At 72.7% G+C, this 110,379-nt stretch carries 114 protein-coding genes, 5 tRNA genes, 3 pseudogenes and 1 riboswitch (2 of these 123 running past the window's edge); of the genes and pseudogenes, 41 read left to right on the top strand and 81 right to left on the bottom strand.

What is annotated here, in order from left to right:
- A protein-coding gene (locus NBH00_RS01740) for an adenylate/guanylate cyclase domain-containing protein (RefSeq protein WP_254571633.1) crosses the window boundary here: on the top strand, positions 1-384 show its 3' portion. It extends 207 nt beyond the left edge of the window; the window shows 384 of its 591 coding nt (coding positions 208-591); its start codon lies beyond the left edge, outside the window; it ends in the stop codon at positions 382-384.
- Positions 385-574: 190 nt separating this feature from the next.
- On the opposite strand, the gene NBH00_RS01735 is transcribed toward NBH00_RS01740, so the two are convergent.
- Positions 575-1,477, bottom strand: coding sequence for an oxidoreductase (locus NBH00_RS01735; RefSeq protein ID WP_254571632.1), 903 nt, complete (start codon positions 1,475-1,477; stop codon positions 575-577).
- A 64-nt stretch (positions 1,478-1,541) separates the two neighbouring features.
- On the opposite strand from NBH00_RS01735, the gene NBH00_RS01730 reads away from it, so the two are divergent.
- Together NBH00_RS01730 and NBH00_RS01725 are read left to right on the top strand one after the other, a co-directional pair.
- The gene (locus NBH00_RS01730) at positions 1,542-2,144 is read left to right on the top strand and encodes a TetR/AcrR family transcriptional regulator (protein WP_254571631.1); all 603 of its coding nucleotides are present in this window, start codon (positions 1,542-1,544) and stop codon (positions 2,142-2,144) included.
- Between the two features lie 51 nt (positions 2,145-2,195).
- Positions 2,196-3,296, top strand: a complete 1,101-nt coding sequence (locus NBH00_RS01725; protein WP_254571630.1) for a glycoside hydrolase family protein — start codon at positions 2,196-2,198, stop codon at positions 3,294-3,296.
- A 64-nt stretch (positions 3,297-3,360) separates the two neighbouring features.
- Here the strand turns inward: NBH00_RS01725 and NBH00_RS01715 are convergent.
- The 5 genes and pseudogenes from NBH00_RS01715 to NBH00_RS01695 all read right to left on the bottom strand — a co-directional run bounded on the left by NBH00_RS01715 (position 3,361) and on the right by NBH00_RS01695 (position 5,879).
- A pseudogene (locus tag NBH00_RS01715) lies at positions 3,361-4,130 on the bottom strand (DUF899 domain-containing protein).
- On the bottom strand, positions 4,127-4,333 hold the full coding sequence (locus tag NBH00_RS01710) for a hypothetical protein (protein ID WP_254571627.1): 207 nt from the start codon (positions 4,331-4,333) through the stop codon (positions 4,127-4,129). The pseudogene NBH00_RS01715 and the gene NBH00_RS01710 overlap by 4 nt, the downstream one beginning before the upstream one ends.
- A gap of 206 nt (positions 4,334-4,539) precedes the next feature.
- Positions 4,540-5,337: an ArsR/SmtB family transcription factor gene (locus NBH00_RS01705; RefSeq protein WP_367401362.1), complete on the bottom strand. Its 798-nt coding sequence runs from the start codon at positions 5,335-5,337 to the stop codon at positions 4,540-4,542.
- 117 nt (positions 5,338-5,454) lie between these two features.
- A tRNA-Phe gene (locus NBH00_RS01700) sits at positions 5,455-5,527 on the bottom strand.
- Between the two features lie 55 nt (positions 5,528-5,582).
- Positions 5,583-5,879: a DUF4242 domain-containing protein gene (locus NBH00_RS01695; RefSeq protein ID WP_254571625.1), complete on the bottom strand. Its 297-nt coding sequence runs from the start codon at positions 5,877-5,879 to the stop codon at positions 5,583-5,585.
- A 130-nt stretch (positions 5,880-6,009) separates the two neighbouring features.
- Here NBH00_RS01695 and NBH00_RS01690 point away from each other — a divergent pair, with 130 nt between their 5' ends.
- On the top strand, positions 6,010-7,476 hold the full coding sequence (locus NBH00_RS01690) for a protein adenylyltransferase SelO (RefSeq protein WP_254571624.1): 1,467 nt from the start codon (positions 6,010-6,012) through the stop codon (positions 7,474-7,476).
- 308 nt (positions 7,477-7,784) lie between these two features.
- Positions 7,785-9,809, top strand: a complete 2,025-nt coding sequence (locus tag NBH00_RS01685) for a DEAD/DEAH box helicase (protein ID WP_254571623.1) — start codon at positions 7,785-7,787, stop codon at positions 9,807-9,809.
- 117 nt (positions 9,810-9,926) lie between these two features.
- Here the strand turns inward: NBH00_RS01685 and NBH00_RS01680 are convergent, their stop codons facing one another.
- Positions 9,927-11,438 carry a flavin-containing monooxygenase gene (locus tag NBH00_RS01680; RefSeq protein WP_254571622.1) on the bottom strand — a complete coding sequence of 504 codons (1,512 nt, stop codon included), beginning with the start codon at positions 11,436-11,438 and terminating at the stop codon, positions 9,927-9,929.
- Positions 11,439-11,616: 178 nt separating this feature from the next.
- On the opposite strand from NBH00_RS01680, the gene NBH00_RS01675 reads away from it, so the two are divergent.
- Both NBH00_RS01675 and NBH00_RS01670 read left to right on the top strand, forming a co-directional pair.
- Positions 11,617-13,431: an AMP-dependent synthetase/ligase gene (locus NBH00_RS01675; RefSeq protein ID WP_254571621.1), complete on the top strand. Its 1,815-nt coding sequence runs from the start codon at positions 11,617-11,619 to the stop codon at positions 13,429-13,431.
- Positions 13,432-13,457: 26 nt separating this feature from the next.
- The gene (locus NBH00_RS01670; protein ID WP_254571620.1) at positions 13,458-15,053 is read left to right on the top strand and encodes a hypothetical protein; all 1,596 of its coding nucleotides are present in this window, start codon (positions 13,458-13,460) and stop codon (positions 15,051-15,053) included.
- Positions 15,054-15,117: 64 nt separating this feature from the next.
- Here the strand turns inward: NBH00_RS01670 and NBH00_RS01665 are convergent, their stop codons facing one another.
- Both NBH00_RS01665 and NBH00_RS01660 read right to left on the bottom strand, forming a co-directional pair.
- Positions 15,118-16,077 carry a M23 family metallopeptidase gene (locus NBH00_RS01665; protein ID WP_254571619.1) on the bottom strand — a complete coding sequence of 320 codons (960 nt, stop codon included), beginning with the start codon at positions 16,075-16,077 and terminating at the stop codon, positions 15,118-15,120.
- Between the two features lie 193 nt (positions 16,078-16,270).
- On the bottom strand, positions 16,271-18,568 hold the full coding sequence (locus tag NBH00_RS01660) for a DEAD/DEAH box helicase (protein WP_254571618.1): 2,298 nt from the start codon (positions 18,566-18,568) through the stop codon (positions 16,271-16,273).
- A gap of 71 nt (positions 18,569-18,639) precedes the next feature.
- Between NBH00_RS01660 and NBH00_RS01655 the strand changes: the two genes are divergently transcribed.
- From NBH00_RS01655 to NBH00_RS01645, 3 genes are read left to right on the top strand one after another with little or no spacing between them, the layout of a single operon-like run.
- On the top strand, positions 18,640-19,176 hold the full coding sequence (locus tag NBH00_RS01655; RefSeq protein WP_254571617.1) for a DoxX family protein: 537 nt from the start codon (positions 18,640-18,642) through the stop codon (positions 19,174-19,176).
- Positions 19,177-19,230: 54 nt separating this feature from the next.
- A complete protein-coding gene (locus NBH00_RS01650; RefSeq protein WP_254571616.1) occupies positions 19,231-20,049 on the top strand; it encodes an HAD family hydrolase in 819 nt (272 codons plus the stop codon).
- A 12-nt stretch (positions 20,050-20,061) separates the two neighbouring features.
- On the top strand, positions 20,062-20,226 hold the full coding sequence (locus NBH00_RS01645) for a hypothetical protein (RefSeq protein ID WP_254571615.1): 165 nt from the start codon (positions 20,062-20,064) through the stop codon (positions 20,224-20,226).
- Here the strand turns inward: NBH00_RS01645 and NBH00_RS01640 are convergent.
- The 7 genes from NBH00_RS01640 to NBH00_RS01610 all read right to left on the bottom strand — a co-directional run bounded on the left by NBH00_RS01640 (position 20,216) and on the right by NBH00_RS01610 (position 27,162).
- On the bottom strand, positions 20,216-20,929 hold the full coding sequence (locus NBH00_RS01640) for a L,D-transpeptidase (protein WP_254571614.1): 714 nt from the start codon (positions 20,927-20,929) through the stop codon (positions 20,216-20,218). The two genes, NBH00_RS01645 and NBH00_RS01640, sit on opposite strands and share 11 nt — an antisense overlap.
- Positions 20,926-22,137, bottom strand: a complete 1,212-nt coding sequence (locus tag NBH00_RS01635) for an ice-binding family protein (protein WP_254571613.1) — start codon at positions 22,135-22,137, stop codon at positions 20,926-20,928. The genes NBH00_RS01640 and NBH00_RS01635 overlap by 4 nt, the downstream gene beginning before the upstream one ends.
- 88 nt (positions 22,138-22,225) lie before the next feature.
- A riboswitch (cyclic di-GMP riboswitch) is annotated at positions 22,226-22,302 on the bottom strand.
- 94 nt (positions 22,303-22,396) lie between these two features.
- Positions 22,397-23,575, bottom strand: a complete 1,179-nt coding sequence (locus NBH00_RS01630) for an NAD(P)H-dependent glycerol-3-phosphate dehydrogenase (protein ID WP_254571612.1) — start codon at positions 23,573-23,575, stop codon at positions 22,397-22,399.
- 153 nt (positions 23,576-23,728) lie between these two features.
- Positions 23,729-24,724, bottom strand: a complete 996-nt coding sequence (locus tag NBH00_RS01625; RefSeq protein ID WP_254571611.1) for a glycerate kinase family protein — start codon at positions 24,722-24,724, stop codon at positions 23,729-23,731.
- A 1-nt stretch (position 24,725) separates the two neighbouring features.
- Positions 24,726-25,319, bottom strand: a complete 594-nt coding sequence (locus tag NBH00_RS01620) for a leucyl/phenylalanyl-tRNA--protein transferase (RefSeq protein ID WP_254571610.1) — start codon at positions 25,317-25,319, stop codon at positions 24,726-24,728.
- Positions 25,320-25,325: 6 nt separating this feature from the next.
- Complete coding sequence (locus NBH00_RS01615; protein ID WP_254571609.1) at positions 25,326-26,273, bottom strand: ATP-dependent DNA ligase; 948 nt, start codon at positions 26,271-26,273, stop codon at positions 25,326-25,328.
- A complete protein-coding gene (locus NBH00_RS01610; RefSeq protein ID WP_254571608.1) occupies positions 26,209-27,162 on the bottom strand; it encodes a DMT family transporter in 954 nt (317 codons plus the stop codon). Before NBH00_RS01610 ends, NBH00_RS01615 begins: the two co-directional genes overlap by 65 nt.
- A gap of 170 nt (positions 27,163-27,332) precedes the next feature.
- Between NBH00_RS01610 and NBH00_RS01605 the strand changes: the two genes are divergently transcribed.
- The gene (locus NBH00_RS01605; protein WP_254571607.1) at positions 27,333-28,307 is read left to right on the top strand and encodes a LysR family transcriptional regulator; all 975 of its coding nucleotides are present in this window, start codon (positions 27,333-27,335) and stop codon (positions 28,305-28,307) included.
- Positions 28,308-28,377: 70 nt separating this feature from the next.
- Here the strand turns inward: NBH00_RS01605 and NBH00_RS01600 are convergent, their stop codons facing one another.
- On the bottom strand, positions 28,378-29,184 hold the full coding sequence (locus NBH00_RS01600) for an SDR family NAD(P)-dependent oxidoreductase (protein WP_254571606.1): 807 nt from the start codon (positions 29,182-29,184) through the stop codon (positions 28,378-28,380).
- 46 nt (positions 29,185-29,230) lie between these two features.
- On the opposite strand from NBH00_RS01600, the gene NBH00_RS01595 reads away from it, so the two are divergent.
- Complete coding sequence (locus NBH00_RS01595; RefSeq protein WP_254571605.1) at positions 29,231-29,947, top strand: metal-dependent transcriptional regulator; 717 nt, start codon at positions 29,231-29,233, stop codon at positions 29,945-29,947.
- A gap of 82 nt (positions 29,948-30,029) precedes the next feature.
- On the opposite strand, the gene NBH00_RS01590 is transcribed toward NBH00_RS01595, so the two are convergent.
- Complete coding sequence (locus NBH00_RS01590) at positions 30,030-31,127, bottom strand: aminotransferase-like domain-containing protein (RefSeq protein ID WP_254571604.1); 1,098 nt, start codon at positions 31,125-31,127, stop codon at positions 30,030-30,032.
- 243 nt (positions 31,128-31,370) lie between these two features.
- Positions 31,371-32,867: a plastocyanin/azurin family copper-binding protein gene (locus NBH00_RS01585; RefSeq protein ID WP_254571603.1), complete on the bottom strand. Its 1,497-nt coding sequence runs from the start codon at positions 32,865-32,867 to the stop codon at positions 31,371-31,373.
- A 327-nt stretch (positions 32,868-33,194) separates the two neighbouring features.
- Here NBH00_RS01585 and NBH00_RS01580 point away from each other — a divergent pair, with 327 nt between their 5' ends.
- Positions 33,195-33,497, top strand: coding sequence for a hypothetical protein (locus NBH00_RS01580; RefSeq protein ID WP_254571602.1), 303 nt, complete (start codon positions 33,195-33,197; stop codon positions 33,495-33,497).
- Between the two features lie 34 nt (positions 33,498-33,531).
- Here the strand turns inward: NBH00_RS01580 and NBH00_RS25690 are convergent, their stop codons facing one another.
- The 4 genes from NBH00_RS25690 to NBH00_RS25680 all read right to left on the bottom strand — a co-directional run bounded on the left by NBH00_RS25690 (position 33,532) and on the right by NBH00_RS25680 (position 35,148).
- Entirely contained in the window at positions 33,532-33,732 is a 201-nt protein-coding gene (locus NBH00_RS25690; protein WP_437126635.1) for a hypothetical protein, read from the bottom strand.
- Entirely contained in the window at positions 33,681-34,277 is a 597-nt protein-coding gene (locus NBH00_RS01575; protein WP_254571601.1) for a hypothetical protein, read from the bottom strand. The genes NBH00_RS25690 and NBH00_RS01575 overlap by 52 nt, the downstream gene beginning before the upstream one ends.
- A 253-nt stretch (positions 34,278-34,530) precedes the next feature.
- Positions 34,531-34,731, bottom strand: coding sequence for a hypothetical protein (locus NBH00_RS25685; protein ID WP_437126602.1), 201 nt, complete (start codon positions 34,729-34,731; stop codon positions 34,531-34,533).
- An 18-nt stretch (positions 34,732-34,749) separates the two neighbouring features.
- Positions 34,750-35,148 (bottom strand): glycosyltransferase family 39 protein, encoded by a 399-nt coding sequence (locus tag NBH00_RS25680; RefSeq protein WP_437126601.1) that lies wholly within the window; start codon positions 35,146-35,148, stop codon positions 34,750-34,752.
- A 30-nt stretch (positions 35,149-35,178) separates the two neighbouring features.
- Between NBH00_RS25680 and NBH00_RS01565 the strand changes: the two genes are divergently transcribed.
- The 5 genes from NBH00_RS01565 to NBH00_RS01545 all read left to right on the top strand — a co-directional run bounded on the left by NBH00_RS01565 (position 35,179) and on the right by NBH00_RS01545 (position 40,335).
- Positions 35,179-36,432 (top strand): S1C family serine protease, encoded by a 1,254-nt coding sequence (locus NBH00_RS01565; RefSeq protein WP_254571600.1) that lies wholly within the window; start codon positions 35,179-35,181, stop codon positions 36,430-36,432.
- Complete coding sequence (locus NBH00_RS01560; protein WP_254571599.1) at positions 36,429-37,394, top strand: VWA domain-containing protein; 966 nt, start codon at positions 36,429-36,431, stop codon at positions 37,392-37,394. The genes NBH00_RS01565 and NBH00_RS01560 overlap by 4 nt, the downstream gene beginning before the upstream one ends.
- 45 nt (positions 37,395-37,439) lie before the next feature.
- Complete coding sequence (locus tag NBH00_RS01555) at positions 37,440-38,486, top strand: AAA family ATPase (protein ID WP_254571598.1); 1,047 nt, start codon at positions 37,440-37,442, stop codon at positions 38,484-38,486.
- A gap of 65 nt (positions 38,487-38,551) precedes the next feature.
- Positions 38,552-39,400: a DUF58 domain-containing protein gene (locus NBH00_RS01550; protein WP_254571597.1), complete on the top strand. Its 849-nt coding sequence runs from the start codon at positions 38,552-38,554 to the stop codon at positions 39,398-39,400.
- Positions 39,397-40,335 (top strand): VWA domain-containing protein, encoded by a 939-nt coding sequence (locus tag NBH00_RS01545; RefSeq protein WP_254571596.1) that lies wholly within the window; start codon positions 39,397-39,399, stop codon positions 40,333-40,335. Before NBH00_RS01550 ends, NBH00_RS01545 begins: the two co-directional genes overlap by 4 nt.
- 490 nt (positions 40,336-40,825) lie before the next feature.
- Here NBH00_RS01545 and NBH00_RS01540 read toward each other — a convergent pair whose 3' ends face one another.
- From NBH00_RS01540 to NBH00_RS01520, 5 genes are all read right to left on the bottom strand, one after another.
- Positions 40,826-41,353 carry an ester cyclase gene (locus NBH00_RS01540; protein WP_254571595.1) on the bottom strand — a complete coding sequence of 176 codons (528 nt, stop codon included), beginning with the start codon at positions 41,351-41,353 and terminating at the stop codon, positions 40,826-40,828.
- A complete protein-coding gene (locus NBH00_RS01535) occupies positions 41,353-42,213 on the bottom strand; it encodes an alpha/beta fold hydrolase (RefSeq protein ID WP_254571594.1) in 861 nt (286 codons plus the stop codon). Before NBH00_RS01535 ends, NBH00_RS01540 begins: the two co-directional genes overlap by 1 nt.
- A 45-nt stretch (positions 42,214-42,258) precedes the next feature.
- The gene (locus NBH00_RS01530) at positions 42,259-43,650 is read right to left on the bottom strand and encodes an FAD-dependent oxidoreductase (protein WP_254571593.1); all 1,392 of its coding nucleotides are present in this window, start codon (positions 43,648-43,650) and stop codon (positions 42,259-42,261) included.
- Between the two features lie 97 nt (positions 43,651-43,747).
- On the bottom strand, positions 43,748-44,668 hold the full coding sequence (locus NBH00_RS01525; protein WP_254571592.1) for a glucosaminidase domain-containing protein: 921 nt from the start codon (positions 44,666-44,668) through the stop codon (positions 43,748-43,750).
- A gap of 64 nt (positions 44,669-44,732) precedes the next feature.
- On the bottom strand, positions 44,733-45,134 hold the full coding sequence (locus tag NBH00_RS01520; RefSeq protein ID WP_254571591.1) for a MarR family winged helix-turn-helix transcriptional regulator: 402 nt from the start codon (positions 45,132-45,134) through the stop codon (positions 44,733-44,735).
- Positions 45,135-45,212: 78 nt separating this feature from the next.
- On the opposite strand from NBH00_RS01520, the gene NBH00_RS01515 reads away from it, so the two are divergent.
- Together NBH00_RS01515 and NBH00_RS01510 are read left to right on the top strand one after the other, a co-directional pair.
- Complete coding sequence (locus tag NBH00_RS01515) at positions 45,213-45,461, top strand: hypothetical protein (protein WP_254571590.1); 249 nt, start codon at positions 45,213-45,215, stop codon at positions 45,459-45,461.
- A 61-nt stretch (positions 45,462-45,522) separates the two neighbouring features.
- Positions 45,523-46,524 carry a lysylphosphatidylglycerol synthase domain-containing protein gene (locus tag NBH00_RS01510; protein WP_254571589.1) on the top strand — a complete coding sequence of 334 codons (1,002 nt, stop codon included), beginning with the start codon at positions 45,523-45,525 and terminating at the stop codon, positions 46,522-46,524.
- Here NBH00_RS01510 and NBH00_RS01505 read toward each other — a convergent pair.
- The 3 genes from NBH00_RS01505 to NBH00_RS01495 are packed head-to-tail and all read right to left on the bottom strand — an operon-like array spanning position 46,479 to position 49,989.
- Entirely contained in the window at positions 46,479-47,510 is a 1,032-nt protein-coding gene (locus tag NBH00_RS01505) for a L,D-transpeptidase family protein (RefSeq protein ID WP_254571588.1), read from the bottom strand. The two genes, NBH00_RS01510 and NBH00_RS01505, sit on opposite strands and share 46 nt — an antisense overlap.
- A 59-nt stretch (positions 47,511-47,569) precedes the next feature.
- Complete coding sequence (locus tag NBH00_RS01500) at positions 47,570-48,463, bottom strand: alpha/beta fold hydrolase (RefSeq protein ID WP_254571587.1); 894 nt, start codon at positions 48,461-48,463, stop codon at positions 47,570-47,572.
- A 14-nt stretch (positions 48,464-48,477) separates the two neighbouring features.
- On the bottom strand, positions 48,478-49,989 hold the full coding sequence (locus tag NBH00_RS01495) for an MFS transporter (RefSeq protein WP_254571586.1): 1,512 nt from the start codon (positions 49,987-49,989) through the stop codon (positions 48,478-48,480).
- Positions 49,990-50,089: 100 nt separating this feature from the next.
- Between NBH00_RS01495 and NBH00_RS01490 the strand changes: the two genes are divergently transcribed.
- Positions 50,090-50,677 carry an OB-fold nucleic acid binding domain-containing protein gene (locus NBH00_RS01490; protein WP_254571585.1) on the top strand — a complete coding sequence of 196 codons (588 nt, stop codon included), beginning with the start codon at positions 50,090-50,092 and terminating at the stop codon, positions 50,675-50,677.
- Positions 50,678-50,695: 18 nt separating this feature from the next.
- On the opposite strand, the gene NBH00_RS01485 is transcribed toward NBH00_RS01490, so the two are convergent.
- The 5 genes from NBH00_RS01485 to NBH00_RS01465 all read right to left on the bottom strand — a co-directional run bounded on the left by NBH00_RS01485 (position 50,696) and on the right by NBH00_RS01465 (position 55,543).
- A protein-coding gene (locus NBH00_RS01485; RefSeq protein WP_254573690.1) for an IS3 family transposase occupies positions 50,696-52,128 on the bottom strand; the annotation gives its coding sequence in 2 pieces (ribosomal slippage) (positions 50,696-51,780 and positions 51,780-52,128; 1,434 coding nt in all).
- 252 nt (positions 52,129-52,380) lie between these two features.
- On the bottom strand, positions 52,381-52,797 hold the full coding sequence (locus NBH00_RS01480; protein ID WP_254571584.1) for a YkvA family protein: 417 nt from the start codon (positions 52,795-52,797) through the stop codon (positions 52,381-52,383).
- A gap of 258 nt (positions 52,798-53,055) precedes the next feature.
- Positions 53,056-54,339, bottom strand: a complete 1,284-nt coding sequence (locus NBH00_RS01475) for an IS1380 family transposase (protein ID WP_254569020.1) — start codon at positions 54,337-54,339, stop codon at positions 53,056-53,058.
- Positions 54,340-54,446: 107 nt separating this feature from the next.
- Entirely contained in the window at positions 54,447-55,178 is a 732-nt protein-coding gene (locus NBH00_RS01470; RefSeq protein WP_254571583.1) for a cation diffusion facilitator family transporter, read from the bottom strand.
- Complete coding sequence (locus tag NBH00_RS01465; RefSeq protein WP_254571582.1) at positions 55,175-55,543, bottom strand: ArsR/SmtB family transcription factor; 369 nt, start codon at positions 55,541-55,543, stop codon at positions 55,175-55,177. The genes NBH00_RS01470 and NBH00_RS01465 overlap by 4 nt, the downstream gene beginning before the upstream one ends.
- A 77-nt stretch (positions 55,544-55,620) precedes the next feature.
- Between NBH00_RS01465 and NBH00_RS01460 the strand changes: the two genes are divergently transcribed.
- The gene (locus NBH00_RS01460) at positions 55,621-56,244 is read left to right on the top strand and encodes a cation efflux transmembrane domain-containing protein (RefSeq protein ID WP_254571581.1); all 624 of its coding nucleotides are present in this window, start codon (positions 55,621-55,623) and stop codon (positions 56,242-56,244) included.
- Between the two features lie 31 nt (positions 56,245-56,275).
- Here the strand turns inward: NBH00_RS01460 and NBH00_RS01455 are convergent, their stop codons facing one another.
- From NBH00_RS01455 to NBH00_RS01395, 13 genes are all read right to left on the bottom strand, one after another.
- Positions 56,276-56,443 carry a hypothetical protein gene (locus tag NBH00_RS01455; RefSeq protein ID WP_254571580.1) on the bottom strand — a complete coding sequence of 56 codons (168 nt, stop codon included), beginning with the start codon at positions 56,441-56,443 and terminating at the stop codon, positions 56,276-56,278.
- Positions 56,444-56,486: 43 nt separating this feature from the next.
- The gene (locus NBH00_RS01450) at positions 56,487-57,065 is read right to left on the bottom strand and encodes an RNA polymerase sigma factor (protein WP_254571579.1); all 579 of its coding nucleotides are present in this window, start codon (positions 57,063-57,065) and stop codon (positions 56,487-56,489) included.
- A 112-nt stretch (positions 57,066-57,177) separates the two neighbouring features.
- Positions 57,178-58,077, bottom strand: a complete 900-nt coding sequence (locus NBH00_RS01445) for an ArdC family protein (RefSeq protein WP_254571578.1) — start codon at positions 58,075-58,077, stop codon at positions 57,178-57,180.
- Between the two features lie 121 nt (positions 58,078-58,198).
- Entirely contained in the window at positions 58,199-59,857 is a 1,659-nt protein-coding gene (locus tag NBH00_RS01440; RefSeq protein ID WP_254571577.1) for a ParB/RepB/Spo0J family partition protein, read from the bottom strand.
- Positions 59,858-59,975: 118 nt separating this feature from the next.
- Positions 59,976-60,209, bottom strand: a complete 234-nt coding sequence (locus NBH00_RS01435; protein WP_254571576.1) for a hypothetical protein — start codon at positions 60,207-60,209, stop codon at positions 59,976-59,978.
- Positions 60,206-60,460 (bottom strand): hypothetical protein, encoded by a 255-nt coding sequence (locus NBH00_RS01430; RefSeq protein WP_254571575.1) that lies wholly within the window; start codon positions 60,458-60,460, stop codon positions 60,206-60,208. Before NBH00_RS01430 ends, NBH00_RS01435 begins: the two co-directional genes overlap by 4 nt.
- Entirely contained in the window at positions 60,457-60,747 is a 291-nt protein-coding gene (locus tag NBH00_RS01425; RefSeq protein ID WP_254571574.1) for a hypothetical protein, read from the bottom strand. The genes NBH00_RS01430 and NBH00_RS01425 overlap by 4 nt, the downstream gene beginning before the upstream one ends.
- Positions 60,744-61,079, bottom strand: coding sequence for a hypothetical protein (locus tag NBH00_RS01420; protein WP_254571573.1), 336 nt, complete (start codon positions 61,077-61,079; stop codon positions 60,744-60,746). Before NBH00_RS01420 ends, NBH00_RS01425 begins: the two co-directional genes overlap by 4 nt.
- Before the next feature lie 314 nt (positions 61,080-61,393).
- Positions 61,394-61,552, bottom strand: a complete 159-nt coding sequence (locus NBH00_RS01415) for a hypothetical protein (protein WP_254571572.1) — start codon at positions 61,550-61,552, stop codon at positions 61,394-61,396.
- 13 nt (positions 61,553-61,565) lie between these two features.
- Positions 61,566-61,922 (bottom strand): hypothetical protein, encoded by a 357-nt coding sequence (locus NBH00_RS01410; protein ID WP_254571571.1) that lies wholly within the window; start codon positions 61,920-61,922, stop codon positions 61,566-61,568.
- Positions 61,919-62,134: a hypothetical protein gene (locus NBH00_RS01405; protein ID WP_254571570.1), complete on the bottom strand. Its 216-nt coding sequence runs from the start codon at positions 62,132-62,134 to the stop codon at positions 61,919-61,921. Before NBH00_RS01405 ends, NBH00_RS01410 begins: the two co-directional genes overlap by 4 nt.
- Positions 62,131-63,057 carry a CHC2 zinc finger domain-containing protein gene (locus NBH00_RS01400; RefSeq protein WP_254571569.1) on the bottom strand — a complete coding sequence of 309 codons (927 nt, stop codon included), beginning with the start codon at positions 63,055-63,057 and terminating at the stop codon, positions 62,131-62,133. The genes NBH00_RS01405 and NBH00_RS01400 overlap by 4 nt, the downstream gene beginning before the upstream one ends.
- Positions 63,058-63,120: 63 nt before the next feature.
- Positions 63,121-63,720: a single-stranded DNA-binding protein gene (locus NBH00_RS01395; RefSeq protein ID WP_254571568.1), complete on the bottom strand. Its 600-nt coding sequence runs from the start codon at positions 63,718-63,720 to the stop codon at positions 63,121-63,123.
- Between NBH00_RS01395 and NBH00_RS01390 the strand changes: the two genes are divergently transcribed.
- A protein-coding gene (locus tag NBH00_RS01390) for an IS5 family transposase (RefSeq protein WP_254571567.1) occupies positions 63,638-64,373 on the top strand; the annotation gives its coding sequence in 2 pieces (ribosomal slippage) (positions 63,638-63,912 and positions 63,911-64,373; 738 coding nt in all). The two genes, NBH00_RS01395 and NBH00_RS01390, sit on opposite strands and share 83 nt — an antisense overlap.
- Positions 64,374-64,376: 3 nt before the next feature.
- Here the strand turns inward: NBH00_RS01390 and NBH00_RS01385 are convergent.
- Positions 64,377-64,841, bottom strand: coding sequence for an IS1096 element passenger TnpR family protein (locus NBH00_RS01385; protein ID WP_254569050.1), 465 nt, complete (start codon positions 64,839-64,841; stop codon positions 64,377-64,379).
- Positions 64,842-65,359: 518 nt separating this feature from the next.
- Here NBH00_RS01385 and NBH00_RS01380 point away from each other — a divergent pair.
- Together NBH00_RS01380 and NBH00_RS01375 are read left to right on the top strand one after the other, a co-directional pair.
- Positions 65,360-66,445, top strand: coding sequence for an IS630 family transposase (locus tag NBH00_RS01380; RefSeq protein WP_254569016.1), 1,086 nt, complete (start codon positions 65,360-65,362; stop codon positions 66,443-66,445).
- Positions 66,446-66,552: 107 nt separating this feature from the next.
- The gene (locus NBH00_RS01375; protein ID WP_254569017.1) at positions 66,553-67,422 is read left to right on the top strand and encodes an IS982 family transposase; all 870 of its coding nucleotides are present in this window, start codon (positions 66,553-66,555) and stop codon (positions 67,420-67,422) included.
- 21 nt (positions 67,423-67,443) lie between these two features.
- Here NBH00_RS01375 and NBH00_RS01370 read toward each other — a convergent pair whose 3' ends face one another.
- Together NBH00_RS01370 and NBH00_RS01365 are read right to left on the bottom strand one after the other, a co-directional pair.
- Positions 67,444-68,565, bottom strand: coding sequence for a hypothetical protein (locus NBH00_RS01370; protein WP_254571566.1), 1,122 nt, complete (start codon positions 68,563-68,565; stop codon positions 67,444-67,446).
- Positions 68,566-69,018: 453 nt separating this feature from the next.
- Complete coding sequence (locus NBH00_RS01365; RefSeq protein WP_254571565.1) at positions 69,019-70,530, bottom strand: type I restriction enzyme subunit R domain-containing protein; 1,512 nt, start codon at positions 70,528-70,530, stop codon at positions 69,019-69,021.
- A gap of 223 nt (positions 70,531-70,753) precedes the next feature.
- Here NBH00_RS01365 and NBH00_RS01360 point away from each other — a divergent pair, with 223 nt between their 5' ends.
- The gene (locus tag NBH00_RS01360; protein WP_254570847.1) at positions 70,754-71,836 is read left to right on the top strand and encodes an IS110 family RNA-guided transposase; all 1,083 of its coding nucleotides are present in this window, start codon (positions 70,754-70,756) and stop codon (positions 71,834-71,836) included.
- Between the two features lie 294 nt (positions 71,837-72,130).
- Here the strand turns inward: NBH00_RS01360 and NBH00_RS01355 are convergent, their stop codons facing one another.
- Together NBH00_RS01355 and NBH00_RS01350 are read right to left on the bottom strand one after the other, a co-directional pair.
- Positions 72,131-72,685 (bottom strand): hypothetical protein, encoded by a 555-nt coding sequence (locus NBH00_RS01355; RefSeq protein ID WP_254571564.1) that lies wholly within the window; start codon positions 72,683-72,685, stop codon positions 72,131-72,133.
- Positions 72,686-72,767: 82 nt separating this feature from the next.
- Positions 72,768-74,144: a carboxypeptidase-like regulatory domain-containing protein gene (locus tag NBH00_RS01350; protein WP_254571563.1), complete on the bottom strand. Its 1,377-nt coding sequence runs from the start codon at positions 74,142-74,144 to the stop codon at positions 72,768-72,770.
- Positions 74,145-74,425: 281 nt separating this feature from the next.
- On the opposite strand from NBH00_RS01350, the pseudogene NBH00_RS01345 reads away from it, so the two are divergent.
- A pseudogene (locus tag NBH00_RS01345) lies at positions 74,426-74,863 on the top strand (IS1634 family transposase); the annotation flags it as partial.
- Positions 74,864-75,120: 257 nt separating this feature from the next.
- Here NBH00_RS01345 and NBH00_RS01340 read toward each other — a convergent pair.
- On the bottom strand, positions 75,121-75,531 hold the full coding sequence (locus NBH00_RS01340; protein WP_254571561.1) for a GNAT family N-acetyltransferase: 411 nt from the start codon (positions 75,529-75,531) through the stop codon (positions 75,121-75,123).
- An 86-nt stretch (positions 75,532-75,617) separates the two neighbouring features.
- Here NBH00_RS01340 and NBH00_RS25375 point away from each other — a divergent pair, with 86 nt between their 5' ends.
- Positions 75,618-76,172 (top strand): MarR family winged helix-turn-helix transcriptional regulator, encoded by a 555-nt coding sequence (locus NBH00_RS25375; protein WP_367401278.1) that lies wholly within the window; start codon positions 75,618-75,620, stop codon positions 76,170-76,172.
- A 219-nt stretch (positions 76,173-76,391) separates the two neighbouring features.
- Here the strand turns inward: NBH00_RS25375 and NBH00_RS01330 are convergent, their stop codons facing one another.
- The 3 genes and pseudogenes from NBH00_RS01330 to NBH00_RS01325 form a co-directional block, all read right to left on the bottom strand.
- Positions 76,392-77,381: a transposase gene (locus tag NBH00_RS01330; protein ID WP_254571559.1), complete on the bottom strand. Its 990-nt coding sequence runs from the start codon at positions 77,379-77,381 to the stop codon at positions 76,392-76,394.
- 136 nt (positions 77,382-77,517) lie between these two features.
- A pseudogene (locus NBH00_RS25725) lies at positions 77,518-77,793 on the bottom strand (transposase); the annotation flags it as partial.
- 64 nt (positions 77,794-77,857) lie between these two features.
- Positions 77,858-78,193, bottom strand: coding sequence for a nuclear transport factor 2 family protein (locus NBH00_RS01325; RefSeq protein WP_254571558.1), 336 nt, complete (start codon positions 78,191-78,193; stop codon positions 77,858-77,860).
- Between the two features lie 236 nt (positions 78,194-78,429).
- On the opposite strand from NBH00_RS01325, the gene NBH00_RS01320 reads away from it, so the two are divergent.
- Complete coding sequence (locus NBH00_RS01320) at positions 78,430-79,086, top strand: hypothetical protein (protein WP_254571557.1); 657 nt, start codon at positions 78,430-78,432, stop codon at positions 79,084-79,086.
- A gap of 127 nt (positions 79,087-79,213) precedes the next feature.
- Here NBH00_RS01320 and NBH00_RS01315 read toward each other — a convergent pair whose 3' ends face one another.
- Genes NBH00_RS01315 through NBH00_RS01305 form a run of 3 tightly spaced genes read right to left on the bottom strand, consistent with a single transcriptional unit; the run spans position 79,214 to position 81,274 of the window.
- Positions 79,214-80,194: an IS3 family transposase gene (locus NBH00_RS01315; RefSeq protein WP_254571556.1), complete on the bottom strand. Its 981-nt coding sequence runs from the start codon at positions 80,192-80,194 to the stop codon at positions 79,214-79,216.
- Between the two features lie 38 nt (positions 80,195-80,232).
- Positions 80,233-80,529: a transposase gene (locus NBH00_RS01310; RefSeq protein WP_302182679.1), complete on the bottom strand. Its 297-nt coding sequence runs from the start codon at positions 80,527-80,529 to the stop codon at positions 80,233-80,235.
- 55 nt (positions 80,530-80,584) lie between these two features.
- The gene (locus NBH00_RS01305; RefSeq protein ID WP_254571554.1) at positions 80,585-81,274 is read right to left on the bottom strand and encodes a hypothetical protein; all 690 of its coding nucleotides are present in this window, start codon (positions 81,272-81,274) and stop codon (positions 80,585-80,587) included.
- Between the two features lie 591 nt (positions 81,275-81,865).
- Here NBH00_RS01305 and NBH00_RS01300 point away from each other — a divergent pair.
- The gene (locus tag NBH00_RS01300; RefSeq protein WP_254571553.1) at positions 81,866-82,105 is read left to right on the top strand and encodes a helix-turn-helix domain-containing protein; all 240 of its coding nucleotides are present in this window, start codon (positions 81,866-81,868) and stop codon (positions 82,103-82,105) included.
- Positions 82,106-82,205: 100 nt separating this feature from the next.
- Here NBH00_RS01300 and NBH00_RS01295 read toward each other — a convergent pair.
- Positions 82,206-82,279: transfer RNA gene (locus NBH00_RS01295), tRNA-Asp, on the bottom strand.
- A gap of 137 nt (positions 82,280-82,416) precedes the next feature.
- Here NBH00_RS01295 and NBH00_RS01290 point away from each other — a divergent pair.
- Positions 82,417-83,754: a cytochrome P450 gene (locus NBH00_RS01290; RefSeq protein WP_254571552.1), complete on the top strand. Its 1,338-nt coding sequence runs from the start codon at positions 82,417-82,419 to the stop codon at positions 83,752-83,754.
- A 37-nt stretch (positions 83,755-83,791) separates the two neighbouring features.
- A complete protein-coding gene (locus NBH00_RS01285; RefSeq protein WP_254571551.1) occupies positions 83,792-84,670 on the top strand; it encodes a glycosyltransferase family 2 protein in 879 nt (292 codons plus the stop codon).
- Here NBH00_RS01285 and NBH00_RS01280 read toward each other — a convergent pair.
- A complete protein-coding gene (locus NBH00_RS01280) occupies positions 84,658-85,569 on the bottom strand; it encodes a glycosyltransferase family 2 protein (protein WP_254571550.1) in 912 nt (303 codons plus the stop codon). The two genes, NBH00_RS01285 and NBH00_RS01280, sit on opposite strands and share 13 nt — an antisense overlap.
- 30 nt (positions 85,570-85,599) lie before the next feature.
- On the bottom strand, positions 85,600-86,859 hold the full coding sequence (locus NBH00_RS01275; RefSeq protein WP_254571549.1) for an acyltransferase family protein: 1,260 nt from the start codon (positions 86,857-86,859) through the stop codon (positions 85,600-85,602).
- Between the two features lie 49 nt (positions 86,860-86,908).
- Here NBH00_RS01275 and NBH00_RS01270 point away from each other — a divergent pair, with 49 nt between their 5' ends.
- Complete coding sequence (locus tag NBH00_RS01270) at positions 86,909-87,703, top strand: enoyl-CoA hydratase (RefSeq protein ID WP_254571548.1); 795 nt, start codon at positions 86,909-86,911, stop codon at positions 87,701-87,703.
- A 63-nt stretch (positions 87,704-87,766) separates the two neighbouring features.
- On the opposite strand, the gene NBH00_RS01265 is transcribed toward NBH00_RS01270, so the two are convergent.
- Positions 87,767-87,840, bottom strand: a tRNA-Val gene (locus tag NBH00_RS01265).
- A 16-nt stretch (positions 87,841-87,856) separates the two neighbouring features.
- Positions 87,857-88,702 carry an EamA family transporter gene (locus tag NBH00_RS01260; protein ID WP_254571547.1) on the bottom strand — a complete coding sequence of 282 codons (846 nt, stop codon included), beginning with the start codon at positions 88,700-88,702 and terminating at the stop codon, positions 87,857-87,859.
- A gap of 237 nt (positions 88,703-88,939) precedes the next feature.
- Here NBH00_RS01260 and NBH00_RS01255 point away from each other — a divergent pair.
- The 3 genes from NBH00_RS01255 (at position 88,940) to NBH00_RS01245 (ending at position 90,921) form a co-directional block, all read left to right on the top strand.
- Positions 88,940-89,012: transfer RNA gene (locus tag NBH00_RS01255), tRNA-Glu, on the top strand.
- 41 nt (positions 89,013-89,053) lie between these two features.
- On the top strand, positions 89,054-89,905 hold the full coding sequence (locus tag NBH00_RS01250) for a hypothetical protein (protein WP_254571546.1): 852 nt from the start codon (positions 89,054-89,056) through the stop codon (positions 89,903-89,905).
- Positions 89,902-90,921 (top strand): cobalamin B12-binding domain-containing protein, encoded by a 1,020-nt coding sequence (locus NBH00_RS01245; protein ID WP_254571545.1) that lies wholly within the window; start codon positions 89,902-89,904, stop codon positions 90,919-90,921. Before NBH00_RS01250 ends, NBH00_RS01245 begins: the two co-directional genes overlap by 4 nt.
- 21 nt (positions 90,922-90,942) lie before the next feature.
- On the opposite strand, the gene NBH00_RS01240 is transcribed toward NBH00_RS01245, so the two are convergent.
- On the bottom strand, positions 90,943-91,800 hold the full coding sequence (locus NBH00_RS01240; RefSeq protein WP_254571544.1) for a hypothetical protein: 858 nt from the start codon (positions 91,798-91,800) through the stop codon (positions 90,943-90,945).
- 160 nt (positions 91,801-91,960) lie between these two features.
- Entirely contained in the window at positions 91,961-92,629 is a 669-nt protein-coding gene (locus NBH00_RS01235; RefSeq protein WP_254571543.1) for a Bax inhibitor-1/YccA family protein, read from the bottom strand.
- A gap of 112 nt (positions 92,630-92,741) precedes the next feature.
- Between NBH00_RS01235 and NBH00_RS01230 the strand changes: the two genes are divergently transcribed.
- Positions 92,742-93,581: a hypothetical protein gene (locus tag NBH00_RS01230; protein ID WP_254571542.1), complete on the top strand. Its 840-nt coding sequence runs from the start codon at positions 92,742-92,744 to the stop codon at positions 93,579-93,581.
- Positions 93,582-93,588: 7 nt separating this feature from the next.
- Positions 93,589-93,661: transfer RNA gene (locus NBH00_RS01225), tRNA-Lys, on the top strand.
- 52 nt (positions 93,662-93,713) lie between these two features.
- Here NBH00_RS01225 and NBH00_RS01220 read toward each other — a convergent pair.
- The 6 genes from NBH00_RS01220 to NBH00_RS01195 form a co-directional block, all read right to left on the bottom strand.
- The gene (locus tag NBH00_RS01220) at positions 93,714-95,363 is read right to left on the bottom strand and encodes a DEAD/DEAH box helicase (RefSeq protein ID WP_254571541.1); all 1,650 of its coding nucleotides are present in this window, start codon (positions 95,361-95,363) and stop codon (positions 93,714-93,716) included.
- Positions 95,364-95,433: 70 nt separating this feature from the next.
- Positions 95,434-95,820, bottom strand: coding sequence for a RidA family protein (locus tag NBH00_RS01215; protein ID WP_367401361.1), 387 nt, complete (start codon positions 95,818-95,820; stop codon positions 95,434-95,436).
- Between the two features lie 22 nt (positions 95,821-95,842).
- Positions 95,843-97,429, bottom strand: coding sequence for a bifunctional phosphoribosylaminoimidazolecarboxamide formyltransferase/IMP cyclohydrolase (gene purH, locus NBH00_RS01210; RefSeq protein WP_254571539.1), 1,587 nt, complete (start codon positions 97,427-97,429; stop codon positions 95,843-95,845).
- A gap of 26 nt (positions 97,430-97,455) precedes the next feature.
- Entirely contained in the window at positions 97,456-98,109 is a 654-nt protein-coding gene (gene purN / locus NBH00_RS01205) for a phosphoribosylglycinamide formyltransferase (protein WP_254571538.1), read from the bottom strand.
- Positions 98,106-99,947: a RecQ family ATP-dependent DNA helicase gene (locus NBH00_RS01200; RefSeq protein WP_254571537.1), complete on the bottom strand. Its 1,842-nt coding sequence runs from the start codon at positions 99,945-99,947 to the stop codon at positions 98,106-98,108. The genes purN and NBH00_RS01200 overlap by 4 nt, the downstream gene beginning before the upstream one ends.
- Positions 99,948-100,085: 138 nt before the next feature.
- Entirely contained in the window at positions 100,086-100,553 is a 468-nt protein-coding gene (locus NBH00_RS01195) for a cupin domain-containing protein (RefSeq protein ID WP_254571536.1), read from the bottom strand.
- A 68-nt stretch (positions 100,554-100,621) separates the two neighbouring features.
- Here NBH00_RS01195 and NBH00_RS01190 point away from each other — a divergent pair, with 68 nt between their 5' ends.
- A complete protein-coding gene (locus NBH00_RS01190; RefSeq protein WP_254571535.1) occupies positions 100,622-101,164 on the top strand; it encodes a helix-turn-helix transcriptional regulator in 543 nt (180 codons plus the stop codon).
- Positions 101,165-101,273: 109 nt separating this feature from the next.
- A complete protein-coding gene (locus NBH00_RS01185) occupies positions 101,274-102,161 on the top strand; it encodes a transposase (protein WP_254569811.1) in 888 nt (295 codons plus the stop codon).
- A gap of 131 nt (positions 102,162-102,292) precedes the next feature.
- On the opposite strand, the gene purF is transcribed toward NBH00_RS01185, so the two are convergent.
- From purF to NBH00_RS01150, 7 genes are all read right to left on the bottom strand, one after another.
- Positions 102,293-103,768, bottom strand: coding sequence for an amidophosphoribosyltransferase (purF, locus tag NBH00_RS01180; protein WP_254571534.1), 1,476 nt, complete (start codon positions 103,766-103,768; stop codon positions 102,293-102,295).
- Positions 103,769-103,899: 131 nt separating this feature from the next.
- Positions 103,900-106,110 carry a phosphoribosylformylglycinamidine synthase subunit PurL gene (purL, locus tag NBH00_RS01175; RefSeq protein ID WP_254571533.1) on the bottom strand — a complete coding sequence of 737 codons (2,211 nt, stop codon included), beginning with the start codon at positions 106,108-106,110 and terminating at the stop codon, positions 103,900-103,902.
- Complete coding sequence (gene purQ, locus NBH00_RS01170) at positions 106,103-106,777, bottom strand: phosphoribosylformylglycinamidine synthase subunit PurQ (protein WP_254571532.1); 675 nt, start codon at positions 106,775-106,777, stop codon at positions 106,103-106,105. The genes purL and purQ overlap by 8 nt, the downstream gene beginning before the upstream one ends.
- Entirely contained in the window at positions 106,774-106,998 is a 225-nt protein-coding gene (purS, locus tag NBH00_RS01165) for a phosphoribosylformylglycinamidine synthase subunit PurS (RefSeq protein WP_254571531.1), read from the bottom strand. Before purS ends, purQ begins: the two co-directional genes overlap by 4 nt.
- Complete coding sequence (locus NBH00_RS01160; protein ID WP_367401360.1) at positions 106,995-107,873, bottom strand: phosphoribosylaminoimidazolesuccinocarboxamide synthase; 879 nt, start codon at positions 107,871-107,873, stop codon at positions 106,995-106,997. Before NBH00_RS01160 ends, purS begins: the two co-directional genes overlap by 4 nt.
- Positions 107,874-107,939: 66 nt before the next feature.
- Entirely contained in the window at positions 107,940-108,440 is a 501-nt protein-coding gene (locus NBH00_RS01155) for a MarR family winged helix-turn-helix transcriptional regulator (protein ID WP_254571529.1), read from the bottom strand.
- Positions 108,437-109,936 (bottom strand): DHA2 family efflux MFS transporter permease subunit, encoded by a 1,500-nt coding sequence (locus NBH00_RS01150; protein WP_254571528.1) that lies wholly within the window; start codon positions 109,934-109,936, stop codon positions 108,437-108,439. Before NBH00_RS01150 ends, NBH00_RS01155 begins: the two co-directional genes overlap by 4 nt.
- A 350-nt stretch (positions 109,937-110,286) precedes the next feature.
- On the opposite strand from NBH00_RS01150, the gene NBH00_RS01145 reads away from it, so the two are divergent.
- Positions 110,287-110,379, top strand: partial view of a hypothetical protein gene (locus tag NBH00_RS01145; RefSeq protein ID WP_254571527.1) — the 5' portion only. The gene runs 90 nt beyond the window's last position; 93 of the gene's 183 nt are visible here — the first part of the coding sequence; the start codon lies at positions 110,287-110,289; the stop codon falls past the right edge of the window.

Here is a 110,379-nt window from a genome sequence, read left to right as displayed (position 1 = left end):
CGCATCGGGCTGGGCGTGGCGCTGCGCCTCAAGCGCGACCTCGGCGCGGTCCCGGGTTACCCGGAGCTCCACGTGGGCGTCCACTCCGGACCGGCGCTGCTCGCCGACGGCGACTGGTTCGGCCACACCGTGAACATCGCCGCCCGGGTGACGAACGCGGCGGCGCCCGGCGAGGTCCTCTGCACCGACGCGACCGTCGCGAGCTGCCGCGCGACGTACGGCCTGCGGTTCGTCGCCCACGGCCCGCGGGCGTTCAAGAACGCCTCGGCGCCGATTCCGATCTTCACCGTCCTGCCGGCGCCGGCCCGCTTCGTGCGGGAGCCGGACCTCGCGCCGACGGCACCGACGCAGCCCATGACACGCGAACTGGAGGTCGTCGCATGATCCGCCGCGGGGCACACAACGGGGCACCCGGGACCGGGGGGTACCGGGCGCAGGAGGGGGCACCGCTCCCGGCGGCTTCGGGGCCGCCGCGCGGCGGGAGCACCGGGGACACCCGGGGCACCGGGGAACCGGGACGGGCCCGGCAGGCTGCGCTTGGGGGCGCGGCCTGCCGGATCCCGGCCTTCGCGACCTACGCGACGGTCGCCGACTGACCGAGCGGGAAGCGGACGCCGGTGAGCTCCTCCGAGCGCTCCCAGAGCCGGCGCGCCATGTCGGCGTCCTTCGCGCGAGGGCTGCGGCGGACGAGCACCGGGGCGCCGCGCAGCTCCAGCAGGCCCTTCGGCCCCGCGTAGCTGCCGCCGGCGACGTCGCCGGTCGCGGCGAGGAGCGTGGGCAGGGCGCCGCCCTCCTCGTCCTGCGCGAGGACCCGGTTGCCGACCGCGAGCAGGCCCCCGAAGACCGGGTTGCCCGTGTGGCCCTGCAGGTGGGTCGCCGCCCACCCGGGATGCGCGGCCGTCGCGATGACGGGCGAGCCGGCGGCCTCGAGGCGGCGCTGCAGCTCGGCGGTGAAGAGGAGGTTCGCAAGCTTCGACTGGCCGTACGCGCGCCAGCGGTCGTACCGGCGGCGCTCCCAGTTGAGGTCGTCGAGGTCGATCCTGCCGACGTAATGCGCGCCGGACGCAACGGTGACGACGCGGCCGGTGACCTGCGGGAGCAGGAGGTTCGTCAGCGCGAAGTGGCCGAGGTGGTTCGTCCCGAACTGGGTTTCGAAACCGTCGGCCGTGCGGCCGAGCGGGAGCGCCATGACGCCCGCGTTGTTGATGAGCAGGTCGACCGGCCCGCTCACGGAGGCGGCGAACTCGCGAACGGAGGCGAGGTCGGTGAGGTCCAGGCGGCGCACCTCGGTGGATCCGGTCATCGCCGCCGCGGCCTCCTCGCCCTTGGCGACGGTGCGGACGGCGAGGATGACGCGGGCGCCCGCGGCGGCGAGGCGACCGGCGGCGGCGCGGCCGATCCCGGAGTTCGCCCCGGTGACGACGGCGGTCCGGCCGGCGAGGTCCGGCAGGTCGGCGACGGTCCATGAAGGTGACATGGACGACAATGTAGCTAGTGACAACAATGCTGTCAACGTCTACTTCGTCCGGTACCCTGCGGGGGTGACCGACGTTGCCGAACGGCGCTACCACCACGGGAACCTCCGCGAGGCCCTGCTCGACCGGGCCGCCGCGATCGTCGCCGAGCGGGGCGCCGCCGACCTCTCGTTGCGGGAGATCGCGCGCGACGTCGGGGTGAGCCACGCGGCCCCGCGGCGGCACTTCCCCGACCGGCAGGCGCTGCTCGACGCGCTCGCGCTGCACGGGTTCGAGCGCCTCGGGGCCGAGCTCGCCGCAGCTGCCCGCGCCGGCGGGCGCAGTGCCTTCCGGACGCGCCTGCGTCGCTGCGCCGCCGCCTACGTCCGCTTCGCGACGCAGGACGCCGCCCTGCTCGAGCTCATGTTCGCCGGCAAGCATCGCGAGCCCGACGGCCCGCTGCACGACGCCGCGGACGCCGCCTTCGCCACCGTCGTGGCGGTCATCGCCGCCGGCCAGGAGGCGGGCGAGCTGCGGCCCGGCGACCCGGCCGAGGCGGCGATGGTGCTGTTCGCGACGCTGCAGGGCCTCGCGAGCATGCTCACCGGCGGAATGCTCGACGGCACGACCCCGGAGGCGGCGGTACGCACGAGCGTTGACGCGCTGCTGGACGGCCTGCGCCCGCGGTAATCCGCGTCCGCACTGGACAGGTGTCCGGTGCGCTGATCTACTGGTCGCGGGATGGGGGCACGACGGATCGTGAACCGCGGGGTACGGACGCTCGCACTGGGCGTCTTCGTCGCGCTGCTCGCGCCCGCCGGGACCGCGCTCGCCGACACGCCGGCCGAGCGGCTCGCCGCGGCCGCGGGCGACGTCACGGGGGCGACCGCGTCGCGCTTCGGCGCGCTCGACGACCAGGGCGCGTCGCTCGACGGCCTGAAGGTCATCCAGGCCGGCGGGACGTACCTCGGCGTCTACCACGCCGTCGCCGGGCCGTCCTTCGCCGTCCACCTCGCGACCTCGACCGACCTGCTGCATTGGACGCGCCGCGCCACGCTCGACACCGACAGCTCGCAGGCGACCATCGAGCCCGTCCCCGGCGGCGGCTTCCTCGTCGCCTACGAGAAGGGGTTCACCGCCGACGTCCTGCCGGTCGTCGGCCTGCCGCCGCAGCTCTCCACGGTGCAGGGCCTCATCGGCCGCGCGCGTGTCCGGCTGCGGTACTACCGGACGCTCGCGACGTTGCTCACCGGCCATCCGGCCCGCCAGTTCACCGCGCCGCGGACCCTCGCGCTCACCGCCGAGGGCACGCCCGACATCCAGTCGGTGACGCTGAAGCACGGTCGCATCGGCCGCTCGACGATCACGCTCGGGCTGCACTACTTCGCGAACACGACCGGCGACCTCTTCCCCGACGCCGACCGCCAGGCGACCGCGACGCTGACGAACTTCCTCGTGTGGAAGGAGCAGGACGCGGCCGCGATCAACACGGCCTTCCTCACCACGCCGCGGTGGCACGCCGGGTTCACGGGGCCGCCGACCGGCAACTTCGGCGACCGCGACGGGATCGTCCTCGACGGCGCGCCGCTCGCCCTGCACGAGACGCAGTACACGGCAGGGCGGTTCGCGACCTGGCGTCTGTTCCTCCGCGAGACCGACTCGAACCGCGTCACGCCGCTCGAGGTGAGGACGCCGGGCGGAAGCCGCGCCTTCGGCAACCCGACGGTCACGGCGGTCACCGACCCCGCCGGCCGCCCCGCCCTGCTCTTCTCGATGTTCGTCTTCTCCGAGGCCGCGGCGCCGGGCGAGGCGGGCGAGCTCGTGTTCTACCGCGAGCGGTAGGCGCCGAGTGTGGCTGGGCTTCCGCTCCGCGGAACCTCATCCACACTCAGCGTGCGGACGGCGATCAGGCCCGTTCAGCGTCGTACTCGTCGCGGCGGCGCCACCACGCGCCGGTCTCGTTTCGCCCGAGCGGTGCGCGGTCGAGCCACTGGTACATGCCCCACAGGCCGTCGAGGCCGCGCGCGTACGCCGAGTACGTGTGGTGGACGACGCCGTCCTGCAGCACGAAGGCGCTCATGCCCGGCGCCTCGCGCAGGTAGGTCGTGACGTCGACACCGGCGCTTGCGCCGAACTGAACGGGGATGCTGTCGGGCCCGAGCGTCGCGACGCCGCTCATGTCGGGCCGGCGAAGTTGTAGTCGACGACCCCGTGCATCTGCTCCGCGCTGAACGACGTGCAGAAGTCGGCGTCGAAGTCGCTGCCGAGCGAGGACGCCCAGCGGAAGGACCAGCCCATGCGCCGCCGGTAGGCGGCGAGCCGCTCGATCGGAGCGCGCGAGACGACGGCGAACGCCACGTCGTGGGCCTCGAGGTCCGCGACCGAGCCGTCGAAGCCGTCGGCGATGGCCGAGCACGACGGGCAGCCGGCCGTGTAGTCCGGGCCGAACATGAAGTGGTAGACGAGCAGCTGCGAGCGCCCGGCGAAGAGGTCGGCGAGCGTCGCCGGGCCGTCCTCGGTCTGCAGCCGGTACGCCTTCTCCACGGGGACCCAGGGAAGGGCCTGGCGCCGCCGGGCCAGCTCGTCGCCCTGGCGGGTGTGCTCCTTCTCGGCCGCGAGGAGATCGAGTCGGGCGGCGCGCCACGCCTCGCGGGTGGCGGTGGGGTGCGGGGTCATGCGGACAGCTCCTTCTGGACGAGGGCGATGGCGACCGCAGCGGCCATCAGGGGCAGGGCCATGGGGTCGAACGCGATGAACGCCGCCATGAGCCCGACGCACCAGGCGCCGAAGCGCACGCCCGACCGACGCTCGGCCCGGCAGCGCCGCCGGCAGCCGCGGGCGGCCGGGGTCAGCTCGTACAGGACGGCGGCGACCACCACGATCGCCGCGACCGCCGGGGGGGGGCGGCGTGTAGACGGCGAAGATCGCCAGGCCCGCGGCGAGCCACACCGCCAGGTAGGCGGCCGCGAACCGCGGGGCCGCGAGCGAGCCGGCGCCGGTGTGCGCGCTGCGGCGATCGCGGGCACGGTGCCCGGGAACATCATCGCCGCCGTCATCGCCGCCATCGCCGGGGTCGAGGGCAGCATCAGCGCACCCGGGTGTCCGGCAGCGGCTCGCCGGTCTCGAGCAGCGTCTTGAGGTTGGCGACGACGCGCGGCCAGCCGCCGGAGATCATGCCCGCGAGCACGCCGCCCGGCTCGAGGTCGTCGTGGATCACGGTGAGCTTCACCTGCTCGCCGTCGAGGTCCTCGATCTCGAAGGTGACCTTCGAGCGGCGCTCGCCGGCCACGCGCGCGCGGCGCTCCTCGTCGATCCCGACGGCCTGCGCCCACTCGGGCGTGAAGCTGTGCCAGGTGTAGGCCAGGCGGGTGTAGGGGTCGGCCTCGACGACGTGCTGACCGTCGCCGGCGACGGTCACGCCGCGCTGGACCCAGGTCATCGGCGCCGCGGGCGTCCAGTCGCTCTCGAACGTGATGTTCCAGTACCGCGCCGTGAAGGCCGGGTCGGTGAGCCCCTGCCAGAGGCGCTCGGGGGTCGTCTTGATGAACGTCGTGTAGACGAACGAGGGCGTGTCCGTGGGGGTCGCCTCCAGGGCGGTCTTGAGGTCGGCGAGCGCGACGCGGGGCTGGTCGTACCGCGTGATCCAGCGCTTGGCGATCTCGTGGATGGGCGCCGCGTTGAGGTAGTGCAGCTTCTCGCGGCCGCGGCGGACGGTGGTGATGAGGTTGGCCGCCTCCAGCACCGCGAGGTGCTTGCTGACCGACTGGCGGGCCATGTCCAGGTGCGCGCACAGCTCACCCAGGGTCTGCCCGCTGCGCTCGTTCAGCGCGTCGAGCAGCAGGCGCCGGCTCGGGTCGGCCAGGGCCTTGAACGCATCGTCGATCGAGGGATATGCAGCCATCTGGCTGTGTATATTAGGTAGCCAATTGGCTGCATGTCAAGCGGCCCCCAGAACGATGAAGGGCCCCGAGTCCGGGGCCCTTTCGGTGATACGCGGCGATGGCACCTCCCAGACTCGAACTGGGGACACCGCGATTTTCAGTCGCGTGCTCTACCAACTGAGCTAAGGCGCCGCGGGAGCGATGTTATCGAGGACGCGCCGCGCGGTGCCGTGTCGCGAGCCGGCCCTCAGGCCTCGGCCGCCTGCGGGTCCGGCCGGACGACGACCGTGTCCGCGATCGGGACGATCTCGTCGACCGGGAGCGTCGCGCGCGAGGCGTGCTCGCGGATGGCCTCCGGGCTCGACGCCTCGTAGATGCAGAGCGTGCCGAGCGCGCCGTCCTCCTCGGCGAGGACGTAGCTGCGGATCCAGCGGATGTCGTCGGACATCTCCTCGTCCCCGACCTGGGTGGACCGGGCGGCCGCGGCCTCGAGATCCGGCCCGGACGCGAAGCCCTTGCGGCGGATGATCGCGTACTGCTTCATGACGATTGCCTCCTGGATTGTGGTGTGTTGACCCGTGGGGCGAGACTACGCCGATCCGGCGCCCACGTCATCCGGGTGGCCACGGGCTGCGCTCCGGCGGCACGCGCCCGGGCGGGCCTATCCTCGCCCGATGAGCTCCGCCGCCCCGCCGCTGCTGCTCCCGTTCGCGGAGGCGACGTACGTCCGCGACCTCGCGGGCCTGTTCGTGGCCTGGGAGGCGGACGCCGCCCCGGCGCCCGAGCTGCTCGTCCTGAACGACGCGCTCGTGCGCGTGCTCGGCGGCGACCCGGATGCGCTGCGCACCCCGGCCGGCGTCGGGCTCCTCCTCGGCAGCGGGCTGCCCGACGGGCATCCGACCGTCGCGCAGGGGTACGCCGGCCACCAGTTCGGCGGCTGGTCGCCGCGGCTCGGCGACGGCCGGGCGCTGCTGCTCGGCGAGGTCATCGACGCCGGCGGGGTCCGGCGCGACGTCCACCTGAAGGGCTCCGGGCGCACCCCGTTCGCGCGCGGCGGGGACGGGAAGGCCGCCGTCGGCCCGATGCTCCGCGAGCACCTCGTCAGCGAGGCGATGCACGCGCTCGGCGTCCCGACGACGCGCGCGCTCGCCGTCGTCGCCACGGGTGAGACCGTGCGGCGCGAGACGCCGCTGCCCGGCGCGGTCCTCGCCCGGGTCGCCGCGAGCCACCTGCGCGTCGGGACCTTCCAGTACGTCGCCGCGACCCTCCGCGACGGGGATCTCCTGCGCCGGCTCGCCGAGCACGCGATCGCGCGGCATCACCCCGATGCGGCGGCGGCGGACCGTCCGGCGCTCGCGCTGCTCGACGCGGTCGTGGCGGCCCAGGCCGCGCTCATCGCGCGCTGGATGCACGTCGGCTTCGTCCACGGCGTCATGAACACGGACAACATGACGATCTCGGGCGAGACGATCGACTACGGCCCGTGCGCGTTCATGGACGCCTACGACCCGGGGACCGTCTTCAGCTCCATCGACCACGGCGGCCGCTACGCCTACGGCAGCCAGCCCGCGGTCGCGCAGTGGAACCTCGCCCGGCTGGCGGAGGCGCTCCTGCCGCTGATCGGTGACGACCAGGAGTCCGCGGTCGCCGCCGTCATGCCCGTGCTCGAGGCGTTCCCCGACCGCTTCGCCGCGGCCTGGCGCGACGGCATGCACGCGAAGCTCGGCCTCGCCGACGGCCCCGGGGACGAGGAGTCGCTCGTCGACGGGCTGCTGACGCTCCTGGGTGATCACGACGCGGACTGGACGTCGGCGTTCCGGGCGCTGGCCGGGTACGCCCGCGGGGACGGGGACGCGCTCACCGGGGTGGTCGCGGCGCCCGCGGCCTTCGCCGACTGGCTGCGCCGCTGGACGGCGCTCGGGCCAGACCCCGACGCGATGGACCGCGTGAACCCGCTGTACATCCCGCGCAACCACCTCGTGGAGGACGCGCTCGCGCAGGCGACCGCGGGCGACCTCGGGCCCTACCGGCGGCTGCTCGACGCGGTGACGCGGCCGTTCGAGGCGCGGGCGGGGCTCGAGGCGTACGCGCGGCCTTCGGGCGATGGCGGGGACGTGTATGTGACGTACTGCGGGACGTAGCGCGCCGTTCTCCGCCCTTCGGTGGCGACGGCGCAGCGTTCACGGCGGCAGAGACGACGGGGTCGGAGGCCTCCGAGCAAGCGGAATGCAGCCGGTCAGCCTCAGCCTGACTGGCTGCATTGCGGTCGCCGGGACGCTCACTCCGCGCCCGCAATGCAGCCAGTTGCGCTGAGCGACAGAGGCTGCATTGCGGTTGCGCGGCGGCGGCGCTCGTCCGCCGTCTTCAGACGCTGTAAGCGCACGCGCACAGTCGTTGCGCCCACGGCAGACCGGGCCTTCGCACCGCAGCCTGCGACCATGGGGGTTCGATGACCGACGCATCCCACACCCCCGACGCCCCCGCCGCACCCCCGGCCGCCGCGCACAACACCCCCACCGCCGACGCCCCCGAAGCCGCCGAGCCCGCCGCCGCTGAGGCTCCCGACGCTCCCGCCGCCGCCGAGTCCCCCGAGGCTCCCGCCGCGCCCGAGCCCGAGGCCCCCGCGCCCGAGCCCGAAGCCGCCGAGCCCGAGCCGGAAGCCGCCGCGCCCGAGCCCGAGGCCCCCGCGCCTGAGCCGGAGGCCGCCGAGCCCGAGCCCGAGCCCACACCCTCCGCCCCCGAGCCCGAGGTCACCGGCTTCGCCGCGCTCGGCCTGCGGTCCGAGCTGCTCGAGTCCCTCACGGCCCTCGGCTACGAGGAGCCCACGCCGATCCAGCGCGAGGCGATCCCCCCGGTCATCGCGGGCCGCGACCTCCTCGGCCAGGCGGCGACCGGCACGGGCAAGACGGCGGCGTTCGCGCTCCCGATCCTCCACCGGATGCCGCCGCTCGGCGCCGGCACGCACCCCGCGGCGCTCGTCCTCGTCCCGACACGCGAGCTCGCGATCCAGGTCTCCGAGGCGATCCACAAGTACGGCCTGAAGATCGGCGCCCGCGTGCTGCCGATCTACGGCGGCCAGCCGATGCAGCGCCAGCTGAAGGCGCTCGCCCGCGGGGTCGACGTCGTCGTCGCCACCCCCGGCCGCGCGCTGGACCACATCAACCGCAACACGCTGAAGCTCGCGGGCCTGCAGATGGTCGTGCTCGACGAGGCCGACGAGATGCTCGACATGGGCTTCGCGGACGACATCGAGTCGATCCTCTCGGCGACCCCGCCCGGCCGGCAGACCGTCCTCTTCTCGGCGACGATGCCGGGCCGGATCGACAAGATGGCCCGCAAGCACCTGCGGGACCCCGTCCGCATCCAGATCGAGCGCGAGCGCCCCGCTGCCGGCGAGGGGCCGCAGGTCCGCCAGAGCGCGTTCATCGTCAGCCGCTTCCACAAGCCGGCGGCGCTCGGGCGCATCCTCGACATCGAGTCGCCGGCCGCCGCGATCGTCTTCTGCCGCACGCGCGACCAGGTCGACCAGCTCACCGACACGCTCAACGGCCGCGGCCACCGCGCCGAGGCGCTGCACGGCGGCATGACCCAGGAGCAGCGCGACAAGGTCATGGGCCGGCTGCGCGCCGGGACCGCGGAGCTCCTCGTCGCGACCGACGTCGCCGCCCGCGGCCTGGACATCGACCAGCTCACGCACGTCGTGAACTACGACGTCCCCGCCGCCGCCGAGGCCTACGTCCACCGCATCGGCCGCGTCGGCCGTGCCGGGCGCGAGGGCGTCGCCATCACGCTCGCCGAGCCGCGCGAGCACCGGATGCTCAAGACGATCGAGCGGGTCACCGGCCAGCGGATCGGCATCGAGAAGATCCCGACCGTCGCCGACCTCCACGCCCGCCGGCTCGAGGCCACCCGCGGCGCGCTCCACGAGCTGCTCACCGCCGACGACCTCGAGCACGCCCGCGTCGTCGTCGAGAGCCTCACCGACGAGTTCGACCTCATGCAGGTCGCGCTCGCCGCGGTGAAGCTCGCGCACGAGCGCGCCGGTGGCTTCGAGGCCGACGACGAGGACGAGATCCCGCAGGTCTCGATCAAGCCCGAGCGCGCGGGCGGGCCCGGTGGCGGCCGTCCCGACCGCGGACCGGGGGGCGCCGGCGGCGCCAAGCCCTGGGAGAAGCGTGGCCCGGGCGGCCCGGGCGGGCCGAAGGGCGGCGGCAAGGGCCGGCCGACCGACGGGCGTCCGATGACCCGGATCTTCATCGGCGCGGGCCGGAGCGGCAACATCCGCCCGGCCGACCTCGTCGGCGCGATCACCGGCGAGTCCCACATCACCGGCCGCGACATCGGCGCGATCCAGATCTCCGAGAAGTTCTCGCTCGTCGAGGTGCCGGAGGGCGACGCCGAGCAGGTCATCGCCGCCCTGCGCGCCGGGACGATCAAGGGCAAGAAGACGACCGTGCGGCGCGAGAAGTTCTGACCCGGCGTGCGGTCCCGTGGGGCATATACCCCGACGAGACCGCACGCCGCCGTCCGGGCCGCGACCGGGCCCGCGCTCAGACGGCGGCCGCCGTCCGGGCCGCGACCGGGCCCGCGCTCAGACGGCGGCCGGCTCGGCGTCGGGGGCGGAGGCCGGGACCTCGTCGCGCCGCGTGACGACGTGGTCGGCGAGCGTGAAGCGGCGGGTCTGCCGCTCGAACGCCGCCATGAGGTCCGGCCACAGCGTGACGTTGCGGCCGTCGTCCGCGAGGTACCAGCTCGAGCACCCGCCGCTGAGCCAGACCGTCGGCTCGCTGCGCCGCTGGATCTCGACGTTGTAGGCGTGCTGGACGTCCTCGCGCGGCTCGATCGTCGCGAGGCCCTCGCGGTCCATCGCGTCGAGGCAGGCGACGGCGTAGTCGAGCTGCGCCTCGATCATCGTCACGATCGACCCGGCCCCGAGGCCCGTGTTCGGGCCGAGGAGCGTGAAGAGGTTCGGGAAGCCCGCGACCGACGTGCCGAGGTACGCCTCCGGCGCGCCGGCCCACACCTCCTGCAGCGTCCGGCCGTCCCGCCCGACGACCCTCGCGGCGGCGGGCATCTCGGTCACCTGGAAGCCGGTCCCGAGGACGAGCACGTCGAGGTCGTGGCTCACGCCGTCCGCCGTCACGATGCCCTGCGGCGTGACGCGCGCGATGCCGGCCGTCACGAGCTCGACGTGCGGCTGCGCGAACGACCGCAGGTAGTGGTTCGAGAGCGTGATGCGCTTGCAGCCGAGGCGGTAGGACGGCGTCAGCGCGGCGTGCAGCTCCGGGTGGTCCGGGAGCTGGCGCCTGAGGTGCAGGCGGCCGAGCGCCTCGAGCGCCTTCATGACCCCGGGGCGCCGGGTCATGATGAGGTTCCCGAGTTCCATGTAGAGCGTCGTGAAGGCGCGGTCGGCGCGCTGCGTCACCGGCAGGCGGCGGAAGAGCAGCCGCTCGACGCGCGTGGTGCGGCGGTTGACGTGCGGCAGGACCCACGCCGGCGAGCGCTGGAAGACGTCGAGGTGACCCGCGACCTTCGCGAGCTCGGGGATGACCTGGATCGCCGAGGAACCCGTCCCGATGACGCCGACGCGCCGGCCCTCGAGGGCGAGGTCGTGGTCCCAGCGGGCGGTGTGGACGACCGGCCCGGCGAACGTGTCGAGGCCGTCGATCTCCGGGAGCTTCGGCTCGACGAGCCCGCCGGTGCCGGTGATGAGCCGCTCGGCGAGCCACTCGCCGTCGCTCGTCTGCAGGCGCCAGGCGAGCGCCTCCTCGTCCCACGCCGCCCGCTCGAGCGAGACCCCGAAGCGCAGGTGCTCGATGACGCCCTCCTCCTCCGCGCAGCGGCGCAGGTAGCGCTGGATCTCCCCGCGGGGCGAGAAGGTCTCGGGCCAGTCGGGGTTCGGGAGGAAGGAGTACGAGTAGAGGTTCGACGGCACGTCGCAGCGGCAGCCGGGGTAGGTGTTGTCCCACCAGGTCCCGCCGACGTCCGGCGAGCGCTCGAGCACGACGAAGTCGCGATGGCCCGCGCGCCGGAGGGAGATCGCGGCCCCGAGGCCCGAGAAGCCTGCGCCGATGATGGCTGTCCGGATGCGCTGAGGCGTCATATACGGAACTGTACATTCAAAGCCCGGCCCGGGTTACGCGTCCGTATATTCACGCACCGCGCGAATGCGGAGGCCGCCGCCACCGTCCCCTGCCGCGCCCCGCCCACGCGGCCTGACCCCCGGCGACGAGGAACCTGAAAGCATCCTCACGCGCACGTACCACCCCTTAGGAGCTCAGATGTCGCTGTCCCAGGACGCCCCGACCGTCGCCGCCGACCCGCTCGCCGGGGTCACCACCCTCTGCGAGCTCTTCCAGGCGACGGTCGCCCGCGTCCCCGAGCTGACCGCGCTGCGGACCGTCGGCGGTGGCGTGGAGCTCACGTGGGGCGAGTACGGCGCACGCGTGCGGTCGATCGCGGCCGGGCTCGCGGCGCTCGGCGTCCGCCGCGGCGACGCCGTCGCGATCATGCTGACGAACCGGCCGGAGTTCGCGCTCGTGGACGCGGCGGCGATGCACCTCGGGGCGACGCCGTTCTCCGTCTACAACACGCTGCCCCCGTCGGACATCGCGTTCCTCATGGGCAACGCGGGCAACCGGGTCGTGGTCTGCGAGCAGCAGTTCGCGGGTGCCGTCCTCGAGGCGGCGGCCGGCGGCGGCGTCGAGCACGTCTTCGTCGTCGACGGCGAGGTCGAGGGGACGCGCACGCTCGCGGACCTCGAGGCCGGAGGCGACCCGGCGTTCGACTTCGACGCGGCGTGGCGCGCCGTCACCGGCGAGGACGTCGCGACGCTCATCTACACGTCGGGGACCACCGGCCCGCCGAAGGGCGTGGAGCTCACCCACGCGAACCTCCTCGCCGAGCTGCGCGGCTGCGAGGCCGTCCTGCCGCTACGCGAGGGCGACCGCCTCATCTCCTTCCTGCCGCACGCGCACATCGCCGACCGCTGGGGGACGTACTACTCGTCGATGGTCCACGGGTCGACGGTGACCTCGGTCGCCGACGCGAAGCAGATCCTCGCCGCGCTGCACGACGCCCGGCCGACCGTCTTCGGCGCGGTCCCGCGGATCTGGGAGAAGTTCAAGGCGGCGCTCGACGCGGGCATCGCGGCCGAGACCGACCCGGCCCGCCGCGGCGCGATCGCGCGGGCCCTCGAGGTCGGCGGACTCGTCGCCACCGCCCGCAACGCCGGCGAGCCGGTCGACGACGCGCTCGCCGCCGAGCACGCGAAGCTCGACGAGCTCGTCCTGCGCCCGATGCGCGCGAAGCTCGGCCTCGACCAGACGCGCCACATCGTCGTCGGCGCCGCCCCGACCCCGCGCGCGGTGCTCGAGTTCTTCCTCGCGCTCGGCCTCCCGCTGCACGAGCTGTGGGGCATGTCGGAGACGTCGTGCTGCGTCGTCATCAACCCGATCGGCGCGATCCGGATGGGGACCGTCGGCAAGCCGATCCCGGGGACGCAGGTGCGGCTCGCCGAGGACGGGGAGCTCGAGGTCCACGGCGCGCTCGTCATGCGCGGCTACCGCGACCAGCCGGAGAAGACGGCCGAGACGATGACCGACGACGGCTGGCTGAAGACCGGCGACATCGCGGCGATCGACGAGGACGGGTACGTCTCGATCGTCGACCGCAAGAAGGAGCTCATCATCAACGCGGCGGGGAAGAACATGTCCCCGGCGAACATCGAGGGCCGCCTGAAGAGCGCGCACCCGCTCATCGGCCAGGCGCTCTGCGTCGGCGACGGGCGGCCGTACAACGTCGCGCTGCTCGTGCTCGACCCCGACGCGGTGCCGGCGTTCGCCGCCGCCCACGGCATCGAGGGCGCCACCGCGTCCGACCTCGCGGAGCGGGACGACGTCCGCGCGGCGCTCACCGCCGCGGTCGAGGAGGCGAACTCCCACCTCGCGCGCGTCGAGCAGATCAAATCCTTCGCCATCCTCGGCGACGAGTGGCTCCCGGGCGGCACGGAGCTCACCCCGACGATGAAGCTCAAGCGCCGTCCGATCGCGGAGAAGTACGCGGCGCAGATCGAGGCGCTGTACGCGGGCGGTTGAGCGCCGGGTAGGTTCTGGGCCGCCTCGTGAACCGCCCCCGCGTCCTCGCCGTCCTCGCCCTCGTCGTCGCCTTCTCCGGGGCGGGGCTCACCGCCGTCTGGCTGTCCGCCGGCGACAGCCCGAAGAAAGCAGTGAAGACGGTGACCATCCGCGACCCCCTCGCCGAAGCCCTCCGCCAGGTCCCCCGGACCGCCCCGCTCGTCGCGGTCATCGACACCGACACCGGGACCGGGCCGCTGCGCCAGACGCTCGACCTGCTCGGGCGCCTGCCCGGGGCGGACACGCTGGCGAAGGCCGCCGACGCGTTCGTCTCCGGGCACACCGGCCTCTCGCTCACCTCCGACCTGCAGGCGCTCGCGGGCGAGCCGCTCGTCATCGCCAAGAACGGGACGTCCGCCAAGGCGCCTGTCACCGCCGCAATGGTCGTCCCCGACGAGGCGACGCTGACGAGCATCGTCGAGGGCCAGGTCTCCCAGGGGACGCTGACGCCGGCGGGCGGGTACCGCACCGCGGCGCTCTACACCCGCGCCGGCGCGGACGGCGGCGGCGCGATCGCGCAGCGCGACCGGCTGCTCGTCTTCGCGTCCGACCTCGGGTCGCTCCGCTCGGCGCTCAAGCGCGGCGCGCGGCGCAGCGGCGGCGGGCCCTCGGGGCTCACCCGCCCGGCGTTCACCGCGCGCGCCGACTCGGGCGCGAACCCGTCCGCCGCCGTCGCCCGCATCGCGATCAGCGGACCGGCGCTGAAGACCGTGCTCGCGGGCCGCTTCCCGCGGATCGACGGCATGCCGTGGGTCGCGGCGATCCAGGGGGCCGGCGTCGGCGTCACCGCGACGAGCGACGGGCTGCGGCTCCAGGCCCGCATCCGGACCGACGACAGCATCGCCGCCGAGAGCGACCTCCCGATCGTCACCGGGCCCGCGTCGCCCGTCCCGGTCGGCGACGGCGACGTGAAGATCGCCGTCCGCAACCTCGCGCAGCCGATCTTCTTCGCCCTCAAGGCGATCCGCCTGACGAAGCCCGATCTCCTCAAGCCGTACGACTCGGTCACCGGCCTGCTGGCGAAGTTCGCCCAGGTCGACATCGAGGACGACATCCTCGCGACGCTCACCGGCACCTCGACGGTGACGTTCCCCGGCGACGGCCACGTGACGCTCCGGGCCGAGACGAACAACGCCGACGGCGTCCGCGGCGCGCTCATGAAGCTGCGCCGGATCGGGCAGCTCGCGGGCCTCGCCGGGTCGCTCGGGCTCGGCTCGCTCGGGGTCGACACCGGCGGCGGCCTCTCGGTCGACCAGCCCGCCGACGACACCTACACGATCAAGAAGGACGGAAGCCCGATCGCCGTCGTCGGCCTGCGCGACGACATCCTCGTCGCCTCGACCGACCCGGCGGCGAACGTCGACGACATCGCCGGCGCCTTCCCCGAGGGCGGCGAGGTCACCGGCCGCGGCGCCTTCGTGGCGACGGCCACCTCCGCGGCGCTCGCCGACCGGCTCGTCCCGCTGCTCGGGCTGCCCGACCAGGCGCGCGTCGTCCTCGCCGCGCTCGGCACGGTCACCGTCTCCGCGCGGGCGGGGGTGCGGTCGCTGTCGCTGCGGGTGGACGTGCCCGTCCAGGGCTGAGCCGCGAGCCGGACGGCGTCCGGCCGAACGGCCGGGAGCAACGGCTGCGTCGCCGCCCCGGCGTTCAGGCCCAGGCCCGCAGCTGCGGCAGCGGATCGGCGGGGGCCGTCCCCTTCACGTCGCGCCAGCCCTGCGGCCACAGCTCGAAGTGCAGGTGCGGGCCGGTCGCGTCACCGGTCTGGCCGACGCGGCAGAGCAGGGTGCCGGCCGCGACGGTCTGCCCCGGTGCGACGGCGGTCGAGTGGCGGACGCAGTGCGCGAGGAAGATGTCGCGACCATCGGCGAGCCGCTCGACGACGTACTCGCCCGCGGCCGACGCCTGGTAGTCGGTGTAGCGGATCGTGCCCGCCGTCGGCGAGACGACGGGGAGGCCCTGCGCGGCGAGGATGTCGACACCCTGGTGGCTGTAGCCCTGGCGCGGCGCGGCGAAGAGGTCGCCGAAGCGGTACGGGCCCTGCACCGGGAAGACGCCGCCCGCCACCGTCACCGGCGTGAGCACCGGCGCCGGCGCGGGGACGACGGGCACGGCGACGGGCTTCGGGACGGCCTTCGGCCTCGGCTTCGGCTTCGGCTTCGGCTTCGGGCGGGGCCGGGGGCGGACGACGAGCACCGCGCGGCCGGGGGCGACATGCGGACGCGCGAGCTGCAGACCGCCCTGGTCGGCGGCGTGGACGCGGAACGTGTAGCGGCCGGCGACGAGCGCGACGCCCTTCGGCCAGCGCGGGCGCAGGACGTGCCCGACCGGGACGGCGCCGAGCGCGATCGTGATCGGGCGGCCCCGCGGCCGGGAGACGACGATGCGCGCGAGCACCCGCGGGACGCCCTGCTGGTCGATGCGCAGCACGATGGACGGCGGGCTGCCACCCGCCGTCACCGTGCGTGGAGTCACCGCGAACCGGGTCGCGCGCGGCGCCTGCGCCCCCTTGAGCGGGCTGCCGTACTCCACTCCGCCGACGCTGCCGCGGATCGGCGGGGCACTCGCCCCGCCGGTGTCCACGGCGTGCGCAGGCGTGACGAGGAGCATCGCCGCCAGGAGTCCCCCGGCGATGCCCGTCGTCCCTCTCTGCCACAACCCCGGCATGGACGGAGACTCGGGATCGGGGGCCCCGCCCTCCAGGCCCGCGGCAGCTTTGCGCAGCTTTGCCGGGGTTCAGGGTCCGGAGAAGCTGCAGCGGGCCGGGTGGCGCGTTGCAGGGGCGCCCGCGGCGCGGTCGGGGTCAGCGCCGCGCGAGCATCCGACCGAGCACCTCGAGGGCTCCCGCCTTGTGGAGCGGGTCGTTGAGGTTGCCGCACTTCGGCGACTGCACGCACGACGGGCAGCCGGACTCGCACGGGCACTCGCCGATGAGCCGCGCGGCGTCCGCGGCGAGCCGCTCGAAGGACGCGAAGCCCTGCCGCGTGATGCCGATGCCGCCGGGGTGCCCGTCGTAGATGAAGATCGCCGGGCCACCGGTCTGCGGGTGCAGGTTCGTCGAGAGGCCGCCGATGTCCCAGCGGTCGCACATCGCGATGAGGGGCAGGACGGCGATCTGCGCGTGCTCGACGGCGTGCAGCGCGCCCAGGAGGGCCTCCCGCGGCAGGCCGTCCAGGACGTCGGCGCCGAGCTCGTACCACAGCGCCCGCGTCGTGAAGGCGAGCGGCGGCAGGTCGAGCGTCTGCAGATCGATGACCTCCTGCGAGGGCAGCCGCTTGCGCTGGTAGGCGTGGACCGTGTCGGTGACGGTGACGACGCCGTAGGAGAGGACGACGCCCATCGTGTCGCGGCGGTCGAGGAGCTTCTCGACGAAGGTCTCCGTCTCCTTCTTCGGCTGCGTGTACCAGTCCCCGTCGAACGGCTCGACGAGCGCGCGGCGCCCGTCGAGGTCGAGCTCGCGGACCTCGTAGGAGCGCCCCTGGTGCAGGTAGACGGCGCCGTCGTGGACGGTCGTGTGCGAGCGCGCCGCGTCGACGGTGCCGAGCAGCTCGCCGCTGGAGAGGTCGACGATCGCGACGGAGTCCGGTGACGCGGAGCGGAGGGAGACGCGGGCAGCCGGGTAGTCGTCCGCCTGGCGCAGGACGTACGTCCCGCGCCGCTCGACGAGCAGGCCGACGGAGACGAGCGCCTCGCAGGCGGTCCGCACGCCGTCCCCGAGCGTCTCGACGTCCCGCACCGGGTCGATCGGCCCCTCGTGCGCGGCGCACAGCAGGTGCGCGGCGTGGATCTCCTCGCTCTCGTGGTCGAGGATCGCGGACTCGACGGGGCGGTCGAGGAACTCGTCCGGGTGGCGGCAGAAGAACTGGTCCAGGGCGTCGTCCCCCGCGATGTAGACGGCGAGGCCGCGCCCGCGCCGGCCTGCCCGCCCCCACATCTGCCGCAGGGAGGCGACCGTCCCCGGGAAGGTCACGACGACGCACGCGTCGAGCGAGCCGATGTCGATGCCGAGCTCGAGCGCGTCGGTCGTGATGACCGCGAGCAGGTCCCCGCGGGTGAGCTGCGCCTCGAGCTCGCGGCGCTGCTGCGGCGTGTAGCCGGCGCGGTAGGGGGCGACGCGCTCGGCCTGGTGCTTGTCGAGGCGCTCGCGGGTGAGCTTCGCGACGAGCTCGACGCCCTTGCGGGACTTGATGAAGCAGATCGTCCGCGCGCCCTCGCGCACGAGGTCCGCCACGATCTCCGCCGCCTCGGCCATCGGGCTGCCGCGCGTCTGCAGGACGTCGTCGACGACCGGCGGGTTCCACATCGCGATCTGCCGGCGGGCGCCCGGCGCGCCGTCGTCGTCGACGAGCGCGATGTCGTCGAGGCCCGTCAGCCGCTCGGCGAGCTCGACGGGGTTGGCGATCGTCGCGCTCGCGAGGAGGAAGCGCGGGTCGGTCCCGTAGGCGTGCGCGATCCGACGCAGGCGGCGCAGGACGTTGGCGACGTGCGAGCCGAACACCCCGCGGTAGACGTGCGCCTCGTCGACGACGACGACCGCGAGGTTCGCGAAGAGGTCCCCCCAGAGCCGGTGGTGCGGCAGCACGCCCGTGTGCAGCATGTCCGGGTTCGTGAGGATGAGGTTCGCGTTCTTGCGGATCGCGCGACGGTCCTCCTGCCGGGTGTCGCCGTCGTAGATCGCCGGGCGGACCTGCTTGTGGAGGCCGAACGCGTGCAGCGAACGGGCCTGGTCCTGCGCGAGCGCCTTCGTCGGGTAGAGGTAGATCGCGCGCGCCTTGGGGTCGCGGCAGAGGACGTCGAGGGTCGGCAGCGTGAAGCACAGCGACTTGCCCGACGCGGTCCCCGTCGTGACGATCGTCGGTCCGTCCCACGCGGCCTCGAGCGCCTCGGCCTGATGCGTGTAGAGGCGGTCGATGCCGCGGCGCCCGAGCGCCTCGGCGACGAGCGGGTGCAGCTCCCCCGGGATCGCGACGGTGCGCGCGTCCCGCGGGCGGTCGAGGGCCTCCCGGACGAGGCGCTCGTCCCCGCGACCGGTCTCGATGAGGGCGTGCCACGGGTCGTCGGGGTCGGGCCCGAGCGGGCTCGTGATTGGGACGGTCGCCATACGGGGAGGAGTCGAAGGTAGCGCGCGTCCGGCGGGGCCGCGTCCCGGAAATCCCCAAGGAGCGAGAAGACATGAGACTCGGAATGACGGTGTTGCGCGTGGTGGTCGGCGGGCTGTTCGTCGGGCACGGCCTGCAGAAGCTGACGGGCGCCTTCGGCGGCGGCGGCCTGGAGAAGACCGGGGAGGCGTTCGAGTCGATGGGCCTGACGCCCGGCCGGACGCACGCGACCGTGGCCGGCGCCGCGGAGGCCGGCGGCGGCGCGCTGCTCGCGGCCGGGTTCCTCACGCCGCTCGGCGCGACCGCGGTGACGGGCACGATGGCGATGGCGATCCACAAGGTCCACGCCCAGAACGGGCCGTGGGCGACGAAGAACGGCTTCGAGTACAACCTCGTCCTCATGGCGGCGGTCTTCGCGATCACCGCGCAGGGCCCGGGGTCGCTCTCGCTCGACTGGTTCCGCGACGCCGACGAGGGCAGCCTGTTCAGCGCCTTCGCGCAGCTCGCCGCCGGCGTCGGCGGGACCGCCGCCGTCCTGAAGGCGACCGAGGCGGGCCTCATCCCCCCGGTCGGCGGGACGACGCCGGCGGCGGCCGCGGCCGCCGCCTGATCCGCGGGCGGGGCGGCCGCGGCCGCGGGCGCCCCGCCGGTACGCTGCCCGGCGGTGCTGCGCTGCGTGTACGTCGACCTTGACGGGACCCTCCTCGGGCCCGGCGGGAACCTCTTCCTCGGCGGCGAGAGGAAGCCGAGCCTGCTCGGCGCCCGCGCCATCGAGGCGTGCGCGCGGGCCGGGGTCGAGCTCTGCATCGTCACCGGGCGCGGGCAGCGGACGATCGCCGAGACCGCCCGGCTGCTCGGCCAGACGTCCGCGGTCTTCGAGGCGGGCGCAGGCGTCCTGCTCGACGGCGAGGTGCACTGGCTCACGGGCGAGTGGCAGCCCGGCGCGCAGTCGATCCACGAGCAGGTCGCGGCGGCGGGCGCGCCCGCGCTGCTGCTCGAGCATTACCGCGGCCGCCTGGAGGAGCACCTGCCCTGGTCCGCCGGGCGCGAGGTGAGCCACCTGCTGCGCGGGCACGTCGACACCGCCGAGGCCGACGCGCTGCTCCAGCAGCACGGCTTCGGCTCGCTGCGGCTGCTCGACAACGGCGGCGTGCACCGCCGCTCCCCGGACCTCGCGGCCCTCGACCAGGTGCGCGCCTACCACCTCGTCCCGCGCACGGTCTCCAAGGCGGCCGGGCTCGCCTTCCACCGGCAGGCCCGGGCCTACGAGCGCGACGAGACGATCGCCTGCGGCGATTCGCGCGAGGACCTGCAGATGGCGGCCGCCGTGCGCACCTTCTGGCTCATGGCGAACGCGATCGAGCAGGACCCGTCGATGCGGGAGGCCGTCGGCGCCGCGGAGGGCACCGTCCGGATCACCGAGGCCGGGTACGGCGCCGGCGTCTACGAGGCGGTCGTGACGACGCTCGCCGAGCGGGCGTAGGCTCCCGGCGACATGGGCGAGTGGCTGCGCACCTACGGCTGGAAGTTCCTGCTCGCGCTGCTCGTGGTGGCGGCGGCGATGGCGTACCTCATCCACGCCGACCGCAAGGCGCACGGCGAGGGGTCGGTGCCGCGTGCGCTCGCGGTCGCGCTCGTCGGCCCCGCCGTCACGCCCTGACGATCAGCGGGACGCCGCTGCCGATGCGGGCGGCGAGCCAGCGGATCGCGCTCGTGGCGACGCGGACGCAGCCGTGCGAGGACGCGGTCCCGAGCGCGCCCGAGATGTTGTTCGTCCCGTGCAGCGCGATCTGACCGGGCCCGCCGTCGAACTCCTGCAGGACGTTCGAGCGGGCGCTCGTGGCGAGCGCGAATGGCGCGCCCGCGTCGCGCGCGCTGAGGGCCACCGCCTCCTCGACGAAGAAGCGGCCCCTCGGGGTCGGCGTGGACGCCTTGCCGACGACCGCGCGGAAGCGCCGGGCGACCAGGCCGTCGCGGTAGACGGTGACCTGCCGCGCGGAGAGGTCGAGCGCGAGCAGCCACTCGGTGGACGACGCGTCGGTCTGCACGGTGGCGATCCAGCCGACGTGGCCGTTCGGCCGCCCGGGGAGCCGGACGCGGACCCAGCGGGCGCCGGCGGCGTCCGTGGCGTGGCCGAGCACCGGCAGGATCGTCGGGACGCCGGTCAGCGGCCGCCGGGCGCTCACCGTCTCGACGACGGCCGCGGCCGCGGCGGGCCGGGCCCGGGCGACGTGGTCGGCCCGCAGGACGACGAGCGGCTGGTTCGCCGGGACCGCGGGGCCCGCGGCCGCCGCGGCCGCGGCCGGGACGCAGGCCAGCGCGGCGAGGGTGCCCGCCAGGGCGACACGCACGGAGCGGGTCATCCGGTGAACGCGGCCGGGCCGGGCCGGGGGCGCAGAACGGCGGCGGCGCAGGCGCGGTAGCGCAGCTTGAGCGTGCGGGCGCGGGTGGCGTCGGTGTACGTCACGCGGGCGCGGACCCAGTGCATACCGGGCCCCGCGAGGACGTAGACGTGATGCCCCGGGCCCGGCAGGGCGGTGAGCCGGCGGCGGTCGATGCTGAAGGCGACGTGCTTGATCCGGCGGCCGCCGACGGCGCCGCGGAAGCCGGCGGTGCAGTTGCCGCGGGGGGAGCCGACGAAGATCGACGTCCCGCCGTGGGTCTTCTCGGAGGGCACGGGGACCGCGAGCGGCGGCGTCGCGGCGGACGGCGAACCGGGCGATACCGGGCCGGCGGGAACCGGGCCAGCGGGAACCGGGCCAGCGGGGACCGGACCGGCGGGAACCGGACCAGCGGGAACCGGGCCGGTGGGCACGGGGGTGCCGGCCGGGGGCGTGGTGCCGGCCGGTGTCGTCGTCGAACCGGTGGCGCAATCCGGGCGCACGAGCACGTTCGTGTCGAGCGTCACGGCGCCGTTCCGGGCGAGCATCCGCCCCGTGGCGGTCGCGCCGGTGTTCAGGGTGATGCTCGTGAGCGCGAGGACGTTCCCCTGGAAGGCGGTCGCGGTGTCGAGCGTCGCGGAGCTCCCCACCTGCCAGTAGATGTTGCAGGCCGACGCGCCGTTCACGAGCCGGACCGAGCTCGCCGGGGCGGTGATGAGCGTCGAGGCGACCTCGACGACGAACTGCGCCGCCGGGTCCCCCTGGGCGTCGAAGGTGACCTGGCCGGTGAGCTGGGCGGACGAGGTGAAGCGGTACGCCCCGGCGGTGAGCGTCCGGCCGCCGAGGTCGACGCCCGTCAGGTCGTCGGCCGGGGCGACGGGCTGACCGGCCGCGACGCCGTAGGCCGTCGTCAGGTCGGCCTGCGCCTGCAGCGCCACCGCGTCGTTGGCGTGGGTCGCGCCGCCGACGACGGCGGGGAGGCCGAACCCGACGAGCGCGGTGCCCGGGGACACGCCGAGGTCGCCGCCGAGCACCGAGGGGCCGGTGTTCGTGACGGTCGAGCCGCCGAGCACGACGAACGGCTTCGCCGTCCCGAGGTCGACCGCCGACGCCTGCGCGGCGGCCGGCACGGTTGCGAGCGCCAGCCCGAGGCCGACGGCCACGGTGATGCGCTTGAGGGGACTCGACATGGGGGTCCTTCCGGGGCGAGCAGCCGCTGTGACGATCCTCGAGACGCTGTGTGCCGGCCGGCCCGGAGGCGGTCAGGAGCACCACGGTGTTGGCAGCCCGGCTGACTCCGGTGGAGTCCCGTGGCGTTGCGGACCCGCCTCGCGACGGGGGTGCCCTGGTCGAGAAACTGCTCGGGGGTGTCCGTCCGCATCGGCAGAACCCCGGCCCGGCTTGAGCCGGACGGTCAGCTGCGAACGGTCCCGGCCGGCCGTGCGGGCGCTACCGGCCGGGCGGCGGCGCGGGCAGCCCGGCCCGTCGCGCCGCGTGCCACTCGCGCCGGCGGCGGGCCAGGCGGGTCCACCAGCGGTCGCGGAGCGGACGCCCGTCCGCGCCGAGGCGGCGGAAGCGGGCCGGCGGCGGGACGGTCGTGCGGACGAGACCGATCCAGCCCTCGAGCGGCAGCTCCCCGGCGATGAGCGCGGCGAGGCCCCTCGTCACCGGCGCGTCGACGCCCGCTCGTTCGAGCGCGGCGGCGAGCAGCGGCACCGACTCGAGCGCCTCGACGGCCTGCCCGATGCGGGCGGGGATCTCCTCCGTCGGCACGCCCTCGCCGAGCAGCTCGCCCGCGCGGCGGTTGCGGGACTGCGGGGCGAGCGCGGTGGCGACGAGGTCGCCCGTCCCCGCGAGGCCGATCATCGACTCCGGCTGCGCGGGCGGGGACTGCATGGCGGCGAAGCGCCAGACCTCCGCGAAGATGTGCCCGGCCGCCGCCCCTGCCGCGTTGAGGCCCTGCCGCTCGGTCGCCCCGGCGGCGAGCGCCGCGGCGTTCTTCGCGGCCCCGGCGAGCTCGACGCCGACCGGGTCGTTCGACTCCTCGCAGACGACCCCCGCGCGGATGAAGACCTGCGCGAGCGCGTGCGCGAGCTCCTCGTCCTCCGAGGCGGCGACGAGCCCCGCGCCCTCGTGGACCATCTCGCGCGCGTGGGCGGGTCCGCCGATGCAGCCGACGCGACCGGCGCCGAAGCTCTGGCGGAGCATCACCGTGGGCGCGATGCCGTCCGGGGGGACGAGGCCCTTGGCGAGCGACACGAGCTTCGCCTTGGGCGGAAGCCCCGCCGCGGTGAGCCCGTCGATGACCTCGTGCAGCCCGCGCGAGGGGACCCCGAGGAGGACGTAGTCGGCCCGCGCGAGGCCGTCCCCGACGTGGCCGATGCGCAGCGCGTCGGGGAACCGGACGCCCGGGAGGTAGACGGCGTTCTCGCGGTCGGCGTCCAGGCGCTCGGCCTGCTCGGGCGTGCGCGCCTGGAGCGTCGTGCGCAACCCGCCACGCGCGAGGAGGACCGCGACGGCCGTCCCGAACGAGCCCGCGCCGACGACGACTGCCCGCCGTCCGAAGGGAGTCGGGAAGTTCACGCCGCGCAGGGGCGTGGGCAGCTGGGGACGCGGGCGTTCCGGCACGGTGCGTCGGCGAGCGTATCGGCCGAGCCCGTCCCGGCGACTCGCGGCGCGCCCGATGCGCAGCACCGCTCAGGTCCGGCTCCCCATCGGCCGGCGGCCGAGGAGATGACCGACGGACCCGAGCCGCGCGATGCCGCGCCGGCGCGGCCGGCCTCAGAGGACGCCGGCGAGGGACGCCGCGGCGGCCTCGATCTCCGCGAGCGTCGTCGCCTCGCGGACGACGTGCACGTCGACGATGCGGTGGCCGAAGGGCTCGAGCGCGTCCTCGCCGACGATCGCGTGACACGGGACGCCCGCCTGTCGCGCCCGCGTGGCGGCCTCCCCCACGATCTTGCCCTGCAGCGTCTGCGCGTCCAGGCGCCCCTCCCCGAGGACGACCGCCTGCGCCGCGCGCATCCGTTCGTCGTAGCCGACGGCGTCGAGGACGAACGGCGCCCCGGGCTCGAGGTGCGCGCCGAACGCGGCCCACAGCCCGCCCGCCAGGCCGCCGGCCGCACCGCTGAGCGGGACGCCGCGCGGGTCCTGCGGCAGCGCCACGGCGTGCGCGTCGAGGCGCGCCCGCAGCCGGTCGACGGTCGCGGGGTCGGCGCCCTTCTGCGGCCCGAAGACCTCGGCGCAGCGCTCGTAGGGCGTGCGGACGTCGCAGAGGACGACGAGCTTCGCGTGACCGAGGCCGCCCGCCTCCTCGATCGCCGCGATCGCCCCGGCGCCGCCGTCGCTCGTCGCCGACCCGCCGGCCGCCACGAGGACGACCTCCGCGCCCGCGCGGGCGGCCGCGACGATGAGCTCGCCGGTGCCGCGCGTCGAGGCCTCCCAGGCCGCGTCCGGCCCGCGTGCCTCCTCGGGGACGAGGCCGAGCCCGCTCGCCGCGGCGACTTCGACGATCGCGGTCCCGCCGTCCTCCACGAGCGCGTAGCCCGCGTGCAGCGGGGCGCCGAGCGGACCGCTGACGCGCGCGCCGCCGGTGCTCCCGCCGAGCGCGGTGAGGAGCACCGCGAGGGTCCCCTCCCCGCCGTCCGCGAGCGGGCAGAGGTCGGGCGGCGGCTCCCCGGCCGCCTCGAGCCCGCGCCCGATCGCCGCCGCGACCTGCGCGGCGGTGGACGTCCCCTTGAAGCTGTCGGGGGCGACGAGGCAGGGACGGCGCGCCACGTCAGCCCCCGATCGCCCGCTGCAGGCGCGCCTCGTACTCGGCCTGCTCGACGAGGACGCAGCCGAGCCGGCGCGTGTGCGGCGTCGGGAGCTGGATGTCGCAGAGGACCATGCCGGCGGCGGCGAGGTGGTCGAGCGTCCGGGACAGCAGCGCGTTCCCCGCCGCGGGGCGCCTGCGCCGCATCGACTCGAGCATCGCCGCCCGCCCGATCACGATCCCGAGGATGCCCGCGGCGAGCTCGCCCTCCGGCGTCCACAGCTCGAAGCTGTGCGCGAAGCCCGCCCGATGGAGCCTGCGGTACAGGAGCGCGAGCCGCGGCGTGATCCACACGCCCTCCCCGGACGGCGGTGCCGCACACAGCTCGAGCACCGTGTCGTACGCCTCGTCGACGCCGAGGCGGAAGGCCTCGCACGCCCGCACGTCCCGCCGGACCTTGCGGCGCAGTGCCGCGCGCGCCTCCTCGTCGAGCTCGAACACCGCCCGCTGGGGCGCGACGTACCACGGCAGGTCCGGCGCGAGCTCGTCGTCCATCGGGAACGCCCCCGCCGCGTAGCGGTAGAGGGCCTGCTCCACCTCGTCGACGTGGCGGGTCATCGGCGCTCAGCTGTCCAGCTGGTCCACCGTGCACTCGCGCGGCGGCTTGTCCTCGCGCCAGCGGGCGACCTTCGCGCCGTGCCGGATGCGCCCGTCGCTCACCTGGTCGAAGGTCACCTCGACGACGAGCTCCGGCCGCAGCCCGATCCATTCGAGCTCCTTCGCCGACTTCCAGCGCGACGGGTCGCCGGTCCCGCGGCTCCCGTCCTCGTACGGGGCGAGCTCGTCGGGGAGCTCGCGCTTGCGCTTGGCGGTGAAGCCGGAGGAGTGACCGACGACGCGCAGGTCGCCCTCGGGCGTGTAGAGGCCGAGGATGAGCGCGCCGAGCGTCCCCTCCTCCTTGCCGGGCCGCCAGCCGGCGACGACCGCGTCGATGGTGCGCAGGCGCTTGACCTTCGCCATGCCCTTGCGCTCGCCGGGCCGGTAGGGCGCGCCGAGCTCCTTCGCGATGACGCCCTCGGTCGTGTGCAGCCAGTCCTCCGCCTCGGCGGCCGTGCGGACCATCGGCGTCAGGCGGACCGGCCCTGAGACGAGCTGCTCGAGCGCGGCGCGGCGCTCGGCGTAGGGCCGGTCCATGAGGACCTCGTCCCCGTGCGCGAGCAGGTCGAAGGCGATGAAGACCGCCGGGGTCTCGACGCTCAGCCGCTCGATCCGCGAGGCGGCCGGGTGGATGCGCTGGCCGAGTAGGTCGAACTCCGTGCCCCCCTCGGCGTCGAGGATGACGATCTCCCCGTCGAGGACGTAGCGGCCCTCGGGGAAGGCCAGCTCCGGGAAGTAGCGGGTGAGCGGCTTGTCGTTGCGCGAGCGCAGGTCGGCCTCCGTCCCGTCGACGAAGGCCACGCAGCGGAAGCCGTCCCACTTGGGCTCGTAGCCCCAGGCGCCCTCCTCGTCAGGCAGGCTCGAGCGTGAGCGGGCGAGCTGCGGCAGGAGGGGCGGGGCGAGCGGGAGAGCCATCGCCCGGGAGGCTACCCCGCACGTGGCCGCCCTTCACCAGCAGGATCCCGGAGAGGACGACGAGGCCGCCGAGCGCCTGCACGCCCGTGAGCCGCTCGTGGAGGAAGGCCGCGGCGAGCAGGACGGTGAAGACCGGCTCGATCGACGCGACGGTCGATGCGCCGGTCGCCCCGATCCGGCGCATCCCGGCGAAGAACGCGGTGACGGCGAGGACGGTGGAGACGACGGCGATGAGCGCGACGTCGGCGAGCAGCGACGGGTCGGCGTAGGCCGCCGGGTGCAGGCGGCCCGTGAGCGTCCCGAGGACGACGAGCGACGTCGCGGCGCCGGCGGAGAGCAGGCCGCCGAAGGCGAGCGGGTCGAGGTCGCCGGAGACGCCGTCGGCGACGGTGACGTACGTGGCGTAGAGGACGGTCGAGCCGAGCGTCAGCGCTAGGCCGATCCCGTCGATGTGGCCGCCGGCTCCGGCGCTGAGGACGAGGAGCGCGCCGCCGAGGGCGAGGACGAGCGCGACGAGCTGGCGGGCGTGGGCGCGCTCACGGCGCAGCGCGACGGCGAGCACGAGGACGAGCGCCGGGTAGGTGCAGATGACGAGCGAGGCGATCGACGCGTCGACGTGGTCCAGCGCGCTGAAGTACACGGTCGACTCCGTCGCGTAGAGGACGGCCCCGAGCGCGAGCGTCTGCAGGACCGCGCGGCGCGGCAGCGTGCGCAGGCGCGTGCCCCGCGCGGCGGCGAGCGCGGCGAAGAGGACCGCCGCGACGAGGAAGCGACCGGTGAGGATCGTGGTGACGCCGGCTCCCGTGGAGGCGCCGTCCTTGGCGAGCACGGCCATGACGCCGAAGCTCGCCGCAGAGGCGACCACCAGTCCGGTCCCGCGGGGGTCCACGCGGCTACCAGTTCTTCTCGTCGCGACGGCTGTCGGTGCCGTAGCGGGGCGAGGCGATGGCGACGGCGGCGGTTCCGATGAGGATGGCGAAGAAGGTCATGTCAAGCATGTTCCGCTTCGGCAAGCCATTGCGGTAGCCTTGATTGGCTTGACAACCAGGAGGTTCTGCCTTGACGTTGGCGCAGCTCGAGTATTTCCTCGCCGCCTGTGAGCACGGGTCGTTCAGCGCGGCCGCCGAGGAGCTGCACATGGCGCAGCCGTCGCTGTCGGACCAGGTCCGGCGCCTGGAGGCCGAGTTCGGCGTGCAGCTCTTCCGGCGGGTCGGGCGGGGGCTCGTCGTCACCGAGGCGGGCGAGGCGCTGCGCTCCCACGCGATCGCCGTCCTGGACGCCGCGGAGGCGGCGCGCGCGTCCGTCGGCGCGATCCGCGAGCTCAAGGGCGGCACCGCCGTCTTCGGCACCTTCGGCAGCGCGCGCTACTTCCTCGGGACCGACCTCGCGGCCGACTTCCGCCGCCGCTACCCGGACGTGCGACTGCGCCTCATCGGGCAGAACTCGTCGGAGACCGCGGACGCCGTGCGCTCGGGGGCGCTCGAGGCGGGGATGGTCGCCCTCCCCGTCGACGACCGCGGGATGGAGCTGCGCCCGATCACCCGCGACGAGATCGTCTACGCGTCGATCGACCCCGAGCGCCTCGCCCACCGCGCGACGATCCAGGCCGTCGCCGCCGTTCCCCTCATCCTCCCCGACTCGACCTTCGGCAACGAGGACCCGGTGCGCCGGCAGCTCGCCGAGCGCGCGCAGGCCGCCGGGGTCCGCATCGAGCCGGTCATCGACGTCGAGGACCCGGAGGCGGCCGTGGAGCTCGCGGGCCGCGGGTACGGCGACACGATCACCTCGCGCGCGTGGCTCGCCGGGATGGGCGACCGCATTCCGCCGCAGCTCGGCTGGGTCCCGATGTCCCCGCCGCTGTACGACAACTTCGCCTTCATCTGGCGGCGCGGCGCGCAGCTGTCGGCGGCGACGCGTGCGCTGCTGCGGCTCGCCGAGGACCGGATGGCGACGCGGGTGAAGGAGCTCGACGAGGTGGGCGTCCCCCGCCAGCGCCCCGCCGGGGGCGCGCCGGCGCCGCCCGACCCGACCTGAATGACGATTCAGGGGGCGGTGGGCCCCCTGGATCTTCATTCACCTTCCGGAGGACGGGGCGCTGCGCGCGTCAGTCGAGCCGCGGCGCCGCGGAGGCGCCGCGGAGGCGGTGGAGGAGGCGGTCGGCGAGCTTCGGGGAGAGGCCGTGGACCGCGCCGAGCAGGCGGACGAACGGCGGGAAGTGGACGGCGCGGTCGTCGGCCTCGACGGCGGCGACGATCTTCTCCACGAGCGCCTCGGCCGGTGCCGCCTTCTCGTCGCCGTGATACCAGGCGGGCATGCGGGCCTTCTCGTGGTCGTGGAGCGAGGACTTGATCTCGCCCGGGTAGACGACGGTGAGCCCGACGCCCGTGCCGCCGAGCTCGTGGCGCAGCGCCTCGCCGAACATTCGTTGCGCGGCCTTCGTCGCCCCGTAGACCGCGGCGCTCGGGAACGACCGCAGGCCCGCACCGGAGGAGACGATGACGATGTGTCCCGGCCGGGCGGGCGCCTGCGCGAGCAGCAGCGGGAGCCCGGCGTGGACCGTGAAGAGCGTCCCGTACCAGTTGACGTCGGTCATCTGGCGCAGCTGGTCCATCGTCTGATCGCGGAACGGGCCGTAGTGCGTCAGGCCGGCGTTCGCGACGAGGAGGTCGAGGCCTCCGGCCGCCGCGGCGAACGCGGCGATCGCCTCGCGGACGGACGCCTCGTCCGCGACGTCGCAGCGCAGGACGTGGTGCTCGCCGGGGAGCGTCGCCGCCAGCGCCTCGAGCTCGTCGGTCGACCGGGCGGCGAGCCCGAGCGTCGCACCCCGCCCGGCGAGGTCGACGGCGAGGGCGCGCCCGATCCCGCGTGAGGCCCCGGTGATGAACGCGCGCGTGCCGGTCTGGATCTGCATCGCGCGAGTCTATGGAAGGCGCGGGCCCCACCGATACGATGAGTCGGTGAGTTCCGACACCGTCACCGTCGCCGAGGAGGAGTACCTCCAGACCCTCTTCTGGCTCTACGAGGCCGGGCTGCCGATGACCGGCGCGAACATCGCCCGCGCGATGCAGCTCTCGGCGCCGACGGTCCACGAGATGGTCGGCCGCCTCGAGCGCGACGGGTACATCACCCGCGACTCGAGCAAGGCGATCTCGTTCACCGAGTCCGGGCTCGTCCACGCGACCGACATCGTCAGCCGCCACCGCCTCATCGAGCGCTACCTCACCGACGTCGTCGGCGTGCCGTGGGACGACGTGCACGAGGAGGCCGAGCGCCTCGAGCACGCGATGTCCCCCCGCTTCGAGGCGTACATGAAGCGCGCCATCGGCGACGCGAAGACCTGCCCACACGGCCACCCGATCGAGGTCCGCACGCGCGTCGACGGGGTCCCGCTCGCGGACGTCTCGATCGGCGCGAAGGTCCGCATCCTCCGCTTCGAGAACGAGGCCGAGGATCTCCTGCACTACCTCAAGCGCTCCGGCCTGGAGCCCGACCTCGAGGGGACGCTCGTCGTCAGCGACGCCGAGGAGGTCGTCGTCGAGACGCCCGACGGCACGCGCTGCACCGTCACCCCCTCCGTCGGCGCGACGGTGAGCGTCGTCGCCGACCCGTCACCGCCGCCGCGCGTGACCCTTCCCGAGGCGCTCGTCCTCGGGAAGGACCGCTACGGGCGCTGACCCCGAGCGGTGACCGCGGCGTGCGGTCTCGCGGGGTCATATCCCCCACGAGACCACACGCCGACGGCGCGGGCCCGCCGGCTCAGACCGCCGCGGGCAGCGAGCGGTAGGCCGCGGCGAGGCGCTTGATGCCCTCCTCCACCTGCGCGACCGGCGTGCCGGAGTACGCGAGGCGGAGGGTGTTCTCCCCGCCCTCGAGGAGGAAGTCCGTCCCCTTGACGAACGTCACGCCATGCTCGCCCGCCGCGGTGAACAGCTGCGCGACGTCGGTGCCCTCGGGCAGCGAGACCCACATGAAGTACCCGCCCTCGGGGGCGACGTAGGACGCCTCCGGCAGCTCGCGGTCGAGCGCCGCCGTCAGCGCGGCGACGCGCTCGGCGAGCGCGGCCTTCACCGTCGCGATCGAGCGGTCGAGGCCCCCGCCCACGCAGAAGCGGTAGACGATCGACTGCGCGACCTGGTTCGGCGAGATGTACGTGTTCGTCGCCCGGCCCGCGATCGCCTTGATCGTGTCGGCGGCGCCGACGAGGTAGCCGACCCGGATGCCGGGGCAGACGGTCTTGGAGAACGAGGACGCATAGACGACGTTCCCCTTGCCCTCGTCGAGCTCGAGCATCGTGGGCAGCTGCTCGCCCGTGAAGCGGATCGCGACGTACGGGTCGTCCTCGAAGATCGTGAAGCCGTACTCGGCCGCGAGCGCGAGCAGCGCGTGGCGCTTCTCGAGCGAGAGCGTGTAGCCGGCCGGGTTCTGGAAGTTCGGGATGATGTGCGCGAGCGTCGGGCGGACCCCGGACTCGAGCAGCGCGCGCAGCTCGTCGGTGTCGATGCCGTCGCTGGCGAGGGAGACCATGCGCACGTCAGCGCCGCGGCCCTTGAGCGAGAGCAGCGTGCGGTCGTACGTCGGCTTCTCGACGATGACCGCGTCGCCCGAGGAGACGAGCTCGTCGAAGAGGAACGCGTCGGCCTGCATCGAGCCGTTCGTGACGAGCACGTTCTCCGGCTGCACGCCGTGGCGCTCGGCGAGCCAGTTCCGCAGCGGGACGTACCCGACGGACGTGCCGTAGGCGGTGGTGCCGGCGGCGTCCTCGTCGAAGGCGGCGGCGGCGGCGGCCTTCAGGCCCTCGACGTCGACGATGTCGAGGGACGGCGCACCACGGGCGAAGGAGATCGTGTCGGGCATGCGCCTGATGATGCCATGACTCCCCCCGTCGTCGACGTGACTCCCCACCCTTGGCGTGTCCGATCGGACGATGTGAAGCGCAGGAGCTGCCGCTTGGCGTGTCGGCCCCGTGATGCGTGCCCTGCACCTCAGCGGGTTCGTCACCGCGACGATGTCGGTCGAGCCGACGAACGCGCCCAGCGGAGCGTGCGGTCTCGTGGGGGCATATCCCCCGTTCGGCCGCACGCCGACAGTCGCGGCGGGTCAGGCGCCCTTGCGCGGGGTCGCGCGTGAGACGGGCGGATCGGGCCGGGTCGCGGGCCAGACCGGTCGCCCGTCCGCCCCCGCGTACTCGTCGAACGGGACGGTGCCCGCCGCGGTCCGCACGGTGACGACCTCCTGCATCGTCACCGGGTGCAGGTAGCAGAACAGGCGGTAGGTGCCCGGGGTGTCGAACCGCCGCCGGTACGTCGCCCCGTAGCCGCGCGTCGGGCTCGACACGTTGCGCGGCCCGCTGGCGAGCAGCACGTTGTGGTCGACGCCGCGGTCGAGCCACTTCCAGGTGAGCGTCGTGCCGGCCGCGATCGAGATGTTCGGGTTCGCGAACTGCGCGTCCTTCAGCGGGATCGTCGCCCGCCGGGCGGTGAGGATCGTCTGCGCCCCGGGCGGGCGGTCGACGGGGACGGGGGCTCCGGCCGCTGTCAGGCGCGTGAGCGGGACGATGACGCGCGGGAAGTGGAAGCTGCCGTCGTGACGCCCCCAGTGGATGTGACGGTCCGCGGGCAGCGGCGCGCACGGCGTCTTCGCCGCCGCCTCGTCCGGCGCGACGTAGACGTGGTCGATCGCCATGACCTGGGGGTGCGGGTACTGGGCGTCGTACGCGGCCGTCACCCGGAGGACCTGCCCCTTGGCGACGGGGAGGCCGATCCTCGACATCCAGTAGCCGGTCGAGATCGGCCCCGGCTCGTGGAGGGTGGGCCGCAGCCGGTAGACCCGGTCGTGGGGGTTGCCGTAGCGGGCGCGGTTGCGGACGATCGTGCGGCCGGCGCAGCCCGGCTCCGCGATCTTCATCCCGTACGCGCTGCCGTGCAGGTGCGAGCCGACGGCGACGATGCGGCCGCTCAGCGGCATCGTCCAGTCGTGGCTCTTCACGTGGACCGAGCCCGGCGCGCCGCCACCGGTGATGTCGTAGCTCGGGTTCGGCGTGCAGCCGTTGGCGCGCAGCCAGAGGGGCTTGACGGGGGTGAGCGACCGACCGATGACGAGCGTGTAGCGGTAGACGACGCGGACCTGCTCGTACGCCTCCGAGTGGCTCATGAGCATCGCCTGCATCCGCCACCGCATGTGCGGCGCGACGCGGTAGCCGTAGCCGTCGGGCAGCACGAGGTCCTGGTGCTCCTCCCCCGTCCCGTAGAACGGCTCGCCCGCGCGGTCGTCGCACGAGGTGCGCCCGGCCCCCTGTCCCGAGGCGAGGAAGACGAGGTGGTGGAGCATGACCCGCTGGATCGGGACCCGCCGCCCGTCCGCGTACTGCAGCTCCGCCGTCATGTGCGTCACGTAGCCGTCGCGGTGCGGCGCGGGGACGTCGACCTTCGGCAGCAGCGTCTGGAAGCCGCCGAGGTCGAACGGCCGGGACGACCCGATGACGTGCTCGACTGCCGGGCGCGGCGCCGGTGCCGTCGCCGTGGCGGGCGTCGTGCCCAGCGCGGCGACCGCCGCGAGAGCGGCGACCATCCGTGGCGCGAGGCGGGCGGACGTCACGCCTGCGGATTACGCGCGCGCGGGCGGAACTCCTGCCGGTCGTCCCCGGCCTGCAGGCGGCCCGGCGCGAGGTGAATGAAGGTTCAGGGTGCTCAGGGCACCGTGAACCTTCATTCAGATCTCGCGGGGCCGGGGTGAGGGGGCGGGACGGCGGGCGGCGGGACGGCGGGCGGCGGGACGGGGGCGGCGTGGCGGGGCGGGGGCGGGGGCGGCGCGGGGGACGGGCGGCGGTCCGCGGACCGCCCGCAGCGACGGCCGCGGCGAACTACGCAGCCAGGCCCGTGGGCCGTCCGGAGGACGGGGTCCCGGGGGCGACAGCATCGACGCATGCTCATCGATCGCTCCCCCGGGCTCTTCATCGCCCTCGCGAACGTCGTCGTGTTCGGCGTCGTCGGCGTCGAGGCGTGGATGTGGACGGCGTCCTCCGTGCTCGCCGTCGCCTTCACGCTCCTGCTCATCGTGACCGTCGCCGGCGGCATCTGCGCCGTGACGCTCCGCCTCCTCGACGGCGCCGCTCCGGCGGCGCCCCAGACCTCGCGCGGCGAGCCGCAGTCCCTCGCGGCACGCCGGCGTGAGCGCCCCGCGGCCGTGGTGACCGGCAACCTGCCGCGTCCGGTCGCGCACGGGTGAGGCGGCGGCGTCCGCGCCGCCGCCTCACCGCGGGTCAGCCGGCGAGCGCCGTCAGGGCGCTCGCCCGGCCCTGCAGGTCGTACAGGCCGCTCACCGTGGTCCGGGCGCCCGCCTTCTGCACCGCGGCCATGAGCAGGCTCGAGCCCACGCGGCTGTCCTGCGGGCCGCCGCCCGCCCCGTCGGTCAGGACGTAACGGATCCTCCCGGCGCGGACCGCGTCGACGAGCCACGTGATCGAGACCTCGCTCTCGCGGCCGGAGAAGCCGCCCAGAGCCGCGACGTCCGCGGGGGGCCGGGGCTCGCGACGATCGCGGCCGAGGCGCCCTGCTGGCTCGAGACCGCGACGGTGCCGCCGCCGTGCGCCTTCGCGTAGGCGAGTGCCGCGGTGAGGCTCGTACTGCCGCCGAACATGTCGCCCGTCGCGCCCGCGCCCGGCCCGCCGAAGCCGCCGGCGGCGCTCGCCGGGCCGCCGGCCGGGAAGGTCGAGCTCGTCGCGTGGTCGAGCGTCTGCGCGGCCCACGTCGCGGGGGCGATGAGAAGCACCGCGGTGATCGCGCCGACGGCGACCGCCCGCGCCCGCCCGGCGCCGAGCAGCGCCAGGGCGACCGCGGCGACGACGGCGGCCGCGCCGAGGACCGGCGGCAGCCAGCCGAGCGATGCCGGGTAGGGGTGGAAGATGCCCGTCGCGGTGCTGAAGACGCAGGCCGTTGTCGCGAACGTGCCGCCGACCGCGATGAGCCAGCCGGTGCGGGCGTCGCTGCGGCGCAGACGCGTCGACACGAGGAGGGCGAGCCCGCCGACGACGGCGAAGCCGAGCAGCCAGCCGGCCTGCCCGCCGAGCGCGTCGTTCAGCAGGCGCCAGGCGCCGGGGTCGCCGCCGAAGAGGCCACCACCCCCGCCGCCGGGACCGCCGACCGCCGGGACCCCCGGGACCGGCGGCGCCGGTCGGCCCGCCCGCCTGGCCGTCGACCCGGCCGAGCCCGTCGTAGCCGAAGATGAGCGACCAGATCGAGTTGTCGCTCGTGCCGGACACTCAGGGGCGGCGGCCGGCGGGCGTGAGCCACACGAGCACCGTCCACGCGAGCCCGACGACCGCCAGCGCGGCGCCGCCGAGCGAGAGCTGTTTCCCTGCGATGGTGCGGCCCTTCGGCGCGACGTACAGGTACGCGGCCGCGGCCGCCGGGACGACGAGCAGCGCCGCGGCCATCTTCGTCTCGAAGCCGAGGCCGACCATGAAGCCGGAGAGGACGGGTCAGCGGGTGCGGCCGTCCTCCAGCGCGCGGACGAGGAACCACAGCGCCGCCGTCGAGCAGAGGACGGGCAGCGCGTCGGGGTTGTTGTGGCGCGACATCGCGAAGATGATCGGCGTGGCGGCGAGCGCGAGGCCGCCGGCGAACCCGGCTGCCCGCCCGAACCGGCGCGCGACGAGGTCGTGGACGAGCCAGACGCTCGCGACGCTCATCAGCGCCTGCGGCACGAGGATCGCCCAGCTGCTGAACCCGAAGACCCGCGCCGAGGCCGCCCCGGGGTGGTGGAGAGCGACATGGCGGGCAGGCTGGAGGGCCGGGGCTGGGCCGCCCGCGGGGCTTTCCTGAGAGGCTGCTGGGATCGTGACGCCGCTCAGGGATCGCTCAGCACCGGTTAAGACCACGCATAAGTCGGGCACCTAGGTTCGAACACGATGCCCTCCCCGCGACATCTCTGGTCCGGCCCCTGGCGAGACGAACTGTCGAAGGCGCCCTCCGGCCGCCGCGGCGACGCGCCCGATCCCGACGTCGAGGAGGACGCGGCGGCGGAGGCGCCGACGCGCGCGCAGCCGGCTGTCGGCGCCGCTCCGCCCCGCGTCGCCGTCGCCGACGCCCCGCCCCCTCCGCCCTACCGCCGCGCGATCGTCGCCGGTCTCGTCGCGGGGACCGTGGGCGTCATCGCCGCCGGCGGCTACCTCATCGGCACGCACGACGACCGCCACCGGGCGTCCACGACCGCCGCGCTCCCGGCGCTGCCGTCGACGCCGATCAAGCCGAAGGCCGGCGAGTCGCGCGCGACGAAGATCTACGCGCTCGCGAGCCCTGCCGTCGTCTCGATCCGGACCGGGACGGGCGAGGGGACGGGGTTCCTCGTGAAAGACCGCCAGACGATCGCGACGAACGCCCACGTCGTCGACAACGCGAAGACCGTCACCGTCCGCTTCGGCCCGACCGGTCGCGACATCACCGCGGAGGTCAAGGGCACCGATCCGTCGAGCGACCTCGCCGTCGTGAAGCTCCCCGCCGGGTCCGCCCCGGCCGACGCGAAGCCCCTCCAGCTCGCCGACTCGAGCGCCGTGCGGGTCGGCGACCAGGTCGTCGCCATCGGCAACCCGTTCGGCCTGGACCGGACGCTCACCGAGGGCATCATCTCGGGCCTCGCCCGCGCGATCCCCGCGCCGAACAACTACGAGATCGACGACGCGCTGCAGACCGACGCCGCGATCAACCCCGGCAACTCCGGCGGGCCGCTGCTCGACACCGGCGGCAAGGTCATCGGCGTGAACTCGCAGATCGAGACCGGCGGCTCATCCTCGGGCCAGGGCGGCAACATCGGCATCGGCTTCGCCGTGACGTCGAACACCGTCCGCCAGGTCATCCCCGCTCTCGCGAAGGGGAAGAGGATCGACCGCGCCTGGCTCGGGATCACCTCCCAGCCCTCGGCATCGGGCACCGGCGCGACGCTCACGCAGACGACGCCCGGCGGCCCCGCCGAGGCCGGCGGCCTCGTGTCGGGCGACGTCATCCTCTCGATCGACGGCGACCAGATCCGCGAGTTCTCCGACATCTCCCGGATCGTCAACGCCCACCAGCCCGGCGACAAGATCACCGTGAAGGTCCGCCGCGACACGGGTGAGGTGGTCGACCGGACGATCACGCTCGGCGTCCGACCCGCGACGACCCCGTGAGCTTCGGCCACCCGACCGCCCTCCTGGCGCTCGTGGTGGTGCCGGTGCTCGTCGCCGTCTACGTCGCGCGCACCCGGCAGCAGGGGCGGGCGGCCGCGGCCTTCGCCTCGCCCGTGCTCGCCGACTCGCACAGCCCGCAGCGGCCCGGCCCGCGACGGCACGTCCCGTACCTCATCTTCGGCCTCGCCCTCGTCGCGCTGCTGCTCGCCGTCGCGCGACCGCAGCGGTCCGTCGCCGTGCCCGTCGAGCGCGCGTCGATCATGCTCATGACCGACGTGAGCGGCTCGATGCTCGCCACCGACATCACCCCGGACCGCCTGAGCGCCGCGCGTGACGCGGCCGAGCAGTTCCTCAACACGATCCCGAAGCGCGTGAACATCGGGATCATGGCGTTCAACCAGCGCGCGTCGGTCCTGCAGTCCCCGACGCAGGACCGGGCCGCCGCCTTCGACGCGCTGCAGCAGATGCAGGCCGGCGGTGGCACCGCGACCGGGGTCGCCGTCCAGACCGCGGTCGGCATCCTGCGCCCGTCGAGCCGCCGCCAGCAGACCGACAGCCGCGCCCCCGCCGCGATCGTCCTGCTCTCCGACGGCGCCTCGACCCGCGGCGTCGATCCCGTGAAGGCGGCGGCGGCCGCGAAGAAGGCCGGCGTGCGGGTCTACACCGTCGCGCTCGGCACGCCGAACGGGACGATCCGGGTCATGCGCAGGAACGGCACCTACCAGACGAAGCCCGTCCCGCCGGATCCCACGACGCTGCGGCAGATGGCCGAGGCGGGCGGCGGCGCGTTCTACGCGAGCGCGTCGTCGGCCAAGCTCTCGCAGGTGTACGAGCGCCTCGGCTCCGAGCTCGGCACCCGCAAGGCGAAGCGCTCGATCGTCCCCGCCTTCGCGGCTGCCGCGGCGCTGCTCATGCTCATCGGCGGCGGCACCTCGGTGCGCTGGTTCGGCCGCCTCATCTGAGTCCCTCTTCCCCGTGACCCCGACCCCTCAGGCCCCCCACAGACCATGACCGACTTCACGCCGCCCAGCCAGCCGGACCCCGCGCAGCCCGCGCCGGTCTCGGACGACCCGCGCGCCGCCCTCCAGGAGGCGCTGCAAGAGATCAAGCAGGTCATCGTCGGCCAGGACGCGATGCTCGAGCGCCTGCTCGTCGCGCTGCTCGCCGGCGGTCACGTCCTCCTCGAGGGCGTCCCCGGCCTGGCGAAGACGCTGACGATCAAGACGATGTCGCAGGTCCTCGGCGGCTCGTTCGCGCGGATCCAGTTCACCCCCGACCTCGTGCCCTCGGACATCATCGGCACGCGGATCTACCGCCCGAACAGCGGCGACTTCGAGACGGGCCTCGGCCCGGTCTTCGCGAACTTCGTCCTCGCCGACGAGATCAACCGCGCACCCGCGAAGGTCCAGTCGGCGCTGCTCGAGGTCATGCAGGAGGGCCAGGTGACGATCGCCGGCACCGCCTACGAGGTGCCGAAGCCGTTCATCGTCATGGCGACCCAGAACCCGATCGAGTCCGAGGGCACCTATCCGCTGCCCGAGGCCCAGGTCGACCGCTTCCTCATGAAGGTCCTCGTCGACTACCCGACGACGAGCGAGGAGTCGGCGGTCGTCGGGCGCAGCCTCGCCGGCGAGCGCGACGTGCGCGAACTCCTCACGCTCGACCGGCTCGCCCGCTACCGCGACGCCGCCCGCGAGGTCATCGTCGGCCGCGAGGTCATCTCCTACGCCGTCGCCCTCACCGACGCGACCCGCAACCCGGCGGCCCACGGCCTGCACGAGCTCTCCGGTCAGGTCCAGCACGGCGCGAGCCCGCGCGGCTCGATCGGCCTCGTCCACGCGGCGCGTGTCCTCGCGCTGCTCCGCGGCCGCGGCCACGCGACGACGCAGGACGTGCGGGACCTCGCGCGGGATGTCCTGCGCCACCGCCTCGTCCTCTCCTACGACGCGCTCGCCTCGGGCATCACGCCGGACGACATCCTCGACCGGACGATCGCGACCGTCGCCGACCCGTCGGGCCACGGTCTGACGTCGGGCCGGAGCCGCGCCGCTTGATCCAGGGGCGCACCCCACTCGAGCTCCCCGCCGCCCGGCAGGGACCAGGGCCGCTGCCCGCGCCGATGATCGACGCCCTCGATGTCGCGCTGACGCGGCACAGCGCCCGCTCGCAACCGGGCGACCTGCGCGCGCCCGGCGTCGGCGCGGGCACGGAGCTCTCGCAGCTGCGCGGCTACCAGGTCGGGGACGACGTGCGCCACCTCGACCCGGCCGCGAGCGCGCGGACCGGCGAGCCCCACGTCCGCCTCCACGTCCCCGAGCGGACGCAGGCGACGTGGATCCTGCTCGACGTCTCCGCGTCGATGGCCTTCGGGACCGCGCAGCGGCTCAAGTGGGACATCGCCGAGGGCGTCACGCAGGTCGTCGGGCAGCTCGCGCTGCGCCGCGCCGGCGCGCTCGGCCTCGTCCGCTTCGGCGCGCCCGGCACCCCGCGGATCACGCCGCTGCGGGCGGGCCGGACGGCGTTCGGCGCGCTGCGGCACGTCCTCTCCGAGGGGGTCGCCCCCGACGGCGCCGAGGACGAGCATGCGCTCTACGACGCGGCGGCCGCCCTCGGGCGCCTCGCCCAGCAGCCGGCGCTCGTCGTCATCGTCTCCGACTTCCGCTCGGCGCTCGACCCGGCGCTCGCGCTCGGCCCGCTGCGCGCCCGGCACTCCCTCCTGTGCGTGGAGATCTTCGACCCGCGCGAGCTCGAGCTGCCTGACGTCGGCCCGCTGTCCGTCGTCGATCCGGAGACCGGCCGCAGCGTCCGCGTGAACACCTCCTCGCGGGCGCTCCGCGAGCGCTTCGCCGCGATCGAGGCCGAGCGCCGCGCCCACCTGCACGACGAGCTGCGCCGCCTGCGCGTCGGGCACGTCGCGCTCGGGACGGACGAGAACTGGCTCCTCGCCCTGGGGCGTGAGCTGCGGTGACGTTCGCGACCCCCATCGCCCTCCTCGGTCTGCTCGCGATCCCGGCGCTCGCCCTGCTCATGGCCTCGCGCAGCCGCCGCCGGGACCGCTTCGCGATGCGCTTCCCGGCCGCGGCGTCCCTCGCCCGGGCCGCGAACCCGCAGGAGGCGTACTGGCGCTGGCTGCCGTCGGCGGTCGCGCTCGCGGCCCTCGCCGCCCTCGTCGTCGCCGCGGCTCACCCGAAGCACACGGTCCGCGTCGCGCTCCAGGAGGCGTCGATCATGCTCGTCACCGACCACTCGGGCTCGATGGCGGCGAACGACGTCACGCCCGATCGGCTCACGGCGGCGAAGAACGCGGCGACGTCCTTCGTCGACAAGCTCCCGAGCGGCGTGAAGGTCGGCATCGTCGCCTACTCGGCCGAGCCGGACGACGTCGAGGCGCCCTCGACGAACCACGCGGTGACGAAGGCCGCCATCGCCCGCCAGGTCGCGAACGGCGGCACGGCGACCGGCGACGCCCTCGCCGTCGCCCTCGGGCTCCTGCGCCCGAAGAAGACGACGCGCACGCCCGCCGCCATCGTCCTCCTCAGCGACGGTACGACGACGCAGGGCTCCGACCCGGTCGACGTCGCGCGGCAGGCGAAGGCAATGAATGTCCCCGTCTACACCGTGGCGCTCGGCAGCGCCGACGCGACGGTCCCGAACCCCGACCCCTTCGGCCCGCCGCTCCCCGCCGTCCCCGATCCCGAGGGGATGCGCCAGATCGCGGACGCCAGCGGCGGCCGCGCCTTCACCGCCCAGGACGCCGGCCGGCTCGGGTCGATCTACCAGGCGCTCGGGTCGCAGCTCGGCTCCAAGCCCGTCACCCGCGACGCGGTCGGCTACCCGCTCGGCGCGGGCCTGCTGCTGCTCATCGCCGCCGGCGGCCTCGCGGCGCGGCGGCGGGCGATGTAGGGCGGCGCGGGCGCCGCGCGGCGAGGCGCGGGACGCGAGGCACGCGGTGCTAAGCGCAGTGAGGCTGCGTGGGCGCGTCGCGCTTACAGCCGTCTGGTTACGGCGGAGGGAGGCTGCCGCGTGGCCGAGGCGCACGAAGGCTCGGATGGCGGGGCGTTCGTGCGGGTCCGGCGGTGAGTGGAGGATCGCGGTTGCTGAGCAACCGCGATCCTCCACTCACCGCGCCGCGGACCCAGGTGTGACCTCCCGCCTCACCAGAGCCACGCTGGGAGGTCACACCTCGCCACGCGAGCATCTCCCCACCCCCGTAACCAGCCCGCTGTTCGAGCGCCTCGCACCTGTAAGGGCCCTCTCGCGTCAGCGCCGCGGCCTCGCGAGCACCACCCGGCGCGCCGCCGCGGCCTCGCGAGCACCACCCGGCGCCTCAGCGCCGCGGGCCTCGCGAGCACCACCCGGGCCCGCACCCGCGCCCGCCCCGGCCCCGCCCGCCCTACCGCCCCGTCACCTGCCGCAGCACCGCCCGCCCGATCGTCAGCGGATGGCCGATGACGACGCCGAGGCGGCCCTGGAGGCTCAGCGGGTCGCTCGCGATCCCGAGCTGGCGCAGGATGCTCGCGCTGTCGAAGTAGACGCGCTCGCAGACGATCCGGTCCGATCCCGGCGCGAAGACGAAGATCGCGAGCGTCCGGCAGGTGAACGCGCGACCGGTCGGCGGGAGGCCGCGGAAGTTGCCGAGGTGGGTCCCGAGGAGGTCGAACTCGGCGATCGTCGCGTCGTCCGCGTGATGGAGGTCGATGAGCTCGTTGCGCTGGTCGGGAAAGGCACGGCGCGACTCCTCGAAGTACGCGGCCACCGCCTCGGTCCCGTCGAAGACGTCCCCGGTGGGGATGATCTCGTAGCGCGGGTGGGAGAACGTCCCGAGGGTGGCGTCGAAGTCGTGGCGGTTCTCGGACTCCATGTGCTCGCGGACGACGGCCTCCCGCGCGGCGACGAGCGCGCCGCGGTCCAGGATCGCCATCAGGACGCGGCGGCCGCCGGGGTCTTGTGCTCCGCCGCGGGCTCCCCGGTGACGTACCGGTCGACGAACTCGGTGATCGTCCGCACGACGAGGCGCGTGTCGTCCCACATCGGCACGTGCCCGACCCGGGGCAGGACGACGTAGTCGACGTCGGGGATCTCGCGGCGGGCCCGGGGCGAGTGCGTCGCCATCGGGAGGATGCGGTCGCGTTCGGCCCAGGCGATGCGGGTCGGGGAGGTGATCTGCTCGAGGCCCTCGATGTGCGCCTGGCCGCTGCGCAGGGCGCGCAGGACGTCGTCGACGACCCGGCACTCGATCGACGTGCGCATGAGGTCGACGGCGTCGGCGGCCGGGACGAGCTCGCCGTGGCGCATGATGTCCCGGAAGGCCACGCGGCGAGCGCCGGGGCGGGCGACGAGGCGCGGCGCCTGGCCGATCGTCGCCTTCGTGAGCTTGATCTGGCGGGTGAAGAAGGCGGCGATCCGGTCGGCCTCGGGGCCGCTCGGATCCCACAGGCCGCCGGGCGAGAACGCGACGACACTGCGGGCGCGGCCGCGCTTGGCGAGCTCGAGCGACAGCAGCCCGCCCATCGAGTTGCCGACGAAGTGCGCGGTCCCGACGCCGAGGTCGTCGAGGTGCTGCTCGAGGTGGTCGGCCGCGTCGTGGATGACGGCGCGCTCGGAGACCTCGAGCGGCGGCCCGCCGGCGTGGCCGGCGAGCGTCGGGGCGATGACCTCGTACCGGGCGGCGAGGTCCGCGAGCACCGGGCGCCAGTGCGCCCAGGTTCCCGTGAAGCCGTGCAGCAGGACGACGGGCTCGCCGCGGCCGGCGCGGTACAGGGCGGGGCTGTTCTCGGACATGGCCAGGGAGCGTAATGGCTCCCGGGCCCCGCGCGAACGGCCTGTTCAGCCGGTGGGCGCCTTGCCCGCGACGTCGTGCATGTGATCGACCCGGACGAGCTTCACGCGCGGGCGCCCCTGCTCGGCGCCGGCGGCGGTCTCGTGCGCGTCGATCGCCTTCCAGCCCTGCCAGTCGCAGTAGCGGCCGACGGTGTCGGTGAGGAACGCCTCGACCTCGTCCGCGGACGGCCTGTCGGCGTTCAGCAGGCCGGCCTCGGCGTCCTCGCGGATGCGCGCGACGGTGTCGGCGGCGTCCTTCTTGTTCGTGCCGATGACGCCCGAGGGACCGCGCTTGATCCAGCCGACGGCGTAGGCGCCGGTGCGGACCGAGCCGCCGTCCTCGACGACGCGACCCCCCTCGTTGCGGATGAGGCCGCGGCGCTCGTCGAACGGGATGCCCTCCATCGGGATGCCGCGGTAGCCGATCGACCGCACGACCATGCCGCAGGGGATGACCTTCTCCTCCCCCGTCGACACGGCCTTCAGCGCGCCGTTCTCGCCCGCCTCGATGCGGTTGCGCACGACGCGCAGCCCCTCGACCCGATCGGTGCCGATGATCTCCACCGGGGACCAGAGGAACTCGAGGACGACGCGGCGCTCCTTGCCCGCGGGCTCGCGCGCCGCGTAGCCGCGCATGATCTCCACGTTCTTGCGGTTCGTCGTGTGGGCGTCCTCGGACTCGAGCCACGCCTCGGAGGCCTCGTCGAGCTCGAGGTACGCCGGGTCGACGATGACGTCCGCCCGGGCGAGCTCCCCGAGCTCGAGCAGCTCCGGGTTCGTGAACGCCGCCTGCGCCGGGCCGCGGCGGCCGAGCAGCATGACCTCCTGCGTCCCGCCGCCCGTGAACTTGTGGATCGCGTGGTCGGCCGTGTCGGTCGGCGTCAGCTCCTCCTCCGCCAGGACGATCATCCGGGCCACGTCGATCGCGACGTTGCCGTTGCCGACGACGATGACGCGCTCCGAACTGAGGTCGTAGTCGTGGTCGGCGTAGGTCGGATGGCCGTTGTACCAGGCGACGAACTCGGTGGCCGGGTGCGACCCGGGCAGGTCCTCACCCGGGATGCCGAGGCGGTTGTCGGTGGACGTGCCGAACGAGTAGACGACGGCGTGGTAGCGCGACTCGAGGTCGGCCGGCCGGATGTCCTGACCGAGCGTGATGCCGCCGTAGAAGCGGAAGCCGTCCTTCTTCGCCGTCTTCTCGAAGACGCGGGTGACGGCCTTGATGTTCGGATGGTCGGGGGCGACGCCGGCGCGCACGAGGCCGAACGGGGTCGGCAGCGCGTCGTAGAGGTCCACCTCGAAGCCGTCGCCGAGGAGCTGGCCGGCGGCGTAGAACCCGGACGGGCCCGCGCCGACGATGGCGACGCGCAGCGGGGTGGCGGAGACGGAATCGGTCATGGTGTCTGTACGGCCTGTCGGAGCAGGGGTTACTGGGCCACACCTGATCGTAGTTGGCGCGTCGTCCGCAGGAGGCCCCCGTGCGGGGGAACCGGGGCTACCGGCCGGGCGAGGCGCCGCCGGTCGGATCGCCCGGGGCGGCCGTCGGCGCGACGTCGTACTGCTGCAGCTTCTCGCTGCGCATGAGGGCGACGACCTTGTCCCCGTAGGCCGGGTCGGTCGCGTAGTGGCGGGCGATGATGCGCGCGAACTTCTCCGGGTCGTCCGTGTAGGCGAACGCCGGCCGGTAGACGTCGTTCGCGAGCAGCCGGGCGCCGTGGTCCCGGATCGAGGCCTCGAGCGACTGGTAGGCGCGGAAGGCTCCGATCGTCGTGACCATCCGGCCCTTGATGACCTCGCCGGTCTTGCGCAGGACGCACCCGGCGCCGTAGACGCCCCAGCCGTAGACGCCGACCGGCACGCCGGCGACCGCGCTCGCCTTGATCCCGAAGTAGTTGTTCGCCCCGGCGGCGATCGTCCCGCTCGCGGTCTCGAGGATCGCCTGGGCGAGCGTCACCGAGGCCGGGACGCCGGTCTCCCGCGCGGACTGCTGCGCCCCCGGCACGGCCGCGCTGATGAACGTCGCGCGCGAGGGGTACGGCGGGAGCTGGGCGACCGGCGAGATGATCCCGCAGGCGCCGCTCGTCGTGCCGGGGTTCGGCGCCGGGTCGAGCGCGGGCGCGCCGCAGAGCTTCGCGACGAGGACGCCGGGCGCCGCGTGGGTGCGCAGGACCGCGTCGGCGACGTAGAGGCGCCGGGTCCCGACGATGACGCGGTCCCAGATGTTCGAGCGCCCGGTCGGCCCGTTCGCCACCCTCCCCGAGGTCTGGCAGGTGATGCGCAGGCGCTTGCCGTGCTTCACGCGGACGACGAGCCTGCCGCCGGGCGCGTCACGCGCGGCGACGGTCGTGCGATCCGGCGAGAGGACCGTCCCCTTCACCTGCGCGAGGGCGACGCCCGGGGCCAGGCCCCCGAGCACGGCGACCGCCGCGGCGAGACCCGCCGCCGGGGCGACGACACGAGCGGCGAGGCCCCGCAGGGCGTCAGCCCTCGTCTTCGGCGATCAGCGCGCGGCGGACGTCGAGCGGGAGCGCGGAGGTCATCATGCGCAGAGCGACCGACTGCCGCTCGCGCGCGTCGGCGACGATCTTCGCGCCCGCGTCCGTCGCGACGACGAGCGAGCTGCGGCGGTCCTCCGGGTTCGTCACGCGATGGGCGAGATCGAGCTCGGCGAGCCGGTCGAGGACCGGGGTGAGGCTGCCGCTCGAACGCCCGAGGAGACGGCCGAGCACCGTGGGCCGGATGCCGCCCGCGGCGACCGCCTCGTGCAGCACGAGGTAGCCGTCGAGCGAGAGACCGGCGTCGCGCGCGATCGCCGCGACCGTATGGACGGCGTCCGCCAGCAGCCGAGCCGCGATCGCCGCATCGTCCCGTTCTGCGTTCACAGCGGCCAGCGTACACCGCGTACAGGCGTCTGCGTCCACGGATCCTGGACAGGATTGCGGTGTGTGGACAATGGAAGGATGTTGAGCCTGCGCGTCATCCGTTACGTGCTCCCCGCCGTCGTCACCGTGGTGGGCATCGCGCTGATGGCGTTCGGCGGCGGCGAGGACGGCCTCGAGGGCGGCGCCGCCGTCGTCGGGGCGGGCCTCTCGATCTGGCTCATCAACTTCCTCTGGCGCGTCGGGGTGAGCGGCGACCGCGAGCGCGACGACGAGCACCGGGCCCGCGCGTACTTCGACGAGCACGGCCGCTGGCCCGACGATTCCTGAACAGGACCGCGAAGCGCTCAAGTCCGGGGCCCGACCGGCCGTACCCTGAAGGGACGGCCCGATGCTGAACACGATCAACGATCTGCTGCGCAGCTCTGCGCACGCCGCGAACCTCATCCTCCGCGACACCGCGAAGGTGAACCCGTGGCTGCTGCTGCTCGGCGTCGCCCTCTACCTCACGGCCCAGGCGGTCCGCACGCGCGGGTGGCACACGATCCTGCTCGCCACCTACCCCGACAGCGGCCTGCGGGCGCGCGACACCTGCGGCGCGTACCTCGCGGGCTCGGGCCTGAACGCGATCATCCCCGCCCGCGGCGGCGACATCGTGAAGCTCCGCCTCGTGCACCGGAAGGTGCCGGGCTCGAGCTACGCGACGCTCGCCGGGACGTTCGTCCCCGAGACGGTCTTCGAGACGCTCTTCGGGACCGCGCTCGTCGTCTGGGCGCTCGCGCGCGGCTTCCTCCCCGTGCCGACGTCGACCGGTGAGCTCCCGAGCGTCGACGTGACGCTCGTCATCCGCCACCCGATCATCGTGTCGGTCGCGACGCTCGCCGTCGTCGCCCTGCTCCTGCTCGTCGGGCGGACGGTCCGCCGGGGCGCGACGACGCTGCTCGACCGCTTCCGCCAGGGGCTCGTCATCTTCGGCACCCCGCGCCGCTTCGTCCGGGGCGTCGCGTCGTGGCAGGCGCTCGGCCGGCTCATCAGGCTCGGATCGCTCGCGGCGTTCATGGAGGCGTTCGCGCTCCCGGTGACGCTCACGACCGTCGTCCTCGTCATGGCCGCGCAGGGCGGCGGGCGGATCATCCCGCTCGCCCCGGCCAGCGCCGGGCTGCGCCTCGCGATGCTCTCCTACGGCTTCGCGGAGACGACGGGCCAGGCGGTCGACATCGCGCAGATCACCGCGTTCACGTTCGGCGTCGGCTGCGTGCTGATGGTCAGCGGGCTCGCCGTCGCCACCGTCATCCTGTGGCGGCAGCTCGGGACCCTCAACCCGCGGAAGGTCCTGCGGGCCTCCCGCTACGGCGCGATCAGCACGGGCGTCCCGACGGGCACGCGCGGGTAGAGCGCGATGATGTCGGCGACGTGCATGCGCATGCAGCCGTGCGAGGCGGCCTGCCCGACGGAGTAGTCCTCGCCGGTGCCGTGGAAGCCGACCCCGTCGGTGACGCCCATCCAGCGCGCCTTCAGCGGGTTCTGCGCGCTGCCGCCCTGCACCGTCGTCCCGGCGAGCTCGCCGGCCCACGGCGAGTTCGGCACCGACCACGTCGGGTTGATCTGCTTGTTCTGGATGTGGAACAGGCCCTCGGGCGTCGGGTAGGCGGGCTGCCCGATCGCGACCTTGTACGTCTTGACGACCTTGAAGCGCTTGAAGAGGCGCAGCGTGCGCGTCGACTTGTCGACGGTGAGGATCGTCGCGTACTGCCGAGCGAGGTCGTTCGTGTTGACCTTCGCGCGGACCTTGCGAAGCTTCACGTGGAGCTTGCGCGAGGCCGCGCCGTCGTTCAGCGCGGCGTTGATGAGCCGGTAGGCCGCGGCCTGGTCGACGCGGTAGCCGTACCGCGAGCGGTGCACGTGGATCTGCTGCACGCCGATCTTCAGCGTCGCGTCCTGGGCCTCGCGGCGCGAGGCGCGGGCGACGCGCGTGACGAAGTCGCGCACCGGCGTCGTCGCGTGCGTGACGACGAGCGGGACGGCGGTGTTCTGCGACGCGGCGACCGCGGCGGCCGCGGTGGCGTCCGCGTCGAAGGCGAACTTCGCGGTCGTCGTCGTGAGGCGGAAGACCTTGCCGCCGACGTCGAAGGCGACGGGCCGGGCGAGATGGGGGCCGAGCGCCCCGTTCAGCTTCGCGGCGGCGAGCGGCGCGGTGAGGCCGGCGAGGTCGATGCCGCCGGCGGTCACGCCGGGCGGGACGGTCCCGGCGGCCGCGGGCGCGGGGGCCGGGGCGGGGGCGGGGGTCGGCTTCGGCGTCGCGGCGAGGGCCGTCGCGGCGGCGGGCGCGATGAGGGCGCCCGAGAGGGCGCAGGCGAGGACGATCCGGCGGGCGGGCATCGCACCAGGGTAGAAGGGCACCCCCCGCGGGCGCGCAAGCGCGCTGTCAGCGCCGGATCTCAGCCGGTGCGTGCGCGCGGGCTCCGCGCATGGTTCGCGGCGCCCGTCCCGAAGTCGTCGAGCAGGGTCAGGACCCGGTCGGGGACCTCGAGCTGCGGGCAGTGGCCGACGTCGCGCAGCAGCTCGAAGCGGGTGTCGGGCCGGGCGTCGAGCAGGTGCCGGCCGCCGCGGTGGCCGACGAGCCGGTCGCGGTCCCCCCAGATGAGCATGAGCGGCACGGCGATGCGGTGGAAGGGGATCGGCTCGTTCAGGAGCTCGGGCATCATCCGGTTGCCGGTCGCCAGGTAGCGACGCAGGTCCCGGCGCGAGCGGTGGTGCTGGGTGAAGGCCGCGATGACCTCGCCGGAGGCGGCGCGCGGATGGGCGAAGGCGAGCTGGCGGAACACCTCGCCGACGGCGGCGCGGACGGCGACCTCGGGGACGGGGAGCGGCGCGCCGAGCAGGTGCCGGATGACCGGCTGCGCCTCGATCGTCCGCAGCCACGTCGCGTGGTCGAAGCCGGCGGGGGCGATCGGGACGGCGGCGGCGATCGGGAGCGACGGGTCGGCCGCCGCGCGCAGGGCCGCGCAGCCGCCGAGCGAGTTGCCGGCGACGACGACCGGGGCCCCGGCCTCGTCCGCGAGGTGACGCGCCGCGGCGGCGACGAGCCGGTCGAGCTGGGGGAGGACGAGCTCGTCCCGGGCCAGGCGGCTCGCGGTGCCGAAGCCCGGCAGGTCGACGGCGAGCGCGCGCCGTCCCTGCCGGCCGAGGCGGTGCAGGAGCAGGCGCCACGTGTCGGCGCTGTCGGCGTAGCCGTGGAGGAGCAGCAGCGGCGGCCCCTCGCCCTCGAGCTCGAGCGCGCGCGTCTGGAAGCCCGCGAGGTCCAGCCGGTGCTCGAAGAGAGGCTCCTGCATGTCGCTGCGGTGTTCTACCCCGCGACCCCGACGCCTGCCTCGGACGTCTCGGGCCGCGCGGCCGGCGGACCCGCGGGCGCGCCGTGGGCGACGAAGTCCTGCGGCCGCACGAGGACGAACGCGATGACGGCGCCGGCGAGCGAGACGAGCCCGCCGACGAGCAGCAGCTCGTTCAGCGCGGACGAGTAGGCGGTGAGGAAGCGCGTCGCCTGCCCGGGCCCGAGGACGCGCGGGTCACCGGCGGCGAGGACCTCCCCGGGCGGTCCGCCGGGGAGCTTGTGCTGCAGGGTCGCCTGGAAGATCGCGCCGAGCCCGGCGATCCCGGTCGCGACGCCGACCTGGCGGAAGGTGTTGTTGATGCCGGAGGCCATCCCGGCGCGGCGCGGGTCGACGACGCCGATCGCCGTGGAGGCGAGCGCGGGGTTCACCATCCCGATCCCGACGCCCGCGACGATGAACCCGGGCAGCAGCGCGGTCCACTTCGAGCCGGCGTCGAGCCCCGTCATGAGCAGGAGGCCCGTCCCGACGAGGGCGAGGCCACCGCCGAGGAGGTAGCGGACCGGGATCCGCGCGGAGAGCTTGCCCGCGATCGGCGCAGCGGAGAACGAGAGCAGCGTGATGGGGAGGAAGCGCAGCCCGGCGTCGAGCGGCTTGAAGTGCAGCGCGTTCTGGATGTAGAGCGTGAGGTACAGGAACATCGCGAACATCCCCGAGGAGAGGACGAACGCGGCGACCGCGGCGCCGGTGAAGGCCGGCTTGCGGAAGAGCTGCAGGTCGAGCATCGGATGGGGGCTGCGGCGCTCGACGAGGACGAAGAGCGGCAGGAGCACGGCCGCCCCGACGAGGAAGCCGACGATGAGCGGGCTCCCCCAGCCCTCGGCGTTCCCGCGCACGAGCGAGAAGATGAGGAGGAAGAGACCGCCCGAGAACGTGATGACGCCCGGCACGTCCAGGCGCGAGGCCGGGCCGGTCGACTCCTCGAGGACACGGGTCGACGCCAAGATCGCGAGCAGGCCGATCGGGACGTTGATGAAGAAGATCGACTCCCATGAGACGTGCTCGGTGAGCAGGCCGCCGACGAGCGGGCCGATGGCGACGGCGGCGCCGGTCGTCGCCCCCCAGATGCCGAACGCCGTCCCGCGCTGCGGCCCCTGGAAGGTCGCGCCGAGGAGGGCGAGCGAGGTCGCGAACATCGCGGCGCCGCCGATGCCCTGCAGCGCCCGGGCGAGCTCGAGGACGAGCGGCGAGGAGGCGAGCCCGCAGAGCAGCGAGGCCCCGGTGAAGATCGCGAGGCCGATCGTGAAGATGCGCTTGCGGCCGAAGAGGTCGGCGAGCGAGCCGGCGGTGAGGAGGAACGCGGCCAGGCTGAGGGCGTACGCGTCGACGACCCATTGCAGGTCGCTGAAGGAGCTCTTCAGCGAGGTCGCGATGTCCGGCAGCGCGACGTTCACGATGGTGATGTCGAGCAGCAGCATGAACGTCGCGGTGCAGATCACCGCGAGGGAGCGGGCCTGGGCTGCATTCATGCGACGGACGCTAGCGGAACCGTGGGTCCGTTTCACGCCAGGCAGACGAATGCGCTGCATACCAGAGGATTCGTCCGGTGTGCGGCCTACCGTTCGCGACGTGCCGGTCCGCGAGTTCACCGACGGTCTCGACCTCGACGAGGTCCTGCTCGTCCGTTCCGTCGACCGTCTCCCGCGGCGGGACGGCGGCGAGTACCTGAAGGTCGTCCTCGGCGACCGGACCGGAAGCGTCCCCGCGATGATCTGGGACGGCGCGGCCGACGCGCTGCCGCTGCTGACACCCGGCCGCCCCGTGCGGGTCATCGGCCGCTACGGCGTCCACCCCCGCCATGGGGCCCAGCTCACCGTCCGCGCGATCCGCACCGCGGTGTCCGGAACCTACGACCTCGCGGACATCTGCGACGGCCCGGCCCTGCCGCTCGGGCGCCTCGTCGCCGAGCTGCGCGCGCTCGTCGCCGGCGTCGACCACCCCCATCTGCGCGCGCTGCTGGAGCGGATCGTCGGGGACGACGCCCCGGACTGGCCGCGCTACCGCGACGCCCCCGCGGCGAAGCACCTGCACCACGCCTACCGCCACGGCCTGCTCGAGCACTCGGTCACCGTCGCGCAGGGCGTCGCCGCGATGGCCGGGACCTTCCCGGGCCTCGACCGCGACGTCGCCGTCGCCGGAACCTGTCAAGCCGGATGAGACAGTGTCGGGGCGAATTTAGTGAGCGGCGGGCTCCTCGGGCTTGGGCTTGTTGATGTAGGCGGCGGTCGGCAGCGCGGGCGGTCGGGGCGGGTGCCGGACGAAGCGTTCGGGCGTGGCGGCGTAGGCCGCGTCGAGGACGGTGGTGCGGGCGGCGTGGACGGCCGGAGCGTGGCCGTGGTGGACGTCGTGTGGGGTCATCAGGCCGATGCCGGCGTGGCGGTGAGCGTGGTGGTACCAGCCGAAGAAGTCGCGGCAGAAGGCGCGGGCGTGGTCGATGTGGTCGAACCGTGCGGGGAACCCGGGCCGGTACTTCATCGTCTTGAACTGTGACTCGGAGTACGGGTTGTCCGTCGACGTGTACGGCCGGTTATGCGAGCGCAGGACGCCGAGGTCGGCGAGGAGGAACGCGACGGGCTTGGACGTCATCGCCGGGCCGCGGTCGGCGTGCACCGTCAACTGGCCACGGACGATGTTCTGTTGCTCGCACGCCTGGCCGATCAGCGCCTTGGCCAGGTGCGCGTTCTCGCGGTGCTGCACCGTCCAGCCGACGGCGTAGCGGCTGTAGACGTCGAGAATGACGTAGAGGTAGTAGTAGGTCCACTTCGCCGGACCCTTCAACTTCGAGATGTCCCAGGACCAAATCTCGTTCGGCCGCTCGGCGAGCAGTTCCGGTGCGGCGTAGGGCGGATGGGTCAGCTGCGCGCGGCGCTCGGTGACGCCGCCGTACTCGGCGGCGAGGATCCGGTACATCGTGCGCTGCGACGCAAGGTAGATCCCCTCATCCAGCAGCGTCGCCCAGACCTCGGCAGGGGAGGCGTCCTGAAAGCGCGGGCTGTGCAACTGCTCGAGCACCGCGGCACGCTCCTCATCCGACAGCGCCCGGCCGGGCCGCCTGCGCGGCACTGACGCGCGCGCGGGCGGCGGGCTGCGTCGGCGATACAACGACGCCCTGGACGCGCCGAGGGCGCGGCACGCGGGCAGGATGCCGACCAGCGGCTCGATCTCAATGACGGCCTGATCGATCATGATCGCGGCGGCTGCTCGTCGGTCTCCGGCGCGCTCTTGGCCAGCAGTTCTTCCAAGAGCGCGGAGACGTTTCCCTGCACCTCGATCACCCGACGCGCCGTCACCAGATCGGCCTGCGAGCGCTCCAGCTGGCGACGCAGCGCCGCGTTCTCCATCCGCTCGGCGCTCGGCGGCTTGGGGCCACGCTGGCGAGGCTCCAGCGCCCCGAGCGCGCCGCTGTCGCGGGCCCGCCGCCACTCCGTCAGCAGCGAGGAGTACAAGCCCTCGCGGCGCAGCACCTCGCCGATCTCGCCGGGCTTGGTGCACGCCTCGGCGGCGAGCACGATCTTCAGCTTGTACGCCGCGGTGAACCTGCGGCGCGTCGCCCGCGGCACGAGCTCGGGATCCGGGACCCCCACCAGCGACGACGCGCCGCCGGCGATGTGCCTACGCTCGCCTTCGGCTCCCTCCGGCACACCGCCGGCGGAACCCTCCAGCTCGTCCTTCATCCCTGCAGGGAACTGCGACACAACGCACGTCCGTTCTCGCCCTCAGGCTCAGTAAATACAACGGTAGAACCTGTCTCACGTCACCTTGGCAGAGAGGGGGTTGCGTTGAGCTCTGAGTCAGCCGCCGTAGGTCTCACGGGCCCGTCCTCATCACCGCAACGACTCGTCGGGCGATGCGGTGCAGCGCTAGCGAACAACCGTGTCACGCGGTTCGGAGCCGAGCAAACGCTCAAGGAGTCGAGGCTCGCCCGGCCACGCGTCCACGAGGACGTCTCGCGGGATGGCGCGCGCGGCGTAGCGCAGCAGCAGCACGGCGGCGAGGACGTCGTCCAGCGGTCCGATCACGGGAAGGAATTCGGGGAGCAAGTCGATCGGCGAGATCACCCAGACGATCGCGATCAGTAACGCGACCTTGGCTCGCCGCGGAACATCGTCGTGCGCTCGCAGCCGGCCGGCGGTCGTCACGCAGGCTGGGAGGAACTCGGCGGCGTCTTTCAGCAGGCCGGCAGGAAGCCGCCGGGCGAGCAGCACCATCGCCGCGCAGGACAGCACCCACAGCCCGAGAGAGCCGGCAGCGATCTCGAGCAGCAGCCGGGTGGTCATCGTGTCCCGACCGAGCACCTGTCCGAACGGGGCGAGGAGCCTGTGGCCGGGTTAGCCTCGATCCACCGTTCGCCTTGATGTGGGCCGCGTCAGCGGCCGAGTGGGTCAGCTCGGGGTGGCGGCGCGGGTGATCGAGCGCGCTGAGGGATTCGCAGTGCGGGTGGGGCCAGTTGAGGCCGTCGCGGTGGCGTGAGTTTGGGTGGTCGCGGGCAGGCCGAGGCCAGCGGTCCTGCGGCTGAACGTCGGGAGCCCCTGGTGTCAGGCGGGTGGCGGCAGCGCCCGGATCAGGTCTAGGGCGGTGAGGAAGTCCTGTCGCCAGGGCCAGCGGGCGGGCATCCGCAGCAGCGTGCGGCGGCCGCTGCGGGCGAGTCGTCCGGGGACCTGAAGCAGCCGCCGGCGGAGGGTCCGCGCGGTGCGGGTGGTGGCGTCCGGGAGGGCGATCTTCTGGGTCCAGCGCAGCAGGTTGTGCGCGAGCGCGGCGATCACGGTCCAGGCGGCGTTGGCGTGGTACTTGCCCGAGGGGAAGTGCGCGAGCGCCTGATCTTTGAGGTCGCGGATCGCGAGCTCAACGACGGCGTGCTGGCGATGCTCAGCCTCGACAATCTGGAGGTCGTCGGTGCGGTTGGTCGCGAACGGGTAGTGCTCCCAACTCGGGAGCAGCTCGCCTTGCTGGGAGAGCGTCCTGACTCGGCGGATGATCATGCGGAAGTCGCCGATCGTGGTCTCGGCGATCTGCGCGACAGAGGTCTTGGGGTAGTCCTCCAAGGTCACCCAGGCGTCCTCGTCGATCGCGTCGACGAGCGCGCGAACGTGAGGCTGCATGCGGATCCCGATCGAGAACTGCCAGCCGGCCCGGTCAAGCCGCACGAACGTCTTCTTCGCCCAGAACCCCGAGTCGGTGCGCAGCAGCTTCGGGCCTGTGGCGCCGGCGCGATCAACGCGGGCGATGAGCTCCTCGCAGAAGCGGAGCATGCCGCGGGAGGTGTTCGCCGAGCCCTTCCGCAGCCGGATGTGGAGGACCTCACCGGTGTCCGCGCGGGTCGCGAGCAGTGGGTGGTAGCCGAGCTTTCGGGTGTAGCCGTAGCCCGCGCCCTGCTTCTTGTAGCCGTGGACCTCGCCGACAAACGAATCAACGTCGATCACCAGCCGCTCGTCGCCCGGGCCGGCGCCCGCGGCCCACGCGCGTTCAAGCGCGAGGCCAAGCACGCGGTCTAGCTGCCTGACGTGCCCGAACGTGAACGCCCGCAGGAACGTGCCGAGCGTTGACGGCGCCGCAACGCGATGCCCGAGTACCGCGCCGGTCTGTCCTGAGCGCAGCAGATCGCAGTCGTCGATGCAGTCCGCACCGAGGACCATCGCCGAGCACATCGTCATGACCTTGCGGCCCGGATTCGCCGCGCCAGGACGGTCGCCGAGATCCACGCACTCTTCGATGAGTTGCTCAAGCCCGAGGCGCTGCGCGAGGAGCGCGGGGAGCATCACCCCAGCGTTCGCGACCGCCCGCTCATCATCGAACACCACGACCGCCGACTCGTTCACCATGAGGGTGACCTCCTGAGCAGAGCCGCGGTCGCCGCGAACGACCGCTTTCAAGCCCTGCTTGGGAGGTCACTCCACTTCAGACCCCGGATGGATCGGTGGATCGAGGGTTAGTGGTCCTCGTGCGGGTGATCATGGTGGTGGGGGGAGTCCTGCTCGTCGATCGGGTCGCCGGGGTCGGCCTTGATGGTCTGAATCGACTGCCAGGTGATGCGCAGGATCACTGCGGTGATGACCAGGCCGATGATCGGGTCGCCAAGCTTGAAGCCGAGCGCGACGAGTGCGGCGCTGGCGAGGACGGCCAGGGAGACGAATCCGTCGGTGCGGGCGTGGTAGCCGTCGGCGACCAGGGCTGGGCTGTTCAGGCGGCGTCCGGCGCGTAGGCGGACCTGGGCGGCGATCTCGTTGCCGACGAAGCCGATCGCGCCCGCTGCGGCGAGGGCCCAGAGATGGTCGAGGGTCTGCGGGTGGATGAGCCGGTTGACCGCCTCAGCGGAGGCGACGCAGGCGCTGATGAAGATCGTGGCCACGACGAAGTAGCCGGCGCGTTTCTCGGCGACGAACGAGCGCAGCAGGAACGCGATGCCCAGCGGGATCGCGGTCAGTGCGTCACCCAAGTTGTGGATCAGATCGGCCAGCAGCGCGACGCTTCCGGTGCTGAGGAAGATCGCGGTCTGGGCGAGCGCGGTGGCGAGCAGGACGGCGAGGCTGACACCGACGGTCCGCAGGCCGTCACGCGAGCTGGTGATCGAGCGGTCGACGAGCCCGTGAGAGTGCCCATGCCCGGCGCCGTCGTGGCTGTGCCCGCTCCCATGTCCATGAGGCTTCGTGGCGGCGCTCATGCGACGGCCTGCCGCGCGGACTCGTGCTGGCGGGCGAGGCCGAGCCGGACGTGTTCGACGTGCGCCACGGCCTGGGTCAGCAGCTCGCCGACGTGATCGTCGTGCAGGGTGTAGACGACGCGGCGGCCGGCACGCTCGCCAACGACCAAGCCCAGGTGGCGCAAGACCCGCAGCTGTTGGGAGACCGCCGAGATCTCCATGCCGACCGCGTCGGCGAGCTCACTGACGGACGCGTCGCCTCGATGCAGCCGGGCCATGATCCGCAGACGGCTAGGGGCGGCGAGCGCCTGCATGCTCTCTGCCGTAGCGCGCGCGTAGCCGGGGTCATCCAGTAGGCGGTCGATGTCGGTGTGGCCATGTGCCATGCAGCCAAATATACTCGCATGATCTTTCAACTGTTCAATACTGCGCGCATCGTTCCGAGCCGGACCCGCTCCGGCCGATGGGCGGATGGCTCGGCGATGAGGTGAGGTCCAGCACGCGCCCACCGGCGTCGGTGCTGCGGCGTAGGGGGCTCGCGCTGGAGTACGCGACGCTTGGCTGGAACGCCGTTGGCACGGTCGTGGTGATCGTCGCCGCGTTGGGCTCCGGGTCGGTCGCGCTCGCCGGGTTCGGACTGGACTCGCTGATCGAGATCGGCGCCTCCACCGTCGTCATCTGGCAACTCCGCGACACCGCTGGCGGCCGCGAGCGCCGCGCGCTACGACTGATCGGTGGTGCGTTCGTGGCACTGGCGTTTTACATCGCCGCGCAGGCCGCGTACACCGTGATCCACGCAAGCCATCCCGAGCAGTCGAACTTGGGGATCGCGTGGACGGCGATGACGTGCGTGGTGATGCTCGCACTCGCAGTAGGGAAAAGGCGCACTGGGCGCGCGCTCGGCAATCGTGTGCTGCAGGCCGAGGCCCGCATCACAGTGATCGACGCCGGCCTGGCCGCGGCGGTGCTCGTCGGGCTCCTCGCCAACGCCGCGCTTGGGTGGTGGTGGGCAGATCCGCTGGCCGGCTTGGTGATGGTCTACTACGGACTCCACGAAGGCCGCCAAGCGCTGGGGCACGGCCCTTGAGGTGTAGGCAGCGTGCCCGTGACGGCGCGCGTTATGTCGTATCTCCGTGGACACTCTCGTCGACTTCGACGAAGAGGTCGAGGAGCATGATGCGGGTCCCTTCCATCGCGGCGCTCCACGCGGCGCGGAGGAGCGCGTTGGCGAGGTCGCGCTGTTCGCCAGGGGTGAGGACCTCGAGGTCGATCAGGAGAGGTCGCATGCGGACCTCGCGGTATGCGCTCCGTCGTTGCTCATCTCTGAAGCTAAGAGGGGCGGCCGGGGTTGTTGGCCCCCTGCCGTTCGCCCTCGGCGCTCGTTGGCGATTCGAGTTCGCTCTGCATCTGCAGGAGGCGAATGCGGGCTTTTGCCTTACGCAGGGTCTTGGCGACGTTGGTGTAGGTGCGGCCGCCCGTCAACTCGGCGATCTCGGTGTAGGAGTGGCCGGCGACGTGGAGGGTGAGATCCCGGCGTTGGCGCTCGGGGAGCGTGGAGAGGGCGTGGAGGGCTTCGCGTGCGAGCAGTTGTTTCTCGAGCGCGTTTGGATCGGCCGATGCTTGGCATCGGTCGCTGGTGGCATCGAGGCGTGCGTCGCGTCGCTCGATGTGGGACAGCCGGTAGACCTCGTTGATCGCGACGCGGCGCAGCCACGCGAAGGTTGCAAGTCGTTCCGGTTGGGTGCGGAGCAGGGTCATCCAGGCCATTTGGCAGGCGTCTTCGATGAGTTCGCGTGGTGCGCGCACACTGCGTGCGACGGCGCGCTCGAGGTCGCGGTGGTGGCGGCGGTAGAGCTCGCCTTCGTCGCCACGTGGTGGTGGTGGCGTGGTGTGGGTCGGGGGCTGCATGCGCCCCGTCCCGGGCGAGCCCGGCCGGCGCGACGTTGCGCTGCGGATCGTTTCACCGCAGCGCCGCCGGCCGGGTTTGCCCGACCATGCGGGGCGTGCAGTCCCCGACCCGCTACGCGGCTGCGGCCTCGTTCGCCGCGGCGTCGGGCTGGGTCTCGAGCGCGTCCTCGATGCGGCGGGCGAGCGTGTCGATCGTCCCGGCGTAGGCGCGGATCGCGTCCAGCGCACCGTCTTCCCCCCAGCCCGCGATGTAGGGAATCGACTCGCCGCCGACGTCGAGTCCGACGGAGGAGCAGACGATGTAGGTGACGCAGTCGACGAGGACCTCGGCTTGCTCGCGGCCGTACTCGGCGTACCCGACGCCGAGCCCATGTGCAATCTCGTGGGTGAGCGTGCGGACCTGGCTATTGGCCGGCCCGGCGGCGATGACGATCTGCTTGGCCTTCGGGTCACACCAGCCGCCGGGGCCGCCGTCGGGGAGGTCGCGGATCTCCACGGTGTAGCCGAGCTCGCAGGCGAGGGCGGTCAAGGGTGCGATCAGGTGTCGGTGGCTGTCGCCGGTGATCGGCTCCGCGGGCGGCTGCAGCGGGACAGGGTCCTTGCCCGGGAGCGGGTCGGTCATGCAGACATCGAAGACCGGGACGGTGCGGAAGAAGATGCGCTTCTCGCCCGTGTTCTCGCCGCTCCGGTCGCGCTGCTTGACCGGGCACGGCGCGAGGATTTTGATGGCCTTGGATCCTTTCCGGACGCACCTGTTGAGGTCCAGGAAGGCGCGAAAGCCGGCGACGTAGGTCGGGGTGATCCCGCGGCTCCAGCAGTCCACGGCGATGAGCAGCTGGTTTGAGACGCTGTACCTGGCGAGGCCGTTGGTTCCTCGGACCTTGATCCAGCGCTGCCAGCCGTCGGTGGTCAACAGCGCGCGGGCGGCCTGCTCGAGGCGGTCGCGGTCGGCGGCCCGGCGGGCGTCGCGCTCGGCGTCGGTCAACGGCGTGCGGGTGGGTCGACGAGGCATGCTCGCTCTCCTGTGCTCGGGTGGCCGGCGCCGGGTGCGCGGGCCGATCTCCCGCCACCCGCACGCCCGCCAGGGCGTGCCACCATCGGGTGGCGGTCGGCCCTTGCACCCGTGGCCCCGGCTACTCGGCGTCGACCGGGTCCTCCTCCACCGTGGAGTCGCTGACGCTGGCGGGCTCGTCCCTGGCGGCGGTCGCGGCCTTTTCGTACTCGGCGTGGGCGCGCGTGACCGCCTGCTCGAGCTTGGTCAGTGTCGTTGGCACGTGCGGACCGGCGAGCTTGCGCAGGGCCTTGGCGGCGTGGTCCTTGTGGGAGCTCCAGCGGATGGCGGGGGTGCGCTGGCTTGCGGGGAGGACGAGCCGGGTGGCGTGTTGCTCGGCGGCGATCACGACCAAGGCGCGGCCGTAGAGCTCGCCGGCGGTTTTGGCGCCGTCGAGGAACTTCCACAGCCACGCGATCGCGGCCTGCGGATCGCGGTGCTCGCCGTAGTCGATCCGCAGGCGGCCGCGGCTTCCGTCCTTGCGGGTCTTGGTGATGTCGGTGCGCAGGTCCTCGATGACGAGGCGGATCCCACTCGCGGCGATTCGTGCGATCCGCTCGCCGGTCTGGGTGTAGGGGGAGCTGTCGTGGTCGGCCCCGAGGAGGGCGTAGACGAAGAACCGTGCGACGTTCAGGTCACTGGGGTCGACGGCCGCGAGCTCGTGCATGAGCGCGTGGCCGAGGTCGGTGTTGGCGTTGTGGGCCTGGTCTGCGAGGTCACGCAGCCGGGTGTCCCGTTCGCGCTTGGCGACGGTGACCGGGTCCGCGGGCTCCGTGCTCGAGCGCGTCTGCTTCTTGGCCTGGGCGGCTTGGGCGACCCGCGCTTCCAGGTCGGTGAGGGTGCGCGCTACGGCGTCCTTGATGAGCTCGCGGTAGAGCGGGCGGTCGACGATGATCGGGCGGCCGCGCTCGAACTCGATCAGGACGCCGGCGGCGCGGGCGCGGTCGACGTCCTCGTCGGTGAAGCGCACGGTCGGCGGTCCGTAGCTGTAGCGGTCCAGCTGCTTGTGGAGCTTCTCGGCGTCGGCGTAGGCGGTGTCGGTCTTCTTGCCCAGGCGCAGCTCGGTGATCTCGTGCGGGTTTGCCGTGTGCAGGTAGGCGGCGAAGACGCGCTTGTCGGTGGTGTGCGTCATCGCGGCGTCGAGCACCCATCCGGGCTCGCGCACGAGGCGCTCGGCGGCCCAGGCGTTGCCGTCATCCAGGTAGGAGATGACGGCGTCGAGCAGTCCGGGAGCGACGGCCCCGATCGCACGGAGCTGATCGACGGCGGCCAGGTGGATGACGCCGTCGCCGATGAGCTGCTGGGCGCGGTCGGGGAGCTCGAGGATCTTCACGCGGGCGGTGACGCGGGCCTTGGGCCAGCCGAGGGCTTGGGCGGTGCCGTCCTCGCTGAAGCCGCGGGCGAGCATCGCGCGGACGGCTTTGGCTTCCTCGTAGGGGTTGAGCTGTTTGCGGGTGATGTTCTCCACGGCGCGGTCGGCGTCTTCGTTGTCGGCGTCGCGGACGACGACCGGGACCTCGGTCAGGCCGAGGGAGCGGGCGGCGGCCATGCGGTGGAACCCGGCGACGAGCTCGAAGCCGTCCTCGTGCTGGCGCACGACGAGCGGGACGAGGATGCCCTGCAGCTGGATCGATCCGGCGAGCGCCTTGACGTGCTCGGCGTCGAGCGTGCGCACGTTGTCGGGGACGTTGATCTCCTCGGGCGCGAGGTGGTGTGCGGCGTGGTTGGCGGTGGCGGCCATCGGGTCCTCCTGGACCTCGGGGCCCGCCCCGGTGGCGGGCCGATCCCCCGCCACCCCGCACGCCGTCAGGCGTGCCACCCTCGGGTGGCGGGTCGGCCCGCCGGCGGGCGGAGCCCGGTTAGGACGAAAGCCGGTCGCGGTCCCTGCGCAGGTGCAGGGACCGGAGCTGCGCGGCGGTCTTGCCGATGAGGTCGCCTTCGCAGATGAGGATCTCGTCGGCGTACCACGCGAACGCTTCGCCTTCGGTTGCGTCGCTCCAGCGCACGACGGCTCGGCGGGTGCCGTGGGACCCGAGCGGGAGGTCCTCGAAGCGGAGGACCTCCGTGACGATCGGGGCGGGCTGGGCGGTCACGACGTCGACCTTACCGAGGGCGCGGATGTGGTTTCGCGGGCGCGCATCGCCTCGTAGAACGCCAGGACGGTGCGTAGCTGGCAGGCGGCGTCGTCGCCGAACTCTGCGGCGGCGGCGAGCAGGTCGTGGGCCTGTGGTGGGGCTCCCGTCTCGCGGCGCTCCAGGTAGCGACCGAGGAGCGTGACGATGACTTCTTCGCGTTCGTCGAGGTCGGCGCGCTCGGCCGGGTCGGGGTAGTCGCCGCTGGTCATGACGCCTGGGCTGCGAGGTGGTCGAGGCAGATGGTCTCGGCGGGGATGGCGTCCCAGTGGGCGGCCTGCTGGAGGTAGTCGGCGACGATCGCCTCGAGCTCGCCCATCGAGGTCAGGCCGCGTTCGATGAGGTAGCGGCGCCCGCCGTCGTGTGCGGGGATGTCGGTGAGGCGCACGCGGCCGTCGACGCGCTGTCCGCAGATCAGGCGGTCGCCGGCGCTGATCTCGTAGCGGGCGAGGACGACGCGGTCGTTCGTCGCGCCGCGGGGCTGGGTGTGGGTGCTCATGAGCGCTTGCTCCAGGTCGCGCTGGATCCGTAGCCGGTGACTTCGTCGTCGGTGTGGCGGCTGTCGCCGCCGAACTGCTCGGCCATGTCGCGGCTGGTCTGCAGGTGCTCGCGGCGGGCGGTGTCGCGGTCCAGGTCGCGTTCGCGGCCGGAGGCGAGGGCCTTCAGGCGCTGGATCTCCGCGGAGGCTTCGCGGCGCGTTGTGGGGTAGGTGAACGTCTGGCCGAGGCGGTCGGCGAGGTCGCGCAGGTAACGCATCTGCTTCGCGGTGGGCTTGGGCGGGGCCGCCGGGTCCTGAGGTGGGCGGGTCTGTGTGGTGTGGGTGCTGGGCATGGCCACGCAGAAGCGGGCCGGCGTGCGGCTGTGGGTCCCGGGTGCGAACGCACGCGCCGGCTTCCGGTCGCCGTCAGGCGTCCTTCGCACCACCCAGTTCCGCCTCGTCCCGTTCAGGGCGGTTCGTGGTGCGATGAAGCCGGTGCGGCGGATTGCACCCTGGGGCCTGACAGCCGTGCGACGGTCTGCTTGCGTTGTGCCGATGCCCGGGCGCCCGCACCCGCGCAGGTCGCCGCGATCAGTGCTCGGCTGTTCCCTGCCCCGATGCGCGGTGGATGCGCCGCGCGACTCCGCTCAGAGCGAGGTCTTGGGGGTTACCGGCCGGCTGCGCGCAGGCGCTCGGCGATCCGGCGCAGTGAGGCCACCCGACGTTCGACTTCGGCGCGGCGGGGAGCGTTGCGCGCCTGCATCGCGCGAGCGAGTTCGGTGACCGAGGTCGGCGGTTCGGTGGTGGGTGTCGGGTGCGTGGCCACGGTGTCGTTCAGGTTAGGGGCGATTGGCGATGGCGTCGAGACGCTCGGCGATGACGAGCACGACGTTGGCGAGCTCGTCGAGCTGGGTTTGTAGGTCGGCGACGGCGCGGGCGGTGTCGTCGGCGGCCTCGGCTTCGTAGCGCAGCCCGCTGGTGGACAGCTCGACGGGCAGGTGTCCGCTGCCGGCTCGAACGACGACGGTGAGCACGGCGACGCTGACGACGACGAGTGCCAGCACGCGCTCGGCGTGAAGCAGGACCACCGAGCCCAGCGCGATCCCGGGCAGCTGCCCGGGCGTGCCCTCGAGCACGGTCACGACCGTGCTCGTGATGAGGAGCACGACGGCGCCCAGGATGAGCGTCCGTCTCATGCGCGTGCTGCCCGACGGTGGTGCGACGCCCACAGGCGCCGCGCGCGGACGTAAACGATCGCTGCAGCGATGTGACGGCGCGCGATCTGCCGGATGCTCGGCCTGCGTTCGCGCGTCTTGGCGCGGGCGGCGCGCCATTGCGCGATCGTCACCCCCGCCGGGATGTCGCAGTGCACGTATCGGAACGCGCGCTCGTCGAGTCGGTCGGTCACCGGACCGGGTCCAGTCCGAAGAGGCGGCGCAGCTCGGTGCGGAGCTTGAGGAACTGCTCACCGGTGGTGGCGTAGCCGTAGAGCGGTGCGGCGAGGTCGTAGATCGTGCCGCCGCGCCGGCAGCGCCCGTAGCAGTACCAGCCACGCTCCGGGGTGGCGTACACGTGCAGGCTCGGGTGACGGTCCTCGTGGAACGGGCATCTGACTTTGCGGTGGCGCGGGACCTGTACGCCGAGGAGCCGCCGCACGTAGACGTCGGGCGCGATCGACTGCAGCGGATCGTCACCGTCGCGAGCGACAGTCGCCGGGGCCAACGGCCCGGGCGGGTCGGCGAGGCCGCCGACGACGTCCGCCGCCGCGACGCGGCGGTCGGTGTCGAAGGCGAGCGCGTCAACACGGGTGGGTGGCTGGTGCTTGTGTGACCAGGTCGCGGGGACGCGGAGGATGCGGGCGGCGTCGGCTGACGCGGGGTCGGCGCCGAGCGCGTGCGCGAGGCGCCGGTTGCCGCGCTCGACCTCGTCGCGGGCGATCGGCTCGGTCAGCGGCCAGTAGGCGTGGCAGTTGGAGCCGGTGCCCGACGCGATGACGATCGCGGGAGCGGGGTCGAATGCGCGGAGCGCGTCGACGGCGCCGGTGCCGTCGCAGTCGGCCCAGAGGACGTGGGCGTGGCGAACGGCGTCGCGTCCGCCGTGGCGGCGGGTGCGCGGCGCGCAGCCGACGTACACGTCGGTGCGACGGCCGAGCGCGATCGCCCGGGTCGCCAGCCCTCGGGCGCGGGAGGGCCGGTCGAAGACCTGGCCCATCCGCTGCCCGTCCTCGAGGCGGTAGCGCAGCTCGAGCAGCTGACCGGCGCTGCCGCGGCCGGCGAGGACGGAGAGAAACCGGATGACGGTCTCATGGCGGGTGAGGGGATTGGTGGTCATGACGTTCACCGGTGGAAGTCGTCGGGCCCGCGGCCGTGCTGCGCCGCGGGCCCGCGATGTGTCTCAGGCGGCCGGGTTGGCCTCGCGCGCTTCGTCGCCGTTGGCGGCGGGCTGTTCGGGCGACGGCTCGGGGCTGGCCTGAGCGTTGGTGCGGTTGCGGCTGGCGAGGAACTCGACGCGCTCGGCGACGATGTAGACGCGGGAGGCGTAGCTGCCGTCCTGGGTCTGGAACTCGTCGAACAGCAGGCGCCCGTCGAGCGCGATCTCGCGCCCCGCCTTCAGGTACTGCGCGCAGGCTGAGGCCTGAGCGTCGAAGCACTTCACGTCGAAGTACCCGTCGTGGCCCTGCTTGCCCGCGCGCTTGACGGCGATGCGCAGCGTGCAGATCGAGGTGCCGTTCTCGGTCTCCAGGAACTTCGGGTCCTTAGAAGCTGTCTCAATACCTCGGCGGGGAGGGCTTGGGGGCGGCGTGGCGAACGTAGCCAGGGAGACATAACCCTGGCTGTGGAGGTGGCTGGTGGCCGCGTCGATGTGGAAGGTCCGCGACGAGCTTTGGGAGGTCGCGGCACCGCTGCTTCCGGTGCACCGACCTGATCCTCGGGGCGGGCGGCCGCGCGTGGATGATCGGGTGTGCTTCAACGCGATCGTGTTCGTGTTGTTCACCGGGATCGCGTGGCAGCATCTGCCCCGTGAGGTCGGCTGCTCGCCGGCGACCGCGCACCGCCGCCTGGCCGAGTGGCAGGCCGCCGGGGTGTTCCACCGACTCCATCAGGAACTGCTGCGCCGACTGAACACCGCCGGGCGGATCGACTGGTCCACCGGGGTTGTCGACGGCAGCCATGTCCGTGCTCTTCAAGGGGGCCTTGACCGGGCCCTCGCCGGTTGACCGTGCCCGCACCGGGTCAAAGCACCACCTGCTGACCGACAGTCACGGCATTCCGCTGGCGATCAGCCTGACCGGCGGCAACCGCAACGACGTCACCCAGTTGCTGCCGCTCGTCGACGGCGTCGGCCCGGTCCGCGGGAAGGTCGGCCGCCCCAGGACCCGCCCCGACAAGGTCCTCGCCGACCGCGGCTATGACCACGACAAGTACCGCCGCGAACTGTGGAAACGCGGCGTGAAGCCGGTCATCGCCCGTCGCGGGGTCGAGCACGGCTCACACCTGGGCCGCGAGCGCTGGGTCGTCGAGCGGACCTTCGCGTGGCTGCACAACCTGCGCCGGCTGCGGATCCGCTACGAACGCTCCGGTGAGCTGCACCTGGCGTTCATGCTGCTCGGCTGCGCCGTGGTCTGCCAGCGCAAGCTCGCTGAGTGACGGTCACTCACCATCGTCATCGAAGGCGCGACGGCCGTACTGATCGGGGATCGAGCCCCACCCCCAGATCGCCACCGGGCCCGGGGGCACCGGCCCGTACTCCTCGGCGGGGTCGGCCTTCTCTGGAAGCACGGTGCAGTGGTGCTGCCAGTTGTCGCCGAAGTCAAAGACGTACTCAAACTCATCACCGGGCTTCAGCTCCCGCGCGACCTTCAGCTTCGCGTGGTCAAGCCACGTCATCTCCGGGCCGAACGAGTCGTCGGGGTAGCCGATCAGCCGCTCGTCCGCGAGCTCGAAGTTATGCAGATGCGAAAGGTCCCACCGCGCGAACGCGGAGTTGATCGCATCCGCGAACTGCTGAAACGTGTGCCCCGGACCAACGATGAAGATCCGACCCGGCGAGGGACGACACCGCACTCCACGCCCACCGACCAGGTCGACCTTGATCTGCAACCACGTCCGCGCCATCCCCGCGACAGCCTACGCAGGTATTGAGACAGCTTCTTAGTCAGGTGCCCGGTGCCGGTCCAGCGATTCATCGTGTCCTCCTTGCCCCAGTGGGGGCGGGTCGTGTGTCTGACAAGGCAGTCCCCGGCGCCAACGGCGGAGCCACTCGCGCCCCATCGCGACCACCACGCTGAGCCCGCACAGGGCTTGACGACTTGCCCACCGCCTCCGCCGGCGCCGAATATGCCGCCGTGGCAGACACACACCCCGTGTCCACCGAGCACGGGGACACGCAAGCGCTGGCCGACGGGCGCACTCGCCCGTTCACGAGGCCCAGAGAGCGGCGGCGATCCGCGGTCGCCGCGCGCCGCGGCCCGCTCGAAAGGGGGTCGCTCGCGTGCTGGCCGGCCGGGGTTGAGCGGTTGGTTGTCGTGGTCCCTCCCATGCGCCTCTGCCGCACAAGAGGGACGGGCGGGCGACCTGGCCCCCGCTAGTGTCCTGATTGATTAGTTCTGTTGCAGCGGGGGCATGGATACTTCATGCCTATCGCTGCCGCCCGTGAGATCGTGTTGACCGACCAGGAGCGCGCCGTTCTGGAGGGCTTCGCGCGGCGCCGCAAGAGCGCCCGGGGGTTGGCGCAGCGCTCACAGATCGTGTTGGAGGCGGCGGCCGGGCGGACGAACACGGAGATCGCGCAGCGGTTGCGTGTGAGCCGGCCGACGGTCACGCGGTGGCGCAACAGGTTTGTCGAGCGGCGCGTGGACGGGCTGCTGGATGAGCCGCGTCCGGGGCGCCCGCGGACGATCACCGATGAGGATGTGGAGGCGGTGGTGGTCAAGACTTTGGAGTCCACGCCCAAGGACGCCACGCACTGGTCGACGCGGTCGATGGCCAAGGAGGCCGGCCTGACGCAGAACGCGGTCCTGCGGATCTGGCACGCGTACGGGTTGCAGCCGCACCGCCAGGAGAAGTGGAAGCTGTCCAAGGATCCGTTGTTCGTCGACAAGGTCCACGACGTCGTCGGCCTCTACCTCAACCCGCCCGAAAGAGCTGTCGTGCTGTGCGTTGATGAGAAGTCCCAGATCCAGGCACTGGACCGCACCGCCCCGATCCTGCCGATGCGCCCCGGGACCCCTGAGCGCGTGACCCACGACTACAAGCGCTTCGGGACCTCAAGCCTCTACGCCGCGCTGGACGTGAGAAGCGGGCAGGTCATCAGCGCACTGCACCAGCGCCACCGCGCCGTCGAGTTCAAGAAGTTCCTTCAGCGCATCGACAAGGCCGTCCCGGCCGACCTGGACGTGCACCTGGTCCTCGACAACAGCAGCACGCACAAGACCCCGGCAATCCAGCGCTGGCTCAAAGCGCACCCCCGGTTCGTGCTGCACTTCACCCCGACCAGCAGCAGCTGGATCAACCTCGTCGAGCGCTGGTTTGCCGAGCTGACCCGCAAGCTGCTGCAGCGCTCAGCTCATCGCTCAGTTCGCAAGCTGAACATGGACATCACCAACTGGGTCGCGACCTGGAACGAGGACCCCAAACCGTTCACCTGGACCAAGAGCAGCGACGAGATCCTCGAATCCATCGCCATCCGCTGCAACGAAACTAACCGATCAGAACACTAGATGGTTCGTTCCACGGCGGGGGCGGAGGAGTCGGGTAGGCAGGTGACATAAGCAGGCAGGTCGAAGTCGGCGGTGCTATCTCGCCAACGCCGACCCTGGGGGCCTCGATGGACGCCGACCTCGACCTGCTGCTGATCGCTGTTTACTGCACCTGCGACGATCTCCTGCCTGCGAAGGGCAAGAACGCCAAACGGATCTTGACCGACGCGGAGGTCGTCACGTTGAGCGTGGCTCAGCAGGTACTGCGGATCAGCTCTGACGAGCAGTTCTGGGCGATGGCACCGCATCGCTTGGGGCACCTGTTCCCGCGACTGCCCAAGCGCCCGGGTTTCGTCAAACGCCGCCAGCGCCTGTCGGACAAAATCGAAGCGCTGATCCTCGAGTTCGCCCGCCACACCAACGGCTTTGACGACGACCTGCTCGTGGTCGACAGCACACCGGTCGAATGCGGTCGCTCGGTCGAAACGACGCGCCGCAGCGCCCTGGGCAACGCCGCGGAGTACGGCTACTGCGCCAGCCATTCCCGCTTCTTCTGGGGCTTCCGCCTGCACGGCCTGTTCGCGACCGACGGCACTCCACGCGCCCTTGCCCTGACCTCCCCGAAAACGGGCGAACGAGACGTCGCGCTGGACATGCTCGCCCGCTGCCACCGCAACGGCCCGGTCACCGTCATCGGCGACAAGGGCTACTCCGGCCGCGACTTCCACGCCCAAGCCTCCGCGCTCGGCGCCACGATCGTCCGCCCCCGACGCAAGGACGAGGCCGGCAAAGAGCCGCACCTGGCCCCGATCCGGCAATGCGTGGAATCGATCTTCTGGACATGCAAAGACATGCTCAACCTCGAGGACCACCGCGCCCGCGAGCTCCACACGCTCCGCACCCGCCTGGCCGCCAAGTTCCTCGCTCTCACCGCCGCGATCGCTCTCAACGAACGCCTCGGCCGCCCACCACGCAACCTCACTGCCTACTACGCCTGACCGATCCGTGGAACGAACCATCTAGGTGGTCCAGCGATCCGTGTCCGGCAACCGGTGCAGTCCGGCCTCGAGCTCGAGTTCGGGGACGTGCGTAAGCCACACCAGCGACCGAGCGGCGCCCTCGGTCCGGAGGTGCCGGTCACGAGGGCTCGTGATTCCCCTTAGCGCGTCGTTGAAGCCGTCGAAGATCCATCGGACGCTGTTTTTGAGGTGCTCGGCGATGTCCGTAGGTCCCAGACGGGCGGCTTGGCCGTCGCTGGCAGCAAAGAGCATCGCGGCGCTTGAGACGATGAGCTCCGCCGCCCGCGCGACAGCTACAGGCGGTGCCGCCGACGAGGCGTGGTCTGGATCCTCCTCGGCCGTGTCGATCGACGGTCCGCCGAGGAGCCAGGCGCTCGCCGCGATCGCGGCGGACAGACCTTCCCGGCCACGTCCCCCGGGTGGATCGGGGCGGCCATCGACGACGCGCGCGCTGCCGGGCGTGAGCGCCTCGACGACGAGCCCGATGCCCCAACTCGCTGCCTCACGCGCGTCGAGCCACTCGGCGCACACGGGCAACACGAGGACGCTCATCGCCGAGTCCAGCGGTGCGCGGAAACGCAGCAGGTCCTGCGCGCTGACCTCGGGTGCGACCGCGGCGTGAAGGAGCCGTCGGGCGCCGTCGCGCAGGATCGCCGCGTTGATGGGCATGAAGTCCTGAAACCGAAGCTGGAGTCCGTCGAGCGCGTGCGGATCTACGAGGGTGCGGCCGGCGGCCATGCTCCGCGCGTCCCACCCGGCGTCGTGGCTGAGCTTCGCGACCACCCGCAAGAAACGCTGGTCGGGGTCGGGGTCCATCCCCGGGTACTGATCGATCGCGGCGACCGCAGCCGCGTAGCGGCCGGCGACGTCGGCGAGATCGAGCCTTCCCTTGATCGTCCCATCGAAGACGGGGGCTCCGACGACGGCGACGTAAGCCGCGAGGTCGTCGGCATCTCGGATTGTCAGCGCCTCGCTGAAAGCACGCTGGGCGGCGTCCCGAAATCCGAGCTGGACTACCCGGACCACCGGCATGCCGTGTCGACCTAGAGCGGACTCGCTCACGCACCGAGAGTACCGGCGGAGGGAGGAGACCAAACCCCCGGTGACGACGACGTCGAGCACCCTGCGGTCGCACTCGAACGTCGCGAGATCGACCTCCCCGCGAGCCGACTTCTTCCCTCTGGCCATTCCACTCCTGCAACCTTGCCCCGACCGCTCCCCCTCGTCCTACGACGACCTCCCCCATCGACCCGTTCCGGCCCCTGATTGCTTTTTCCTTTCTTCTTCTTACTCATCCTGCTCCTGCACTGCTTCTGCCTTGCCGCCGCCCCGCCTCCGGCCCATCCCTTTCTTGCCTGGGCTGCCCTGCCTGTTTCTTTTTGCAGGTCGAGGAAGGGGGGTCCAGCGCGAAGCGGTGGACCCCCCTTCCTCGAAAGCCCAGGCCTGATGCGGGATCTGGGCCGGAGGCGGGGCGGCGACCTGTTCGTCTCCTAAGACGAACAGCAAGAGACGAACACCTAGAAACGAACACCCACCCGCGCACGCACGCAACGCACGGAGGTCTCACTCGACGCGTCAGTGGTCCGCGACTGGGGCGTCGCGGTAGCGGTCGTAGAGCACGCGCATCGCGAGGTAGGTGGTCCGGCGTCGGAAGTCTTCGTCGTCGAGCACGCCACGGAAGAAGTCGGCGGACACTTTGCCTGCGTCGAGCGCGCCGTCGATGACGAACGGCTCCTTGCCGCGCAGGAAGTCGTCGAAGTCGTTGCTCGCCGCCTGCGGTCTCAGGGTCCCTGACTGCTCGCGGTCGATGTGGTCGATGAGCGCCTGGGCCGGGTGGACTGCGTCGGCGTCGGTGAGCGATTCGCCGAAGCGCTGGTTGAAGAGCTCGACGAGCTCGCCGAGGAGCGTCACCGGGATGTCGCCTCGGCGTCCGGTGCCGTCGCCGCCGATCGCGGATCCTGGTCCGACCTCTTCGTCGCCGAGCTTGATCGTGTGGGTCGCGACCTCGGTGAGCCGGTAGTGCGTGAGCGAGACGTCGACGGAGAGCCCGCCTCCGACGCGGCGCTCCCGTAGCCGGAGGGCGAGGAAGCGCGAGAATGCGTAGAGCTTCTCGCTGCTCTCGGTGAGGTACGGGACGACCTGCGAGAGGAACGAGTAGAACCGGACGAAGCGGTCGAGGTCGTCGCGGAACTCGTCGAGCTTCTCATCGGCTAGGTCGGTGGCGCGGTCGAACGCCCCCTGGGTGCGACCCGAAAGAGCCGAGTGGTCTGGCTCGCTTACGACGAACCACGCGACAGCGAAGGCGTCGACCTCGGCCGGGTAGATGACCCCGTGGCTCAGCAGCTTCTTCTCGGCGTCGAACAGCACGTCGATGTCGGTCGGCGTCGCCTCAGTCCGACCGTAGAACGGCTCGAAATCCTTTCGGATGTGCTCGGCGTCGTTGACGAAGTCGAGCACGAACGTCTCGGTCTTCAGCGGGTGCGTCCGGTTCAGCCGTGACAGCGTCTGAACCGTGTTGACGCCGGTGAGTGTCTTGTCGACGTACATCGCCACGAGCTTGGGCTGATCGAAACCGGTCTGGTACTTCTCGGCCACGACGAGCAGCCCGTAGGCCGGCTTGTCGAACTCGTCGGGCAGCTGCTTCTCGGGCAGCGAGCGCCCGTCGACGGTGTTCATCTGCGGCTCGGTGTACTCCTCGCCGAGGTTGTCCGCTTCGGGATGGGTGATGGTCACCTCGCCCGAGAACGCGACAAGTGTCTTGGTGTCCGACCGTCGCTTGGCGATCTCTTTGTCGAGCGCGCGCTTCCACTGGACTGCCTCCTCGCGGCTGGCCGTCACGACCATCGCCTTCGCCTGTCCGCCCACGTGGGCGCGGACGATCCGCTCGTAGTGGTCGAGCACGACGACGGCCTTCTGCGCCTTGAGGTACGGATGGAACTTCGCGAAGCGCGAGAGGGCGCTTGACGCCTTTCCCTTGGGGAGCTCGACTTGGCGCTGCGCCTGGTCCTCGAGGCGCAGCATCTCCTCGTAGGTCGTGTAGTTGCGCAGGACGTCCTCGATGAAGTCCTCCTCGATGGCCTGGCGCATCGAGTAGGTGTGGAACGCGTGCTTGGTGCCGTCGGCGCCAAGTGTCCCGAAGACCTCGTTAGACCATATGGATCGGGCCGTCGCTGGCGGCGGTGGTTCTGAGTCGTCTGTCTGAGGCGGGCGGTAGAAGTGGCCGGTCCCTCGCGAAGGGTCGTGGGGTGACGTTTGAGCTGTGCGGTTGCAGCCGCGCAGCGGCCCACAACCACAGAGGAGGAGACCGGCCATGACGAAGGCTAGAAGCCTCGTTGGTCTGGACGTACACGCCGCGAAGATCGTGGCGGCGGTGCTCGATGCTGAGAGCGGCGAGCTTCAGTGGTTCGCGTTGCGCGGTGACGTGCGTGAGGCGGCCAGGTTGTGCGCCGCACTGCCCAGGCCGGTGCGGGCGGCGTATGAGGCCGGGCCGACCGGGTACGGGTTGGCGCGGGAGCTCGCGGCGCGGCAGGTGTCGTGCGTGGTCGCGGCGCCGAGCAAGATCCCGCGGGCGTCGGGTGACCGGGTGAAGACTGATCGTCGTGACGCCGAACTGCTCGTGCGTTTGCTCTGGGCGGGGAAGCTGCATCCGGTGCGGGTGCCGGGCCACGAGGAGGAGGCGCTGCGCGATCTGATCCGGGCGCGCGAGGCCGTGCGGGTGGACCTGATGCGTGCCCGCCACCGGTTGTCGAAGCTGCTGCTGCGTCACGACCATCGCTTCGATGACGGCAAGGCATGGACGCAGCGCCACCGTGACTGGCTGGATCAGGTCGACCTCGTGTGGCCCGCGGCGCAGGCGACGCTGCTGGACCTGCGCGGCGCGGCCGACGTGCTCGTGCATCGCCGCGATCAGCTCGAGGCGCAGATCACGAGGATGCTTCCGAGCTCACCGTGGGGCGTGCAGGTCGCCCGGCTGCGGTGCCTTCGCGGGATCGACACGCTCACCGCCGCCGGGCTGTGCTCGGAGGTCGGCGACTTCGCCCGGTTCGCCCGGGCCGAGCAGCTCATGAGCTACATCGGCCTGGTCCCTTCGGAGCACACCACCGGCTCAAGTCGCCGCCTCGGCTCGATCACGAAGACCGGTTCCGGGCACGCGCGCCGGCTGCTCGTCGAGGCTGCCTGGCACTACCGCAAGGCGCCGCGGGTCACCAAGGCGCTGAGCGATCGCCACGACGGGCAGCCCGCCGAAGCGGTCGCGATCGCCTGGACCGCGCAGCGGCGTCTGTATCGCACATGGAACCGCCTTGAGCAGCGCGGCAAACGCCGCACGATCATCGCCGTCGCCGCAGCGCGCGAGCTCGCCGGATTCACGTGGGCGATCGGCCAGATCGAGTGACCTGAACCCGGCGACATCCCGTCGGCTGGGTCGGTGGCGGCCCGGCACCGCGCGGGGAACCCGCGGCTGAACTATGAGCAACCCGCCCTCGTCAGGGGGCCGGCCACGCCCGATGTTAGACAGCGGCTCCCCACGACGAACCCCTGGTCCTGCGGTACCCAACCCGCGCATATCAGTCTGACCGCGCGTCGCGCACAGCCTGCCGGACCGCCACCAACCCAGCCGACAGCACAGACACGAACGAGCGCTAATGCGCCACTTCGCCGACCCTAGGTTGACGAACGGCCGTCCATATCAGTTCAGGGGCTCCGTGACGCAGCGGTAGGCCTTGCTCCCGGCTGCGGTGTCGGGGGTCACCCCAACCGCGCCGGACTTGTCAGTGATGTAGAGCGCGTCCACGTGCCCCGGTGAGGTGCTCGACGGGTAGACGCTCGAGGTGAGCTCTCCCCCCGGGGCGGGATCGACCGCCGAGAACGCAGCGGCGAGTTCGTTGTACGTCGGCAACCGGCGACCCGGTGCCTGCGGCGTGCCGACAAGCATGCATGTCGACACGGCGCTGCCGTACGCGGCCGGCGGCCGAGCGGTCCGCTCGACGCAGACTCCGGCCGCAGGGAGCGTGTCGGGCGGACACTTGATTTTGAGATCCTGGGACGTGAGGCCGCCGACGCGTGCGGCGTTGAACGCGCGAGGTACGGCGGCGAGCGATGCCTCGCGGATCTGGGTGCCCGTCAGCGTGTTGTGACGGAGCTTGAGGCCGATGATCGATCGGTTCTTTATCTGGCTTCCGCTGATGGAGTAGGCAGCGTACGAACTGCCGCCGAGCGCGATGAAGACCGCGAGCGTGGACATCACGTTCGCGTAAGTCACGCTCCTTGGCCTGGGTACCTTCATCTGCGTTCCTTCCGCTTGCCTGCCTTAAAGCCGCGGCCGCTCATGCGCGGCCCCTGACCCGGACGCGAATCGACTTCGATGTTCCCGCGGCGAACGGGTAGCCCGCTTCGCGCGGAAGCTCGACACGGAATCGGTACCACTGGATGCCGCGGGTTCTCGCGAACTTGTAGGGCACCGACCAGTTTCCTGCCTGGTCTGTGCGCACAGTCCGGAAGGTTTGCCACCGACCTGCGAGCTGCACCTCCAGCTGGACAAGCTTCCCGCCGGCCGGAACGGGGACGCTCGCCACATGCCCGCCGAAGGTCACCGACTGGCCGTTGAGCACCCTGGAACGGTTCACGCGCAGCGAACTCGCGGCTGGGGTGACGAGGCGAACGGAGGACTGCGCCGGAAGCGTCACCGCCGAGCCCGCGTACGTGAAGCGAAGAGTTCGTGAGGTCGTGCCCGATGCGGTGTAGGTAAAGCGCCCGGCCGGATCGGTGGTCACGTCGCCGATCAGATGCTCGGGTGTGGTCTCCGAGCTCTCGAGGACCTGAACGTCGGCGCCCGCGAGGCCCTGGCCGTCACGGTTGGTCAGCTGACCCGCGATCTGTGCGCGTCGGCCGAGGGCGAGCGCGATGCTGTGGAAGACCCGGGTGACGCGTCGTTGCGTGACCCGTCGTTTGCCGTGGCGGCGGACCGTCGTGCGTTCGATTCGCTCTCGGGGGATTCCCGCTCCGAGGGTGGTGGCGATGCGCAGCGGGAGGGTGAGCGTCATCGGCTGTCCGTCAGAGCGCTGCGTGGTGGAGGCTTCGTTGTGCGCTTGGTCGTGGGCGGTCGCCCGGACCTGGTAGCTGCCGGCGGGCAGCGTCGCGTCGTCGATGCGAGCGACGAGGCGGCCTCCGTCGGTCGTGGTCTTCAGCGCCTGCCAAGTCCCCGAGCCGGCGGGGCTGATCTCGATCGAGCCGTCGGCCAGGCCCGAGATCTTGTCGACCACGGGTGCGGTGATGAGCGTCGGGTCACTTGCGTCGGGCGGGTTGAAGCTGACCTGCGGCGGTTCTGGGTCGTAGCGCAGCGTCACCGGCACGGACGCGGCGTCGGGGTCCGTGTTGCCTGCGGCGTCGTGACGCCACATGGAGACCGTCCACTCCCCGGGGCCAGGAGCCTGCAGTGGGATGCGCGAGATCCCGTCGCCCGGTACATCGGTCTGTGTGCAGGTGCCCGAGGCTGAAGCCGAGCAGATCTTGTAGGTCGCGCCGACGATTGGGGCTCGATCGTTCTCCGCGGGGTTCGTCCATGACGCGGCGAAGTCGTTCGTGTTGCGCCAGCCGTCGCCTCCCTCGAGGCCGACGTCGACTCGTCCTGGCGGGGTGTTGTCGACACGCGCCGTGACGCTCGGAGAAAGGCCGAGGTTGCCTGCGGTGTCTTGAGCTTGCACTGCGACCTGCTGTGTTCCATCGGGAAACCGTGCCGTGTCGACAACGAGGTGACCAGGGCCATTGGCGCACGGCGCCGGGTTCGCGAATGCGCCATCCGTCGTCGCAACGGCGCACGAACGGTTGTCGGCGTCGCTTGCCTGGTCGCCGCTTGTGAGCCGCGCCAGCCGAACGCCGACGTTGTCCTGGGCGTTGTAGTTGAGCGGCTGGCTACCGCTGACCCATGCGCCGGTGGCGAGCGCGGTGTCGGGAGTGATGGTCGCGGTCGGGGCTTGGTTGTCCTCGGCTGCTGCTGGATCGCAAGAAGATCGCGGCCGAGGAGCGCCTGGACGGCAAGTACCTCCTCTCGACCAGCGACCCCGACCTGTCCGCTGAGGACGTGGCGCTGGGCTACAAGAACCTGCTCGAGGCCGAACGCGGATTTCGCGACATGAAGAGCACGCTCGAGCTGCGCCCCGTGTTCCACAGGTTGGAGCACCGCATCCGCGCCCACGTGCTGATCTGCTGGCTCGCGCTGCTCATGATCCGCATCGCCGAACGCCAGACCGGCCACACCTGGCGCCGGATCGCGCTCGAGCTTCAGCGCCTGCACCTCGTCACGCTCACCGGGCCCGACGGCCAGGTTCAGCAGACCACCCCGCCCAGCGCGCTGGCCGCCCAGTTCCTCGCGGCCGCGCAGGTCAAGGCGCCGCCGCGGATCACCGCGATCACCCCCGCCTGACCGCCCCCAACAGCCCGCCAGAAGCCCCCGCGAGCGCCGCTCGCGCGTGGGCACACGGCCACACACGCCGAAACACCCCGAAAGCCCAGGCCCCGCCTGGGCTTTTCGCGTATCCGCTCACCTACTCACTGCGGAACCCGGGCGAGATGGAGCGGTCGCGGAGGCGGGGGCGCCCGCTCCTATTCGCGCAAAAGGGAAGCTTCGAACTGCTCGCGGCTGGCGCGGTTTGGTCGAGCTGACGAGCGACGTCCAGCCGCTCAGCGCAGGTGTTTGTGGAAGATGACCTTGTCGTCGCCGGCTTCCCAGTACTCCGGGATGCGCGCGACCTCCGTGTAGTGCTTGGCTCGGTAGAAGGCGCGCGTCGCCTTGTACTTCGATGTTCCTGACGTCTCGACCAGCAGCACGCGTTGGCCGTCGCTGCGCAAGATGTCCTCGACGTGCTGCATCAGCCGGCTGCCGATGCCGCCGCTGTGGTGTTCGGGTAGGACAGCGATGGCCAGGACGTTCCAGGTCCCGTCGGTGTGCGCTTCGGGGCGGAAGAACGCAAAGCCGACGGGGGCTCCGTCGTGTCGGGCCGTCAGCCACTGCTCCTGTCCTTCAGAGGCGAAGAATGAGGCGAGCATGTCGTCGAGCGCCTCGACTGGGAACAGGCCGGTCTGCTCGAGCACGATGCGAAGCCCGGGGACGTCGGCGGCGACTGTGGGGGAGGTCTCGACTTGAGATACGTGCATGATGCACCTATCCTCGCGTGCAGATGACTTCACGTCAAGCATTAGGCGACCGAGCGCGGGCCGCGAACCTTCTCGGTGCCTTGTCGACCGCATTGCAGGAGCGCTCAGCGGTGCCACTGGGGACGCATCCCAACCAGAGCAGCACAGCCACCGCGGCGCTCAAGCTCGTGTCGGAAGCGCCCGGGTGCTCGAATGCCCAGCTCGCGGCGGCGCTGTCGCTCTCACACTCATCGACGGTGCGGCTCCTGAATCGGCTCGTGGACGGTGGCTTGGTCGAGCGGCGCGCGGCGACCGACGGTCGAGCCGTGGCGTTGCACCCGACGCCGGCAGGACAGCGACGGGTCGAGGCGGCTCTCGCGAGCCGGCGCGCTGCAATGCAGGACGTGCTGCGCCGGCTCGATTCCGAGGACGTCGCTCACCTGGAGCGGATCGCCGCGACGCTGCTTGAGTCCGCGACGACATCTCCGGTGGCGGGTGCGCACCTCTGCCGTCTTTGCGATCAACCGAGCTGCCCGCAAGACCAGTGCCCCGTGCATCGCCGAGCCCAGGCCCTCGCCGCTGGCACCCGGCCCACCTAAGAACGATCAGCGAGCCAAACGAGCAGCTCGCCGCTACGGCGCGTGCCCCCTAACATCGATCCTCACCGGCTGCGCCGCGCCTTGAATCGCATCCGGCCACCAGGAGGTCTCTGCCCCTTCCGAATGAAGGCGAGCCGCTACCGCTTCGGACGGTGGCTGTTGCGTAATGGTCGCGGGCCGGCGTGGCGGTGGCCGGGGCGGCGCAGCCGCCCCGGGCTGTTAGGCCAGGGCGGGGGTGTTGTGGTGTCGCCAGAGCTTCAGGAGGTTGCCGGTGGCGGTGATCAGTCGCCATTCTGAGCGGCAGGCTGATCGTCCTCGGCGTTGGAAGCGGTCGTAGCCGCGGTTGAACTTGGTGTCGCCGAAGATCGGTTCGATCATGCCTTGGCGTTTGCCGTAGAGCTCGGCGCCGTGGTCGGTCTGAAGAACGCGGCGCATGTGGGCGTAGAGGCCGCCGTCCCAGCCGGGCCGGGTACCGCGGCGTTTGCCGGCGTCGGGCGGGATCAGCAGTTGGATGCCGCGCGAGACGACCTGGTCCATCTGCACCTGGTGCCAGTAGCCGGCGTCGGCGAGCACCGTCGTCGGCAGGGTGGTGATGCCGATCGCCTGCAGCTCGCGTTCGGCCGCAGCCACCATCGGGCCGAGCTGCCCGAAGTCCGGCGAGGTGTTCGTCAGCTCCGCAGCGATCACGATCTGCGCCCCGTTGGCGGCCGCTTGGGCGTTGTAGCCCTGCACCCACCCCCGCGGCGTCTTGACGTTGCGCGAGTCCGGGTCGGTGAGGTTGACCTTTCCTTGCGGCACCTGCGGCGGCGTGAACGGTGTCGGGGGTTTCCCGAACCGGCGCCCGTCCTTCATTCGGCCTTGGGCGCGGTAGGCCTCGTAGGCCTTGTTGGCCCGGACCTCGCTCCAGAGCTCTTCCTCAAGTCGTCGCTTGGCGTCCTTCAGCCGCGCCGGCCGCGAGGCCGGAATCGGCCGCGCTTCCTCGGCGCGCTGCGCTTCAAGGCGCTGCTTGGCCTCGCGCAACCAGCCGCGCCGGCCCTGACTTGTCGCCAGCTCGTCCGGCAGCTCATCGCCGCGACGCTCGCCGAACTGCTCGTCCTCCGCCGCGTCGATCTCGGCGGCCTCCTCGAGGGTCTTCTTTGCCAGCTGCCCGTAGTCGACGTTCGCGTGCTGGGAGGCGTTGGCGTGCATCTTGGTGCCGTTGATCGCCACGACCTCCAGGCCAACCAGGCCGGCCTGCGCGCACAGCCCAAGCACCTGACTGAACAGGTCGCCCTGCGCGCTCGTGCCGCTGGCGAAACCGCGCGATCGTCGTGTGGTCTGGCGCGAGGTTCGCCGCGATGACTCGATGCGCGACGTCCTCGATGCAGCGCCGCTCGATGCGCCGCGAGGACCGCTCGCCGGTCGCGTAGGCGTACATCAACAACGCGACCATCAACCCCGGATCGTGGCCAGGCCGGCCATGCCCGTCCTGGCGATACGCCGAGTAAAACGAGGCCAGATCAAACGACTCGACCGCATCGATGACGAACCACGCCAGATGATTCGGTGGCAGCCACTCCCGCAGCGACGGCGGCAGCAACAGCTCCTGCTCACGATCAGCCCCGATGAACCGCTGGCTCATCACCGGATGGTCTTAAGCCCACCGGACAGATTTACGCAACAGCCACGACGAAACTCAAGCGCGGTCACCTGCGATACACGGCGAGTCTCGTGATGCGGCCCTCGTGATCGACGTCGAAGACGTCGACGATCGGTACATGTCCGCGTTCTGGGTGGGCAACGACGAACTCGACGACACAGCGTTGACTGTCGGCCACGTAGACGTCTTCGATGATCGGGGCATTCATCGCCTTTACCTCGTTTAGGTACCGCTCCGCGATGGCAGGCTTGCCGCGACGCGGTTCGATGGGCGAGATGGGAATCCACTCAGCGTCATCGTGGAAGAGATCGACCATCGCCTGCTGGTCGTTGCGATTGGAGGCGGCGATGTAGCTCCGAGCCACGCGTTCAGGCGTCGTCACGACTACAGCCTTGCCGCTGCGGGTTCCGGCGGCAAGTCTCTCGCTTCGGAGGACGTCCGAGGCTCGTTCGAAGGGGTAGTTGTCGTCGCGGCCGCTCTCCCGGGCGAAGCAAAAGACCGGCGATCGCCGGGCCGCGTCGTAAGGTGGCCGATATGGCACCGATATCGTCCGAGCTCGGCGCGCTTCTCGTCCACATCGCCCGTGCCGACGGCGGGTCTCGCGTTCAGTTCACGCCCATGTTCATCCAGAACGAGGAGCACCCGGTCTTTGTCGAGCCACACGTCGAAGGACATGAGACGATGCTCCCGGGGACAATGCGTGCTCTCGCCGAAGCCGGCTACCTCGACGTCGATCCGGGGGCACCCGGGGAGTTCGGTCCCTTCCGTCTCACCGAGGCCGGGCGGGCAGAAGCTGTACGTCTCGCGCGTTCCACGACGAGGCAGCCCGTCGACCTCTCATGGGAGGCGGTGCGACCCGTCCTCGTCGTCGCTGTGGCAGCGGTTGAGCGCGTGGTGGGTGGTGAGCTTGCTGCGTTCGACGACATCGCGCGAGACTTGGCCGGCGTCATGCCGCGCGGCTCGGCCGGTCGCGCGCTCGAGACGTTGCGCGACAACGGCTATGTCGAGCTTGTAGAGGAGATGGGCAACGACGAGCCGCTGGAGGTAAGACTGCTGCCCCCAGCCCTGCAAGAGGTTCGGGGTTGGCCCGGACCGATGTCAGCCGAGGGCGTCGTCGAGCGGCTGTTCGAGGCGCTCGATCGCGCGATAGCCGCCACCGAGGACGAGACCCAGATCTCCCGGCTCATAAAGCTACGCGCGGCTGCTTCCGATGTCGGCAAGAGCGTGCTCGCCGGGGCAATCCTGACAGCTGGAAAGGCGGCCACCGGCGTCTAACTACGAGCCCGTCGCTCGAGTTCAGCACCAACCTCAGAGCGCCGTGTCGGAGCGTCCACACTGGAGTTCCCCCGCTTTTGTGGACACTTTGATCTAACCCTGTTTCGGTGGAGTCGGGTTCCTGGAATCAGGCGGCGGTGTCGTTGTCGTTGGGGATTGTCTCGGGCCGGTCGGAAGGATCGCCGTGGGTCGGGATCTCGGCTGCGGTTGCCGGAGCGAGCCGTAGGCGAGCGGAGGCAATCGCAGCCGCGCGTCGTGCTGGCTGCCCACCCCCGGAGTCCGGGCCGGCGGTCTCGGTGAGCCACGCGGTTTCGACCTCGTCGGGGGTGCGCATCGCGAGCGCCGAGTGCCGTCGGCGGGGGTTGTGCCAGAGCTCGATGTAGTCGTGGATCGCGCCGGCGAGTTCGATGCGGGTCTTCCACCTGCGGCGGTTGAAGAGCTCGACCTGCATCCGTCCCCAGAAGCTCTCCATCAGGGCGTTGTCGTAAGCCGAGCCCACGGCGCCCATCGACGGCGAGATGCCGACCTGGGTGAGGTTGTGGCTGTAGGCCCAGGACGTGAACTGAACGCCGCGATCGCTATGCATCACAAGTCCGCTTCGGTCAGGGCGCCGCTGTGTCGCCATGCCGAGCGCGTTCAGGACCAGGCTCGTCGTCTGGGTGGCGTCGATCGCCCAGCCCACGACCTTGCGGCTGAACGTGTCGAGCACCACGCAGCAGTAGACCTTGCCCTCGCGTGTGGGGTGCTCGGTGATGTCGGTGACCCACCGCTCGTTCGGGCGGTCCCGCCGGAACTTCCGGCCAACGAGGTCAAGCGACGTGACCCGCGAGAGCTTCGCGCCTCGCGGCAGCCGGCGGCGCGGCAGTCCCTTCAGGCCGAGCTGGCGCATGATGTCGCCGACGGCGTTGTGCCCAACGAAGATCCCGCGCCCGTACTTCAGCTCCGCGGTCACGCGCATCGCACCGTAGGTGCCGCCGGACTCCTTATGGACGTCGGCGATCTCACCGGCCAGCCAGATCCGCCTGAGCGTCCTTGGCGCATCGGGCCGGCCCTTCCAGGCGTAGTAGCCCGACGGCGAGACCCCGAGTGCGAGGCAGGCCTGCTGCACGTTGATCGCGATGCTTCCCTGCCCGGTCAGAGACTCAATCACCGGGTAGAGCCTTTTGGGGCAACGCCCTGCGCCAGGAACACCTCGTTGACCTTGCGCGCGACGGCCAGCTCGGTCTCAAGCTGCCTGATCCGCCGACGCGCGGCGGCGAGCTCGAGCTGCTGGCTTGTGGTCGCGCCCTCCGCCTCGCCACGGTCGATGCGGTCCTGCTTCAGCCAGTTGTAGATCGTCGCATCCGACATCGCGAACGTCTTCGCCAACTGCTTGACCTTCGTCCCCGAGCGCGCCAGCTCGATCACCTGGCGACGGACCTCGGGTGGGTAACTCCTCGGCATCTGCGGCTTCCTCTCTGCCAGCAGACCCCAGTATCCCGACTCCACTTTTTCGGGGTTAGATCACCCTGTCCACCGAAACGGGGGAACTCCACACCGCCGTTCCGATGGCCTTTGAAACCACCTCAGCGAGCGTCTTCGCCCGACCTCCATAAGCGTGTCGCGCGCCCGGACCGCCCATTGATTGGGCCTCGTCCTCTGACGATTCCGCAATCTCATCCAGCGACGACAGGAGTCGCTCAGCAGATTCCTCACTATCGCCGCCTGGCCAGCCTCTCGTCGCGCGAATGCCGCGGATCGTTGGCTGCGCGATGAGCTCGTCTGTGTCGTCTTTGTACCGGGCATCTACCCAGTCCGTTGCCTTAGGGAGTTCAATCGTCCTCATGAGGCCGAGATCGTCCGGCGGGCGGCCGACGCGCGATGGGACGGCCTCGATGCCGACGCAATAAGCAGTCGATCCGCCCGCCCCAGTCCAGGCATCCACAATCGCGTGAAGAACCGGACGGACGTTCGCCCAAGTGAGATCGACCGGCTCGATGTGCGCGGCGCGTCTCTGCTCGCGGACCAGTTGTCGCGCCGCGCGAGCACCATCCAGGGTTGGTTTCACGAGGTAGCGCCCGGAACCGCCTAGGTCGATGTCTACGAGGCCGTAATCGGCGAGGTCATCAAGGTCGTCGCGTGTCGCTGCGACCTCGCCCGTGTCCCCGTGGAAGCTCTCACCGTGGTGGAGCAACCGTCTGCGGTTCACGGGATCGACCGCCTCGTACTGCCGAACGATGCTGACGAGTATTCAGGTCAGGCGGTCACTTATCTCCACGCTGAGAGTGTGGCGCGCGGGTCGGCTACGACGGTCGAGACCGTCATCAGGGCAACGGCTGGGCCCACGAAGCAGCAGGTACCGATCAGTCGCAACCGCCGGGGCCTGTCTTTGCAGGCTGGCCTGTCGTCGTGGTGCTACCGCTTCGAACAGCGGGCCTCGTGTTCGGCAGGCATCGTTGCCGCTTTCGCGGCGCCCGCCCGCCGCGTCCGACGGTCCGACGGGTCGCCCGGAGCAAGCCGAGACGCGAAGCCGCCAGCGGGAAGGCGTCGGCGGCTCGCCCATACTGCCCTGGTACTGCACCCGGTGCCTGAAAACGATCAGATGCGACAGTAGGCGCCGCTGCGCGCTGGACGGCGGCTTGAGAGGAGCCCCAGCAAACCGTGCAATTCTCCGCCCCCGACGAGCGCAGAGCTCACGACGCCGACTCCATTACGAGTGAAGTCATCGGCCTGGCCTCGACCGGTCGACGCCGCCGAGGGCCAAGCTGCGGTCCGCACCCTCTCTGCTCGCAGAGCCCTCATGGACCCCCGTCGCGCCGCTGACCTCCCTCCGCTGACCCGCGAGAACGTCCTCTCGACGTCCGAGGTCGCCGACCTGCTCGGCATCCCGAAGTCGACCGTGCACCAACTCGCTCGACGCGGCGACCTCCCCGCAAGGCGCGTCGGCCGGCGCTGGCTGTTCCTCCGCGACCGCGTGGCAGCGGCCGTGGCCCCGCTCGAAGATCCGGCCGCCTGGCGCCCGAATCGCGACGCGAAATAGCTCAAGCGCTACTCCGCAGCGCTACTCCGCTCGCCGACGACTTCCCTTCATAGCGAGCCAGAAACGCGAAAAGCCCTGCGTTTGCAGGGCTTCTCTCTAGCGGGAGCGACGGGACTCGAACCCGCGACCTCCGGCGTGACAGGCCGGCGCTCTAACCAACTGAGCTACGCCCCCAAGACGAGACATCCGTCCCGGGGGCGGAAGTATGACACGGCGCGCGCGAGGCGGTCGACTGGCCGGGCAGCCAGTCCGGCGGTACACTCGCGGCAGGTCGAATCTGAAATGGGTTCAGGTTCGGGAGGAGGCTTTCCGTGTCGTCCGCACTTGCCGGTCCCAAGCCGCTGAAGACCAGTCCGGTCCTGAAGATCGCGTCGGACCTGCGCCGCGAGCGACAGGCGACGACGCCGTTCCCGCCCGGCGAGACGCGCTTCTCGATGCGGAGGACGCAGCGATTCGCCGCGACCCCGCTCCCGGTCCTGCTCGAGGCCTACGCGCAGCACGGCCCGGTCTTCACGCTGCGGATCCTCCACGGCAACACGATCTTCGCCCTCGGCCCCGAGGCGAACCACCACATGCTGGTGTCGAACGCGCGCAACTTCTCGTGGCGCGAGGGCTACATGTCCGACCTGTTCCCGCTCCTCGGGGACGGACTGCTGACGATCGACGGCGAATTCCACCGCCGCTCCCGCCAGATCATGCTGCCGGCCTTCCATCGCGAGCAGATCGCCGCGTCGACCGCGGTCATCCACGAGGAGGTCGGCCGCGCCCTCGACCCGTGGCAGGCGGGGCAGCGCCTGGACCTCTACGAGTGGACGCGCGAGCTCGCGCTGCGGATCGCGATGCGGGCGCTCTTCGGCCTGCGCAGCGAGACCGCGCCGCAGGCCGCGCACGACTTCGAGGAGGCCCTCGGCTTCTACGCGAAGGACTACCTGCTGCAGGCCCTCCGCGGGCCCGGGTCCCCGTTCGCCCGGATGCGCGCCGCGCGCGCCCGGCTCGACGTCCTCATCCACGGCGAGATCGACCGCCGCCGCGCGACCGGTGAGCGCGGCACCGACATCCTCTCGCTGCTTCTCGACGCCCGCGACGAGGACGGCTCGTCGCTCAGCCGCGCCCACGTGCGCGACGAGGTCATGACGCTCCTCTTCGCCGGGCACGACACCACGACCTCGACGATCTCGTTCCTCTTCCACGAGCTCTCCCACCATCCGCAGCACGCGACCGCCCCGCTCGACCTCCTGCTCGACGAGACGCTCCGGCTGTACCCGCCCGCGTGGATCGGCCCGCGGCGCACGATCGAGCAGTGCGTCATCGCCGGCGTCCGGGTCCCCGGCGGCGTCCCGGTGAACTACTGCTCCTGGGCGAGCCACCGCCTGCCCGACGTGTGGGAGGCACCGCACGTCTTCGACCCCGGCCGCTTCGCCCCCGGCCGTCGCGAGCAGATCCCCAAGGGCGCCTACGTCCCCTTCGGCGGCGGCTCGCGTACGTGCATCGGCATGCGCTTCGCCCAGGCGGAGATCGACGTCATCGCCCGCGCGATCCTCGACCGCTGGCGCCTGGAGCTCGAGCCCGGGTACCGCCTCTCGATCCGGCAGATGCCGACGATCTCCCCGCGGGCCGGCATGCCGATGACCGTGCGCGCCGCCGCCTGACGCGGGCCGGCCGCCCACCGCGGGTATCGTCCGCCGCGTGCCCGGCCGTCCCGCCGCCGACCTCGTCGTCCCCGTCGCGGCGGGTCCCGGCGACCTGCGCGCGGTCCTCGCCCGGATGCGCGCGATCACGCTCGCGGACGGCGACACGCTCACCGTCGTCGACAACCGCGGCACTGGCGTCACCGACCCCGCCGTCCTCCTCGCGGCGGACGTCCCGACGTCCTACTTCGCCCGTAACGCCGGCGCCGCGCGCGGGCGCGCGCCGTGGATCGTCTTCCTCGACGCCGACGTGCGCCCGCCCGCCGACCTCCTCGACCGGCTGCTCGGCGACCCGCCGCCGCCGCTCGGGGTCGGCGTCATCGCCGGTGGCGTCGTCGACGACCCGGTCGGCCCCGACGGCCCGCTCGCCGCGCGCTTCGCGGAGCTCCAGGCGGTCATGGCCCAGGGCGAGACCTTGAGCCGCGGCCGCTGGGCCTTCGCGAAGACCGCCCACGCCGCCGTCCGCCGCGAGGCCTTCGACGCCGTCGGCGGCTTCCGGGAGGGCGTCCGCTCCGGCGGGGACGCGGACCTCTGCTGGCGCGTCGTCGCGGCCGGATGGACGCTCGAGCACCGGCCCGCCGCCGCCGTCGTCCATGCGAGCCGCACGAGCCTGCGCGCGATGCTCGGGCAGCGCTTCCGCCACGGCTCGGGCGCCGCGTGGCTCGACGCCGAGCACCCCGGCTCGCTCCCGCCGCGGCGGTGGCCCGGCCTGCTCTGGTGGGGCGTGCGGCGCGCCGCGACCGGCCTCGGGGCCCTGCGCCGCGGTGACCGCGACGCCGCGATCCTCGGCCTGCTCGACGGCCCCGCGACGTGGGCCTTCGAGCTCGGGCGGCGCGTGCCGAACCGGCCGCTCGGCCGCCGCCGTCAGCCCCGGTAGGGGTCGCCGCGACCGAGCCGGCGCCGCAGCCCGGGCAGCGCGAGCACCGCGCGCCGGACCTGCTCCTCGCGCCGCAGCGGGCGCCGCGCAGCGACCTGCGCCCACGCCGCGCGCGCCTCCGCGTAGCGTCCCTCGCGGGCGAGCCCGGCGGCGAGCGCGGCGTGATCGTCCGCGATGACCCGGTCGGCGGCGCGCGGGCCGACGAGCTCCGCGTGGCGCTCGTGGACCGCCAGCTGCGCGGCGGCGAGGCCGGCGACGTCGGCCGTCAGCCCGCCCGGGTGGCGGCGGTAGCGCACGGTCGTCTCCCCCACGCATACGGCGTCGACCCCGCCGGCGCAGAGCCGCAGCCACAGCTCCCAGTCCTCGGCGACGCGCACCGGCCCCGTGAATCCGCCCGCCTCCGCCAGCGCCGCGCGGCGCAGGACGACGCTCGACGTCGGGACCGGGTTCGCCGCGTAGAGCTCCCGGCCGAAGTCCGTCGCGGCGAGCCGTCCCGCCGGCGGCTCCGCCCACCGCTCCCCGGTCGGGCGGCCGTTGGGGCCGACGACGAGCGCGCGCCCGAAGGCCCAGCCGGCCCCGGGCTCGGCGGTGAGCGCGCCCGCGACGCGCGCGAGCGCCCCGGGCAGCCACGCGTCGTCGGCGTCGCAGAGGGCGACGAGGCCGACGTCCTCCGGCAGCGCGTCGAGGCCCGCCTGCCGGGCCACCGCCGGCCCTCCCGCGGTCTCCCGGCGGACGAGCGTGACGCGCGGCGCGTGGTCGGGGTGCAGCGCGAGCGGCTGCGGCGAGCCATCGTCCACCACGACGACGACCGGCTCGCCCGGCTGCGCGAGGATCGCGTCGAGCGTCTCGGCGAGGTACGGCGCGAAGCCGTGCACGGGGACCAGGACGCCGGCGCGCATCGCCGCGACCCTACCCGGCGGCGGGCGCGATCAGCGCGGCGGGACCGGGGGCCACGCGGTGGCTGCCTCGGGCACGCCGGCGAACGCCGGAGCGGGCGCGAGCACCGCGGGCGCCGCCGCACCGGGCACGGCGCCCGCGAGCGCCACGCGCCGGTCGCCGGGACGCGGGCGCCGCGAGTAGTCCATCGCCGGCTTCTCGACGAGGCGGTGCAGGACCTCGGCGGCCGCGAAGATCGCCGGGATCGCGACGGCGAGCGAGATCGCCAGCCGCCGCCAGATCGGCTGCCCGTCGCCGATGTCGTGGACCGCCCAGTAGACGACGCCGTGGACGAGGAAGATCGAGTACGAGCGGTCGCCGACCCACGCGACGAGCGGCCCGCGGAACGGGAGCCACACGCCGCCGCCGCGGAACTGCCGGATGACGACGGCCGCGAAGATGCAGCCGCCGGAGAGCGTCCCGACGAACACGCGCTCGCTGTCCCCGGTCGGCGCCCAGTGCGGCGCGGCCCAGAGAAGGAAGACGCCCGCCACGAGGAGCGCACCCGAGGTCCACCGCGGCAGACGCAGCCACGCCTCCGGACCGGGGTGCCTGACCGCGAGCACGGCGAGGAGGATGCCGGGCAGGAACGAGCGCAGGCCGCCGAGCGGCGACTGCGTCACCGGCGTCACCGGGTCCAGGCCGGCCTGCTCGAGCAGGATGCCGGCGACCGCCAGGAGGACGATGCCGGCGACCGCCACCGTCCCGCCGCGGCGCCAGCGGCGGATCGCGCGGGCCGAGGCCCACGCGACGAGCGGCAACACGAGGTAGAAGAGCGCCTCGACGTCGAGGGACCACGCGTGGTCGATGAGGGCCGCGACGTGCCCGTGGTGGTAGACCTGCGCGAAGCCGAGGAGCGCGAGGATCTCGCTCCCGCTCGAACCCTGCCGGCCGTAGGCGACGATGATGACGAGGATCGCGACCCAGAAGGCCGGGACGATGCGGCCGACACGGTGGCGCCCGTAGCGGCGGAACGACGGCAGCGGCCGGTCCTCGAGCACCGCGCGGATGAACGGGCGCGACAGGAGGAAGGCCGACAGCGCGAAGAAGATGAAGACCGTCGTCTGCATCCCGAGGATGAGCGAGCCGGCGACCTTTCCGTAGCCGCCCTCGAAGTCGTAGGTGCCCGTCGTGAGCAGCAGGACGCCCGCGGTGATGTGGAAGCAGACGACGCTCATGAGCGCCCACGCGCGCAGCGCGTCGCCCGCCTGCAGCTCGGCGTCCCTCCCCCGTCGCCCCGATGCCCACTCCATCGCGAGAAAGGGTACCGTCCGGCCACACCGCCCGATCCAGGAGTCCCGCATGAGCACGTCCGACACCGCCGCCGACGCCACGATCCTCGTCGACCGCCGCGACGACGGCGTGGCCGTCATCACCCTCAACCGGCCGAAGGCGCTCAACGCGCTGAACCTCCAGGTCATGCGCGAGGTCGCCGCCGCACTCGCCGAGCTCGAGGGCGACGCGTCGATCGGCTGCGTGCTGCTGACCGGGTCCGAGCGCGCGTTCGCCGCCGGCGCCGACATCAAGGAGATGGCGGAGGCGTCGTACATGGACATGTACCTCCCGGACTGGTTCGCCGGCTGGGACGCGGTCGCGAACTTCCGCAAGCCGATCGTCGCCGCCGTCGCCGGCTACGCCCTTGGCGGCGGCTGCGAGCTCGCGATGATGTGCGACGTCCTCATCGCCGCGGACACCGCGACCTTCGGGCAGCCGGAGATCAAGCTCGGGATCATCCCGGGCATGGGCGGCTCGCAGCGGCTCACGCGCGCGGTCGGCAAGCCGAAGGCGATGGACCTCGTGCTCACCGGACGCAACCTCGGCGCCGAGGAGGCCGAGCGCGCCGGCCTCGTCTCGCGGATCGTCCCCGCCGACGACCTCCTCGAGGAGGCCGGCAAGGTCGCCGCGACGATCGCCGCGATGTCGCTGCCGACGGTCATGATCGCCAAGGAGTCCGTCGCCCGCGCCTTCGAGACGACGCTCGCCGAGGGCGTCCGCTTCGAGCGCCGCGTCTTCCACTCGCTCTTCGCGACCGAGGACCAGAAGGAGGGCATGGCCGCCTTCATCGAGAAGCGCAAGCCGAACTTCGTGGGGCGCTGAGCGGACGGCGGGCCGGCGCGGACCGCGCCGCGACGGCCCCGCCTCACCGGGGCCCCCGCGCGATGGGCGGTCACGGGCTCGAACCGTGGACCCCCTGCTTGTAAGGCAGGTGCTCTGACCAACTGAGCTAACCGCCCGGGCTGGTGCCGAAGGTTACGCGCTGCCGAGCGAGACGAGCGCGACGCCCACGAAGGCGACGACGACGCCGACCGCCTGGACGCGGCGCACGCGCTCGCGGAGGACGACGCGCGCGAGGAGCACCGTCATCACCGGGTAGAGCGACCCGACGACCGCGACGATGCTCAGGGCGCCCCGGGTGATCGCGAGGGCGTAGAGGCTCGTCGCCGCGCAGTCGAGCTGGGCGACGCCGACGAGACGGTAGAGGTCGGCCCCGCGCGGCACGGCCAGGCCGCGCCGGCGGACGAGGAGGGCGACGACCGGGACCGCCGGCAGGCGGGAGAGCAGGATCGCCCACGCGCTCGAGCCGTCGGCTGCCGTGTCGTACAGGGTGAAGAAGAGCCCGAAGCCGAGCGCGGCGGCGAGCGACAGGCCGACGACGAGCCGCGTCCCCGCCGCCGCCGGGTTGTCCGGTGCCGCCTCCCGGCCCGCGAGGACGACGCCGGCGAAGGCGAGGACGAGGCCCACGACGATGAGCGCCGTGAGCTCGTCGCCCGTCGCGACGCCGACGGCGACCGGGACGGCGGCGCCGGTCGCCGAGATCGGCGCGACGATCGACATCGTCCCGATCGACAGCGCGCGGTAGAAGAGCGCGAGGGCGGTCACCCCGGCCACGCCGGCCGCCACGCCGGTCAGCGCGTGGCGGGCGTCCGGGAACGGGTCGTTCGCGAGGACGACGATCGTCGTGGCCGTGATGAGGCCCCCCGCCTCGATGACGAGCAGGACCGACAGCGACGGCCAGCGACGGCTGAAGAACCCGCCGCAGAAATCGGCGGCGCCCCAGGAGGCGGAGGCGAGGAGGGACAGGAGGACCGCGACCACCCGCGGAGGTTAAAGCCCTGTCGCCCGGGGCGGCGTCCTTGCGGATGCGATGCGTGACCGGGCGACAGGAGGGCGGGAGGATGGACGACATGCGCAGTCGTCCTATGTACACAGCGGTGGGATGGATCCGCAGTGCGTGAGATGCATCTTCGACCCGCAACCTGAAGGGACGCTGTGGCGAAGGTGAGGCTTTCGTAAAGGTCCGCGGCGCCGGACCCGTAGGATGTGCGGCACCACGCCCCCATGGTCTAGTGGTTATGACGCTCGCCTTTCACGCGAGAGATCGCGGGTTCGAGCCCCGCTGGGGGTACTCCTGCTCAAACGGGCCGCGCGGCCGCCGACGATCCGGGTGTGCACCTGCCCCTCCCGAGCCCGGCGGACCCGCCCGACGCGGCGCCCGAGGTCATCACGCTCGACCGGCGGACGATCGACGAGATCGCGGCCGGGCTGCGCGACCTGAGCGCGAACGCGCTCGGCCGGCTCGAGCACGGGTTGCAGGCGATGGCCGGCGGCGACTTCACCGAGATCGCCGAGTCGACGGCCGAGCCGCTGATGCTCGCGTCCGACGACGCGGGCCTGCGGGCGGTCGTGGACGTCTTCAACGCGATGCTCCAGCGCACCCAGGCGGCCCTGGACGCGTACGAGATCCTGCGCCGCGACCTCACCGAGGCGCTCGGGGACCAGTCCTGCCTGCCCGACCTGCTCGCCGCCCTGCAGAGCCTCGACACCCACTGCCTCTCCGACCTCGACGGCGGCCTGCAGGCGATGGCCGACGGCGACCTCACCCGGGCCGCCCGACCGGTCACCCGGCCGCTGCGCGCCCGCCCCGGCGACCGGCTCGGCGCGCTCGGGGACGTCTTCAACGGGATGCTCGCGCGGTCGCGGACCGCGTTGCGCAGCTACGACGCGGTCCGCGAGGACCTGCGCGTCGCCCTCGGGGACGAGAGCTGCCTGGACGAGCTGCGCCAGCGACTGCAGAGCCTGCAGCGCCACTGCCTGCGCGACATCGAGGAGGCCCTCGAGGCGATCGCCGAGGGCACCCGCCTCTCCCGTCCGATCGCCCCCGCCACCGAGCCGCTCCCGATCGAGGGGACCGACAGCGGCGGCGAGCTCGCGGCCCTCTTCAACCGCGCGCTCGTCCGCGCGCGGGCGTCCGTCACGCTGCTGGCCCGCATCCAGTCCGGCCCGGAGCCCGGTCCGTGACGGCGACGGCCGAACCGGATCTCCAGGCGCTCCGGGCCCGGCAGCTCGAGCTCGTCGTCCGGGGTGACCGCAACGCCGCGCTCCTCGAGGCCGGCCGCGCCCTCGAGGCCGGGCTGTCGCTCGCCGACTTCGTCTTCGAGGTGCTCGCCCCCGTCCAGAGCCAGATCGGCCTGCTCTGGCAGGACGGGCGCATCACGACCGAGCAGGAGCACATCGCGACGAACATCGCGGAGATCCTCCTCACCCTCGCCGCGTCGCGGCACACCCCGGCGAACACGGGCGCGAACCTCGTGCTCTGCCTCGCCGACCGCGACCACCACAACCTCCCGGCGCGCATGATCGCCGAGCTGCTCCGGCTCGACGGGCACCGTGTCACGTTCCTCGGCGCCCCCAGGCCCGGACCGAGCCTCACGACGATGCTCGAGAAGCTCCGGCCCGACGCGGTCGTCCTCAGCTGCTCGCTCGCCATGAACCTGCCCGGGCTGCGCGCGCTCGCCGACACGGCGCACGAGAGCGGGATCCCCGTCCTCGGCGGTGGCCGCGGGTTCGACGGCGAGCCCGCCCGCGCCCGTCGTCTCGGCATCGATGCCCACGCCGCCCAGCTCGACGAGGTCGAGGACGCCCTGGAGCGCATGAGCGGGGTGGCCCCCGCCGCGGCATCGGCGCCGAGCGACCGCGCCCAGCAACACGACGAGCTCGCCGCCGCGCGCGGCCCGCTCGTCGAGGAGCTCATGGAGCGGATCCGCTGGCGCGCCGAGCCGCTGCTGCCACGACCGCTCCGCGACCCGCGCATCCTCCGCGACTACACGACGAACCTCATGCGGTTCCTCGAGGCCGCCGTCCTTTGCGACGACCGCATCCTCGCCGACTACACCGCATGGCTCGGCGCGCGGCTCGCCACGCTGCGGGCCTCGCCGGCATTGCTGCCGACGATCCTCGACATCACGCAGGAGCGCCTGGCCCTCGACACGCCGATCGCCGCGCGGACCGTCGCCCGCACCCGCACCTCCGGCTGAGGCGCCGGCCGAGCGGCATCGTCAGTTGTCGCCGCCCTGGCCGTCGCTCGGGTCGTCGCTGTTGTCGCCCGCGCCCGGGTCGGTCGCCCCGGGGTCACCGGCCGCGGCCTGGGCGTCCGCCGCGTCGAGCGCGTCGAGCTGGGCAGGCGTGACGATGACGTCGAGCTCGGTCAGCGCGCGGCCGCGGGGCGTCGCCTTCACCGCGACGCCGTAGACCTTCATCCCGGCGTCGAGCAGCGCGAGGCAGCCGTCGCCGTCATTCGGCGAGGCCGCGGCGGCGGAGGCGGAGGCCGGACCGTTCGGGTCGGCCATGTCCGCCCCGGTGCTGCCGTCGGCGTAGCCGGTCGTGTACGCCGCGGTGTAGGCGGCCGCCTCGGCGGCGGTCATGCCGTCCAGGCCCGCGGCCGGGTTCGGCGCGTCACCGCCCTCGCCGTCGGAGTAGCCGTCGTCGTAGCCCGCGCTCTGGGCGTCGGCGACGGCGCCGGCCCCGTCGGCGCCGCTCGACTGGTCCTCGGCAGCGAAGCCCGCGGCCGGCGCGCAGCGAACGTCCGCGTCCGGGGACAGGCGGCTCTGGACGACCGACCCGTCCTCGAGCACGAGGCGGATGTGGCCGGTCGCGGCGTCGAACGCCGTGATCGTGCCGATGCTCGTGCCGTCGGCCGAGGTGAACGAGCGGGACGCGCCGGCGACGGCGCGGCGGATGCCCGTGCCCTTCTTCTTCGCCTTCGAGGCCGTCTTCCGGGACGTCTTCGCGGCCGCGTGCTTCTTGGCGTGCGGCCTGGCGTGGTGCCCGGCGGCGGACGCCTGACCCGCTGGCGCGAGGGCGGCGACGAGGACGACGGTGGTGGCGACGGCGAGTCGGGTGCGGCTGACGGGCATGGGGCGCGGACCTTTGCGGGAGGGTTGACCTTCGCCCCTCCCATCGGCACCGCTCGCGCCGGCGTCGCGCGGCCCGCCCCGGCCTCGACGGATGACCGGGCCGGGTGGTCCCCGGCCCGTCAGAACTGGGGACCCCGGCGCGCGCCGGGGCCCAGGACGCTCAGCGGCGGTTGCCACCCCCGCCGAAGAGCATGAGCATGAACTGGAAGACGTTGACGACGTCGAGGAAGATCGACGCCGCGATGAGCGTCGCCTGGTCCATGCCCGCGCGCTGCAGACGGTTGAAGTCGAACACCGTGTAGGCGCCGAAGACGCCGAGGCCGAGGAGCGCGTAGACGATGTTGCCGCCCGGGATCGAGACGAAGAGTGTCACGAGCCCGAACAGCAGCAGCCCGATGAGCGCGAAGAACAGCCCGCGCGCCATGCCGCTCAGGTCACGCCGCGTCGCGTAGCCGTAGGCGCCGAGCACGCCGATGAAGCCCGCCGTCGCCCCGGCCGACTGATAGACGACACCCGGGTCGCTGTTGGCGTAGTAGTTGAGGATTGGGCCGAGGCCGACGCCGAGCAGCGCGCCGACGGCGAACAGCAGCGTGATGCCGAACTGCTGGCTGCGCGCGTTGGCGGCCGGCAGCCCCATGAGGCAGCCGAAGGCGAGGATGAACGCGAGGAAGCCGGCGCCGCGCGCCGCGTCCCGGCCGAGGTACGCGCCGAGCGCGGTGAACAGGCACGTGATCGCCACGAGCCCCATGACCTGCCCGAAGACCGCACGAGAATCGGTGCGACTGGGGGCAGCGACACGACCGGCGGTGAGATCGCTGAAGGTGGGCATGGGTTGATTGTAGTCGCGCGGCGTCCGACGCCGATGGGAACATGTGTTCGTGGCACGGCGGAAGGTTCGGGAGCGGGAGGCGGCGAGGAGGCTGCGGCGGGAGGGCCTCGCCGTGCGCGTCATCGCGGACCGTCTCGGCGTCGCCCAGTCGTCCGTCTCGGTCTGGGTGCGCGACATCACGGCGGCTTCGGCGCCGGCCGCACCGATTGCCGACCTGCTCCCGGGCGGCGTACCCACGGGGGCCACGGACCGGATGCGCGTGAAGCGCTGCCCGCGTTGCGCCACGGAGAAGCCCGCTACGGACTTCAACCGCACCGGCACCGGCCTCACCGCCTGGTGCCGAGCGTGTTACCGCGAGTACCACCACAGTCGACGCGAGGCCGGCCGGGTGGTTCGTCGCGCCGCCGCCGATCGAGGCCGCCGCCACGTCGCCGCCGCGCTTGAAGGAGCGACATGCGCCGATTGCGGGCTCCGCGACCCGGTCGTCATGGAGTTCGACCACCTCGGCGAGAAGCGCGCGAACGTCGCCCGGCTGCTGGGCAACGGCACGAGTCCCCGCCGCCTCGACGAGGAGATCGCCCGCTGCGAGATCGTCTGCGTGAACTGCCACCGCCGCAGGACAGCCCGGCGTGGCGGGCACCGACGTGGGCTCGAGCGGTGGTGGGAGGCACCACCGCCCCCGGGCCGCGCGACCGCGCGTAACATCGCGATCGCCTACGCGGCCCTCGAGTCCGCCGGATGCGTCGACTGCGGTCTGGAGGACCTGTGTGTCCTCGACTTCGACCACATCGCGGGCAAGACCGCGAACGTCATCGAACTGGCGCGCGACGGCTGTTCCGTCGACCGCCTCCGCGCCGAGATCGCGCGGTGCGAGGTCCGCTGCGCGAACTGCCACCGCCGCAGGACAGCAGTCGCCGCCGGCTACTACCGCTCGCCGGACGGTCCGTCATGATGTCCGGGCCCTCGTAGCTCAGTTGGTAGAGCAGCGAACTTTTAATTCGCGGCGCGCCGGTTCGAGCCCGGCCGGGGGCACTGGCCGCCCACCGCCCGCCACCCCAGGCGGGCCGGCGTCGTTCTGGCCCGGCTACCGCCGCGCCGTCAGCCGGTCGAGGAGCAGCTCGATCGACTGCTCGAGCTGCGCGAGGGTCGCGTCCTCCACGCGGGAGACGCCGGTCTCGCGGTTGAGCCAGATGTTGATCTCGGCGGGCGTGAGGCCGTCGCGCCGGCGCAGGTCGCCGACGAGGCGGTGGCGCTTGTCACGCAGGAGGGCGCGGCGCTCGTAGGCGGGCATGCCCGGGACGTCCTCGTCGTCCTCCTCGTCGGCCTGGCCGCCGGCGCCCGCCGAGGCGCTGATCGCCGACGGGAAGCTCGGCACGATCCGCTTCGCCGCGGGAGGGCCGCCCGGCTCCCCCGGCGGCGGACCGAAGAGCGTCATCTGCGGGACGACGTCGGCGCTGAGCGGGACGAAGGCCTCGCCCTCTTCCTCCGGATCGCGCTCCTTGCGCTCGCGCTCGACCGGGTCGTCGAGGACGCTCTCGTCGAGGCCGCGGCGCAAGACGTGGCGCAGCTCGCCCTCGACGTTCTCGGCGTGATCGCGGAGGATCGGGTCCGCCGGCAGGTAGACCCACGAGAGGTCCTGGCCCCGGCCGGGGATCGCCCGGACGAAGCGCCCGACGATCTGGCGGAAGATGAGCGGCGTCTTGGCCGCCGTCGCGTAGACGCCGACGCGCAGGCGCGGGATGTCGACGCCCTCGGAGACCATGTTCACCGCGACGAGCCACTCCTCGCGCGAGTCGGTGAACGCGGCGAGCTTCTGCGCGGCCCGCGCCTCGGTGTGGAGGACGACGGTCGGCGCCTTGCCGGTGATCTCGCGCAGCAGCTTCGCGACCGCCTTGGCGTGGTGGCCGTCGGCGGCGATGACGAGGCCGCCGGCGTCCTTGTGCCCGCCCGCCCGCGTCTCGGCGAGCTTCTCGTGGGCCTCGCGGAGGATGCGGGGCATGCCGTCCGGCAGGTCGGTCGAGATCGCCGTGCGGTAGCGGCGGCCCGCCTCCCGCGCGCTGAGCACGGTGTCGAACGAGGACTCGATGACGTCGTCGCCCGACTGCCAGGAGAGCGTCCCGTCGTACGTGATGAAGGCGACGGGCCGGCAGACGTGGTCGCGGACGGCGTCGGCGTACGTGTAGGAGATGTCGGGCACGACGACCCCGTCGCGGTCGTACCGCATGCCCGGGATCGGCGTGGCGTCCGACCGGAACGGCGTCCCGGAGAGCAGCAGGAGCTTGTCGGTGCGCTTGAACGCCGCGCTGAAGCCGTTGCCCCAGGCGAGGTCCTCGCCGAGGTGATGCGCCTCGTCCGCGATGACGAGCGTCCCCGGCGAAACGAGCGAGCCCCACTTCTCCCCCGACGCGGCGACGCGGGCGTACGTCACCGCGATGCCCTGGAAGTCCTTCGGCGGCCGCGGCGACTCGGCGTCCGGCACGAGGTGCAGCCCAAGCCGTCCCGCCGCCTGCGCCCACTGCCGGGTGAGCGGCGCCGTCGGGCAGACGAGCGCGACGCGGTCCGCGCGGCCGTCCTTGAGCATCCGCTTGGCCTGTTCGAGGGCCGGACGGGTCTTCCCCGCGCCGGGCGCGGCCGAGATGAGGAACGAGCCGCCCTTCCAGTGCTCGAGGGCGGCGAGGGCGCGGACCTGCCACGGCCGCAGCGGCGGGGTCTTTGAACGGGACAGCGGAGTCATGCGGAGGCGGGAATGCTGCGGGATGGACCGGACGGTCCGCGAAACCCCTGGACAGGCGCAGGAACGGCGCTCAGCCGCCGGCGAGGAACGCGTCGGCCTCGATCTCGACGAGCAGCCGCGGGTCGATGAGGCGGCTGACCTCGACCATCGTCGTCACCGGCCGGATGTCGCCGAAGCGCGCCCCGTGGGCCCGTCCGACGTCCTGCCAGCGGTCGATGTCGGTGACGAAAACCCGCGTGCGCACGACGTCGGCGAGCGCCCCGCCGACCGTCGCGAGCGCCCGCTCGATCGCGTCGATCGCCGCGTGCGCCTGGGCCTCGGCGTCCCCGAGGCCGAGGACGACGCCGTCCTCCCCGGACGCCGTGCAGCCCGCGACCCACACGTGCGCGCCCGCCCGCACGACGCGGCTGTAGCCGACCTGCGCCTCCCACGCGCCGCCCGACCCATGTCGCTCCACGTCGCCCACGGACCCGCTCGTCCTAGTGCCGGAAGTGGCGGCGCCGGGTCATGACCATCGCGATGCCCGCGGCGTCGGCGGCCGCGACGACCTCGTCGTCGCGGATCGAGCCGCCCGGCTGGATGACCGCGGTGATACCGGCCTCGAGGGCGAGCTCCGGCCCGTCGGCGAAGGGGAAGAACGCGTCGGAGGCGAGGACCGCGCCCTTCGGGTCCACGCGGCACTTCTCGAGCGACAGGCGGACCGAGTCCACCCGGGACATCTGCCCCGCGCCGATCCCGATCGTCCGCAGCCCCGAGACGAGCACGATCGCGTTGGACTTCACGTGCTTGGCGACGCGCCAGCAGAAGAGGAGGTCCTCCCACTCGGCGTCGGTCGGGCGCCGCTCGGTGACGACCTCCATCGCGTCGCGGGCGTCCTTCACGCTGTCGCGGTCCTGGATGAGCAGGCCGCCGGTGACCTGCTTGACCTCCGCCTCACCGAGCAGCGGGGCGCGCTTCTCCTGGTCGTCGAGGATGCGGATGTTCTTCTTCTGCGTGAGGACCTCGAGTGCGTCCGCGTCGTACCCGGGAGCGATGAGCACCTCGATGAACTGCTCGTTCAGTGCCTCGGCCGTCGCCTTGTCGACCCGCCGGTTCAGCGCGATGACGCCCCCGTACGCGCTGAGTGGATCGCAGTCGAAGGCCTTGCGGTAGGCCTCCAGCGCGGCGCCACCGAGGGCCACGCCGCACGGGTTGTTGTGCTTGACGATCGCCGTCGCCGGGACCTCGAAGTCGCGGACCATCGTCCGCGCCGCCTCGAGGTCGAGGAGGTTGTTGAACGACAGCTGCTTGCCGTGGTGCTGGGAGACCATCGACAGCAGGTGCGTGCGGGCGCCGACCTGCGCGTAGTACGCCGCGCGCTGGTGCGGGTTCTCGCCGTAGGTGAGGTCCATGACCTTCTCGTACGCGCGGACGTACTGCGGCGCGAAGTCGTCGTGCTTCTCCTGGAACCAGCGGGAGATCGCCGTGTCGTAGCGGGCGGTCGTCGCGAAGGCCTCGGCCGCCAGCGCCTCGCGGGTCTCGAGCGAGAGCTTCCCGTCGGCCTCGGAGAGCTCCATGAGGATCGCGTCGTAGGACTCGGGGTTCACGACGACGGCCGAGAAGGCGAAGTTCTTCGCCGCCGCGCGGATCATCGTCGGGCCGCCGATGTCGATGTTCTCGATGACCTCGGCCTCGTCGACGCCGCGGCGCGCCGCCGTGCGCTCGAACGGGTAGAGGTTCACGCAGACGAGATCGACGAACTCGATGTCGTTCGCGGTCGTCGCCTCGAGGTGCTCGGGGTTGTCGCGGACGGCGAGCAGCCCGGCGTAGAGCTTGGGGTGGAGCGTCTTGACGCGCCCGTCCATGATCTCCGGGAAGCCGGTGAAATCGTCGATCGCCCGAACCTCGAGCCCGGCCGTCGCGAGCTCCTTCGCCGTGCCGCCGGTCGAGACGATCTCCACCCCGAGGTCGGCGAGCCCGCGCGCGAAGTCGACGATGCCGCGCTTGTCCGACACCGAGAGCAGCGCCCGGCGGACCCGGACCTCCCCGGGGGCGGTGGTGGGCGGGGCGGTGGTGGCGTCGGACATGGCGTCCACGAGGATACGGGAGGCGGTCAGCCCGGGCCGATCAGCGGCCCGTCCCCGACGAGCATCCGCCGCGGGTGGCCGGGGTCGGGCCGGACCTCGCCGCGGGCGAAGCGCCGGACGGCCTCGCAGAGCAGGGCGTGCTCGAGCGGCCGCAGGACCGTGTGCACCTCCTCGACCCGCCGGGCGGACGGGAGATCGACCGCGCACTGGCCGAGGATCTGCCCCGTGTCGACGCCGTCGTCGACGAGGTGGACGGTGACGCCGAAGACCTTCACGCCGTAGTCGAGCGCCTGCTCGATCGCCCGGATACCGGGGAAGGCGGGCAGCAGCGACGGGTGGACGTTGACGAGCCGCCCGGCCCACGCCGTCGTGAACCCCGGCGACAGCAGCGCCATGTAGCCGGCGAGGACGACGAGCTGCACGTCCCGCTCCGCGAGCCAGGCCGAGATCGCCGCGTCACGCGCCGCGCGGTCGGCGAAGTCGTCCTTCGGGAAGACACGGGACGGCACCGCGAAGGCGGCCGCCCGCGCGAGTGCCGGGGCGTCCGCCCGGTCGCTGGCGAGCGCGACGACATCCGCCTCGACGCCGTGCACGCCGTCCAGCAGCGCCTGCAGGTTCGTCCCCTCCCCCGACGCGAGGACGCCGACGCGCAGCCGCGCGGGCGGGCCGCCGGCGGTCACGCGACGAGGCGCGCCTGCGCCGGGACGACGCGGAGCTTCGGATACATGCCGCCGGTGGACTCCAGGCGCCCCTCCGCCATGAGCCCGTCGACGCGGCCGAGGACGTCCGCCGCGCTGAGGTGGTCGAACGTCCCGTACTCGGGCAGCCCGTCGTAGCTGTACTTCTCGATGACCTTCGAGCGGCCACCGCGCAGGATCTCCACCACGCGCGTGCGCCCGACCGACGGCTCGGCCCCGCGCACGACCGCGAGGATCGCGTCGTCGAGCGAGCCTCCGTCGCCGCCGCCCTTCGTACCCGCCGCTGCTCCGCTCCGGCCGCCCGCGCGGCCACGCGTCTTCCCCGAGACCTTGATCGCGTCCCAGACCGCCTGCGGCACGACCGCCGCGTCGCAGACGTCGCAGCACCCGACGCCGGGGAGGGGCGCGGGCGGGCGGCGGTCCCCGAAGTGGTCGAGGATCGCCTGCCGGCGGCAGCCCTCGCCCTCGGCGAACGCCCAGATCGCGCGGTACTGCTTCCAGCGTGCGTCGACCGCCTCGCGCGTGAGCGAGCGGCACGCGTTGAGCGCACGCTGGTCGAACGGCGCGAGGATGCGGCCACGCACCCGGTCGACCGGGGCGGGCACCGGCTGGACGACCCCCGCCCGCGCGAGGGCGCCGACGATCGCCTTCACGCGGTCCTCGTCGTCGCGGTCCGCGCACAGGTCGGTCACCGGGACGTCGTAGCGCCCGTCGGCCGCCGCCTGCCCGATCCGGCGCGCCACCTGCTGCAGCTGCGCGTCGTCGGACTCGCCCCGCTTGATGAAGAAGACGTGCAGCGCCTTGTCCTTGGCCGCCGCGAAGAGCAGCGCCTTCGCCGGCGCGCCGTCACGGCCCGCACGGCCGGCCTCCTGGTAGTACGCCTCGAGCGAGGAGGGCACGGTCTCGTGGACGACGGTCCGCACGTCGGCCTTGTCGACGCCCATCCCGAACGCGTTCGTCGCGACGACGACGTCGACCTCGCCCTCCATGAACCGCCGCTGGGCCTCCGCGCGCGCGTCCCGGGCGAGGCCGGCGTGGTAGGCGATGACGGGCCGCCCGAGCGTCCGCTGCAGGTCCTCCGCGGTCTGCGCGCAGCCCTTCCGCGTGCCGGCGTAGACGATCGCCGGGGTGGCGCCGGGCTCGGCGAGCGCCGCCGCGATCTGGCGTGCCTTCGCGGCGGCCGTCGTCACCGGCACGACGCCGAAGGAGAGGTTCGGCCGGTCGAAGCCGGTCGCGACGCGCACCGGCTCCTGCAGGCCGAGCCGCTCGACGATGTCGGTCGCGACCTGGGGGGTCGCGGTCGCCGTCGAGGCGATGATCGCCTGCGCCTTGAGCCAGCGCGCCGCGTCGGCGAGCCGGAAGTAGTCGGGGCGGAAGTCGTGGCCCCACTGCGAGACGCAGTGCGCCTCGTCGACGACGAACAGCCCGATGCGCACGGTCGCGAGCGCCCGGACGAAGCCGGGCGAGCTGAAGCGCTCCGGCGCGACATAGAGCATCCGCAGCCGCCCGTCGAGCGCCGCCTGCAGGGCCTCGTCGTTCGTCTGCATGGCCTGCTGGGCGTTGATGAGCGCCACCCGGCCCGGCGCGATCCGCCGCAGCCCGTCGACCTGGTCCTGCATGAGCGAGACGAGCGGCGAGACGACGAGCGTCAGGTCGTCCCGCATGAGCGCGGGCAGCTGGTAGCAGAGCGACTTGCCCGCGCCCGTCGGCATGACGACGAGCGTGTCGTGACCGGCGACGGCGGAACGGACCGCTTCCTCCTGGCCGGGGCGGAAGCGGTCGAAGCCGAAGTGGTCGTGGAGGGCGGCGTGCAGATCCATCAGGACCCACGACGGTACCGGCGGGTCCGGCGGTCAGGGGTCCCCCGTCGCGCTCCCGTCGCGAAGTCGCCGCAAACCGCGGCCGCGGGCGACTACGGGGCGCGGCCGCGAGCCCGGTCGGGCGCTCGCCGAGGCCGGTCAGGCGCTCGCGGAGGCGGGCACCTCGGACGGGAGCATCCCGGGAGGGCCGAGGAGCGTGATGCCGTGCTCGTCCGCGAGACGCCCGACGAGCTCGGCGTCGGGCGCCGCCGGGTCGGGGACGCGGCGCTCGGGCGCGGGCACGCCGGCCGCGCGGACGAAGGCCTCGAAGCCGGGCCCCGCCGTCACGAGGAACCGGGCGCCCTCGGGGCCGGTCCGGTAGGTGTGCGGGATCCCGCGCGGGGCCCGGGCCGCCTCGCCCGCCCCGAGCGTCAGGTGCGTCGTCCCGGCCCACAGCTCGAGCGTCCCCTCGAGCACGTAGAAGCCCTCGTCCTCGTCGCGGTGCAGGTGCAGCGGCGGCATCGCGCCGGGCCCCTCGGTGCACTCGAGCAGCGCGTCGCCCCCGGCCGCGCCCGCGCCGTGGTGGAGCTCCATGAGGTTCCCGAGGAACCAGATCGCGTCGGACATGTCCTTCTCCCTCGTCGGTATAGACTCCGATTCGGAGCCTCTACCAACCTAAGGTCTGAAACAGAGTTTTGTCAAGCCCGCGTCTGTCCCCCCTCTCGTTCGTCATCCTCACCCTGGTCGGCGACGTGGGCGCCGGCGCCCACGACATCGCCCTCTCGATGCAGCGCGGGCGGCTGTACTGGACGGCCGCGCCGAGCCAGTACTACGCCGAGGCCAAGCGCCTGGCGACGCTCGGCCTGCTCGACGCCGAGCAGCAGCCCGGCCGCACCGGCCCGAGGACCCACTACCGGATGACCGACGCGGGTCGCGACGCGCTGCGCACGTGGGCGCGCACGCCGGCGCAGTTCCCGAAGCTCCTGCAGGAGCCGGCGGTCCGGCTGCTCGCCACGGACATCGTCGGGACGGGTGCGGTGCTCGAGGGGCTCGCGGCCCTGCGGGACGACCTCGCGGCCCTCGACGCCGAGCTCGACGACGCGGAGGAGCGCGCGGCCGGCCTGCCGTCCCGGAAGACCGCCCTCCGGCTCAACCACCGGCTCTCGCGGCGACTCGTCGCCGCCCAGCGCGAGTGGCTCGACGAGGTGGAGGCGGAGTTCGGTCCGGAGGCCGGCTAGATGAGTGATTCCACGCCTGGGTTGGGGGCGTGGGTTTGGAGGGGACATAAGCAGGCAGGTCGAAGTCGGCGGTGCTCACAACACCCATCGCCGACCCTGGGGGCCTCGATTGGACGCCGACCTCGACCTGCTGCTCATCACAGTGTTCTGCATCGCCGACGATCTCCTTCCTGAGAAGGCGGCGAACGCCAGGCGCAGGCTCAGCGACGCGGAGGTCATCACGTTGCTCGTCGCACAGTCGATGATGGGCATCACCTCCGACCGGCGGTTCTTGCGCGCCGCCGGCCGGCAGCTCACCGGCTTGTTTCCGTCGTTGATCGGCCAGTCGGGCTGGCACAAACGCCGCGCCCGGCTGGTCGATGAGCTGGAACACGTCCTCTCCGTGCTCGCCCGCGAGTGCCCGGGGTACTGGGATGACGTCGTCGTCATCGACTCAACCCCGGTGGAAACCGCGCGCTCGCGCGAGACCGTCAAGCGCGCCGGCGCGGGCCGCCTCGGTGATGCGATCGCCGACGCTGCCGCCTACGGCTACTGCCCCAGCCACTCCCGCTGGTTCTTCGGCATGCGCCTGCACGGCGTCTTCGGCCTGGACGGCACGCCCAGAGCGCTACGGCTGCTCGGGGCCGACCGGCCCGAACGCGACGTCGCCCTCTCGATGCTCCCCGGCGCGCTCCGTGGCGGCGAGACGATCATCGGCGACAAGAACTACTCCGGCCGCGACTTCGCCGCCGCGATCGGGCAGATGGGAGCCCTGCTACTACGGCCCCCACGCAAAGACGAACCCCAGACCGCGCCACGGCTGGCCAAGGTCCGCCAACGCGTGGAGTCGATCTTCTGGACCTGCAAAGACCTGCTCAGCCTCGAACGCCATGGCGCCCGGACCCTGCACAACCTCCGCGGCCGCGTCCTGCAACGCATGCTCGCCCTCACCGCCGGCATCTACCTCAACAGCCACCTCGGCCGCCCGACCCGCGCCCTGGCCAACTACACCAGCTGACCAGACCGCGGAATCAATCATCTAGGGAGAGCGACGCAGTCGTCGCGCGATTGCCAAGGGCGATCGCCCAGCGGACTTAGGCCTTCGCGACCATCGGGAGCGCGATTGCCAAGGGCAATCGCCCGACGAACCTAGGCCTTCGCGACCATCGGGAGCGCGATTGCCCCGTCCTCGAGCGCGAACTTGCCCTTGGAGTCCGTCGTGCCGGCCAGCGGGTAGTTGCCCGTGAAGCACGCGTCGCAGTGCGTGGCCTGGGTGCCGCGAACCGCCTCGTACACACCCTCCATCGAGATGTAGGCGAGCGAGTCGGTCCCGAGGATCTCCGCGATCTCGGCCGGCGTGCGGTTGTGCGCGATCATCTCCTCGCGCGTGGACATGTCGACCCCGTAGTGGCACGGGTTGCGCAGCGGCGGGGCGGAGATCCGCATGTGGACCTCACGGGCGCCGGCGTCGCGGAGCATCTGGACGATCTGCCGGGTCGTGTTGCCGCGGACGATCGAGTCGTCCACGACGACGAGCGACTTGCCGCCGACGATCTCCGGCAGCGGGTTGAACTTCAGCCGCAGGCCGTGCTTGCGCAGCTCCTGCCCCGGCTGGATGAACGTCCGGCCGACGTAGCGGTTCTTGATGAGGCCGTCGTCCTGGGGCAGGCCGGCGGCGCGGGCGTAGCCGCGGGCGGCCGGGTTGCCCGAATCGGGGACCGCGATGACGAGGTCGGCGCCGGGCGCCGGCGCCTCGCGGAAGAGGATCTCCCCCATGCGCCCGCGGGCGGCCTGCAGCACGTCCCCGTTCATGCGCGAATCGGGCCGCGCGAAGTAGATGTACTCGAAGACGCAGAACGACCGGCGGGCAGGCTCGACGACCTGATGGGTCTGCAGCCCGGCCGCGGAGATCGAGACCATCTCCCCCGGCTCGACCTCGCGGACGAGCTCCGCGCCGATGATGTCGAACGCGCACGACTCGGAGGCGACGCAGTAGCGCTCGCCGATCCGGCCCAGGACGAGCGGGCGGATGCCGTTCGGGTCGCGGAAGGCGACGACGCGGTCGTTCGTCATGACGACGGTCGAGTAGGCGCCCTGCAGGCGTGGCATGACGCCCTTGACGGCGGCCTCGATCGAGTCGCCCTCGTGCGAGGCGAGCGCCGCGGCGATGATCTCCGAGTCCGACGTGGAGCTGAAGGAGACGCCCGCGGCGCGCAGCTCGGAGTGGAGCTCGACCGCGTTGATGAGGTTGCCGTTGTGGGCCAGTGCGAGCTCGCGGCGGTTGCCGCCGCTGCCGGCCGAGCGGTGCACGGGCTGCGAGTTCTCCCACTCGTTCGAGCCGGTCGTCGAGTAGCGGACGTGCCCGACCGCGAGGTCGCCGCCGAGGGCACGCAGGTCGTGCTCCTTGAAGACCTGGTTCACGAGGCCGAGCGCCCGCTGGGTGACGATGTAGCCACCGTCGTCGGCGGCGGCGATGCCGGCGGACTCCTGCCCGCGGTGCTGCAAGGCGTAGAGCGCGAAGTAGGCCAGGCGCGAGACTTCGTGTCCGGGTCCGTAGATCCCGAATACGCCGCACTCGTCGCGGGGTCCTTCGCGCGGGTCCAGATCGTGAGGATCGAGGCTCATGAGCGCAGTTGTCCGCCACGGGTGTGACGACGTGTTCACAGGCTACCAACGGATCGGACGGTGTCCGAGCCACTGGCCAAGTCCCTGCAAACAGGGGACTATTCCGAGCCGCGGCGGCGGCCCGGCGCCGTTTATGGGAAGAGCTTGGCCAGCGCCGCGTGGCCGGCGGCGAGCTGCTCGAGCGGGACGGTGACGAGCTCGTCGCCCGCGGCGATGGTCAGCACGTCCCCCCCGACCTCGCCGAGTATGCGCACCGGGACCCCCTTCGCGGCGAGCGCCTCGATCGCCTCCGCGTCGCCCGAGACGACGAATCCGCCGGGCCCCTCGCCGAAGAGCGCGGCAAACGCGTCGTCCGGGGCGTCGAGCTTCAGCGTCACGCCGATGTCGCCCGCCAGGCAGGCCTCCGCGACGGCGACCGCGAAGCCGCCCTCGGCGATGTCGTGGGCCGAGGCGAGGGAGCCGTCGCGGACCCCCTCGCGGACCGCGGCCTGCACGGCGATGACCGCGTCGAGGTCGACCTCAGGCAGGCCGTCCGGCAGCGCCTCGCCGCGGAGCTTCGCGAGCTCGGAGGCGGCGAGCGGCGGCGCGGCCTCCCAGCCGACGAGCGCGACCTGGTCGCCCTCCTCGCCGAAGCCGAGGACGCCGGCGGCGTCGACGTCGGGCAGCGCGCCGACCATGCCGACGACGGGCGTCGGGTAGATCGGGCCGTCGGCGCCCTGGTTATAGAGCGAGACGTTGCCGCCGACGATCGGGGCCTCCAGCGCGCGGCAGGCGTCGCCCAGGCCGCGGACGGCCTCGGTGAGCTGCCAGGCGATCTCGGGCTTCTCCGGGTTGCCGAAGTTCAGGTTGTTCGTCGTCCCGAGCGGCTTGGCGCCCGCGCAGGCGAGGTTCGCCGCGCACTCGAGCGCCGCCTCGATCGCCCCGGTGTACGGGTCGGCGGCGACGCGGCGGCCGTTGCAGTCGATCGACGCGGCGAGGCCGGAGCCGTCGGGCAGCGCGAGGACCGCGGCGTCGCACTCCCCGGGCCGGCGCATCGTCCGCGACTGGACGATGCAGTCGTACTGCTCGAAGAGCGGCAGGCGCGAGGCGATGTTCGGCGAGGCGAGCAGCGCCAGAAGGGTGTCGGTGGCGGACGCGCCGCCGTCGAGCGTCGCCTCCGGGGCCGCGTACAGCGGCGCCGACGGCTTCTCGGGCTGCAGGTCGTAGAGCGGGCAGTCGTCGACGAGCGCCTCGACGGGCATCTCCCCCACGAGGTCGTTCCCGCGGAAGATCCGCATCGCCCGGGTGTCGGTGACCGTCCCGATGACCGTGCCGTGGACCTCCCACTTGTCGGTGATCGCGACGACGGCGTCGACGTTCTCCGGCGTGCAGACGCAGAGCATCCGCTCCTGCGACTCGGAGACCATGATCTCGAACGGCTCCATGTCGCCCTCGCGGAGGGGGACCTTCGCGACGTCGATGTCGATGCCGACCTCGCCCTTGGACGCCATCTCGGAGGCGGACGAGGTGAGCCCCGCCGCGCCGAGGTCCTGCAGCGAGACGAGCAGCCCCTCGGCCAGGAGCTCGAGGCAGCACTCGACGAGCTTGGCCTCCTCGAACGGGTCGCCGACCTGGACGGTCGGGCGCTTGTCCGCGTCGTCGTCCCCGAGCTCGGCGCTCGCGAGCACCGACGCGCCGCCGATGCCGTCGCGGCCGGTCGAGGCGCCGAACAGGATGATCGGGTTGCCGACGCCGACCGCCGCGCTCTTGATCATCGTCTCCTGCGTCACGAGACCCATCGCCATCGCGTTGACGAGGCAGTTCGTCTCGTACGGGCCCTCGAAGTAGACCTCGCCGCCGATCGTCGGGACGCCCATCGAGTTGCCGTAGTGGCCGATGCCGGCGACGGCCCGGTCCAGGAGGTAGCGCGAGCGCTCGCTCGTCGGCTCGCCGAAGCGCAGGGAGTCGAGGATGGCGATGGGCCGCGCGCCGAGCGCGAAGATGTCGCGGAGGATGCCGCCGACCCCGGTCGCGGCGCCCTGGAAGGGCTCGACCGCGGACGGGTGGTTGTGCGACTCGACCTTGAAGACGCAGATGAGGTCCGAGTCGCCATCCGGGTCGACCGAGACCGCGCCGGCGTTCTCGCCCGGGCCCATGACAACCGCGGCGCCCTCGGTCGGGAGCGTGCGCAGGATCTTCTTCGAGTGCTTGTACGCGCAGTGCTCGCTCCACATGAGCGAGAACATCGCGAGCTCGACCTGGTTCGGCGCGCGGCCGAGCTTGTCGGACACGAGGGCGTACTCGTCGGCGGTGAGGCCGAGCGCGATCGCGTCCTCGACCCCCGGGAGGGTGATCTCAGACATGCGTGAGTCCTTGGGCGAGCGAGGCGAAGAGGGCGAGCGCGTCGTCCGAGCCGGTGCGGGCGTCGACGGCGTGCTCGGGATGGGGCATGAGGCCGACGACGTTGCGGGCGGTGTTGCAGACGCCGGCGATGTCGTTCAGCGAGCCGTTCGGGTTCGAGTCGTTCGCGTAGCGGAAGACGACCTGCCCGTCGGCCTCCATCTGCTCGAGCAGCGCCTCGGGCGCGTAGTAGCGGCCCGTCTGGTGCTTGGAGGGGATCGAGAGGACGTCGCCCGCCGTGCACGCCCGCGTGAACGGCGTCTCGGTCGAGCAGACCTCGACGTCGACCTGGCGGCAGATGAAGCGGCGGCGCTCGTTCGGGAGCAGCGCGCCGGGGAGCAGGCCGGTCTCGCAGAGGACCTGGAAGCCGTTGCAGATTCCGACGACCGGGCCGCCGTTGTTCGCGAACGCGATGACCGCGGCCATAACCGGGCTGAACTGCGCGATCGCGCCGACGCGCAGGTAGTCGCCGAAGGAGAAGCCGCCGGGGACGACGATCGCGTCGACGTCCTTGAGGTCCGCGTCGCGGTGCCAGAGGATGACCGCCTCGGCGCCGTCCACCGTCTCGCAGGCCGCCAGCGCGTCCCGCTCGTCGCACGAGCCCGGGAACTGGACGACCCCGAACCTCATGACGACGTGAGGACCTCGTAGTCCTCGATGAGCGGGTTGGCGAGGAGCTTCTGGCACATGGCGTCGAGCTGCTCGGGGTCCTCGACGTCGAGCTCGACGAGGCGGCCGACGCGGACGTTGCTCACGCCGCCGAAGCCGAGCGCCGGGAGCGCCTGCTCGACCGCGATGCCCTGGGGATCGAGGATGCCCGCCTTCGGGCGGATGAGGACCTGGGCCTTCATGCGGAGGCCCCGGTGCGCTCGAGCCACGCCGAGAAGGGCTGCCCGGTGATGGTCTCGTACGCCTCGATGTAGCGGGCGCGCGTGCCGGCGACGATGTCGTCGGGGATCGCCGGGGCGGGCGGCGCTTTGTCCCAGCCGCTGCCGGCCGCCCAGTCGCGGACGTACTGCTTGTCGAACGACGGCTGCCCGTGCCCGACCTCGTAGACGTCGGCGGGCCAGTAGCGCGAGGAGTCCGGCGTGAGGACCTCGTCACCGATGATCAGGGTGCCGTCGGCATCCAGGCCGAACTCGAACTTCGTGTCGGCGAGGATGACGCCGCGCTCGCGGGCCATCTTCGCGGCGGCGGAGTAGAGCTCGATCGACGCGGTCCGCACGCGCTCGGCGAGGTCGCGGTCCCCGATCGCCTCGACGGTGCCCTCGAAGTCGATGGGCAGGTCGTGGCCCTCGGTCGCCTTCGTCGAGGGCGTGTAGATCGGCTCCGGGAGCTGCTCGGACTCCTGCAGGCCGGCGGGCAGCTCGATCCCGGAGACCGTGCCCGTCTTCTTGTAGTCGCTCCAGCCCGAGCCGGTGATGTAGCCGCGCACGACGCACTCGACGGGCAGCATCTCGAGCTTGCGGACGACGACCGCGCGGCCGCGCAGGGCGTCCGGCACGCGCTCGGTGTAGGAGATGACGTGGTTCGGGACGAGGTCCGCGGTCTGCTCGAACCAGTAGGCGCTCAGGCCGGTGAGGACCGCGCCCTTGCCGGGGATCGGGTTCGGGTGGACCGCGTCGTACGTCGAGATGCGGTCGGAGGCGACCATGAGGAGCGCGTCCCCGAGGTCGTACAGCTCGCGGACCTTCCCGCGGGCGATGAGGGGCAGGTCCGGTTCGATCGTGCTCACATGGCCGGATGCTACAAGCCTCGGCGGTGGCCGACCGTCCGGCCCGGCGCGGGGCCCTCAGGCCTCGTCGAGCAGCGCGGTGAGGCGGAGCAGCACGCGGATCCCGGCGTCCTGCTCGGCCGGGGTGAGGTCGCCGAAGAGGGCCTCCCACCGCCGGCGGAAGGTCTCGCGCTTCGCGGCGTAGCGGGTGGCGCCCTCGTCGGTCAGGGAGACGACGACGACGCGCCGGTCCTCCGCCGACCGCTCGCGGCGGACGAGCCCCTCCTGCTCGAGGTGGTCGAGCATCTGCGTGACGCTCGCGGGGGTGACGTGCGCGGCCGCGGCGATGCGGCCGGCCGGGAGGGCGCCCTCCTCGTCGAGGACCGCGAGCGCGCGGAAGTGCGCCATCGACAGCGAGCCGGCCTCGCGGACGCTGTCGCGGCCGCGGAGGCGGCGCTCGGCGGCGAGCAGCCCGCGGAACGCCTCGCCGAGCCCCTCGAGGCCGCCGAGCGCCGCCGGGTCGGCGGGCGCGGCGCCGTCCGCCCGGGCGCCGGAGGGCGGGGCGGCAGGGCCGGTCACAGCGCCGCCGCCTCGAGGACCTGGGCCTCGCCGAGGCCGGCGCGGGCCTCGGACTCGAGGCCGGCGAACGCCTGCGCCGCGCGCGCCCGCCGCTCGACGACGACGAGGTACAGGGCCGGGACGACCGCGAGGGCCGTGATGCCGAGGACCGCCCAGTACGTGTGGCCGAAGCCCGCGGCCGCGTCCGCCGCCGACCTCGCGCCGCGCGTCTGGTGCTGGAGGACGACGGCGAGGACCGCCGTGCCGATCGAGCCGCCGACACGCTGCACGACGTTGAGCTGCGGCGTCGCGTCGGGCAGCTGGTCGGGCCGCAGGACCGCGAAGGCCGCGGTCATCGCCGGCATGAAGGCCATGCCGATGCCGATCCCGCGGACGACCATCGCCGCCGCGATGAACAGGAAGGACGTCGAGGCGCCGATGAAGACGAAGGGCAGGGTCGCCACGGTCGTGATCATGACGCCCAGGACGGCGACCGGTCCACCCCCGTGGCGGTCGGTCAGGCGGCCGGAGATGAACATCGCCGCGCCGACCCCGAGGCCCTGGGGCGCGAGGAGCAGGCCGGTCGCCACCGCGCTCTCGAGGCGGACGGTCTGGAAGTAGAGCGGCATGAGGATCATCGAGCCGAAGAGCGCGGCGCCGAGCGCGAACGTCGTCGCCGACGCGGCCGCGAAGCCGCGGTTGGCGAAGAGGCGCACGTCGAGGAGCGGGCTCGCGATGCCCCTCGCCCGGACGACGAAGGCGGCGACGAGCGCGAGGCCGGCGAGCACCGGCACGACGACGGACGGGCTGCCGAGGCTCGAGGCGGTGCCGGCCTCGGCGAGGCCGTAGGTGAGGATCGAGAGCCCGGGCGCGAGCAGCGCGAGGCCGACGACGTCGAGGCCGACGGTGCGGTCGAGGTCGGCGGCGGTGTCGCGCGGCAGCAGGCGCAGCGCGAGCGAGACGGCGACGATCCCGACGGGGACGTTGATGAGGAAGATCCACTGCCAGCCGAAGTGCTCGAGCAGCAGGCCGCCGAGCGCCGGGCCGAGGACCGGGGCCAGCACCGTCGGGACGCCGACGATGCTCATGACGCGCCCCATCTGCTGGGGGCCCGCGGCGCGGGCGAGGATCATCTGGCCGATCGGGAGGGTCATGCCGCCGCCGACGCCCTGCAGGACGCGGAAGGCGACGAGCGACTCGGTGCTCCAGGCCAGGGCGCAGAGCGCGCTGCCGGCGGTGAACACGGCGAGCGAGACGATGTAGAGGTTGCGGGGGCCGAAGCGGCGGGCGGCCCAGCCGGTGACCGGGATGATCGCGGCGAGCGCGAGCAGGTACCCGGTGACGACCCACTGGATGTCGGCCAGCGGGCTGTGCAGGTCCTTGCCGAGGGTGTCGAGCGCGACGTTGACGATCGTCGTGTCGAGCACCGACATGATCGAGCCGAGGACGACGACGATGGCGACGCGCATGACGTGCGGCTCGATGCGGGAGGAGATGGATGCGGTGGCGGTGGTCATGTCGGGCGGCTCCAAAGTGCTGTGGTACCGAAAGATTAGCATCCAAATCATTCGGTGCCGAATGATGGCGCGCTCGCCGCTTGCCGCGTTCCGACCCGTCCCACCCGCCCCCCGCCCGCCCCGAGGGGTGAATGAAGATTCATGGTGCTCACGACCCCCTGAACCTTCATTCACCTTTCGAGCGGGGCGGGCGCAGCGGGACGGGGACGGGCGGGGCGGGCGCAGCGGCGGGGGCCGCCGGCGCGTGGTGTTCCCGCGGCGGCGCGTGGTGTTCCCGCGGCGGCGCCGGGGTGTTAGGCTTCCCGAAGAGATCCCGACCGTGACGGTCGGACATCGCACACCCCGCCCCCATGCCCGCCACCCTTACCGCCAAGAAGACGTGCTGCAAGGACAAGCCGCGGTGCAAGAAGTGCCCGGTGACCCTGAAGCGCCTCGAGGGCATG

Origin of the sequence: Paraconexibacter antarcticus, assembly GCF_024220175.1 — a bacterium.
Lineage (GTDB): Bacteria > Actinomycetota > Thermoleophilia > Solirubrobacterales > Solirubrobacteraceae > Paraconexibacter > Paraconexibacter antarcticus.
This window is presented reverse-complemented; position numbering and strand designations above follow the sequence as displayed.

Bases quoted from the DNA above. Each gene is read 5' to 3' on its own strand.
- NBH00_RS01270 (WP_254571548.1), top strand. From the start codon at position 86,909: ATGAGCACGTCCGACACCGCCGCCGACGCCACGATCCTCGTCGACCGC.
- purF (WP_254571534.1), bottom strand. From the start codon at position 103,768: ATGAGCCTCGATCCTCACGATCTGGACCCGCGCGAAGGACCCCGCGAC.
- NBH00_RS01530 (WP_254571593.1), bottom strand. From the start codon at position 43,650: ATGACCGATTCCGTCTCCGCCACCCCGCTGCGCGTCGCCATCGTCGGC.
- NBH00_RS01665 (WP_254571619.1), bottom strand. From the start codon at position 16,077: ATGCTCCTCGTCACGCCTGCGCACGCCGTGGACACCGGCGGGGCGAGT.
- NBH00_RS01685 (WP_254571623.1), top strand. From the start codon at position 7,785: ATGACCGACGCATCCCACACCCCCGACGCCCCCGCCGCACCCCCGGCC.
- NBH00_RS25375 (WP_367401278.1), top strand. From the start codon at position 75,618: ATGACTTCACGTCAAGCATTAGGCGACCGAGCGCGGGCCGCGAACCTT.
- NBH00_RS01640 (WP_254571614.1), bottom strand. From the start codon at position 20,929: ATGACCCGCTCCGTGCGTGTCGCCCTGGCGGGCACCCTCGCCGCGCTG.
- purQ (WP_254571532.1), bottom strand. From the start codon at position 106,777: ATGAGGTTCGGGGTCGTCCAGTTCCCGGGCTCGTGCGACGAGCGGGAC.
- NBH00_RS01235 (WP_254571543.1), bottom strand. From the start codon at position 92,629: ATGCCCACCTTCAGCGATCTCACCGCCGGTCGTGTCGCTGCCCCCAGT.
- NBH00_RS01500 (WP_254571587.1), bottom strand. From the start codon at position 48,463: ATGCAGGAGCCTCTCTTCGAGCACCGGCTGGACCTCGCGGGCTTCCAG.
- NBH00_RS01735 (WP_254571632.1), bottom strand. From the start codon at position 1,477: ATGTCACCTTCATGGACCGTCGCCGACCTGCCGGACCTCGCCGGCCGG.
- NBH00_RS01515 (WP_254571590.1), top strand. From the start codon at position 45,213: ATGTTGAGCCTGCGCGTCATCCGTTACGTGCTCCCCGCCGTCGTCACC.
- NBH00_RS01355 (WP_254571564.1), bottom strand. From the start codon at position 72,685: ATGTCCACGCTCGCGGTCTTCATCGCGCTCGGCGGCAGTTCGTACGCT.
- NBH00_RS01310 (WP_302182679.1), bottom strand. From the start codon at position 80,529: ATGCCGAGGAGTTACCCACCCGAGGTCCGTCGCCAGGTGATCGAGCTG.
- NBH00_RS01480 (WP_254571584.1), bottom strand. From the start codon at position 52,797: ATGACCACCCGGCTGCTGCTCGAGATCGCTGCCGGCTCTCTCGGGCTG.
- NBH00_RS01600 (WP_254571606.1), bottom strand. From the start codon at position 29,184: ATGCAGATCCAGACCGGCACGCGCGCGTTCATCACCGGGGCCTCACGC.
- NBH00_RS01445 (WP_254571578.1), bottom strand. From the start codon at position 58,077: ATGCCTCGTCGACCCACCCGCACGCCGTTGACCGACGCCGAGCGCGAC.
- NBH00_RS25685 (WP_437126602.1), bottom strand. From the start codon at position 34,731: ATGGTCGGCCTCGGCTTCGAGACGAAGATGGCCGCGGCGCTGCTCGTC.
- NBH00_RS01645 (WP_254571615.1), top strand. From the start codon at position 20,062: ATGGGCGAGTGGCTGCGCACCTACGGCTGGAAGTTCCTGCTCGCGCTG.
- purL (WP_254571533.1), bottom strand. From the start codon at position 106,110: ATGTCTGAGATCACCCTCCCGGGGGTCGAGGACGCGATCGCGCTCGGC.
- NBH00_RS01590 (WP_254571604.1), bottom strand. From the start codon at position 31,127: ATGCCCGACACGATCTCCTTCGCCCGTGGTGCGCCGTCCCTCGACATC.
- NBH00_RS01450 (WP_254571579.1), bottom strand. From the start codon at position 57,065: ATGCAGCCCCCGACCCACACCACGCCACCACCACCACGTGGCGACGAA.
- NBH00_RS01495 (WP_254571586.1), bottom strand. From the start codon at position 49,989: ATGAATGCAGCCCAGGCCCGCTCCCTCGCGGTGATCTGCACCGCGACG.
- NBH00_RS01505 (WP_254571588.1), bottom strand. From the start codon at position 47,510: ATGCCCGCCCGCCGGATCGTCCTCGCCTGCGCCCTCTCGGGCGCCCTC.
- NBH00_RS01580 (WP_254571602.1), top strand. From the start codon at position 33,195: ATGCTCATCGATCGCTCCCCCGGGCTCTTCATCGCCCTCGCGAACGTC.
- NBH00_RS01455 (WP_254571580.1), bottom strand. From the start codon at position 56,443: ATGCGACCTCTCCTGATCGACCTCGAGGTCCTCACCCCTGGCGAACAG.
- NBH00_RS01220 (WP_254571541.1), bottom strand. From the start codon at position 95,363: ATGACTCCGCTGTCCCGTTCAAAGACCCCGCCGCTGCGGCCGTGGCAG.
- NBH00_RS01280 (WP_254571550.1), bottom strand. From the start codon at position 85,569: ATGCGCGCCGGCGTCCTGGTCCCCGTGCACGGCTTCGCGCCGTACCTC.
- NBH00_RS01440 (WP_254571577.1), bottom strand. From the start codon at position 59,857: ATGGCCGCCACCGCCAACCACGCCGCACACCACCTCGCGCCCGAGGAG.
- NBH00_RS01425 (WP_254571574.1), bottom strand. From the start codon at position 60,747: ATGAGCACCCACACCCAGCCCCGCGGCGCGACGAACGACCGCGTCGTC.
- NBH00_RS01510 (WP_254571589.1), top strand. From the start codon at position 45,523: ATGCTGAACACGATCAACGATCTGCTGCGCAGCTCTGCGCACGCCGCG.
- purS (WP_254571531.1), bottom strand. From the start codon at position 106,998: ATGAAGGCCCAGGTCCTCATCCGCCCGAAGGCGGGCATCCTCGATCCC.
- NBH00_RS01550 (WP_254571597.1), top strand. From the start codon at position 38,552: ATGATCGACGCCCTCGATGTCGCGCTGACGCGGCACAGCGCCCGCTCG.
- NBH00_RS01680 (WP_254571622.1), bottom strand. From the start codon at position 11,438: ATGACGCCTCAGCGCATCCGGACAGCCATCATCGGCGCAGGCTTCTCG.
- NBH00_RS01460 (WP_254571581.1), top strand. From the start codon at position 55,621: ATGGGCGGATGGCTCGGCGATGAGGTGAGGTCCAGCACGCGCCCACCG.
- purH (WP_254571539.1), bottom strand. From the start codon at position 97,429: ATGTCCGACGCCACCACCGCCCCGCCCACCACCGCCCCCGGGGAGGTC.
- NBH00_RS01470 (WP_254571583.1), bottom strand. From the start codon at position 55,178: ATGAGCGCCGCCACGAAGCCTCATGGACATGGGAGCGGGCACAGCCAC.
- NBH00_RS01380 (WP_254569016.1), top strand. From the start codon at position 65,360: ATGCCTATCGCTGCCGCCCGTGAGATCGTGTTGACCGACCAGGAGCGC.
- NBH00_RS01620 (WP_254571610.1), bottom strand. From the start codon at position 25,319: ATGACCCGCCACGTCGACGAGGTGGAGCAGGCCCTCTACCGCTACGCG.
- NBH00_RS01615 (WP_254571609.1), bottom strand. From the start codon at position 26,273: ATGGCTCTCCCGCTCGCCCCGCCCCTCCTGCCGCAGCTCGCCCGCTCA.
- NBH00_RS01635 (WP_254571613.1), bottom strand. From the start codon at position 22,137: ATGTCGAGTCCCCTCAAGCGCATCACCGTGGCCGTCGGCCTCGGGCTG.
- NBH00_RS01430 (WP_254571575.1), bottom strand. From the start codon at position 60,460: ATGACCAGCGGCGACTACCCCGACCCGGCCGAGCGCGCCGACCTCGAC.
- NBH00_RS01655 (WP_254571617.1), top strand. From the start codon at position 18,640: ATGAGACTCGGAATGACGGTGTTGCGCGTGGTGGTCGGCGGGCTGTTC.
- NBH00_RS01690 (WP_254571624.1), top strand. From the start codon at position 6,010: ATGAGCTCCGCCGCCCCGCCGCTGCTGCTCCCGTTCGCGGAGGCGACG.
- NBH00_RS01365 (WP_254571565.1), bottom strand. From the start codon at position 70,530: ATGCGCCAGGCCATCGAGGAGGACTTCATCGAGGACGTCCTGCGCAAC.
- NBH00_RS01410 (WP_254571571.1), bottom strand. From the start codon at position 61,922: ATGAGACGGACGCTCATCCTGGGCGCCGTCGTGCTCCTCATCACGAGC.
- NBH00_RS01200 (WP_254571537.1), bottom strand. From the start codon at position 99,947: ATGGATCTGCACGCCGCCCTCCACGACCACTTCGGCTTCGACCGCTTC.
- NBH00_RS01375 (WP_254569017.1), top strand. From the start codon at position 66,553: ATGGACGCCGACCTCGACCTGCTGCTGATCGCTGTTTACTGCACCTGC.
- NBH00_RS01360 (WP_254570847.1), top strand. From the start codon at position 70,754: ATGACGAAGGCTAGAAGCCTCGTTGGTCTGGACGTACACGCCGCGAAG.
- NBH00_RS01420 (WP_254571573.1), bottom strand. From the start codon at position 61,079: ATGCCCAGCACCCACACCACACAGACCCGCCCACCTCAGGACCCGGCG.
- NBH00_RS01275 (WP_254571549.1), bottom strand. From the start codon at position 86,859: ATGGAGTGGGCATCGGGGCGACGGGGGAGGGACGCCGAGCTGCAGGCG.
- NBH00_RS01695 (WP_254571625.1), bottom strand. From the start codon at position 5,879: ATGAAGCAGTACGCGATCATCCGCCGCAAGGGCTTCGCGTCCGGGCCG.
- NBH00_RS01400 (WP_254571569.1), bottom strand. From the start codon at position 63,057: ATGACCACCAATCCCCTCACCCGCCATGAGACCGTCATCCGGTTTCTC.
- NBH00_RS01540 (WP_254571595.1), bottom strand. From the start codon at position 41,353: ATGGCGATCCTGGACCGCGGCGCGCTCGTCGCCGCGCGGGAGGCCGTC.
- NBH00_RS01300 (WP_254571553.1), top strand. From the start codon at position 81,866: ATGGACCCCCGTCGCGCCGCTGACCTCCCTCCGCTGACCCGCGAGAAC.
- NBH00_RS01565 (WP_254571600.1), top strand. From the start codon at position 35,179: ATGCCCTCCCCGCGACATCTCTGGTCCGGCCCCTGGCGAGACGAACTG.
- NBH00_RS01725 (WP_254571630.1), top strand. From the start codon at position 2,196: ATGGGGGCACGACGGATCGTGAACCGCGGGGTACGGACGCTCGCACTG.
- NBH00_RS01475 (WP_254569020.1), bottom strand. From the start codon at position 54,339: ATGGTGAACGAGTCGGCGGTCGTGGTGTTCGATGATGAGCGGGCGGTC.
- NBH00_RS01320 (WP_254571557.1), top strand. From the start codon at position 78,430: ATGTTCATCCAGAACGAGGAGCACCCGGTCTTTGTCGAGCCACACGTC.
- NBH00_RS01555 (WP_254571598.1), top strand. From the start codon at position 37,440: ATGACCGACTTCACGCCGCCCAGCCAGCCGGACCCCGCGCAGCCCGCG.
- NBH00_RS01240 (WP_254571544.1), bottom strand. From the start codon at position 91,800: ATGCCCGTCAGCCGCACCCGACTCGCCGTCGCCACCACCGTCGTCCTC.
- NBH00_RS01535 (WP_254571594.1), bottom strand. From the start codon at position 42,213: ATGTCCGAGAACAGCCCCGCCCTGTACCGCGCCGGCCGCGGCGAGCCC.
- NBH00_RS01675 (WP_254571621.1), top strand. From the start codon at position 11,617: ATGTCGCTGTCCCAGGACGCCCCGACCGTCGCCGCCGACCCGCTCGCC.
- NBH00_RS01150 (WP_254571528.1), bottom strand. From the start codon at position 109,936: ATGACCACCGCCACCGCATCCATCTCCTCCCGCATCGAGCCGCACGTC.
- NBH00_RS01465 (WP_254571582.1), bottom strand. From the start codon at position 55,543: ATGGCACATGGCCACACCGACATCGACCGCCTACTGGATGACCCCGGC.
- NBH00_RS01195 (WP_254571536.1), bottom strand. From the start codon at position 100,553: ATGTCCGACGCGATCTGGTTCCTCGGGAACCTCATGGAGCTCCACCAC.
- NBH00_RS01385 (WP_254569050.1), bottom strand. From the start codon at position 64,841: ATGGCGCGGACGTGGTTGCAGATCAAGGTCGACCTGGTCGGTGGGCGT.
- NBH00_RS01660 (WP_254571618.1), bottom strand. From the start codon at position 18,568: ATGGCGACCGTCCCAATCACGAGCCCGCTCGGGCCCGACCCCGACGAC.